Raw genomic sequence first — 113,373 nt, forward strand, 5'->3', positions numbered from 1 at the left:
GCCCGCGCCCGCCGACGCAGGCCGGCCTCATCGGTGCCGGCGGTGAGCGCAGCCGCCAGCAGCTCGCCGCGCGAGCGCAGCTCGGCCTCGGCCACGGCCTGCTCCGAGACCACGGCCAGCGCCACGGCGACAGCGCCGGTCTCGAGCAGGCGGAGACCGTCGGGGCTCAGCGGCGCGCCGGTCGCCACGACCAGGGCTCCCCCGACGCCGTCACGCAGCGCGATGGCCGTCGCCGCGACATGACGGCCCGGCGGGGTCTGCCACGTGTGGGTCCGGGCGTCGTCGAACAGTGCGAGATCCTCCGGGACCGGCACCTCGGCGACCGACGGTCCTGGGTTCAGCACCTCGCCGGTGCGGTCGACGACGGCGACCGCCGCACCCACGGCGCGCGCGATGACATCGGCGACGTCGGATACGTCGCCGCCGCGCACCACGAGGTCGGCGAGAGTCTCGCGCAGCTCACTCGTCTGCTTCAGGGTCGTGTTGGTCTTGCTCACCTCGTCGAGGGCCGCCTGGTAGGACTCGAAGAGTGTGGCGTTGCGGAGCGCGACCGCCGCGTGCGCCGCCAGCGCGGCCAACAGCTCGATCTCGTGCTCGTGGAACCGGCGGGCCCGGCGGTCGGCCGCCAGCAGCACCCCGAGGGTGTCGGTCGTCTCCACACCCGTGCGCAACGGCACGCCGACGATCCCGCCCAGCTGCTCGCTGACGGCCGCGGCGTCGACGTCCGGGACCCGGGTGATCGACTCGTCGGTCAGGTAGGACCGAGTCCACAGCGGCCGCCCGGTGCGTACGACCTCACCACCCAGGCCCTCGCCCTCGTGCAGCTCGATCCCGGTGAGGGCCGATCCCATGGACCCGTCGGCGTACTCGATGCGCAGGACCCCGTCAGGCTGGCGCAGCATGATGTACGCGACGTCGACAGCGAGCAGCTGACGCGCCTGGACGGCGACCTGCTGCAGCACGTCGGCGGGATCGTGCAGGGTGGCGAGCCGGCGCGCGAGGTCGTTCAATGCGGCCAGCTCACGCGCCACCCGGCGGCGCTCGTCGAGACGGTCCCGGATGACCCGGACGAGTTCGACCTCCGTCTGCAGCGCGGCGCGGCGCTCGGCCGGAGCCTCGGCCAGCAGCCGGGCGCGATGCCTCTCGATCTCCTCGGCCGACACGTCGTCGCCCAGCATCCGGAGCCAATCAGGAACCCTGGAGCGCTCGGGTCCGGCTGACGCGTTCATCGACGTATCGTGCCACGGCCAGGATCGCGCACGATCAGCGCGCGAGGCTGCGGCTGATGACGAGCCGCTGGATCTGGTTGGTGCCTTCGAAGATCTGCATCACCTTGGCCTCGCGCATGAACCGCTCGACGGGGAAGTCCTTGGTGTAGCCGGCGCCGCCCAGGACCTGCACCGCGTCGGTGGTGACCTTCATGGCGTTGTCGGTGCAGACCATCTTGGCGATCGACGCCTGCCGCGAGTACGGACGGCCCGCGTCCTTGAGGCGGGCCGCGGCCAGGTAGGTGGCACGGGCCGACTCGACCGCGGCGGCCATGTCGGCGAGCACGAACGCGAGTCCCTGGTGGTCGATGATCGCCTTGCCGAACGCCTCGCGCTCCTTGGCGTACGCAACAGCGACGTCGAGCGCCTCCTGCGCGAGGCCGGTGGCGACGGCGGCGATGCCGAGGCGCCCCGCGTCGAGCCCGGCCAGCGCGATGGGCAGGCCCTGCCCCTCCGCGCCGAGGCGCCGTTCGGCCGGGACACGGACGCCGTCGAACAGCATCGTCGCGGTGGTCGAGCTCATCAGGCCCATCTTCTGCTCGGGGTTGTCGGCCGTCAGACCGGGAGTGTCGGCAGGAACCAGGAAGCAGGAGATGCCACGCGAACCGTCGTCCGACGTGCGCGCCATGACCTTGTAGAAGTCCGCCCTGCCGCCGTGGGTCGTCCACGCCTTGGCGCCGGTGATGACGTAGTCGTCGCCATCACGGACCGCGCGGGTCCGCATGGCCGCGGGGTCCGATCCGGCGTGCGCCTCCGAGAGGCAGTACGCGCCCAGCAGCTCACCCGACAGCATCTCGGGCAGCCACGCCTGCTTCTGGTCCTCGGTCCCGGCGGTGAACAGCCCGAAGCACGACAGCGCGTGCACGCTGACCCCGACGCCCACCGACGCGGACGCCGAGGCGATCTCCTCCAGCGCCTGCAGGTAGACCTCGTACGGCTGGCCGCCACCTCCGAACTCCTCCGGGTACGGCAGCGACAGCAGACCGGCCCGCCCGAGGGTCCGGAAGACGTCCCGGGGAAACGTCGCAGACGCGTCGAGGTCGGCGATGACCGGTCGCAGCTCCTTGTCGACGATGCTCCGGGTCAGCTCGATGAGGTCCGTGGACTCTTCGGTGGGCATGAGGCGCTGGGCGGGCATGGGGTTCCTTGCTCTCGAGGGTGGGTGCGTCAGGTGGCTGGGTGCGGATCAGACATTGATCATGTGGCCGGCGAGGCCGTGGAAAGTCTCCTGCAGAGCCTCGCTCAGCGTGGGGTGCGTGTGCACGTTCCGGGCCAGCTCGAACGCACCGAGGTCCCACTTCTGGGCGAGCGTCAGCTCGGGCAGGAGCTCGGAGACGTCGGGACCGACCAGGTGGCCACCGAGGAGCTCGCCGTGCTTCGTACTTGCGACCAGCTTGACGAACCCCGTCGGCTCCCCGAGCCCGTGGGCCTTGCCGTTGGCCGAGAACGGGAACTTCACGACCGTCACCTCGTGTCCTTCGGCGACCGCCTCAGCCTCGGTCAGCCCGAAGCTGGCGACCTGCGGTTGACTGAAGGTCGCCCGCGGCATCATCCGGTAGTCCCCGAGCTCCATGGTCTGCGCTCCGGCGATCGTCTCGGCGGCCACGACGCCCTGGGCCTCGGCGACGTGCGCCAGCTGGAGCTTCATCGTCACGTCGCCGATCGCGTGGATGTGCGGGACGTTCGTCCTCATCCTCTCGTCGATCGCGATCGCGCCGCGGTCGTCGAGCTCGACACCCGCCGCCTCCAGGCCGATTCCCTCGACGTTGGGCGCGAACCCGACCGACACCAGCACCCGGTCGACGTCGACGCTCTCCTGCACCCCACCCCGGGAGTACGCGACCGAGACCCGATCGCCATGATCGGTGACCGACTCGACCTTCGTCGACGTGAGGATGTCGATGCCGAGCTTCTTGTAGGCCCGGGTGATCTCCTTCGAGACCTCGGGGTCCTCGTTCGGCAGTGCCCGGTCGAGGTACTCCACCACCGTCACGTCCACGCCGTACGCCCGGGCCACGTAGCCCAGCTCCATGCCGATCGCGCCGGCACCCACCACCAGCATCGACCCGGGCAGGTCGCGGTCGAGGATCTGTTCCTCGTAGGTCACGACCCGGGCGGACCGCTCGACGCCGGGCAGCATCCTGGTCCGCGACCCCGTGGCGATGATGGCGTGCGCGAACTCGATCTGCTCGACCGTCCCGTCGGGGCGCCTCACGTCCATGGCGTGCCGACCGGTCAGCACGCCGCGGCCGTCGAGCTCGGTGATCCCGTTCTTCTGCATCAGGAAGTGGACGCCCTTGACCCGCCCGTCGGCGACCTTGCGGCTCCGGTCGTGGGCCACGCCGAAGTCGAACGAGACGTCACCGACGATGCCGAAGTCGGCCGCGTGGTTGCGGTAGGTGCTCGCGATCTCGGCGTTCCGCAGCAGCGCCTTCGACGGGATGCACCCGACGTTCAGACAGACGCCTCCCCAGTACTTCTCCTCGACCACGGCGACCTTCTTGCCCAGCTGGGCCGCACGGATCGCGGCGACGTAACCGCCGGGGCCGGCTCCGAGGACGACGACATCGAACTTCTGGGGCATGGTGAACCTCTCGTGTGGTGCGGGTCAGAGCGTCGCGAGCGCTGGGTCGCGGAGGAATGCCGCCGTGTCGGCCAGCAGCTCCGAGCCCTGCTGGCCGTCCATGACCCGATGGTCGAAGGACAGTGCCAGGGTCGTGACCCATCGGGGCTCCAAGCGCTCGTCGGCGCCCTCGCCGACGACCCACGGCTGGCGGGTGATCGTGCCGACTCCGAGGATCGCGGTCTCCCCCGGGTTCAGGATCGGGGTTCCGGTGTCGACGCCGAAGACTCCGAAGTTGCTGATGGTCACCGTGCCGTCGGCCATCGCCTCGGGCGGCGTCTTGCCCGACCGGGCCGTGGCGGCGAGGTCGGCGATGGCCGTGGCGAGCTCGGCCAGTCCCAGACGCTGGGCGCTGCGGATGTTCGGCACCACGAGGCCTCGGGGCGTCGCCGCCGCGATGCCGAGGTTGATCTCGCGCAACTGCACGATCTCCTGCGCCGCTTCGTCCCACCGGGAGTTCGCCGAAGGGGTGCGTTCCATGGCCCGCAGGAACGCCTTGGCGATGAAGCACAGGGGGCTGAGCTTCACGTCCTTGAAGTCGCGTCGGGCGGCGACCCGGTCCCGCAGCTCCATCGTCGCGGTGATGTCGAGCGTGACGAACTCGGTGACGTGGGGCGCGGTGAAGGCCGAGCTGACCATGGCCGCCGCGGTGTGCTTGCGCACGCCCTTGATCGGGATGCGGATCTCGGCGGGTTCGCCATCGCTGGGCGTGGTCGCGACGACGTCGGGGGCTGCCTGGGGCGCACCGTTCGTCGAGGAAGCGTCGAGCACGTCGGCGCGGGTCACGATGCCGCCGGGTCCGGTCGGGGTGAGCGACGCGAGATCGATCCCGAGGACCTTCGCCAGCTTCCGCACCGGTGGCTTGGTCCGGAGGGGCCCGGACGGTGCCGCCGCAGGCGGGGACGGAGCCGTGGGCAGCTCGGCGGGAGCCTGCTGGTCGGCCGGGCGGCGACGCCGGCTGCTCGTCTCCGTCGCGCCGTACCCGACGAGCAGCTTCGGCTCGGCGGCCTCGGCTGCCTCGGCTGCCTCGGCTGCCTCCTGCTCCGCCCCTGCCGGGCCGGACGGGCTCGCCGGCGCCTTCCCCGGAGCGGCTCCGGCGGTCGCGATGCTGATGATGGGCCTACCGACGTCGACCGTCACGCCCTCCTCGGCGTGCAGCTCGATCACCTCGCCCGCGAACGGCGAGGGGAGCTCGACGAGGGACTTCGCCGTCTCGATCTCGACGAGGGTCTGGTTGACCTCGACGACGTCACCCGGCGCGACGAGCCAGGTCACGATCTCGGCCTCGGTCAGGCCCTCGCCGACGTCAGGGAGGTTGAACTGCTGGATGTTCGTCATGTGTTCGGTGCCCTCAGTAGGTGAAGCTGCGGTCGACGGCGTCGAGGATGCGGTCGAGGCTCGGGAGCCAGTCGTGCTCGAGCCGGCTGGCCGGGTACGGCGTGTCGTACCCCGTGACCCGGATGATCGGCGCCTCCAGCGAGTAGAAGGCCTGGTCCTGGACGCGTGCCGCGATCTCCGAGCCGAGTCCTGCGGTCTGTGACGCCTCGTGGGCGACGATCAACCGACCGGTCCGTTCGACCGAGGCGACGATCGTCGCGTCGTCGATCGGCGAGAGCGACCGGAGGTCGATGACCTCGATCGACCGTCCTTCCTCGGCGGCCGCGGCGGCCGCCTTGACCGCGGTCGGCACGAGCGCCCCGTACGTCACCAGGGTCAGGTCGGCTCCCGGACGTACGACGCGTGCCTGATCGATCGGCAACGGCGTCGCGGTCGTGTCGACGTCTCCCTTGGCCCAGTACGAGCGTTTGGGCTCGAGGAAGATCACGGGGTCGTTGCAGCCGATGGCCTGGCCGAGCAGGTCGTAGGCGTCCTGCGCACTGGAGGGGCACAGGACACGGAGGCCCGGCGTGTGGGCGAAGTAGGCCTCCGGCGACTCGCTGTGGTGCTCGATGGCGCCGATGCCACCGCCGACCGGGATGCGGATGACCACGGGGAGGGAGACTGCCCCCTCGGAACGGTGCCGGTACTTGGCGAGCTGCGTGATGATCTGGTTCATCGCGGGGAAGACGAAGCCGTCGAACTGGATCTCGCACACCGGCCGGTAGCCGGCCATGGCCAGCCCGATGGCGCTGCCGACGATGCCGGCCTCGCCGAGCGGTGAGGTGACGACGCGGTCCTCGCCGAAGTCCTTCGCGAGACCGTCGGTGACGCGGAAGACGCCCCCGAGCTCGCCGATGTCCTCACCGATCAGCAGGACCTTGTCGTCGGCCTCCATCGAGTCGCGAAGGGCGGCGTTCAGGGCGTGGGCCAGCGCGGTGCTCATGCGTGGTCTCCTTCTCCGGCCGCGACGAACGCCAGGTGCTCGTCGCGCTGTCTGGCCAGGTCGGCAGGCATCTGCTCGAGGGTGTGGAGGAACGGGTCCTCAGGTGACGGCACGGGCAGGGCGCGGCACCCGGTCCGCAGCCGCTCGGCGAGGGCCTGCTCCTCCTGCGCCAGCTCGGCAAGGAAGTCGTCGTCGAGGCGCTCGGGAGCATCGTCACCGGTCAGCAGCAGCCGCAGGCGGTCGATCGGGTCACGGCCCTCCCACTCGTCGTTCTCGGAGCCGCTGCGGTAGCGCAGGTCGTCGTCGGAGGTGGTGTGCGGGTTGCGTCGGTAGGTGACCGCCTCGATGAGGGTCGGTCCGCCGCCGGCGCGCGCCGTCGCGAGAGCCTCCTGGGTGGCGGCATGACAGGCGATGACGTCGTTGCCGTCGACGCGTACGCCGGGGAAGCCGAAGCCTCGGGCCCGCTCGGCGGCGGGGATCCGGCTCTGCACCGAGAAGGGCGCCGAGATCGCCCACTGGTTGTTCTGGCAGAAGAAGACCACCGGGAGCTGCTGCGCCGCGGCCCAGACGAAGGCCTCGTTGGTCTCGCCCTCGCTGAGGGCGCCGTCACCGAGGAAGACCAGGACGGCGCGGTCGCGCTCGGGGTCACCGGTGCCGACGTCGCCGTCGCGGACGATGCCCATCGCGTATCCGACGCCGTGCAGCGTCTGCGCCCCGATGACCAGGGTGTAGAGGTTGAAGTTGCGTTCGCGCGGGTCCCAGCCACCCATGGTCGTGCCGCGGAACAGACCCAGCAGCTGGACCGGGTCGACACCGAAGCACCAGGCGACCGCGTGCTCCCGGTAGGTGGGGAACACCACGTCCTGGGGTCGCAGCGCCGAGCCGGCACCGACCTGGGCGCCCTCCTGCCCGAGCATGGATGGCCAGAGGCCGAGCTCACCCTGTCGCTGCAAGGCGATCGCCTCGGCGTCGACGCGTCGGGCGAGCACCATGTCGCGGTAGGCCCGGCGCAGGTCGAGGGCGGAGTCGCCGCTCGGGACGCGCTCGTCCGGCCGCAGGTGCCCGGACGTGTCGAGGACGGACCACGGCTCGGTCTGGTGGGTTTCCACGGTCATGACGCTCCTCTGTTCTCGGCGGTTCGGCAGAAGCGTGATGGGGGTTACACACCAACGCAACCATTGCGCTCGATCCATGCGTATATGAACCTGTCTTTGCGTGCGCATCGCCGTGGACCCCTAGAATCTTGCGTACGACGCATGATTGATGATGCTGACAGGAGAGCAGAATTGGACGCCATCGACCGACAGATCCTCGACCTCCTGCGCCGAAGCGCGCGGATGCCGGTCAGCGAGATCGGACGCCGCGTAGGGCTCTCGAGCGCTCCGGTCGCGCGGCGGATCGAGAAGCTGGAGAGCACCGGCGTGATCCGGGGATACGTCGCCGTCATCGACGACACGGCCGTCGGCGAGATCGATGCCTTCACCGAGATCCGGCTGACCGGGGACACGGACACCGACCAGATCGAGGAGATCGCCCGACGCGTACCGGAGGTGCAGCAGTACTACACGATCGCCGGTGATCCCGACGCCCTCGTACGCTTCCGTGTCCGCAACGTCGAGCATCTGCAGCAGGTCGTCAACGCCATTCGCCGCACCGGCATCGTCGCGGGTACGAAGACGCTCATGGTCATGTCGGCGTGGGACCGCACCCACCTGGTCGACGAGGACCCGACCAGGGCCTCGTCCGCTCGAGACTGATCCGAGCTCGCGAAGGTCACGGCCGGAGCCGGGCCCTCCCGCGCAGATCGGCGACGGACGCCGCACCCATGAGCTGCATCGTCCGTGTCATCTCGGAACGGAAGAGGTCGAGCGCGCGGCCCACTCCGCGCTCGCCTCCTGCCATCAGGCCGTAGAGGTAGGCACGACCCACCATGCAGGCGTCGGCCCCCATCCCCAGCGCGGCCACGATGTCGGCGCCCGAGAGGATCCCGGTGTCCAGGAACACCTGGCAGCGACCGTCCACGGCATCCACGACAGCGGGGAGCAGCTCCAGAGGCGTAGCGGCTCGATCGAGCTGTCGACCACCGTGGTTCGAGACGACGATGCCGTCCACACCGGCGTCGACCACCAGCCGGACGTCCTCGACCGATTGCAGACCCTTCACGACGAGGTTGCCGGCCCACTGGTCGCGGAGCCAGGCGAGGTCCTCGAAGGTCAGCGCGGGATCGAACATCGTGTCCACCAGCTCAGCGACCGTGCCGTCGAAGGATCGCAGGGCAGCGAACTCCAAGGGCTCGGTGGTCAACAGGTTCGCCCACCACGAGGGGTGCCTGGACATGTCGAGCAAGGTCCGAAGGTTGAGCGTCGGAGGGATGGTCAGTCCGTTGCGCGCGTCTCTCAGCCTGTTGCCCGCCACCGGGGTGTCGACTGTCAGGACGAGCGTGTCGTACCCCGCCGTACGGGCTGATTCGACCAGCTCGAGCGTCGCGGCGCGGTCTTTCCACAGGTAGAGCTGGAACCAGTTCCGGCCGGTCGGTGCGGCGGCCATGAGGTCGGCCGGTGACGTGGTGCCCATCGTCGACAGCGTGTACGGGATCCCTGCGGTCGCGGCCGCGCGAGCCACCGCGGGCTCGCCCTCGTGGTGCATCATCCGGGTGAACCCCGTCGGCGCCAGGATGAGAGGGAGGTCCGACCTGCGCCCCAGGATCGTGGTGCTGGTGTCCACCGAGGTCACGTCACGCAGCACGCGCGCGTCGAGCTCCACCCTCGCGAAGGCATGGCGGGCGCGCTCCAGACTGAGCCCGGCCTCAGCCGCCCCGTCGACGTAGTCGAAGACCGACCGTGGCGTCCGACGACGCGCGATGTCGGCGAGGTCGGCGACGGTGAGAGCACGCTGCAACCGACGTGTCAGGCGGTCGGACTCCCAGCGCCGCACGCCCAGCAATGGAGCGAGCTCCTTCCATCGCGGCAGTCTGCGCTGCGTACGAGGCCTGGACGGTGTGCCGGTCATGAGTGCCTGCCCTTCTCGCTCAGCGCTTGGTGCGTGCCGCTCCGTGCACCACGGGACCCGTCGCTGCTTTGTGTCACAATTGCGACGGATTGTGACACAATCGCCAGACGCCGACAAGAGGATCGTCGTGCCGGTCGTCCGTCGGTCCAGGCACCGACGATGAGAGGATCGATGCATGACGTCCGCTGACGGTTCCGGAGGGACGCCCCTGAGGGTCAGCGCTCCCGATCGCATCGTGGCCACACTTCGGGCGGATCTCCTCAACGGGAACATCGCCCCCGGCGAGCATCTGCGCGAGGAGCAGCTGACCGCGCGTTTCGACGCCGGCCGCCACACCGTTCGTGCGGCGATCAAGCAGCTCGCCGCGACGGGGCTCGTCATCCACGAGCGCCACAAGGGCGCACACGTTCCGGAGCTGACCCGGGAGCGGATCGACACCGTCTTCGAGTTCCGCAGCGTGGTCGAGCTCGGCAGCCTCCGGATCGCGCTGCGCCGGCACGCGGACCTCTCCCCCGTCGAGTACTCGGTGCGCCGACTCGAGTCCCTGCCGGAAGACACTCCCTGGGGGACGCTCATCGAGGCTCACGGACGGATTCATCGCGCGATCGTGGAGGCATCCGGCAACCAGCGGCTCGTCGAGGCCCACCAGTCGTGCGAGGACGAGCTACGCCTCCTGCTCGCCAACCTGCGCCCCGACTTCACCGTCGCCAAGCTCGCCGGCCTCCACCGCGACCTCATGGACAAGCTGCTGATCGACGACGAGTCAGCCGTGGCGGCGTTGCGTGACGACCTCGAGCACGCCGGACGCGGCGCACTGCTGATGGCGCTGCAACGTCAGCAGCACTGACCAGTGCCCTCAGGTCGAAGATGATCGCGGCAGCCAGGCGGGAGTCCGAGCACCCGAACGTCACCGCGAACGGCTTCTGACCCGGAACCACCTCGGCACGGCGACCCCCGGCGAACCCGGTCAGGCGTTGGACTCCAGCCGGGCCTGGAGAGCGTTCGGTCGACGGTCAGCCATTCGGCGTCAAGCGATGAAGTGCTCGAGGACGATGCGAACACCGATGGCGATGAGGACGAGACCGCCGACGATCTCCGCAGGAGTACGGAAGCGAGCGCCGACCCGGTTGCCGATCACCACGCCGACCAGGGACAGCGTGAAGGTCGTGACCGCGATGATGAGGATCGCCTGCAGGATCGAGACGTCGAGGACCGCGAACGAGACGCCCACCGCGGCAGCGTCGATACTCGTCGCCACACCGAGGAGCAGGAGACGCCGTATCCCCAGCTGCACAGCCGTTCCAGCCTCTTCGTCGCCGTCGGACTGGAACGCCTCCCAGATCATCTTCGCCCCGATGGCGGCGAGAAGAGTGAACGCGATCCAGTGGTCGACCGGGTCGACGTAACGGGAGAATCGTGACGCTACCGCCCAGCCCATCAAGGGCATCGCGGCCTGGAAGCCGGCGAAGACAGCGGCGACGATGATCGCCTGCCTGAGGTTCCAGCGGCGCAGCCGTAGACCGCAGGTGACCGCGGCGGCGAAGGCATCGGCCGATACGCCGATCCCGATGAGAAAGATGGCCCACAAGGACATGGGAGCTGATCTCCTGACTTAGCGCGTGAAGGTGGAGGGATCGGAGGCCACACACGTGGCACACTGCGAGAGGATGGGCATCATGGATCCATCAGCAGCCGCGGCGCACGAGCCTGCGACTCGAGGCGAGGCGCCCACGCCCGCTCAGCTCGCCGCGGCGGCGAACACGTTCGCGCTGCTCTCCAGCCCGCCCCGCCTGCATCTGGTGTGGCTGCTCACGACGGGTGGACACGATGTGGGCACCCTCGCCGCTCGGGTGGGCGTGAGCGTGCCCACGACGAGCCAGCACCTCAGCAAGCTGCGGCTCGCCGGCATCGTCCGGGCCGTCCGCGACGGACGACGCCATGTGTACGTCGCGGACGACCCGCACGTCGTGGCGCTGGTGCAGCAGATCTTCGACCACATCGCCGCGGACGGCACGCTCGCTCCGGACCCGCCGCGATGATCCATCGCCGGCGACGGCGCTACCGCTGGTGCTGATTCGACGCCTTGGCACGTCGCGTGCTCCTTCCGGTCCGCTGGACCGGAGACGCGAGACGCTTCGACCCAGCACTGTGTGTGCCTTGGGTCGAAGGTCTCGCCCGCCCCACCGCGGTGAGGCCGCGCGGCCGGACGCCAGAAGGCGTCAGTATGTCGACCGCGACATTGGGGGCTACTCCCCTTCGATGCGCTCAACCCTGCCATACGTTTCGTCAACTGCGCAAGTAACGAACGATCCGTCGAGAACCGTTGACGGCGCGCCTGCTTTGTCAGTACGGCCGGACGAGTGACCATCAGTCCGGTGGACATCGAAGACACCTGCCGAGCGTTCCTCGCTGTCAGCGAGGCCGGCGGGTTCACGCTCGGGGCGGCCAAGATCGGCGCCCCGCAGCCGGTCGTCAGTCGGCGTGTCGCTGCGTTGGAAGCGCGCGTGGGTGGCCGAGTCTTCGACCGCTCGGCACAGAACGCGGGCCTCACACCTCTTGGACGCAGACTGCTCCCGTCCGTACGGCGGGTGATCGAGGCCGTGGACGAACTCGTCACGGCCGCAGATGTAGACGCACCCCGGCGTCTGCGACTGGCGTTTCCTGAAGACGTTCCGACCGTTCGCGGTGCGGCGTTGATCAGCGACGCCAAAGAAGAGTCGGTGGACTTGGTGCTGGTCATGGGCGGACCTGAGCGCCGTGCCGAGCTGGTGCGTTCTGCCATGGTCGATGGCGCACTTCTGCCCGCACCGGACGGCCTCGCGAGGTGGCGAGCGCCGCTGGGGCTGGCGTCGGCCGCGCCGAGTGCGAACACACGAATCCACTTGGATCGGCTTCGCCCTGGCCGCCTGGAATGCGACCCGCCCCGGCGGGTCATTCTTTCGCCCGAGGACGATCATGCGTACGTCGGTGACGTGCTCCGTCGCCACGCCTTCGCGTCCGGCCTACGACCCGACCAGGTGCACGTCGCTGCCCTCGTCTCGGCACTCGCTGACGTCACCACCAGTCACGACCTGCTGCTGTGCACCGAGCTACAGGCCCGCGAGCTTGCGCTCTCGTGGCACCAGATCGGCGGCATCGTCCTGGCCCGGAACTTCACACTCGAGGTCTGCCGCCGCATGGCCCCGGACGGAGTGGGCTGGCCGAGCGCAGAGGCCGGTTGGCTCGATGCCGCGGTCGGGCACGCGCTCGGCTGTCAGCCAGGTGCAGCATGAACACGAGCAATAGTCCGAGCCTCGCGGCCGAAGCCGTGCGCGCCCGCGCCGAGCTGGGGTCGGCCGGGCTCTCGGCAAGCCTGCTCGTACGAGATCTCGACCGTGATCTCGAGGTCGGCGTCGACCCCGACGACCAGCTCCCGCTCCTGTCGCTGGCGAAGCTACCCATCGCTCTGGCGACTCTCGAACGAATCAGAGTCGGAGAGCTCGACGGCTCCGCGCCCGTCACGGTGCAGCCAGGCCGGCACGAGGTGCCCGGCCCACAGGGAACCAGCCGCTTCCGCCACCCTGCCACCGTCGCGATCGACGACCTCGTCTATCTATGCCTGTCGGTCAGCGACAGCCAGGCCGCCGATGCCTTGCTCGCTCTGACACCGCCCGACCAGGTCGCCGAGATCGCGCAGCGCCTCGGCGTGCCCGTCATCCCGATCCGGCACGGTCTCGGTGAGCTGAGCAACACCGCCGTCGAACGCCTCGAAGAACATCGGACCGGGCTGGGGTACGCGTTGGCGGCCCGTTCGGTGGACGAGAGGAACAGCAGCCCACTCGGCTGGCTGGACGTCACCCACGCGACCAGCTCGTCGGCCCGTACCTTCGTGGATCTTCTGGCCGCCATCTGGACCGACGGGTCAGGGATCCACCCGGAGGTCTCGTCTCGACTACGGGCTCTCCTCGCCGCGAACGTCTATCGCCAGCGGCTCGCCCCTGAGTTCGACAGCGACCTCACGATCTGGTCGTCGAAGACCGGAACCGGCCTCAACCTGCGTCATGAGGTCGGCGTCGCCGAGCACCATGACGGCGCGCGGATCGCCATCGCGATCCTGTCGCGCAGCCGGGTCGAGGCCGGTGTCCAGCCGGCCGCCGACATCACCCTCGGGCGCGTGGCTCGGCGGCTCCACGATGCCGTGCGCCGGGCTTGAGGTGCTGTGGCTGCCGGACGAGGACGTCTACGTCCCGTCCGCGATCCGCCCACGGACCATCGCCTCGAGCACAGCCCAGAAGCGGTCGGTGCGGGCACGCCCCAGGATGAACGGGTTCTCCGCTCGGCGGCCGAGCCCCGCAACCTCTTCGAGCCGCTCGACATTCCCATGATTGGTGAGCACGACGTCGATCCCTTCACGCCGCGCCCGGCGTGAAGTCTCGCGGACGGACGTCAGATAGGCCCGTCTGTCCCGAGTCGATCGTGGCAGCCCCATCCCGCCCCAGAGGATCGCGCGATGACGGCGACCGTTCCAGTGCACCGGGAACGTCGGCGACACGGTGCCGCGGGTGTGGCCTGGCGTGAGCGGGAGTCGGACTGTCGTCGTGCCCGATCTGAGTTCTTGACCGTCGTGGATCTCCAGATCCCGGTCCGGAGCGACATCCGGCGACTCCTCGGCAACCAAGTCCCAGTCGCGCTTGCTCATCAGCACCCTTGCCCCGCACCGGTCGGCGACGAACTGGGCTCCCCCGAAGTGGTCGGCGTGACCGTGGGCGACGATGACCGAGTCGATCGCAGCAGGATTCATCCCCACTGCGCGAAGGCCTGGCACGAGGATGCCCTCGGCCTCGACCGAGGATTCCAGAGCATCGATCAGCACCACTCCGGCCGAGGTGGCCAGGGCCGTGGCCTGGACGAAGTCCGTGCCCACGACCGCGACGTCGTCGAATATGCGTACAGGGCGCGGGTCGGGAGCCTTCGGCGGCATCCAACCCGCTCGCTGGGCGCGCACGACATCGAGCAGTACCGGATCGTCTCCGGCGAGCTCGGCAGCGCGGGCGTAGTACATCTCAGCATCCGGTCGGCGCGGCGGCGTCGAGGCTACGGAAGAGCGAGAAGCATCTGCCGGCCGCGCCGGCGTGGCGCACGCAGCGGCAACCGGAATCGTTGCGATCGCCAGGGCCGCGCGCCGGGACAGCACGCCGCGGCGGATCGGGTCACTCTGCTCATCAGTCACACGGCGATGGTGGCGAAGCGGAAGCAGCTGATCCAATACACCACCGGCGATCCCATGTGAATTCCGCATCATCGCAGGTCAGGAGCTGACCATCAGGATGACACCATCGACGATGGCCCGGCGCCCGAGTCGATCATCACTTTCGCCGTGCGCGGTGCCGGCGGACCGCTGCCCGGTTGGCGCAGCGGACCGAGCAGTAGCGCTGCCGCCCGTTGCGGGTGACGTCCACGACCACCGCAGCGCACGGGTCGCCCGCCGTCTGTCCGGCAGCGCACCGGCCCAGGCGATGGATGCCCCGAGTGGTCAGATGCAGCGCCGTGCCCACACTGATCACAGCCCTCAGCACGTCGGGAAGCGAGTCGTTGGCGCTGTCGCGGTAGTGGAGGTGCCACCCCTCCCGCCCATGATCGGTCAGCCGGGGGTACGCGGTCGCCTGCGCCATCAGGTCGTTGAGCAACCGTGCCCGCTCCCCTGGCTCCTCGGCATCGACGACGCGCAGCCATTCGTCGATCACCAGGCGGGTGCGCAGGTGATCGTCCGGCGACTCGGCGAAGGCCATCGTCATGCCGAAGGCCCTGGTCCGCGCCTCGATCCCGGCCCGGTCCTCGGGCCAGTCGTCGGCGAGCGAGGCGGCCATGAGCACCGCGTACTCACCGTAAGGGTTGAGATGCATAAGACCATTACACCAGGGTGGTGACCATGACGGACATCGCGACAGAGAAGTCCCCGCACGCGGACGGCGCCCACGAGCACGGCTGGCGCACCGAGTCCAGCCACCAGACCTCGGAGGGGCGGGTCCACTACGTGCGCTGCGCCAGCTGCGGCGTACGTCGCGTGGACCTCCAGCCTGATCCACTCCTACCACCGCAGCCGCTGAGCCGCAGCCGAGGATGACAGCGGACACCGTCAACCAGCGCCGCCTCTGGCCAGGACCCAATCGTCGTACGACACCGGGTCGGCGTCGTGCTCTGCCTGGGCGACGATGCTCTCGGTGAACCAGGTGCGCAGCGAGACCATCTCCGGGGTGGAGCGAAGGGTGAGCAGCCGATGGGTCTCGCTGAGCGCGTCGGCCAGGTTGTCCGCGGCCCACAGCTCGCGGACCACGGGGCCCATCTCGCGGGGCAGAGTCATCTCGATGTCGACGTACTCCAGCCCCTTCGCGGCGGCGTCCAGGGCCGTACGTCGCCCCATGTGGCGTGCGAAGGCGGGTCGGCTCACCAGCCGCTCGATGAGCTGGCCGAGCTCGCGCGGCGGTGTCGGACCCTCCTCGGAGTCGATGAGCTGGAGCTCGCGGACCAGATCATCGAGGCGCTGGTCGATCTGGAGCCCGAGCTGCACCGGACAGCCGGGGAGCCGCACGGTGACCCAGTCGGCGGGGAGAGCGGACTGCTCCGATACCACCTGCTCCCCGTACTCGACCGTGGGAGGCCGTACGTCGTGCTCGACGCCGTCGCCGGCGAGCTCGGCCCAGATGCGGCGCCCGTCGACACGCTCCTCGATCCCCCAGGACTCCGCCAGCACGGACACGATCACCAGTCCCCGACCGGTGGTGCCCTGACTCTCGACAGGCGGCGGAGCCACGGCACCGACCGGGACCAGCGCTCCGTCGTCCTCGACGCTGAGCCGTACGGCCGGCTCGAGGTCATGCAGCCGGATGTGCATATAGGGGCTCCCGCTGTGGAGCGCGGAGTTCGCTGCCATCTCGGTGATGCAGAGGGCGGCGTCGTCGACCAGATGCTCGCGCCCCCACTCCAGCAGCCCGTCGGTCACGAACCGCCGCGCCCCCGGCACGCTGGCCGTCTCGGCGGCGAGGCGCATCCGCAGCTCAGGACGGCCCCGGCGGGGCACGGACGTCATGGAGCCAGTGTGCCCGCCTTCGGCCCTGCCGTCACCGGCTGACCTTCAGATCGTGCCGCTCGAGTGCGCCGCCGAACCGCCGACGGGCGGTCCCTTGTGAGGGGCCGCCCGTCGGCGGTCAGTGTGCTGCGGCCGCCAGCCGAGCCGCCCTGGCGGCATCGCGCACCGGGCGGGCGAAGAGCACCAGGCACAGGACACCGAGGAGGAAGAGGCCGCCGGTGATGAGGAAGACCTGGTGGTATCCGGTGGCATCGGCGACACCATGGGCGTCGATGAGACGACCTGCCAGCGCAGGAGCGATCACTCCGGACAGGCCGGTCACCGCCGTCAGGGTCGACAGGACGGCGGCCCGCTGGACGGCGGGAGTGATCTCGGCCATCAGAGTCATCCCGATCCCGATCTGGACTGCTGCCAGGGAGAACGCGATGGTGACCAGGGCGAGCTGGGCCACGGTGCCCGCCGCCACCGGCAGCAGCAGCATGCACACCGCAGCGGTCGTGATGCAGCCGGCGGAGACGTAGACCCGAGCGACCCGCGAGGAGCGTCCGCGCTGCATCATCCGGTCCGAGACGAAACCTTGGAGCGGGATCACGATCGCCCCCATCAGCCACGGCAGCACGACGAGGGTGCCTGCAGTGGCGGTGCCGAGTCCGAGCGGCTTGTTGAGGTAGAGCGGCACCCAGGCGACCAGCAGCGCGAGCGCCCAGTAGGCCGCGAAGCCCGCGACGAAGACCGCGAGCCCGGTGCCGGACAGGAAGATCGCGCGGTACGGAGCCCGCTGGGACGCCGCGACGAGGACGTCGCCGGTGGCGGCCTCCGCGATCGACCGGTCGGGAGCAGAGCCCGTACCGGACATACCCGTGCGGCCCTCCTTGCCGACCAGAGCCCAGACCACGGACCAGATCAGGCCGAGCACCATCATCATGAAGAACGCGGAGCGCCAGCCGTGGTTGTCGATGAGGTAGGACAGCAGCGGCGCCATCAGCACGACACCGAGGGCGGCGCCGAGGTTGACCAGCGAGGTGGGCAGGTTGCGGCGGTGGTCGGGGAACCACTTCTGGGCGGCGTTGACGGCCAGCGGGTTGGCCGGCCCTTCGGCGGCACCGAGCACGGTCCTGCTCACCAGCAGCGTGGCAACGCTGGCGAAGAAGACCACCGGGAGCTGGGTCAGGGCCCAGACGATGCTCATCACCAGCAGGATCCGCTTGTTGGACCGCCGGTTGGCCAGGAAGCCGACGACGACCGCGGAGATGCTGAAGAGGGCGTAGAAAGAGCTCGAGACGAGGCCGTACTGCGAGGGCGACATGCCGAGGTCGGCCATCATCGGGTCGGCGGCGAGGCCCAGGACTGCCTTGTCGCCGAAGTTGATGAGCATGAAGACGACCAGCAGGCCGGTGATCACCCAGGCGCGGGCGCTGGGTTTCTCGGTGGACTCGGCCAGGTCGGTGGTGGGGGAATGGGTCATCGGTCTCACTCCGGGGTGACGATGGCGAAGGTCGGGTCGGGGGCGTCCAGCGTGGCGACGAGACGGGCGAGAGCTCCGGCGTCACCCTCGATCTCGCCACCGACCGCTGCCAGACCCTCGGGGGTCGCAGCGCCGCCGAGCAGCAGACCGGCCAGCGCCGCCGGTGCGGGCAGCCGTAGGGTCGCCTCCGCGGTGTCGGTCTGTGGTCGAGCGGAGTGGGTGAGAACGCCGTTGCGCAGGGTCAGCCGGTGGCGCTCGCCGGTGCTGGTGAGCTCCACGTCGAGGCGAAGCACCTCGGACCAGCAGCGCGGACCGTCGACACGGATCGCGATCGCGTCGAAGATCTGCTCCGCGCTGAGGGCACGGACGATGTCCGCTCCGGCCGAGGAGAGCGGGGTCCCGAAGGTGCCGTGGCGCAGCTCGTGCGCCCCGGAGAGATAGACGCATCGCCACGGCCCGCTCTCGGCCAGGTAGCCGAGCTGCTCGAAGGTGTCCGCCTGGAGCTCACGGGCGGCGGCGTGGTCGGGCTCCGCGAAGATCACGTGGTCCAGCAGCGTGGTCGCCCAGCGGAAGTCGCCCTCCTCGTAGGCTGCCCGGGCCTTGGACACGACGACGTCGGCGCCGCCCATGTCACGGACGAACCGCTGGCCCTGCTCGACCGGCGGGTGCTGCCAGAGCCGGGCGGGGTTGCCGTCGTACCAGCCCATGTAGCGCTGGTAGATCGCCTTCACGTTGTGGCTGACCGTGCCGTAGTAGCCGCGGTTCGACCAGTTCTGCTCGAGCGCCGGCGGCATCGGGAAGTCCTCGGCGATCTCGGTGCCGGTGTAGCCCTGGTTGAGCCGGCGCAGCGTCTGGTCGTGCAGGTAGGCGTACATGTCCCGCTGCAATGCCAGGTGCTCGCGGATCGCCTCGTTGCCGAAAGTCGGCCAGTGGTGCCCACCGAAGGCGACCTCCGCCTCCTGGCCATAGGTCTCGATGGCCTCGGTGAGGTAGCCCGCCCAGGCGTGCGCGTCGCGGACCAGCGCGCCGCGCAGGGTGAGGAGGTTGTGCATCGCGTGGTTCGAGTTCTCCGCGATGCACAGCGCCTTGAGCTCGGGCAGGTAGAAGTGGAACTCCGAGGGCGCCTCCGAGTCCGGCGTCATCTGGAAGACGAAGCGGACCCCATCGAAGACGTGCTCCTCGCCGGTCTCCCCCACCAGCACCGTCGGCGGGATCAGGGAGACCTGTCCGGTCGAGTTCGTCTGGCCGATCCCGGCACCGACCTGGCCGCGGGGTCCGCGCTCCAGGGCTGCTCCGAACATGTACGCAGCACGCCGGGCCATCGCGGTGCCGGCGAAGACGTTCTCGCCGACAGCGTGCTCGAGGAAGCCGCTCGGCGCGATCACCGGGACGCCGGCCGCGACGTCCTCGTCGCTGATCACGCCCCGGATGCCGCCGAAGTGGTCGATGTGGGAGTGGGTCAGGATCACTGCGGTCACCGGACGGTCACCACAGTGCTCGCGGTAGAGCTCGAGCGCCGCCGCGGCACACTCGACCGAGACCAGCGGGTCGACCACGATGACGCCGCTCTCGCCGGCGATGAAGGTGATGTTGGCGATGTCGAGGCCGCGCACCTGGTGGATGCCGGGGCGCACCTCGTAGAGACCTTGCCGGCTGACCTGGCGGCTGTGCCGCCACAGGCTCGGGTTGACCGTGTCGGGCGCCTCTCCCTCGAGGAAGGCGTAGGTGTCCACGTCCCACACCACGCGTCCGTCGGGCGCGGTGATCGGACCGCGGGTCCAGCGCGCGACCAGCCCGCGCTCGCTCTCCTCGGTGCTCTCGTGGAACGGCAGCGTCGCCAGGGTCTCCTTGTGCTGCCGGCGTACGTGCTCGGTGGCCTCGTGGGGGTTCGTCATGGGGATCCTTCGGTGTTTCGGGGTTGGGAAGCGCGCACGTGCCGGCCGTCGGCTCGGCACGTGCGCGATCTGGGCCGGTCAGGGCCAGGTGAGGCGGGTGTCGCCTCGCCTCACCCGCGCAGGGCGGAGGCGAAGATGCCAGGAAGGGCGGTGACCGACGGCGAGGCGGCGAACCTGGTGAGGAGACGGCCGGTGCGGTCGGCGGTGCGGTTGTCGACGAACCAGGGCGGCTTCGGCGAGATGGTCATCTCGCCGTGGAACAGGCTGCGCGGGGAGGTGCGGAACGGACCCCGTACGACCGTACGCTCGGTGCGGTCCAAGAGCAGCGCGTTGTGCACCACACCCTGCCCGCTCTGTACGTCGTCCAGCGGATGCCCGGGGAACGCGCCCCAGGTCGCGTGGGCGGTCAGGTAGCCCAGCCCGGTCCACACGTTGACGCCGATGGTGCCGTAGCGCATCCGGGCGATCTGCTTCTCGAGGGCGTCGCCGAGCTGCTTCTTGGTCGCCGGGTCGACGATCAGGTTGGCGCCCAGCGTGCCGTGCAGCCGCTCGTTGGCGGCGTCCACGGCTGCCCGCAGGAAGCCCTCGCCGTGTCCGGGGAGCTCGGCGACGCCGAGCACCGGGCCGAAGTACTCCTCGGTGAAAGCGGTCTCCTCGGCGTCGGCCAGGTCGAGCCCGGGGAGCAGCGTACGCTCCGGGGTGCCGCCGACGGCCTCGGCGTCGAGGTGGAGGCGCCGTGCCCCCTCCACCCGGGTCTCGCAGCCCGGATACCAGGCAGGACGGTGCGGCGCCGCGGAGAGCGCACGGCGCAGAGCGGCCAGGAACTCCTCCTTCTGGTCCCAGTCCGAGCTGAGGATCACCAGCTGGCCGGCGATGCAGTTGAACCCGGAGTTGTGCAGCCGCATGGTGGCGACGTGCTGGGCCTGGTGCTCGATGTCGGCAGCGGTCCAGTCGCCGGGAACGATGATGACCGGCGCGACGCCGCCGAGCTCGCTGGTGATCGGCTTGTCCAGGAGCGGTGTGCCGGCCGCCTTCCGGTCGGCAGCCTCGTCGCCCAGACCCCACACGATCGCGTCGTGGGTGCGCTCGCTGCCGGTCATGTGCACCGCGGCGATCCCGGGGTGGTGCGCCAGCGCAGAGCCGATCTCGGCGCCACCGGTGATGATCTCGACGACACCGAGCTCGAGGTAGGGCGCGAAGACGGCTCGCAGCACCGGCTCCAGCGCCTCGGCGATCGGGTTGAGCTTGAGCACCGCGACCCGGTTCTCGGCGTACAGCTGGTAGAGCACGTCCAGCGGCGCGATGGAGAAGATGTTGCCGGCACCGAGGACGAGCGCGCTGCCACGGGTGGCGGCGGGGTCGCGCTGGGTGAGGCCGGCCTCGCGGCGTACGTCCTGCTCGGTCACGCCGGGCTGCAGCCAGACCGAGGCGGAGTAGCCGTTGAGCAGCAGCCGGTCGTAGATCGAGTGCGGGAGGACGTCGATGGCCACCTGGCCCTCCCCCACGGTGCGGGTGGTGAAGCCGTCCAAGACGTCCTTGCCGTGCTGGAGTCGGCGCAGGGTCTCCGCCAGCGCGGGGACGTAGGAGAGCACCGCCCACGGCCCGCTGGTCCACTCCTCGCCGGCGAGGGTGGACCCCGCCGGGAGCTGCTTGATCCGGCAGGCGGTCTCGACCCACTGCTCGGCGTGCTCGTCGACGAGCCGACCGAACCGCTCGAGGAGGGCGACCCGGTCGCCGAGGGTCAGGCCGGCCCAGGTCTTCTCGGCCGTCGCCAGGCGAGCGGTGATGGCCTCCGCCTGGGCGTTCGGCTCCTCCGGGGCGAGGGGTGTCTGGTCGCTCATCGCGATCACTCCGTCCCGCGGATCAGATCCGCGGCCTTCTCGCCGACCAGGACGGTCGGTGCGTGGGTGTTGCCGTGCGTGATGGTCGGGAAGACCGAGGCGTCGGCGACGCGGAGCCCGGTGACACCGTGGACCCGCAGCTCGGCGTCGACCACGCCCTCTTCGGGCGTGCCCATCCTGGCGGTGCACGAGGGGTGGTAGGTGTGCTCGACGCCGCGGCGGATCTCGGCTTCGAGCTCCTCGCGCGTCTGCGCCTGGGCGCCGGGGTGGATCTCGGTGCCGACCAGGTCACGAACCGGGGAGGCGGCCAGGATCTCCCGGACCTTCTGCACCGCGGCGACCATGGCGTCCATGTCGTCCTGCTCGGCGAAGTAGTTGAAGGTGACCGCGACCTGGTCCTTGGGGTCCGCGCTGCGCAGACGTACCTGACCGCGGCTCTTCGACCCGACCAGCGAGCAGCCGACGCCGACGGCGGGCTTGTCGTGGGTGCCGAAGCCGTGGTCCCAGAAGTAGCCCGGGGCGAAGATCAGCTGCATGTCGGGCGCGTCCAGGCCCTCGCGGGTCCGGAAGAACGCGCCGCCCTCCCCCACGTTGGAGGTGAGGATGCCGCGGCGCAGGGCGAGATAGGACAGCAGCTGCTTCGGCGTCTCGGCCTCGGCCAGGTTGCCCTTCGCGGTCGTCTCCACGTTGACGAGGTACATCGGGTGGTCCATCAGGTGGGCACCCACGTTGGGGTTGTCCACGATCGTCTCGATGCCGTGCTCGGCGAGGTGCTCGGCGGGGCCGATGCCGGAGAGCATCAGCAGCTGGGGCGTGTTCAGCGCACCAGCGGAGAGCACCACCTCGCGGTTGCAGCTCAGCAGGACGGTGGCACCGTCCACCTCGGCCTCGATCCCGATCGCCCGGCCATCGGCGATGACCACCTTCCGCACGTGGGTGTCGGTCAGCACGGTCACGTTGGAGCGCTTGGCCGCCGGGGCCACGTAGCCGTCGGCCGTGGTCCACCGGGAGCCCCGCTTGTGGGTCACCTGGTAGAAGCCGGTGCCCTCCTGCTCGGCGCCGTTGAAGTCGTCGTTGCGCGCCAGACCGGTGGCGGCAGCGGCCTCGATGAGGCGCTTCACTGCCAGACTCGGCGACCGCAGGTCCTGGATGTGCTGCGGACCCTGGTCGCCGTGGAACTCGTCGGCACCGCGGGAGTTGGTCTCGGCCCGCTTGAAGTACGGGAGCACCTCGTCGTAGGACCAGCCGGTCGCACCGGCCTTGGCCCAGCCGTCGTAGTCGGCCCGGTTGCCGCGGATGTAGATCATCGCGTTCATGCCGCTGCACCCGCCGAGCATCTTGGCCCGGGGGTGGTAGATCCGGCGACCGTCCAGGTGCGGTTCGGGCTCGGTGAGCACGTTCCAGTCCCGTTCGGTCTTGAACTGCTTCGAGAAGGCCGCCGGCACCTGCACGCTCATGTGCTTGTGCGAACCGCCGGCCTCCACGAGCAGCACCGACGTCCTGGGGTCCTCGGAGAGACGCGCGGCCACGACCGCACCGGCCGACCCCGCCCCCACCACGATGTAGTCGTACGTCTTCTGGGCTGCATGGGCGCCCCGCCCGGCCTTCTTGCTCGCCATCAGCGTGCCTCGTCCCTTCCGAAGGAGTGGTCGTGTTCGGGCCGACTGTGCCAGGGATCACACCGCCGGCTCTTGGCGTACGCCGCCAGAGTTGGACCAGAGCGTTGTACGAGGGAACAATCGCGAGTGGCGGGGCTCACACGGAGCTCGCCCACGATCCCTACTCCACCCGCGGAGACATATGCCTCAGGACAATCCCGAGCTCGAAGCCTGGCTCGAGGAGTTCGCGCGCGAGGCTCTCCGCGGAGACGCGGTCGAACGGTTCGTCCGCTATGTAGACGCGGGCATCCTCGCCCAGCTGCCGCAGATCGCCGCGGACCCGCTGCTGGCCCAGGACCTCGACCAGAGCACCGACTCGCAGTGGCGCGCCTTCCTGGAGATGGTGGTGGCCGACGACTACCACCACCACCTTCCCTCCCAAGCCGGCAACCTCGCCCGCTCGCTCGCCCGGCGCGGCATGGATCTCGGGGTGCTGCTCAAGGTCTACCGGGCCGCCCACCAGCTGGTCTTCGCCTACCTCTCCGAGGTCACCCAGGAGGAGCCGCTGCCGCGGCCCGGCCGCGACGAGGCGCTGGTCTTCGTCTGGAGCCGGGCCGGACAGTGGATCGACGACACCATCGAGAAGCTCATCGAGACCTTCTACGCGGAGCGTCAGCTTCTGGTGGAAGGTGCGCTCGCCCGGCGGGCCTCATTGATCGACGGCCTCCTCCAGGAGACCGTCGAACCCACCGAACGGGTCTCTGCCGATCTGGGGCACCAGCTCGACCACTGGCAGACCGGGTTCGTGATCTGGCAGGCCAGCAGCGTGGTCCACGATCGCGATCTGGAGACGTTCGCCGGCGACCTCGCGCGCGTGGCCGGTGCGCCGTCACCGCTGTTGCACGTCGCCGGGCACCGTGACCGCTGGGGCTGGCTGGCCACCTCGACGCCACCGGACCTCGCCGGCGTCCACAAGCTGTCCGAGCGGTTGTCCGGGAGCGGCGTACGCATCAGTCTGGGTACGCCCCAACGCGGCCCGGAAGGCTTCCGACAGTCGCATCAGGAGGCCCGCGCCGCCCACAAGGTGGCCACCGCCGCGGTGCTCGCTCCCCCCGTGGTCGACTACCAGGAGGTCGAGCTGCTGTGCCTGGTCGACGGCAACCGTGCCCTGGTGGAACGGATGGTGCTCCGCGAGGTGGGCCCGCTCTGCGGCGCTGACAAGAACCTCGCCCAGGTCCGGCAGACCACCCTCGCCTTCCTCACCCAGCGCAACCTGGACGCGGTGGCCGACGCCCTCTTCGTGCACAAGAACACCGTCCGCTACCGCCTCGCCAAGGCCGAGGAGCTCCTCGGCCACCCGCTGAGCGAGCGGGCGGCGTATGTCGAGCTCGCCCTGCGCCACATCGCGCTGTTCGGTCCGCCCGCTGACGGAGCGAGCTGACGTACGCGTCTCACTCGGCCGGATAGGGCGCTGCGGCCAGCAGCCCCGCGAGGTGGGCGAGATGGCGGGCCAGGGTCCTGGTGGTCCCGGCGGTCGTCTCGGGCGTCGGCTCCTTGTCCTTGTAGTCCACGCCCTGCATCGCCTCGCCGACCCAGTAGGTCGCCGCGCTCGCGGGGATGGTGAAGCCGACGTCGTTCAGTGCCTGGCACAGCTCGGCGGTGACGTGGTGGGCGCCGTCCTCGTTGCCGACGACGCCGATCCCGGCGACCTTGTCGTAGGTCAGCATCCGACCCTTGTCGTCGGTCTCGCCGAGCTCGGCGTCGAGCCGCTCGAGCACCATCTTGCACACCGCGGACGGCTGGCCGAGCCAGATCGGGGTGACCAGCACCAGGACGTCCGCAGCCAGCATCCGCTCCCGCAGCTGCGGCCACTGGTCGCCGTCACCCTCGTCGGTCGTCACCCCGAAGCGCACGTCGTGATCGACGACCCGGACCATCTCGCCGCTCACCCCCTGGTCCCGGAGCGCCGAGAGCACCTGGGATCCCAGCAGCTCGGAGCTGGACTCCGCAGGCGAACGCTTGAGGGTGCAGTTCAGGACAAGGCAGCTCAGTGACGTCATGCCGACCGGTAACCCGAGAGCATCGCCGTCATGCCCTGATCACGGCGCGCCCGACCCGCAGGTGCAGGTCCTCGAGCCGGGCGAGCTGGACATCAGCGCGTCGGATGAGGTCGTCGAGCTGCAGTGGGTCCACACGTACGTCGCCCTCGGTGGCGGCGCGAAGCAGCTGCCACCCCGCGCGTTTACCAGCCACCGCGTCCCGCAGTGCCTCGAGCTCGAACAGGTCAGACAGCGGTGAACGCCGGACCAACCGCCCGTTCGGCTTGAACCGGCCGGCGAGCTCCACCGCCCGTCCCGTGGCGGCGGCGATCCGCGAAGGGGTGGCGCCGGTCGCGATGATCATCTGTCGCTGGGCCTCGCGGTCCTCGTTCATCTCGGCCGCCAGCTGTCGTACCTCGGCGGCCACCTCGGGGTCGGAGTGGGAGCGGCCGACCCTCTCGAACATGGCCACTCCGGCGCTGGAACCTGCCCAGTGATGCTGCAGGTAGGCGTGCAACATGTCGTCGTTCACCGGTTGCTCCTTCTTCTGGACGTCAGGGATGTAGCGGCGGAAGCTCGCTGCCGGCCTTCGCCGGGATGCCGGAGAGGACCGCCTCGAGGGCGTCCATGGCGGAGTGGTGCGGTCGCCAGTCGAGCTCTCGCTCGGCGCGGACGGTCGACATCAGCGCCAGCTGCATGACCACCGCCAGCAGGCTGCCCGGGACCTTCATGTGTGTCCACGCCCTTCCTGCAACCGGCCGATCCGTCATCTGTGCCCCACCGGTACCCACCGCGCCTCGGTTGAGCACAGTGATCGCCGGGCTTGAATCGCCGGATCCGGGTACCGCAGACGTGACCCGATCCGAAGGAGGCAGATCCATGAAGGCGGTCACTTGGCAGGGATGGCGCGACATCCGCGTGGAGGAGGTCCCGGATCCCCAGATCGTCGAGGACGACGACATCATCGTTGAGATCACCTCGACTGGGTTGTGTGGTTCCGACCTGCACCTCTACGAAGTGCTCACCGGATTCATGACGCCGGGCGACGTGGTCGGGCACGAACCGATGGGGATCGTGACCGAGACCGGGCCCGGGGTCCACCAGGTGAGCGTCGGCGATCGAGCGGTGGTGCCGTTCAACATCAGCTGCGGCACCTGCTGGATGTGTCGGCGCGACCTGCACTCGCAGTGCGAGACGACCCAGAACCGCGACCAAGGCACCGGGGCGAGCCTCTTCGGCTACAGCTCGCTCTACGGCCAGGTCCCGGGCGGCCAGGCGGAGTACCTGCGCGTCCCCTTCGGGAACGAGCTGCCGATCAAGGTCCCGCACGGCCCGCCCGACGACCGATTCCTGTTCCTCTCCGACGTCCTGCCGACCGCCTGGCAGGCGCTGCAGTACGCCGATCCCGACCCGGAGAGCACCGTGCTGGTGCTCGGCGCCGGTCCCATCGGCGACATGGTGAGCCGCATCGCGCTCGACGCCGGCCACCGGGTCATCAGCGTGGACCGCGAGCCCGAGCGTCTCGCCCGGGTGCGGCAGCGTGGGGCCGAGACGATCGATCTCGAGTCCGGCGACGTCGCCGAGCGGGTGCGCGACCTGACCGACGGACGCGGGGCCGACGCCGTGATCGACGCGGTGGGCATGGAGGCTCACGGCTCCCCGATCGTGGAGGGGATGACCAAGGTGGTGTCCATGATGCCCGGAGCCGCCGGCCGAGCGGTGATGCAGACGGCCGGCGTCGACCGGATGGCCGCCCTGCACACCGCCTTCGACGCCGTACGCCGCGGCGGCACCATCTCCATCGCCGGCGTCTACGGCGGCGCGATGGACCCGTTCCCGATGATGCAGCTGTTCGACAAGCAGGTCGGCATCCGCATGGGCCAGGCCAACGTACGCGCCTGGACCGATGACCTGATGCAGTTCCTCCAGAGCGACGAGGACCCGCTGGGCGTGGGCTCCTTCGCCACCCACCACCTCCCCCTCAGTGAGGCGCCGGAGGCCTACAAGTCCTTCCAGGAGAAGGCCGACGGGATGGTGAAGGTCGTCTTCAAGCCCTGAGTCAGCCGTTCATCCGGGCGTTCCGCCTGCTGCCGTTGACCAGGTCGTTGAAGCGGTCCACGGCCCAGATCGTCCGGAGCCCGGCGCGGCTCATCATCATCGGCCGCGGGAACCTCGGCCTGGCCTGCCACAGGGTCTGCAGGTCCTCGTGCAGCTCGCCGTCGATGATCGCGTCGGCGATGAGCGTCCCGACGTAGGGCGCCTGGGCGAGGCCGTGACCGTTGCACGCGATCGAGTAATAGAGGTCCTCGCCCATCCGGCCGGCGCGAGGAAGCCACGACGAGGTGATCGCGATCCACCCACCCCAGGCGCGGTCGATCGCCACATCGGCCAGCATCGGAAAGCGGGTGGCGAAGGCGCTGGCCAGCTCCTCGACGAGCCCGGGGTCGGGTACCTTCTCCGGGAGCGGATAGCTCGTGCCCCGCTCGAGACGGCGTACGCCGAACACGATGGTGTTGCGCGGGGTCAGACGGTAGTTCTCCATGATCGCGTGCTGGGTGACGAGGCCCATGCCGCTGGTCCAGCCGAGTGCGGCGAGCCGGTCGGGGTCGATCGGCTCGGTCTCCACCTCGATCACGTAGATGGGCACGGAGAGGTGTTTCGGGGTGATGTCCCACTCCCCCGCGAAGGCGTTCGTGGCCAGCACCACCCTGTCCGCCCGGACCCGGCCCTGCGAGGTCGTCAGCACGACCCGGCCGCTCTCGCGGGTCACGTCGGTGACCTTCGTCTGCTCGAAGACGCGTGCGGACGAGTCGAGGAGCACCCGCCGCATGCCGAGGCTGAACGCGCCCGGATTCATCCGGCCGCCGACGAGCTCGCGCATGCCGCCGACGAACCCGCGGGGGATCCCCAGCTCCTCAGCCGTGCCGACCTCTACGTGGCCGCCGGCTCGGGTGATGATCTTGGCGACCCGTCGAACGCGTCCCATCTGGCCGCGCGAGACGGCGGCGAACGCGTTGCCGGTCGCCTCGTACTCGCAGTCGATGTCGTGCTTCGCGATGAAGTCCTCGACATGGTGTGCGGCACGCTCGGCGAGCCGCATCATGCCCGGCATCTTCTTGCGCGAGAGCAGGTCGAGCAGCTGGATGTCGCCGCCAGGAGCACCGGCCAGCTGGCCCGCGTTGCGCGAGCTGGCCCCGTGCCCGCAGAACTCGGCCTCGAGCAGCACCACGTCGTGGCCCCGCTCGACGAGCCGCAGGGCGGTCGACATCCCGTTGATGCCGCCACCGATCACGGCGACACGGCAGCTGAGGTCCCCCTCGAGGGCCGGCTGGACGTCGGCCGGCGGGTCGATCCACCCGGTGAAGGATTCGTACGTGACGTGGTCGGTCCTCATGCCCCGACCGCCTTACGGCGCTTGTCGGCCGACGCGACGCCGGTCGCCACGTTGTGCTCGTGGAGAGCGCGGTAGGCAAACAGGTACGTGAGCATCTGCAGCCCCCACACGGCCAGCGCGAACGTGTAGAAGAGTGCGCGGTCCTGGAGCGGGTCGACCGAGGCGGGCAGCGGGAAGAAGTCGTAGGTCAGCGCGATGACCGTCGCCGCGAGGCTGACACCGAGGGTTGCGACGGCGACCCGGGTGGCCCCGATGTCCCACAGCCGCTTCACGAAGTAGACGATGAAGACGAGCGTCAGCAGGTTCACCACCAGGTAGAACGTGGCCGGGCCCTGGTGCAGGATGAACTCACCGTTGTCGTCCACGTGGTCGCGGAACTTCGGCTGGGCCAGGTAGAGCCCACAGCCGATTCCCAGAGCGAAGATGCCGATCTCGACCCCCAGGCGCGCCTTGTATCGGTGCGTCACGGCCATCAGGCCGACCACCAGCAGCAGCGTGATGCCGATCGAGCGCGAGAAGGCGTCGAGGAAGAAGGCGAACGCGTACTGCCCGCTCGTCTCGCCGCCGGCGGGATCGTCCGCGAAGCGCAGGGCCCAGATCAGGAAGTTCACGCCTGATGTCGCGACGATGAACCACTCGATGCCGAGCAGGTAGTTGCGGTAGCGCTTGATGAAGCGCCACCCCGCCCAGTAGCCGCACACGATCATGACCAGGTCGGCGACCAGGAAGGTCAGGGCGTAGATGTCTTCTTTCATTTCATTTCCTTATGGTGAGTTGAAGGGACCGGACATGCGGGTCAGGCCGTGCTGCGGCTGGCGCGCCGCCGCGAGCGGGCGCTCGAGACCAGCACGGTCAGCACGACGAGCAGCGCAAGCACTCCGGAGATCCAGTAGCCGGTGCCGTAGAGACCCTCGGCGGCCACCTCGAGGGTCGTGCCGGACACCGGGACCAGGGCTGCGCTGAGGTCGGCGCTGACCAGGGCCGTGCCGAACGCGAACCCGACGGCCATGAAGGTGCCGGCGACGCCGGCCGCCGTCCCGGCCTTCTCCTCAGGCACGGCCGCCTGCACCAGAGTGAAGCCGGCGGCGTACCCGATGCTGCAGCCCAGGCCCATGACGGCCGCGCCGACCAGGTAGTGCCACTGCTGGTCGTGGAACATCGCCAGCCAGGCGAGGCCCGCGGCGCTGATGAGGGCACCCACGACGAACACCGGCACTCCGCGCCCGTTGGCGACGGGACGGTCGACCGCCGCACCACCGACCAGGAAGGTCACCGCGAAGGGCACCATCAGCCAGCCGGTCTCGAGGGCCGAGAGCCCGAGGCCGTACGCGTCGACCGGACGGAGCGCCTCCGGGACCACCTGCGCGTAGCTGCTGAGCAGCAGCAGGAAGGCCGAGTTCACCGCTGCGAACAACGCGATCGACAGGCAGGAGGCGGTGACCAGCGGGGCACGCATCAGGGCCACGTCGAAGACAGCAGTCGAGGATCGCCGCTGGGCACGCACCCACGTGATGCCGCCGACGATGCCGATGACCAGCGGGATGAGGGCCGCACTGCCCCACACGAGACCTTGGGTCAGGGTCAGCAGGATCGCCGCGACCCAGCCGATCATCCAGATCGTGCCGACCGCACCGATCCGGCCGGCGCGCTCGGCCGGCGGGGCGTGCGGGACCAGGAGGTACGCCGCGAGGGTGGTCGCCGCGCAGGCGGCGGTGAGGATGGCGAAGAAGCTGCGCAGGGACAGGGTCTCGACGATCAGGCCGCCACCGATCATGCCGGCGACGATGCCGGCGCCCGTGGCGATCACCAGGACGGCGACGCCGACGGTGATGCCGGACTCGCCGAGGTTGCGTCGCAGGAATCCCAGCGGCAGCAGCTGCGCCGCGCACCCGAAGCCCATCAGCGTGCACCCGGCGAGGAGCGTCGGATAGGAGTCGCCGATCGCCGGGACCGCCGCGCCGACGGCGAGGAAGGCGGCCGCAGCGACGGAGGCGTTGCGGTCTCCGTACAGGTCGGCGAGGCGCGGCAGCAGGATGAATCCCGCTCCCCCGCCGAGCGTCAGGGCGGTGTAGAGCCAGGTCGTCTCGGCGACCGTGGCGAGCCCGTACTGCGCCTGGATCACCGGCAGCAGCGGCGGAAGGATGAAGATGACGGCGTTGGTCAGCACGACCATCAGCGCGCCGATGCCGATGAGCCGACCCTTGTCGGGCCTATGCCCTGCCGTCGTCCGGCGGCGTGCTGCCGCTTCTTCGTTGATCTGCGCCATGGGTTGTCTCCGATCCGGGAGGTGTGATCCGGCTCATACGCTACGACTTAGTTAGTCATATGATCAAGATCCATGACTAAGATGTTTGACTAAGTTTTCCATGGCAAGGATTCGCGGGCCGCGCTGTTATAGTCGGATTGACTTAATCAAGCGCCCAACTTGGTCGCACGAACACCTTCGGAGGACCTGATGGCACGCATCCCCGTCGCCCAGCGACGTCGCGACTTCATCGAGGCCGCCGTCGAGGTCATTGCCGCCCACGGCATCGACGGCGCGACGACGCGCCGGATCGCCGAGCAGGCCAAGGCCAACGTGGCGATGCTGCACTACTGCTACGACTCGAAGGAGGACCTCTTCGCGGACGTCTACACCTTCGTGGCCGGCAAGTACCGCGAGGTCATCGAAGGCAGCGACCCGCACACCACGCTCCCCGACGCGGCCCGGGAGATCCTGCGCGGCGTGATGGAGTGCTACCTCGACTCCCCCAGCTTCACCGCCGCGACCTTCGAGCTCGTCAACTGGGCCCGGCGCCAGCACGGCGACCGCGGCATCGCGGTCTACGACCAGGCCTTCGAAACGGTGCGCAAGGCGCTGCAGGAGGCATCCGCCGGTGACCCGGTCACGCCGGAGGTCATCGACGAGGCCACCTACGTCCTGGCCACCCTCGCCGACGGATTCGGCGTCAACTGGTTGACCTACGGTGACGCCTCGGTCGCCCAGGCACAGATGGAGGTCAACTGCTCCGTGCTCGACAGCTGGCTCGCGACCCGGCTCGCGGCGGCGCCGGCCAAGGCCTGATCGGGCGCCGCCGCGCCGGCGATCACAACGGCAGGTCCGGGGAGTCCACACCGACGACCCGGTCGCCGCAGAAGACGCGTACGGACTCGGCCGGCCCGTGGCCGCCGATGCCGGCCGGGCCCCAGAAGCTCTGGGCCGAGTCGTCGCCGAGGTCAGCGATCTTGGCGCCGTTGACTCGCACCTCACCGGCCACGATGCGCGAGCCGACCTCGATCGCGCGGTCGGTGTCGGTGCCGAACACGTACGCGTCGAGCCCGGACGGGTGGGCGTTCGCGATCCGCAGCGCCTCCTCGTCGGAGTCCACTGCGTGCAGCGAGACGAGCGGACCGAACAGCTCGGCCGTCGCCCGGCGCGGATCGGCACCGGAGGCGACGGTCGGCGAGAGGAAGTAGCCGCCGAGCTCGGGGAGACCTGCGGGCTGGCGGATCGTCGCGCCGAGCTCACGCAACCCCTCGATGCGGCTCTGCAGGGTCTGGAAGTGCGGCCCGTTGGAGATCGGTCCGACCTGGGTGTCCTCGTCCAGTGAGTGGCCGACGGTGAGCTTGGAGATTCGCTCGGTCAGCGCGTCCAGCAGGGGGTCGACCAGGCTGCTGTGGGCGAGGACCTTGCCGGGTCCCTCGCACCACTGACCGTTGAGCTTGGTCATGCCGTCGAGGATGCCGTCGGCGGTGACGTCGAGGTCGGCGTCGTCGAGCACCAGCACCGGGTTGTTGCCGCCGAGCTCCAGCTGCAGCACCTTGAAGTCCTCCGCCCCCGCGCGGGCGATGGCGCGGCCCGCTCTGGGTCCGCCGGTGAACGAGACGACCTTGATCCGTGGGTCGGCCGTGAGTAGCGCGCCGACCTCGCCCGTGCCGTGGACCAGCTGCAGCGCACCCGACGGGAGGCCGGCCTCCACGAAGCACTCGACCACGATCTGGGCGCTGCCCGGCGCATGCTCCGAGGGCTTGAGGATCACCGGACATCCCGCCGCGACGGCGCTGACGACCTTGGCGGCAGGGATGAAGCTGGGCCCGTTCCACGGGGTGAGGATCGCCGCCGGCCCCCACGGCACCTTGTAGAGGCGTACGTCGCGGCCCCCGGCCGCCAGGGCGGTGACCCGCGGGATCGCCCGCAGGTCAGCGGCCGTCGCCCGGATGCGGTAGGGCAGGAAGGACGCCACCGTGCGGGTGGCGCTGATCGGTGTGCCGCTGGTGATCGCATCCGTGCGCGCGATCTCCTCGGTCCTGCTCTCCAGGATCTCGGCGACGCGCTCGAGCATCTCGGCCCGCTCGACCCGGGCCTCCTCGTCCCAGCGGCCGACGTCGTACGTCCGTTCGGCATGCCGCAGGGCGCGCTCGACATCGTCGAGCGGGGTGGTGACGGTCCGGTGGACGGGCTCGAGAGTGTTGGGGTCGAGGTTCCACACGTCGTCGACCGTGGTGCACTCGCTCCACTCGTCGGCGATGTAGTCGACCGGCTGGGCGATCGTGATCTCGTTGCTGGACATCAGGGTTCCTCTGCGGATTCGTGGGTCAGGACTGGAGGTCGACGACGATGCGGGTGACGTCACCGGACTTCATCGCCTCGAAGCCCTCGTTGATCTCGGCGAAGGGGACGACCCGGGTCACCATCTCGTCGAGAAGGAGGCGTCCCTGCTGGTAGAGCCGGGCGAACTGGGCGATGTCCTCGCGCGCCTGGCCCGACCCCATGTAGGAGCCGATGAGCCGCTTCTCCTCGAAGAAGAACGACAGCGCGGGCACGCTGATCTCGGTGCCGGCCGGCGCGATGCCGACGAGACACGCGGTGCCCGTCGGTCGCAGGAGGGCGAGTGCGGTCTCCGCGGTCCGGGCGGAGCCGACCGCCTCGAACGAGTAGTCGACACCGTCGCCGAGCTGCCGGCGGAGCTCCGCGACCGTGTCGCCGTCGCCGCCGTTGATGACGTGGGTGGCGCCGTACGTCCGGGCAGCCTTGAGCCGGTCCTCGTCGAGGTCGATGGCGACGATCGCCGACGCACCGGCGAGGCGGGCGCCCTGGATGATCGCCGACCCGACGCCACCGCAGCCGACGACGGCGACGGTGCTGCCAGGGCGCACCTGAGCACCACGGAAGACGGCGCCGACGCCGGTGACGATGCAGCAGGACAGCAGGCACCCGACGTGCAGGGGGACGTCGTCCGGCAGTCGTACGAGCGCGCTCTCCCGCAGCAGGATGTGCTGCGAGAACGCTCCGATGGCGGCGAGCCGCTCGATCGGCCGCCCGTCGAGCGTCTCGAACGCGGAGCGTTGCCGACGGCGTACGTCGTCCAGGCGCAGACACTGGGTGGAACGTCCGGCGTCGCAGTTCACGCACCCGCCGCAGGAGGGGGTCAGGGCGCCGGTCACCCGGTCGCCGGGACGCAGCGAGGTCACGGCCGAGCCGACCGACTCGACCACGCCGGCCACCTCGTGTCCGACGACGACCGGGACGTCCGTCGGCACGGTCCCAGTCATGTAGTGAAGATCGCTGTGGCACAGCCCGGCGTGGCTGACCGCGACCAGGACCTCGTGCGGCTCGGGGTCGTCGACGCGGATGTCGGTGAGCTCCAGCGGTGCTCCGATCTCGTTCAGCACGGCAGCTCGGGTGGTGATCATTCGGTGGTCTCCCTCGTGTTCCAGAAGCCGGCGACGCCGGCAGTGAGCAGTCCGCTCGCCCAGGCCTCGTGGGCGGCGTGGTCCTCGCGCTCGAAGGCGGCCTCGACCTCAGCGGGCAGGGGCCGCAGCAGCGCGAGGTGGAGCGCGGTGGTGTTCCCCTCGGGGGTCCAGGCGTGCACGGTGTCGACGGCGCGCTCGATGAGCTGGTCGGGCTCGACCACCTCGTCGAGCAGACCGATCCGCAGCGCCTCCGCCGACGGGACCCGAGGGGACCCGAGGACCATGCGCAACGCGTGGTTGCCGACCAGGCGCCGGAGCAACAGGCTGGTCGCGTTGGAGATGGTGAGGCCGCGGGCGTTCTCGGGCTGGAAGTACTCGGTCACCGGAGTGCCGATCCTGGCGTCGCAGCACAGGGTGATCTCGGAGGCTCCACCGACCGCGATGCCGTTGACCGCCGCGATCACGGGGACCCGGGTCTGCAGGATCGCGCGGGTGACGTCGTGGAAGCTCTCGAACGCCTCGTGGACCTCGGCCTCCGTGGTCGGCGCGTGCTGCAGGTCCTCACCGGCGGAGAAGGCACGGCCACGGCCGGTGAGGACGATGCCGCGGACGGTCTCGCCGGTTCCGTGCTCACGCACCAGCGCCGCCAGGCGACGCCGCATGTCGACGGTGAGGGCATTGAGCTTCTCGGGGCGGTCGAGCGTGAGCACCGCGACGTCGCGTACGACGGCGACGTCGAGGTGATCCTCGGTTGCAGGGCCGGTAGCAGGGATGGTCATGGTCAGCTCCTCGGTCGGGCGAAGTCGTGGGTGGTGCCGGGCTCGGCGGCGGCCCTGGCTTTGAGCGCGGGCTTCGAGACCCGCTCGGAGGGGGTACGAGGAAGATCGGTGACGAACTCGACGTAACGGGGCACCTTGAACCGCGCGAGCTGGGCACCCGCGCGCTCGAGAAGCTCCTGGGCGGTGGCCCGGTCGCCCGGCACCCCTTCCCTGAGCTGGACGAAGGCCTTGACCTCCTCGCCCAGGACCTCGTCGGGTACGGCGACGACGGCCGCCGCGACGATCCGCTCGTCCCTCTCGAGGACAGCCTCGACCTCGGCACAGGCGACGTTCTCGCCACCGCGCCGCACCATGTCCTTGAGCCGTCCGACCAGCTGGATGCCGCCGTCAGGACGGCGGACGACGAGGTCGCCCGTATGCAGCCAGCCGTCACGCAGCACGTTGGCGGTGGCCTCGGGACGGTTCCAGTAGCCGCCCATCATCGGCCGGCCCGAGATGACGAGCTCGCCCGGCTCACCGGGCGGGACCTCCTCCCCCGGCTCGACCGGATCCTCGATGCGGACCTGCTTGGTCGGCACCAGCCGCCCCAGGCTGCCGCTGCCCACGGCAGCGGCGTCGTCGAACGAGCTGACCAGGTCGATCCCCGACTCGGTCATCCCGTAGACCTCGCGCCAGGGCGCACCCCACCGCTCCTCGAGCTGGGCGTGGAGGGCGACCGGGATGCCCGAGCAGAGCACGATGCGAAGGTCGTTCTCCCGGTCCTCGGCCGCGGGCGGCTGCTTGTACAGCAGGGTGGGCATCGAGCCGAGGACGTAGAAGAAGGTCGCCCGGTGGCGGCGTACGTCGGCCATGAACGTCGAGGCCGAGAACCGCGGCAGCACGACCAGCGGGGCACCGAGCGTCAGGGCGAGAGCGGTGTTCCACTGCGGGTCCATGTAGGAGAACGGCTGCGAGGTGAGGAGCACGTCATCGGCCCCGAGCCCGGTGGCTCCGGCGCAGATCCAGCCCAGTCGCACCCAGTAGCCGTGGCTGAGCATGCATGCCTTCGGGAACCCGGTCGTGCCCGAGGTGTACTGCAGGTTGGCGAGCGTCTCCGCCGCGACCGGCACCTGCGGCGCCGCGACCGGGAAACGTTCGGACCCGTCGTCGGGGACGTCCACGACACGGACACCGGCCAGGTCGCGCTCCTCGGCGAGCACCTCGGCGACGAGGCCGGAACGTACGTCGTCGGTGAAGATGACGCGGGCACCCGAGTCCTTCAGGACGAAGGCGAGGTCGGAGCGCTGGTAGGCGCAGTTGACCGGCACCGCGACCGCGCCGGCCTTCAGCACCGCCAGCCATGCCACCGGCCAGTGCACGACGTTGGGGAGCATGATCGCCACCCGGTCCCCCGGGCGTACGTCGTCGACCTCGATCAGCCGGTGGGCCAGCCGGGAGGTCCAGGCGTCGATCTCGGCGAAGCTCCACGACCCGTCACCGAAGCGCAGGAACTCCCGATCTCCGCAGTCCTGGGCGCGCTGCGCCAGCAGCTGGCTCAGCGTCGGAACTGCGGGATCGTCGCTCATCCGTTCGGCCGCGACGACCGGTCCGGTCGTGACGTGTGCGTTCACTGGGGGCTCCTCTGCTCTCGCCCGGCGGGTTCGTGGTTCGCGAGCCGCTCCATCGCCTGCTCGACGACCCACGTCAGCGCCGGGTCGTTGCTCTTCATCCACTCCGGGTGCCACTGGACGCCGAGGACCGGCCGTCCCGGCACCTCGATCGACTCGACCACGCCGTCATCGGTCCGACCGGTCACGACCAGCCCGGCGCCGCACCGGTCGACGGCTTGGTGGTGCCACGAGTTGGTGATCGTGTCCGTGCCGAAGAGATCACCGGCGATCGAGCCGTGCGTGAAGGAGACGACATGGTCGACGGTGCCGTCCGTGGGCGCGGTCTCGGCCGAGAGGTGGCTCACCGGACCCTCCGGAAGATGCGGCACGAGGGTCCCGCCGAGGGCGACGTTGAGCACCTGCAGGCCACGGCACACACCGAGCACCGGGATCCCCCGGTCGATCGCCGCGCGGACGAGCGCGATCTCGTACGTGTCTCGCGCAGCGTCGTGAACCATCGGGTTCGTTCGCGGGTCGACGTCGCGCACCACGGAGGTGTCTCCGCCCCAGCACGCGGGATGTACGTCCTGGCCTCCGGTGATGACGACGCCGGAGAGCCAGTCGCAGACCGCCGCCGCATCGGTGTCGTAGGAGAGGTGCACGGGCAACCCACCGGCCTCGGCGATCCGCGTCGCGAAGTCCGACATGGAGGTGTCGATGCAGCGGTCGCCGTAGCGCGGGTCGGCTCCGTTGAGCACCGACAGCCGGAACCGGCGTCCGGTGATGCCGATCAGCGGCCGCAGCACCCCGGCCTCCTCGCGCGCGCTCACGGGAACTCGAAGTAGCGCTGGGACTCCCACGCGGAGAGCTCGGCGAACGGGTCGCCGCCCTTGGTGTGGAACTCCATCCACTCCCATCGGCGGGAGGCGACCCAGAAGTCCACGAACTCGTCGCCGAGGTACTCGCGAAGCAGCGGATCGGCGTCCAGTGCCGCGCCGGCCTTCGACATCGTGTCGGGGACCCGCCTCACTCCGGCGCTCTCGGGAAGGCACCAGGCCATGTCCGTGACCTGCTCGGGCGGCTCGATCTTGCGCTCGATCCCGGCCAGCACCCCGGCCAGGACGCCGGCCAGCGCGAGGTAGGGGTTCACGTCGGCGCCCGGGAGCCGGTACTCGAGGCGCGAGTACTTGGGGTGGCCGGTGATAGCCCGCACCGCGGCGGTCTTGTTGTTGACTCCCCAGCCCACCGTCGTCGGCGGCCCGGTCAGGTCGACCAGCCGTCGGTACGAGGTGATCTGCGGCAGCGCGATCGAGGTGTTGCCCTCCATCGTGGCGAGCAACCCGCCGACCGCATGCCGCATGAGCTCGGACGGCCCGTCCTCGGCGAAGAACCGGTTCACGCCGTCGCTCTGGAGCGAGAGGTTGATGTGCGCCCCCTGGCCGAATCCGGCGGTCGGCTTGGCCATGAACGAGACCGTGTGGCCCCGCTCGAAGGCGACCTCGCGCATCACCTGGCGGGTGCGCGCCCAGCTGTCGCCCAGCCCGACCGGGTCGGTCGGCGCGAGGTTGAGCTCGGTCTGGCCGGGCGCGGCCTCGTCGGTCCATGCCTCCCACGCGATGCCGACGCTGTCGAGCCGCTCGACGACCGCCTCCATGTAGTCGACCCAGTCCTTGGACCGGGCGAGGTGGTACGTCGCCCCGGTGCTGCCGCCCAGCGGCGTGAGGTCGCGATAACCGCGTGCCCTGGCCTCCTGGACGGACTCCTCGAACAAGGTGGCCTCGATCTCGACGGCCACGGTGGCGGCGTACCCGTTGTCGGCGAGGCCGGCCACCAGCTTCCGCACGAGGTTGCGCGGACAGATCGGGACCGGGGTGCCGTCCTTGAGCCAGTAGTCACCGATCACCGAGTCCAGACCGGGCTTCCACTCCACCAGGGTCGACATGTCCGGGATCATCTGGATGTCGTAGAGGTTGCCCCGCCACTCCGGGAAGGCGTCACCGAGGACGATCTCGTTGTTGAGGTCGATGGCGAACAGGATGTCGGCGAAGGCGAAGCCGGTGTTCTTTCCGGACGCGAACTTCTGCGGCGAGACGTTCTTGCCGAGGAGGCTGCCCTCGTGGTTGGTGGCCTCGAGGCGTACGGCCCCTCGGGCTTGTGCGAGCTCAGACATCGAAGCGGACCTTCCAGGATGCGGCCGTCATGACGGACAGCTGGGACAAGGTGCCCTGGACCTGCACACCTGCGTCCAGGGAGGCGAGGAAGTCGTCGGCGCCGGTGAAGACACCGGCGAGGAGGTCGGCGGGACCGGCGACGAGGTACGTCGTCGTCCCCTCGCCGAACCGACCCGGCTCAGGTCCGTCGGGCCCGGCAGCCTCCACGATCAGGACGTCGGGGATTCCGGCGATGTCGCGGGTGATCTCCCAGAACCGCACGGCCGCGTCGCGCCAGTGCGGCAGCGGCGGGCGCAGTGCGCGCTGGCCGCGCGCCGCCAGGTCGGCGTCACCAGCCGGCTCCTCGGTCAGCGCGAACCTGGCATGAAGGTCGACCACGAGCGTTGCATCAGGCTCGACGAAGACTCCGCTCGTCACCTCCACGACTCCGGCGCCGAAGGTGACCGTCGCCGCCTGCGGGGTGTCATGGGATCGGATCGCCACGGTGCCGACGAGGCCGGCAGTCAGATCCCCGGCGGGAAGCCCCTGTCCTGAGGCCCTGGTCAGAGTGCGCCCGATCAGCCGGACCAGTGGGGTCGCGTCGTCCTCGATCGCGACGCGTGTCGCATCGAAGCGAACATCTGGCGCTTCGATCGTGCTGCTCTCGGTCATCTCTCGGCCCTCCTGGCTGATCAGCCGATCTCATTCTTAGTCACTTGACTCAATCGGTTGGCTAAGATCGTGGACCCAGAGAACTCCCTTGTCAACCACCCGGGCGAGATTGATCCATCGGTGAGCGACGCCACCCGACCCCTTGACGCGGCGTGATCCCTGACACACACTTAGTCATCCGACCCAATCAAATGACTAACTTCTTTGCCAGAAGGGACCCGGGATGACGCCCATCAACGCACCAGCCGAGGAGCCGGTCGCACCGGCGGACGCTCTCCCGGTCGACGGCCTCGACCGGGAGCACCTGAGCCGCAACCAGCTCGTCGGGCTGGCCCTGGCGTCGTACGTCCCGCCCGTCGGGCTGGCCTCGGTCCCGGCTTTGGTGCTGGTCACCGCCGGCAACGGCAGCTGGCTGGGCGCCCTGATCGCCGCGGTCGCCACGAGCCTCGTCGGGCTCTCGGTCATCGCCTTCGCTCGACGCTACGTCGTCACCGGATCGATCTACTCCTACCTGCCGCACGTCTTCGGCCCGTGGGCTCGGATCCTGGCCGGCGCCGCACTCTTCCTCGGCTACGTCGCGCAGATCGGCGCAATCGCCTTCCTGGTCGGCCTCTTCTCCGGCAGCTTCCTGCTCTCCCTCGGGTTCGAGGCGAGCTTCGACGTCGGCGTGCAGATGCTGATCTACAGCGCTGCCGTGCTGATCGCCGGAACGATCGCCTACCGGGGACTGGACACCTCGGTGCGTACGGCGGTCACGCTGGCCGTCGTCTCCGTGCCGCTGATGCTGGTCATCACCGTCGCCGCCGCCGCGAGCGCAGGGCTCGATCTCGGTGCCCAGCTGTCCCTCGAGGGAGCCACACCGAGCGGCATCTTCCAGGGGGTCGCCGCCGGCGCGGTCTTCCTCGTCGGCTTCGAGAGCAGCACGGCGCTCGCCGCCGAGACCCGCGACGCCCGACGATCCGTGCCCCTCGCCGTCATGTGCGTGCCGGTCGGTCTGGGCGCGCTGTACGTCGTGGCCACCCTGCTTCAGGTGCCCGCCCTCGTCGCGGCGAGCGACGCCCTGGCGGCCGGGACCTCCCCCGCCGCCGCCCTCGCCGTCGAGGGCGGGCTCGGCAGCACGGTGGCGACCGCGACCGACCTGGTGCTCGCGGTCGCGACCTTCGCTGCCCTCATCGGGTTCGTCAACTACGGCTCACGCTTCGTCGCGACCCTCACTGCCGACGGCCTGCTACCTGCCCGCGTCGGGCGGATCCACCCCCGCCACCACAGTCCCGCGGTCGCCGTCGTCACGATCTGCGTTCTCGGTCTGGGCGCGATCCTGGTCATGGTCGCTCTCAACCCAGACAACATCCTCGGCGTCTACAACTCGGTCGCGACGCTCATCGTCTACTTCTGGGTCGTCCCCTACCTGCTCATCTGCGCGGGCGCACTACGGCTGCTCGGGCGAGAGGGACGGCTCGGCCCGATCGCTGTCATCGGCGCGGCCCTGGGCGCGGCGGCCATGGCCTGGATGTACCTCAACGGTCTCGTCAACCCGCCCGCCCCGCCGCTCGACGCGATGTCGTACGTCGCGGTCGTGGCAATGGCCGTGGTGTTCGTGGCATTCCTCGCCGTCGACCGCCTCGCCCGCGCCCGTCGTACCGCCAGTCACCAGACCCACCACTGAGAAGGAAGTGCAGCAATGAACCAGACCATCGCGAGGGAGTACGCCGACATCGTCGTCATCGGCGCCGGCCTCTCCGGCATCGGCGTGTCGAAGCACCTGACGGAGGCGTTCCCTGAGAAGGAGTTCCTCCTGCTCGAGGCTCGCGCCTCGGTCGGCGGCACCTGGGACCTGTTCCGCTACCCAGGCATCCGCTCCGACGACTCGGTGCACACCTACGGCTACGACTTCAAGCCGTGGCTGCACAAGGAGGCGATCGCTGGCGGCGACCTGATCCGCGGGTACATCCGGGAAACCGTCGACGAGTTCGGGCTGGGCAAGAGCCTTCGCCTGGGTCATAAGGTCACCGCTGCCGACTGGTCCAGCGAGGACGCGGAATGGACCCTGCACGTCACCGTGACCGACGAGGCGGGCAACGAGTCCGAGAAGGTTGTCCGGGCCAGGTTCGTCTTCAGCGGCACCGGCTACTACAACTATGACGAGGGCTTCGAGCCGCGGTTCGAGGGCCGCGAGGACTTCCAGGGCGACATCCTCCACCCGCAGCACTGGCCCGAGGACTACGACTACAGCGGCAAGCGCGTGGTCATCATCGGCAGCGGTGCGACCGCGGTGACGATGCTCCCCGCGATGCTGACCGGCGAGGGTGCTGCTGGCCACGTCACCATGCTCCAGCGCACCCCGAGCTACGTCGCGTCGATGCCCCAGGTGGACAAGATCGCCCAGTTCCTGCTGAAGGTCTTCGGCAAGAAGCTCGGGTACCGCCTCACGCGGTTCAAGAACATCTGGCGCGACCACTTCCTCGTGACGGTTCTGGTGAAGTTCCCGAACTTCGGGCGCAAGCTCCTGCGCAGCATGACCGCCAAGGAGCTCCCGAAGGGGTTCGACGTCGACACCCACTTCGCACCGCCGTACAACCCGTGGCAGCAGCGCCTCTGTGCGACTCCCGACGGCGACTTCTTCGAGGCGATCCGCGACGGAAGCGCCGACGTCGTGACCGACCAGATCGAGCGGTTCATCCCCGAGGGCATCCTGCTCGAGTCCGGCAGGAAGCTCGAGGCCGACATCATCGTCACCGCGACCGGCCTGGTCATGCAGATGCTGGGTGGCATCCAGCCGACCGTGGACGGCGCCCCCGTCAAGATCGCAGACCAGGTGCTGTACCGCGGCTCCCTGATCTCCGGCGTACCCAACTGGGCGATGATGCTCGGCTTCACCAAGGCGACCTGGACGCTCCGCATCCGCAACGTCGCCCGCCTCGCCATCGAGCTGATCCGCGAGATGGACAGGAAGGGTTACGACATCGCCCTGCCCGTCGCGCCGGAGGGCATGCCCAAGCAGGACCTCTTCGACCTCTCGGCCGGCTACATGCAGCGGGCCCGGGCGGAGCTCCCGCGCCAGGGCACCGGCCTGCCCTGGCAGATGCACACGACCTTCGTCAAGGACAACCGACTCTTCAAGGGGAAGCTGCTCGACCAGGACATCCAGTTCTCCGAGAAGCGCTCGGCCCCGCACCTGGCCAGCGTCGAGGTTGCGTCATGAGCGGGGAACACTTCACGTTGAGCCAGAGCTTCCAGCGAGCCCTCCTCGTCTTCCTGAGCCGTCTGCCCGCGAGCCTGCAGCGGATGCTGGCGCGTCCCGCGACCAACACGACCGGCGACGCCATGGCGCCTGACGTCGCCCTGCTCATGAAGCTGGGCGAGTCCGGTCCGGACTACAGCGACCTTCCGCCCGCTGAGGCCCGCGCAACCACGGAGCGGGATCTGATCCTCTTCGCGTCCCGCGTCGAGCCGTGCGTCGTCGAGGAGGAGATCGAGATCTCGGACGAGGTCCAGCTCACGCGCTACAGCAACGGCACCCCGTCGCGAGGTCTGATCCTCTTCTTCCACGGTGGAGGCTTCGTGATCGGCAGCCGCGCCAGCTACACCGCCCCGGCGCGCATGTTCGCGCACGGCACCGGAGCAGACGTCGTGTCGGTCGAGTACCGCCTGGCGCCGGACGCCCCCTTTCCAGCAGCACAGGACGACGCGGTCGCCGCCTGGCGGTACGTCGTCGAGCACGCTGCGGACTGGGGCGTGGACCCGCACCGCATCGTCGTCGCCGGAGAGAGCGCCGGCGGCAACATCGCGGCCGTCCTGTGCCAGCAGGTGCGAGGCGAGGCGGTGCAGCCGATGCTCCAAGTGCTGATCCAGCCGGTGACCGACCTCGTCGAGCACCGCCCCTCGCAGGAAGAGTTCGCGGGATCGCCGGCGCTGTCGGCCAAGCAGGTCGCCTGGTTCGTCAAGAACTACCTGCCGGAAGGGACCAATCCGGCGGACCCGCGCGTCTCACCGTACCGGGCCTCCAGCCTGGCCGGACTTCCGCCCGCGATCGTCAATCTGGCTGGGTTCGACCCGCTCCACGACGACGGGCTCGCGTACGCGACCTCGCTTCTGGAGGCCGGCGTCCCCGCACAGGTGGACCGCGAGCCTGGCCAGGTCCACGGCTACATCTCCTACACCGCGGTCAGCCCGAGCTGCAAGCAGGCGACCGGGCGTCTCGTCGCCTCGATCTCCGCGGCGCTCGACCGCACCGAACACACCGCTACGAAGGCGAGCTGATGACATGGACACATCACCCAAGCTCCGCGACGAGACCCACGAGGTCGTCGTGATCGGCGCCGGCATCGCCGGCCTCATGGCAGCGACCACTCTGGCCGATCGCGACGTCGTAGTCCTCGAGGCATCCGACCGCGCCGGCGGACGCGTCGACACCGTCCGGCAAGGCGACTACTGGATCAACGTCGGCACCCAGTTCACCGAGGGCACGGGCCCCCTGATCGAGGCGCTCCACCGTCACCGGGTCCCGCTCGGAACCCTGGAGGGCAAGTCGGTCGCCCTGCACCTGGGCGGCAAGCAGGTCGACACCTCGAACCCCTTCGCCCTGATGTTCCGGTCGAAGATGACCTGGCGCGACCGCTTCGGCCTGGCCATGGTCGGCACTCGCATCCTGGCGAACGTGCCGTTCCTCGAGATGAGCGAGAAGAACCGGTGGGCCAACCGTGTCCGCGCCAAGCTCGACCGCAGGCGGGCGGACTTCGTCCTGCAGGGCGTCTCGTCCGACCTCACGCGCGAGATGGTGCGGTCGTGGTCCGGGCAGTGGATGGGCTGTGAGCCCGAGGAGACCGCCGCGCGGCAGTTCGTCTTCTCCATGGGAATCCTGCTCACCGACCCGGAGAAGGTGCCGAACCTGACGCTGCCACAGGGCGGCAACCAGACGCTGACCGACATCCTCACCGAGGACCTCGGCGACAAGGTCCGGCTCAGCTCGCCCGTGAACTTCGTGGAGTGGACCGCCGACGGCGTGGTCGTCGACTACCAGGACGCTGACGGGCCCGCCCGGCTGAGGGCGCGCCAGGCGATCGTGGCGGTGCCCGCGGACGTCGCGGTCAAGATCATGCCCGGGCTGCCGGCGGCCTACCGGGCGGCCTTCGAGTCGATCCACTATGGCCGCTACGTGGTTGTGGGCTTCTTCACCCACGAGGAGGGCAAGCCCCAGCGCTGGGACGACTTCCTCGCGGTGTCGACCCCCGGGCGCTCGTTCCAGGCGATCTTCAACCACGCGGCCGCGGTACGCCGCGGGAACGTCCGCAAGCCCGGCGGCGCGCTGGCCTGCTTCGCAGGAGGCGCAGAGGCCGACAAGCTCTTCGAGCTCACCGACGAGGAGATCGTCGCGCGGTTCACCTCGGACCTTCTCGAGGTCTACCCGGAGCTCGAGGGGAGGCTCGATGCGGGCATCCTCCGTCGACACCCGCGGGTCGTGCCGTTCTGGGGGCCCGGCGGCCGGGCGTCGCTCGAGACCCTCAAGCAGAACCTCGGACCGGTCCACCTGGCAGGCGACTATGCCCTCGACATGCCGTCGCTGGCCGACGCCGCTGCGTCGGGCGAGCAAGCCGCGCACCAGGTTGCGGTGAGCCTGTCTGAGGGATGAGGGTCGTCGACCGCGGAGCCGACGAGACCGGGCCTCAGTCCGACGCCGACCGCAGCGCGTCCAGCAGAGGCCCGGCCGCCTCGGCCAGGAACTGGTCGTTCGTCGACCCGTCGACCTGGACGAGGGCGACATCGGTGAACCCGGCTTTCCAGAAGGGCCGGACCCCCTCGGTGATCGCATCGAGGTCGGGGCCGCACGGGATCGAGGAGGCGACATCCTCGTGGCGTACGAACTGCGAGGCCGCGGCGAAGCTCGCCGTGGTCGGAAGCTCGCTGTTGACGGCCCAGCCACTGCCGAACCAGCGGAACTGGTGGTGCGCGCGTCGTACCGCCGCGTCGGCGTCATCGGGATCCCAGCTGATCGGGATCTGGCCGATGGCCCGGGTGCCCCCGGACCCGACTCTCGGCGCGTCCGGTACGCCGTTCCACAGCGACCGCGTGTCGCACGAGGTCGGTCGGGCCCGCCTGTTCGGTCATCAGGGTGTATCCGAATGCAACCATGCCGAGGCGGTACCCGGCGCGGCGGCGAGCGATCCCCTCGATCGACTACTCGCCGGCAGCGAGGTGGTCGCGAAGGCTCAGGGGCTCACGCCCGGTGAGAGTGGCCACCGCGATGCTCACTCCGTCGAGCTCCCCTGCGGCGATCGCGGTGTAGGTGGAGACCCAGGCGTCGTACTGCCAGTCGGGCGCCTCCCACCGACGACGTGACGCGTAGGCCTCCTCGATCGTCTCGTCGTGATAGCGCACCTCGCTCCCGCGATGCTCGGTGAGGATGTCCGCGACCTCACTCATCGTGAGCGCCTCAGGACCGGTGAGGTCGTACGTGACCCCTCGGTGATCCTGGGGCATCGCGAGCGCCTCCACGGCGGATCGTGCCACGTCAGCCCGCGCGACCGGCGCGAAGCGGCCGTCGCCGGCCGGACCCCGGATGGCGCCGTCCTCACCGACCAGGGAAGGGAGGAAGTCGAGGTAGAAGTTGTCGCGCAGCAGGGTGTAGCCCATCCCGCTCGCCTTGATCCGCTCCTCGGTCGCGAAGTGGTCGCGCGCGAGCGTGAAGACGGCATCAGGCGCGGCGCCGAAGAAGGAGGTGTAGACGATGTGCTCGACCCCTGCCGCCGCGGCGGCGTCGACGAAGGTGAGGTGCTGCTCCAGACGGTCCGCCGACTCGGCGGCCGAGACCATCAGCACGGTCTGAACGCCGTCGAGCGCTCTCACCGCGGCCTCTCTGTCGCCATAGGTGACCGCGTACGCGTCAGCCCCGGGGATCTCGGGAGCCCTGGAGGTGTCACGTACGAGAAGGCGGAGCGCAGCGTCGGAGCCGCCCAGGGCGCGGGCGACGGCACCGCCGACGAAGCCGGTGGCGCCGGTGACGGCGATGGTGGTCGTCATCTCACGTCGTCCCTGAGCGCGGCGAGGGCCTCGTCGGCGTGGATCTCGGCCTTGAGCATCCCCTCGACGACGGCCTTGATCCGTCCGTCGGCGCCGATGGCGAAGGTCGTACGCTGCAGCGGTCCGAGCTTGCCGAGGATGCTCGGCTTCACGCCGTAGAGCCCGGCGACCGACCCGGAGGGGTCGGAGAGGACGGGATAGTCGAGGTCGTGGTTGGCCGCGAACCCGGCCTGCTTCGCCACGCTGTCCTTGCTGATCCCGAGACGCTGGGCGCCGATCGCCTCGAACTCGCCCGCGAGGTCACGGAAGTGGCAGGCCTCCTTGGTGCACACCGGCGTCTCGGCGGCCGGATAGAAGAAGAGCACCACAGGACCCTTCTCGAGGAACGAGGAGAGGGTGACGGTGGTGCCGTCCTGGGCAGGGAGCGTGAAGTCAGGCGCAAGCGCACCGTTCTCGAGCGGCATGCCGCCAACCGTATCGGAGCGAATTGTGGGGTTCCCGGACGTCGATGGCGTGGCCACGGCACTATTGCGCCATGCAAGCCCGCCCGATCCTGCCGCTCGGCGTACGCCTCGGCTATGGCTCCGGCTCCGTGGCCACCGGCACGTTCGGCACGATCCCGGGCCTGATGCTGCTCCCCTACCTGACCGACACCCTCGGGATCGCGGCCCTGGCTGCGGGGTTCATCGTGTTCGCGCCGAAGGCGTGGGACGTCGTGCTGAACCCGATCGCGGGCCGGATCAGCGACCGGACGGTGGATCCACGGGGACCTCGGCGGCCGTGGCTGCGGCGGGCGGGGGTCGCGCTGGCGGTGACGTTCGCGCTGCTGTTCGCGGCACCGTCGATGGCGACCGGGCTCGAGGCGCTGTGGGTGCTGGTCCTGTTCCTGGCGTGCGCGACGGCGTACGCGTTCTTCCAGGTGCCCTATGTCGCCATGCCCGCCGAGCTGACCGACTCCTACGACGAGCGGACCCGGCTGATGACCTGGCGGGTCGCGATCCTGGCACTCACCATCCTGCTCGCCGGCGCCAGCGCGCCGATCATCCGCGACGCCGTCGGCGGCCGCGAGGGCTATCGCCTCATGGGCGTGGCGATGGCGGTGCTCATCCTGATCGGGGTCTTCAGTGCGTACGTCGGCACCCGCCGCGCGCCGGTCCGCACCGTCGAGCCGGGTGCGGGCAGCCTGCGCGACCAGCTGAGGATCGTGGCGGCGGCGCCCGACTTCCGGCGCCTGCTGATCACGTTCGTGATCCAGGCCGTCGCGTTCGGCGCGATGCTGGCGGGGGTCGACTACCTGGCCACGAACGTGCTCGGTCATGCGGGCGCTGCGACGGTGCTGTTCGTCTGCTTCGTCGGTCCCGCGCTGCTGCTCACCCCGGCATGGGCGGCGCTCGGCGCCAAGGTCGGCAAGAAGAACGGGTACGTCGCCGCCTCGGTCGTCCTCGTCGTCGGCGCGTTGCTCGCCTCGACCGCGCAGATCGCCCCGGCGGCCCTGGTCTATGCCGCGGTGGTCCTGGTCGGGGTGGGATACGCAGGGTGCCAGGTCTTCCCGATGGCGATGCTTCCGGACGCAGCCGCCGTCGACGCCCGGCGCAGCGGCTCGAGCCGGATCGGCGTCTACACCGGCGTCTGGACCGCCGGCGAGACCCTCGGGCTGGCGCTCGGGCCGGGGGTCTATGCCGCGGCGCTCGCGCTCGGCGGCTACCGTTCCTCGGCCGGGAGCGAGATCGCCCAGCCCGACTCGGCGCTGACCGCGATCACGCTCGGCTTCTCGGTGCTGCCGGCGTGCCTGACCCTGCTCAGCCTGCTGTGGCTGCGCCGCTACTCGCTCACCGCCGACGACGTGGATGGAACCCTGACCGTATGACCGACGCCCTGACCCAGCTCCGCTCGATGCAGTCCGCCGACCTGCCCGTGCACGGCGGCCGCACGCTCGCCTACGTCTATGACTCCGGGCTGCCCGACATCGACCGGATCGGCCGCGAGGCCGTCGCCTCCTACGCCGGCTCCAACGGCCTGGACCCGACAGCGTTCCCCAGCCTGCTCCGGATGGAGACCGAGGTGGTCGGCATGACCGCCGACCTCCTCGAGGCGCCCGAGACGGTGGTCGGCACGGTCACCTCTGGTGGCACCGAGTCGGTGCTGCTCGCGGTGCAGACCGCGCGCGACGCCCACCCCGGGATCGAGCGGCCGCGGATGGTGCTGCCGGCCACGGCGCACGCCGCCTTCCACAAGGCCGCGCACTACTTCGGGGTCGAGCCGGTGCTGGTCCCGGTCGGGCCCGACTTCCGGGCGGATCCGGCCGCGATGACCGCGGCGATGGACGAGCGCACGGTGCTCGTGGTCGCCTCGGCGCCGTCCTACGCGCACGGCGTCGTCGACCCGGTCACCGAGATCGCGGCGGCCGCGGCCGAGCGCGGGATCCGGTGTCATGTCGATGCCTGCATCGGCGGCTGGGTGCTGCCCTACGCAGCCCGGCTGGGGCGCGACGTACCGGCGTGGACGTTCGCGGTCGAGGGCGTCACCTCGATCTCCGTCGATCTGCACAAGTACGCCTACGCCCCCAAGGGCACCTCGGTGCTGCTGCACCGCACCCCGCAGCTGCGCCGACCGCAGTTCTTCGCCTCGGCCGCGTGGCCGGGCTACACCATGCTCAACTCCACGATGCAGTCGACGAAGTCGGGCGGTCCCCTGGCTGGTGCCTGGGCGGTGATGCGCTCGTTGGGCGATGACGGCTACGAGCGGCTCACCCGCGACGTCTTCGAGGCAGTGGACCGGATCCGCGCCGGGATCGGCGAGACGGCCGAGCTCGCCGAGGTCAGCGACCCGGACTCCACGCTGATCGCCGTCAGGACCGACGCGAGCTGCGACCCGTTCACCGTCTGCGACGAGATGGCGGCCCGAGGCTGGTACGTCCAGCCGCAGATGTCCTACGCCGGTGCTCCCGCCACCGTCCACCTCTCGGTGAGCGCCGCGACACTGCCCCACGTACCTGAGTTCCTCGAGGCTCTGGGCGAGGCAGTCGCGGCCGCCGTGGCTGTCGGACCGGTGACGGTCGACCCCGGCGTCGCGGAGTTCATCGCCGGCCTCGACCCGCTCGTCCTCTCCGACGACGACTTCGACGGCCTGCTGGTCGCCGCGGGGCTGATCGGTGCCGACGCAGCAGGCGACCCTTCGACAAGCTCAGGACACCGCCTCGCGCTGCCGCAGAGGATGGCCGAGGTCAATGCGATGCTCGACCTGGCCACCCCTGCGATGCGCGAGGCGCTCCTCGTAGCCTTCCTGGACCGGTTGATCCGCCCCAGTCGGCACTGACGGCTACCCGGCGCTGCCCCGGCGCTTCCTCCGGGCCAGCAGCAGGATCGCACCGAGCACGACTGCGGCGACGATGCCGCTCTTGATCTGGACGTCTCGGGATCTGGCGGCGACCTGGGCGTGCTGTTTCACGTCGTCGGCCTTCTGCTTCACTTCGTCGGCCTTCTGCTTGCCGCGAGCCTTCACGTCCAGCCTGGCGGCGAGCTCGTCCAGGGTTTCGGCGACCTCATGCCGTTTGGCGTCGAGCTCGGCCTCGACAGCGGCCATGCTGGTGTGTTCGTGGGCCCCTGCGGGCCCGGTGGAGTTGTGCGTCATGGCGTGCTCCTCGCGGTGCGGTCATCGGGTCGGCGGTGCTTGACGGCCTCTACGTCCCGCTTGATGCTCTCAGTGGCACGCTCGGGCTTCAGCGGGGCTCCCTCGGAGACCTGCTTCTTACCGAGCAGCGCGACGATGCCGGCGATGGCCAGGATCACGACACCGACCAGCAGCGCGGCCAGCCAGGCGTCGAGGACCAGGGACAGGGCCAGGATCGCCGTGGCGATCAGGACACCGAGGCCGTACAGCGCCAGCAAGCCGGCGGCGCCGAACGCTCCGGCGCCCTTGCCGGTGTGCTTGGCCTTCTCGGTCAGTTCGAGGCGGGCGAGCTCGAGCTCACCTCGTACGAGGCCGGACACCTCGTCCGAGAGCCGGGAGACGAGCTCACCCATCGACGCGTCGCTCGGTTGAGCGGTCACGACTCCCACCCCCGCGGCGTGCCGGTGACCGGGTCGGCGGAGGCTGCAGGACTCGGGGCGCTCGGCGTGGTCTGGTGGGACGACGTAGAGCCAGTAGAGCCCGTGGAGGTGTGGCCAGGCATCTTGTCCTGGACCTTCTCCTGGACGGCGTGCCGGGCGGTATCCGCCGTTTCCTCGGCGACGACTCGGGCGTGGTGGGCCTTCTGCTGGACCCGCGGGTCCTGCCACAGACCCTGGGCCTTGGCGACGATGGCGTCGTACCGCTCGCGGCCGGCGCGGGCGCCGAGCAGGTAGCCGATGCCGAAAGCAGTCAACAACGCTGGTTTCTTGAACATGTGTGTTCCTCTCATCGTTGTACACCGGGCCGGTACCCAGTTGACGCGGGGAGATACACGGTTCGATCCGAGGCTCAGCCCGAGGCTCAGCCGGTGACCGTCCGGATCAGCTTCTTGTTGACGAACTCGTCCATCCCGAGCCGGCCGAGCTCGCGCCCGAAGCCGGAGCGCTTGATGCCGCCGAAAGGCAGCTCCGCGCCCTCCGCACCGACGCCGTTGACGAAGACCATCCCCGCCTCGATCCGGTCCGCGACTCGGGCCGCCTGGTCGGGATCGGTGCTGAAGACGTACGACCCGAGCCCGTACGGGGTGTCGTTGGCGATCCGGATCGCGTCGTCCTCGTCAGCGGCGCAGAAGACCATCGCGACCGGGCCGAACAGCTCTTGGCGGGCAAGGTCGTCCTCAGCGTCGAGCCCCGTCAGGACGCCGGCCGGAAAGTACGCACCGGACCGGTCGCCGGCGCAGGCGAGCTCGGCGCCCTGTGCGACGACGGCGTCGACCTGCCGGGCGAGGGCCTCCGCGGCGGCGACAGAGGCCAGCGGCGCACCGGTGTCCTCGGCCAGCAGCCGCTGGGTGAACCTCGCGACGAAGTCGTCGTAGAGGTCGTGGACGACCACGAACCGCTTCGCGGCGTTGCAGGCCTGGCCGGTGTTCTCCAGCCTTGCTTCCACCGCCGCGGAGACGGTGGCGTCCATGTCGTCGGTGGAGAGCACGATGAACGGGTCGGAACCGCCGAGCTCGAGGACGACCTTCTTGAGGTGACGCCCGGCGATCTCGGCCACGGCGGTACCCGCCCGCTCCGAGCCCGTCAACGAGACACCCGCGACCCGCGGGTCGGCGATGACCTCGGCGATCTGCTCGTTGGTGGCGAAGACGTTGACGTACGCGCCCTCAGGGAACCCGGCGTCGACGAAGATCTGCGCCAGCGCCACGGCCGAGGCGGGACACTGCGGCGCATGCTTGAGGACGACGGTGTTGCCGGTGGCCAAGTTGGGCGCCGCGAAGCGGGCCACCTGGTAGAAGGGGAAGTTCCACGGCATGATGCCCAGCAGCACGCCGACCGGCGACCGGCGGACGACCGCGGTGCCGGCGCCGGAGGTCACCTCGAGGACCTCGTCGGCCAGGAACTGCTCGGCATGGTCCGCGTAGTAGGTGTAGATCTCGACGCAGAAGTCGATCTCGCCCTCCGCCTCGGGCAACGGCTTGCCCATCTCCTGTCGGATGATGGCGGCGAGCTCGTCGCGACGCTCGGCGTGCAGGCCAGCCACCCGGCGTAGCAGGGCTGCCCGGTCGGCCACCGAGGTCGTTCGTCCCCAGCCGGACGCCGCGCCATGGGCCGCCTCGACGGCGGCGTCGACCTCGGCGGCCGTCGCGGTCGGGTAGGTGGCGAGGAGCTCGCCGGTGGCCGGGTCGGTCACCGCGTACGTCGCCTCCGCCGTCGTGGCAGGGTTGTCGATGTCGATGGTGGTGTCGGGGTTGCTGGTCATCGGGACTCCTCCGCCGCCAGAGCGGGGCTGTCGCCGGAAACATCAGCCGACTCCCCGCCGGCGAGCCGGCTGGTCCACTCCCGCATCACGGCAGGGTCGGTCGGAGGGGTGAGCAGGCTGACCACGACGTACGCCACGGCGCTGACGAAGAGGCCCACGTAGATCGGCTCGTTGGCGAGGACATCGCCGACGATCGCCATCGTCGACAGCGTGGCGATGGTGCCGGTGACCATCGCCGCCACCGCGCCCGCGCCCGTCCCGCGGCGCCACACGAAGCCGCCCAGGATCGGCACCAGCAGACCCCCGACGAGGATGTCGTAGGCGATCGTCAGCCCAGAGACGACATCGTTGAGGAGCGAGGCGAGGACGACCACGACGAGGCCGATCACGACGACGTAGATCCGGTTGGCGAGCACGTCGTGCTCGGGGTTCTCCGACTCGTCCGTGACCTCCGCCGGGGTGCGCCCGAGCAGCCGGGCGAGCAGCGGTTGCACATCCGCGCGAGCCACCGTCGCCGTCGCGATCAGCGCGCCCGAGGCGGTCGACATCATCGCGGCGACCGCCGCGGCGAGGACGAGTCCGCTGACGCCGACGGGGAGGATCGACTCGGCGATGGTGGCGTAGGCGTCGTCGCGGTTGTCGACGGTCATGAAGGTGGAGGCCGCGGCGCCGATCAGCGCGCCGGCCACCCCGTAGAGCAGGCAGTAGACACCGGCCGCGGTGCCACCCCAGCGGGCCACCTGCGGCGAGCGGGCGGTGAAGACCCGCTGCCAGATGTCCTGCCCGATCAGCATGCCGAGCGTGTAGACGACGAAGTAGGTGATGATCGTTCCGGTGCCGATCGCGCCGATGTCGAAGACCGAGTCCGCGGCGCGAGCCTTGATCCCGTCAAGACCCCCGGCGTGGTTCCAGGTGAAGGGCAGGAGCAGGAAGAAGACACCGATGGTCTTCAGGACGAACTGCACCATGTCGGTCAGGGTGATCGACCACATCCCGCCGATGCTGGAGTAGATCACCACGATGACCCCGCCGATCAGGATGGAGACGACGCGGTCGCTGCCGAAGAGGACGTTGAACACGGTCGCGTACGCCATCGTCGAGGTGACGGTGAGCATCAGCGTGTAGGCCATCATGATCACGCCCGAGGCGGCGGTCGCTCCGACGCCGTAGCGCAGCGCCAGCATCTGGGCGACGGTGAAGATCCGCAGCCGTTGGATCCTGCCGGCGAAGAGCAGGCTCAGCGCCAGGACGCCGAAGGCGATCGCCGCGACCAGCCACGCGCCGGAGATGCCGTACTCGTAGCCGAGCGCGACCCCGCCGACGGTCGAGGCACCTCCCAGGACGACGGCGGCCATGGTGCCGGTGTAGAGCATCGGACCGAGTCGGCGCCCGGCGACGAGGAAGTCGGAGCTGTCCTTGGTCCGGCTCTTGCCCCACCAGCCGAAGGCGACCATGGCGGCGAGGTAGATGACGATGATGGTGAGATCCATGAGGGCTCCCGGTGAGGTGGGCTCGGTCAGGTCGGTGCGGTCAGGTGGCGGAGAACATGCGGAGGGTCGCCGGCAGGACGACCATCGCTGGTCCGCTGGTGGCGAAGGTGCCGGCGACGACGTCGCCGACGGTCTCGGGGGTCGCGGCGTGCACGGGGATGCCGAACGCCTCGGCGAGGCGGACGAAGTCAGGACGGGCGAGCTCGGTCGCGGTGGCTTCCCCGAACGCGCCGGTCATGTACTCGCGCAGGATCCCGTAGCCGCCGTCGTCGATCACCAGCCAGGTGAGATCGGCATCGTGCTGGCGGGCGGTGGCGAGCTCGGCGATGGAATACATCGCGCCACCGTCGCCGGTGACCGCGAAGGCGCGCCGCCCGGTCCCCACCGCGGCGCCGATCGCCGCGGGAAAGCCCAGCCCGAGACCGCCGGACGCCTGCGCCGTGTGGAAGCCGCCGCTGCGCGGGTCCCAGGCCGACCAGGCCCAGTACGCCGCGATGGTCATGTCCCAGAAGGTCTCGGTGTCGTCGGGCACGGCCGCGCGAAGGTCGGCGAGCAGCCGCTGCTCGGCCGCGAGGTCCTGGCTGTCGAGCCTGGCCTGGACCCGGGCGCGCAGCTCCGCGGCGACGCTCGCGCCAGACCGCCTCGCACCTGGCCGCGCACCGGCCTCGGGAAGTGCCGCGGCGACGTCGGCCAGCGCAGCAGCGGCGTCGGCATGCACGCCGAGCACGTCGTGGTTGGAGCCGAGCACCCTCGCCTCGGCGTCGACCTGGATCGCCCGGCCGCGCGGGGCGAACGTGCCGTAGTTGCTGGTCACCTCACCGAACGAGGTGCCGAGGGCGAGCAGGACGTCGGCGTCCTCGAGCAGGTCGGTGGTGAACCGGTCCTCGATCCACGCGCCCGCACTCAGCGGGTGCGCGAGCGGGATCGCTCCGTTGCCACCGGCGGTCGAGACCACCGGGGCGTCGAGAGTCTCGGCGAGGGCGACCAGCGCCTCCGGCGCGCCCGCGGAGCGACGTACGCCGCCCCCGGCGAGGATCACCGGACGCTCGGCCCCGGCCAGCAGCCGAGCGGCCTCGGCAGCGACCTCCGGCCGAGGCCGGCGCGGTGCGGGCACCTCCGCGTCCAGCCCGGTCACCGGCGGGACCGCGACCTCCTCGAGGAGCACGTCCTGCGGGATCTCGACCCATACCGGCCCGGCCGGGGCCGCCTGTGCAGTGGCCCACGCGTCGGCGAGCACGCCGGGGATGGCCGCCGCGTCGCGGACCGTGGCGGTGGACTTGGTGACGTTGCGGGCGCTGGCCTGCTGGTCGTCGAGCTGGTGCAGATAGCCCTTGCGGGCACCGCCGAGCCCGTCGCGCGGGATCTGGCTGGTGATCATCAGGACCGGGACGCACGCGGCGTACGCCTCCTGGAGGGCGCCCAGCGCGGTGAGTGCCCCCGGTCCGGTGGAGCAGAACACCACGCCGACCTGGCCGGTCGTCCGGGCGTAGCCGTCGGCCGCGAAGACGGAGTTGTTCTCCACCCGCGAGGAGACGAAGCTCAGCTCGCTGCGCCGGATGGCGTCGAAGAGACCGAGCGCGTGCTGCCCCGGGATGCCGAATACATGGGTCGCACCGAGCGCGGTCAGGCTCTCGACCGTGACGTCGCCGCCGTTGCGCGTCATCACGCCTGACCTCCGTGTCGCATGGCGAGGAGCGAGACCAGGTCGTAGGCCACGTGCGAGGCGGCGACCCCGGTCAGCTCGGCATGGTCGTACGCCGGGGCGACCTCCACCACGTCGGCCCCGATCAGGTTGAGGCCGACGAAGCCGCGCAGGATCTCGAGCAGCTCGCGCGAGGTGAGCCCGCCGGCCTCGGGGGTGCCGGTGCCGGGCGCGTGCGCCGGGTCGAGGACGTCGATGTCGATCGAGACGTAGACCGGCCGGTTGCCGACCCGCTGCCTGATCTTGTCCACCACCTCGTCGACGCCCTGGCGGAAGACGTCGGAGGAGGTGACGATCCCGAAGCCGAAGCGACGGTCTTCCTCGAGATCCTTCTTGCCGTAGAGGGGTCCGCGGGTGCCGACGTGGCACAGCGCCTCGGTGTCGAGGACGCCTTCCTCGACCGCCCGGCGGAACGGGGTGCCATGGGTGTACTCGGCACCGAAGTAGGTGTCCCAGGTGTCCAGGTGGGCATCGAAGTGCACCAGCGCGACCGGTCCGTGGCGCTCGGCCGCGGCGCGCAGCAGCGGGAGCGCGATGGTGTGGTCTCCGCCGATCGTGACCAGCCGGGTCCCGCCCGCGGTGAGGTCGAGCGCCGAGGCCTGGACGGTCTCGAGCGCCTCGTTGATGTTGAACGGGTTCGCTGCGATGTCGCCCGCGTCGACCACCTGAGCCGCGGCGAACGGCGAGACGTCCAGCGCCGGGTTGTAGGGGCGCAGCAGGCGCGAGGACTCCCGAACGTGCGACGGACCGAACCGGGCACCGGGCCGGTAGGAGACGCCCGTGTCGAACGGGACACCGACGATCGCGATGTCGGCACGCTCCACCTGGTCGAGCCGAGGCAGGCGGGCGAACGTGGCGAAGCCGGCGTAGCGCGGGTTCTTGGAGGCGTCGACGGGGCCGACGGGCATGAGGTGTCTCCTACGGAAGTGAGGAACAGGGCGACTGAGATCCGCGTCACTCTAAGATCATCCGACGCTCACCTGCAATCACTTCGATCTTTACTCACCCGCTAGAACTGTCGATATGCCATCAGCGGCAGTTGAATCCGTCATAATCGCAGTGATGGGCCAGATCTGAGGCTCGATACGACACCGGAGGCGTACCCAAAAAATGTCGAACGAAATCGCACCCGGCGTGCTCGATGACACCGATGAGGCGATCGTCGTCCTCCTCGAGGAGGACGGGCGACTCACCCATCGCGAGATCGCGGCGCGGGTCGACCTCTCCCGCTCGGCTGCGGCCGCGCGGGTCCAACGGCTCTTGTCCGAAGGGCACATCGATGTGCGAGGTGTCGTCCACCCAGCCGTACTGGGCCACGACGTCCTCGCGCACGTCTCGGTCGGCGTCAACGGATCCGCGAGCCGGGTAGCGCAGGCGCTCGCCGCCCGCGAGGACACCACCCTGGTGTCGATGACCAGCGGCGCCCACGCCCTGGTCGTGGAGCTCCGCGCCCGCGACATCGTCGAGATCGACGATGCCCTCGCCGAGCTGCGGGCGATCGACGGCATCCTGACCACGGAGACCCTCCTCTACACCGAGGTGATCCGCGACGTCGCCGCCCCGGTCGGCCCTGCACCGGCGGCCGGATCGCTCGACGAGACCGACTACGCGCTATTGCGCGCGCTGCAGTCGAACGGCCGTGCGTCGTTCGTCGACCTCGCCGCGAGCGTCGGCCTCTCCCCCGCAGGCACGCGGCGCCGGGTGGTCCGTCTGCTCGCCGGCAACGTCGTTCGTGTCGGCGCCGTGGTGCGCCACTCCGGGCGGGAGCGGCGGGCGGCGACCGGAATCGGCCTCCGTCTCGACGGCGCCGCCCACCGCCCGATCGCCGCGCAGCTCGCCCAGCTCCCGTCGGCGACCTTCCTCGCGCGGACCCTGGGACGCTACGACGCGCTGCTCACGGTCAACACCGCCACCTCTGGCGGCCTGGTCGAGGTGCTCGACCACATCCGCGACCTCGATGGCGTCCGAGAGGCCGAGACGTGGAGCCATCTCCGCTTCGTCAAGGAGACGTACGCCTCCCTCCACCTGGGCGCCTGAGAGGCGGCGATCAGCCCCTGTGGGGACGGATACGCCGGGACGCGACGGCGTCCAACGTCGCCCCGAGCGCGGCGGTGACGTCGTCGGGGTTCTCGTGGGCGACACCGAGGAAGATCGCGTCGACGATCACCAGCTGCGCCATCCGGCTCGACATCGCGCCGTACCGGAACCGGGTCTCGCGCGAGACGGTGGTGAGGGTGGCGTCGGCGAGCTCGGCAAGCGGTGAGTCGGGGAAGTTGGTGACAGCGACGGTGAAGGCACCCCGGCCGGCGGCGGTGTGGAGCGCGGAGACCGCCTCCTCGGTCTCGCCGGAGTGAGAGAACGCGATGGCCACGGCGTCGGTCGGGAGGACGGCGGCGCTGGTGAGAGCGAGGTGGGCGTCGGCCCAGGCGTTGACCTGGTAACCGATCCGGCGCAGCTTCTGCTGGAGGTCCTGCGCTGCCAGGCCGCTGGAGGCCGAACCGTACGCGTCCACGACCGAGGCGGTCGTGATCGCCGCGACGACCCGGTCGAGCTCGTCGATGTCGAGCCTGTCCGCGGTCTCCTCGACCGCTCGCGCCTCTTGATAGGCGAGCTTGCGCACGACGTCCCGGGTGGTGTCGGCCGGATCGATGTCGCCCTCGGAGACGCCGAACTCGATCCGGCGGCCGGTCTCGCTGGCGCCCGCTCGCGCCAGCGCCAGCCGGAACGCCGAGTAGCCGGCGAACCCCAGGCTGCGGCAGAGCCTGGTGACGGTCGCGGTCGACGTCTCGTGGCGAGTGGCGAGCTCGGTGATGGTCAGCCCCGCGACGGTCGCCGGGTCCGCCAGGGCCGCGTCCGCCAGGCGCCGCTCGCTGGGCCGCAGCGCAGGCAGGGCCTGTCGCAGACCCACCAGGATGTCTTCGCTCATCGGCTCCTCGCTCGGCTCGACACAACAGCCTGTCAATAATTGACCGGCAGGGGGTCACATCGGAAACATTTTGTCATAGGGTCGGGGAATCCGCGGGCCATGCCACTCCGGCACGGGCCCGACCTCTTGGCCCGAGCTCTTTGGCCCCACCCTAGGAGGATCCGTGAGTACGCAGCGCCGACACGGACATCGCACCCACGCAACGGTCGCCACCGCGCTCGCGGCCGGACTGCTCGCAGCAACGCTCGCCGGCTGCGGCTCCGGCGGCGAGAAGACCGGTGACGCCAACGGCACCCTGGTCTTCGGGATCTCCGCCGACCCGGCACAGATGGTTCCCTGGACCGCGACCTCGACCCAGTCGATCCAGGTCCTCTCGCAGATCTACAGCCCGCTGCTCAACACCGACGCCGAGGGCGTCCCGGAGGCAGGGCTCGCGGAGCTGCCGGAGATCTCGGAGGATGGGAAGACCTACACCTTCACCCTCCGCGAAGGCGTCACCTTCGGTGACGGTTCCGCCCTCGACTCCGCCGATGTGAAGTACACCTACGAGAAGATCATCGACCCCGCCTCGAGCGCGAGCTCGGCGTCGTACTTCGCCAACGTCGCCGGCATCGAGGCGCCCGATCCGCAGACGGTCGTGGTGACCCTGAAGCAGCCCGACGCCTCCTTCGTCGCCGGGCTGACCGGGGTCAACACCGCGATCGTGCCCTCGGACGTCGACGCCAAGAGCCTGGAGGCCAAGCCGGTGGGTTCCGGGCCGTATCAGTTCAAGAGCCGCACACCGAACGAGTCGATCACGCTCACGCGCAACGCCGACTACTACGCCGGGAAGCCCGGCGCGGCGACGGTCGAGTTCCGCGTCATCCCCGACGAGCAGTCGATGGTGTCCTCGCTGAAGACCGGCTCGGTGGACGTCGCCATCTTCGACAACCCGGTGACGGCGAAGACCGCGACCTCGGGTCAGACCGAGTCCATGACCGTCGACTCGTTGTCCTACCACGTGCTGCAGCTGCGGGCGACCTCACCGACGCTGAAGGATCCCAACGCCCGGCTCGCAATCCAGTGCGCGATCTCGCGCGAGGACGTGATCGACTCCGCGGCCCTGGGGTCGGGCAAGCCGACCGGCCCGATCACCTCGCCGGAATACCGCTCGGACGCCGAGGCTCAGCCGTGCCCCGAGCAGGACCTCGACAAGGCGAAGGACTACCTGGCCAAGGCGGGCAAGCCGAACGGGTTCACGCTGAACCTGATGACCTCCCAGGGTCTCTACTCCACCGCGGTCGACGAGGCGCAGAACATCCAGGCGCAGCTCGGCAAGGTCGGGATCAAGGTCAACGTCGAGGCGCTGGACTCCAACGCCTACGTCGAGCGGTGGCTCGCGGCCGACTTCGACGCGGCGATCGCGATGAACGGCGGCAGCTCGGACCCGAACACGATGTACAGCCGCTACTTCACCAAGGCGGGAAGCTTCAACAAGGTCGCCGGCTACAGCTCGCCCGAGCTCGACAAGCTCTTCGCCGACGGCATCGCCACCACCGACACCGCCGCCCGCAAGCCGATCTACGAGGAGATCTCGCAGCGCCTGGTCGACCAGGCGGCCTGGGTGTGGCTGTTCACCCCGGAGATGTACGTCGTGGCCAACAAGCGCGTGGAGGGCCTCGAGGAGCGCACCGACGCCTCGATCGCGACGCTGTGGAAGGCGTCGGTCTCCTGAGCGCCGCGTCGAGCCTTTCGCACCGGGTCGGCGCCGTCGGGCGCCACCCGGTGGCCCGGCGTGCCGGCGAGGCGGCGCTGACGCTCATCGGGGTCTCGATCCTCACGTTCGTGCTGCTGCGGGTGGTCCCCGGGGATCAGATCACCGCGGCGTACGGGACGGCTGCCGGCGACCTCTCCCCCGAGCAGCTGCAGGCACTGGAGGCCTACTACGGGGTCAACGAGCCGCTCCTGTCCCAGTACCTGGGCTGGCTCGGCGGCGTACTCACCGGCAATCTCGGGGTCTCGGCGACCTCACAGCTGAGCGTGCTGTCGATGACCGCCCAGTCGTTGCCGAACACGGTCGAGCTGGCCGTGCTCGCCATCGTGATCGGGCTCGGGCTCGGCGTACCGGGCGGGATGCTGGCAGCCAGCCGCCCCGGGAAGGCGCGCGACCAGATCAGCCAGCTGACCAGCCTGATCGCGCTGTCGGTGCCGTCGTTCCTGCTCGCCGCCGTGGTGTCGAGCTGGCTGGTCAACACCATCGGCTGGTATCCCAACGGCGAGGGCTACCGCACGCTGAGCGAGGATCCCGCCCTCAACCTGCAGCAGATGCTGCTGCCGGCGCTGGTCCTCGGGATCAGCATCGCTCCGCCGATCCTGCAGACAACACGCGCGGCGATCCTCACCGTCCGCTCCGAGGACTACGTCCGGACCGCGCGCGCCAAGGGGGTGTCCGGCCGGCGGCTGCAGGTGCGGCACATCCTCCGCAACGCTCTGATCCCGGTGGTGACGATGAGCGGTCTCCAGTTCGGCTTCCTGCTCGGCGGGGCGCTGGTGGTCGAGCAGATCTTCGCGATCCCCGGCATCGGACGCCAGGTGCTGCTGGGGCTGGAGCAGAAGGAGTACGCCGTGGTGCAGTCGACGGTGCTGGTGATCGCGGTGATGTTCGTCCTGGTCAACCTGCTCACCGACGTCATCTACCGTCTGGTCGACCCGAGGGTGCGTGTTCAATGAGCGCCGCTGCTGACATGCACGAGGTGCCCCAGGTCCCCACGACGCGGGCCTCGGGCCGATGGGTCAAGGCGTTCCGTACGCCGAGCGGGATCGTCGGTCTGGTCCTGATGGCGGTCGTGACGGTCCTCGCGCTCCTGGCCGCGGCCGGGGTCGGGCAGGACCCTGCAGCCCAGAACGTGTCGGAGGCGCTTCAGGGCCCCAGCGCGAGCCACTGGCTCGGCACCGACCAGTTCGGCCGCGACATCTTCGCCAGAGTCTGCTCCGGCCTGGCCAACTCGCTGCGGGTCGCCCTCGTCTCGGTGACCGTGGCGGCGATCGGCGGGGTGCTGCTCGGCATCCTGGCCGGCTACTACCAAGGCATCCTCGACCGGGTGGTCGGCGTGATCACCAACGTGCTCTTCGCGTTCCCGTCGCTGCTGCTCGCCCTCGCCCTGGCCGCCACTCTGCGACGCAGCTGGCTCACGGTGGCGATCGCGATCGCGGTGGTCTATCTGCCGATCTTCGCGCGGGTCGCCCGCGGGCCGGTCCTGACGCTGCGCCACGCCGAGTACGTGCTCGCCGCGACCGCTGTCGGCCGCAGTCGGCTCTCCACCCTCTTCGAGCACGTGCTCCCGAACATCCTCGGCATCCTGGTCGTTCAGATCACGCTGTCGCTGTCGTGGGCGATCCTCACCGAGGCGGCGCTCAGCTTCCTCGGGTTCGGCACCCCACCACCGGCGGCGTCGCTCGGCGGCATGGTCTATGCCGCGCAGTCACTGACCAGCGTCGCTCCGTGGATGCTCTACGCCCCCGGCGCCGCGCTGATCCTGGCCGTGGTCGGGCTGAACCTGCTCGGCGACGGACTCCGAGCCGCGCTCGACCCACGAGGAGCCAACCAATGAAGGCAGGGCCAGTGAACGCAGAGGACGGGGCCATGCTCGACGCGCTCACCACCGAGGCGTCGAGCAGCACGGGCGGGCCGGAGATCGACCAGCTCTCGGTGACCGACCTGATCGCAGCGATGAACGAGCGCGACGCGACGGTCGCGGCCTCCGTACGCTCCGCCCTGCCGACGATCGCAGCCGCTGTCACCGCGGCGACCGAGCGGATGCGAGAAGGCGGTCGGCTGATCTACGTGGGCGCGGGCACGTCGGGGCGGCTCGGGGTGCTCGACGCCTCCGAGGTGCCGCCCACCTTCGGGGTCGACGAGGTGGTCGTCGGCGTCATCGCCGGCGGCCCGGCAGCGCTCGTCAGCGCCGCCGAGGGGGCCGAGGACGACGAGCAGAGCGGGGCAGACGACCTGGCCGCCCTCGACGTCGGGCCGCTCGACACCGTCGTCGGGATCGCCTCCAGCGGACGTACGCCTTATGTCCTCGGCGCCCTCGAGCACGCCGCCGAGATCGGCGCGCTCACCGTCGGCCTCGCCTGCAACCTGGGCACACCGCTGGGGCGAGCAGCCGACCACGGGATCGAGGTGCCGGTCGGTCCCGAGGTCGTCGCCGGATCGACCCGGCTCGGGGCCGGCACCGCCACGAAGATGGTGCTCAACATGCTCTCGACCGCCACCATGGTGCAGCTCGGAAGGACCTACGGATCGCTGATGGTCGACATGCGGGCCAACAACGCCAAGCTGCGTCACCGCGCGGTCCGGATGGTCACCGAAGCCACCGGGGCCGAGGACGCGACCGCGGTCCGAGCGCTCGACGAGGCGGGTTGGCACACCAAGCTCGCGATCGCGACGATCCTCACCGGCCTCTCCCCCACCGAGGCTTCCCAGGCGTTGGAGCGGGCCGGCGGCCGGCTGCGGACCGTCATCGAGGAGCGTGGCTGATGCGCGTGCTCGGGATGATCTCCGGAACCTCCCACGACGGGATCGACATCGCTGTCGTCGACTTCGAGGTCGACGGCGACGTGCTGCACGCCCGGATCGCGCACAGCACCTCGGTGCCCTACGCCGCTGACCTTCGACAGCGGCTCATCGAGGCCATGCCGCCGGCGCCGGTCGGCTTCGACGTCGTCTGCGAGCTCGACACCCGGATCGGGCAGGCGTTCGCCGCGGCGGCGAGCCGGGCTGTCGAGGAAGCGGGTGCCGTCGACGTCGTCTGTACGCACGGCCAGACCGTCTTTCATTGGGTCGAGTGCGGGCGCGCGCTCGGCACGCTCCAGATCGGACAGCCCGCCTGGATCGCCGAGGCGACCGGCGCGACGGTCGTCTCGGACGTACGCTCCGACGACGTCGCCGCCGGCGGACACGGTGCGCCGCTGGTGCCGCTGCTGGACGTCCGGATGCTGGCACCGCTGCTCGAGGACGGCGCCGTCGCTGCGGCGCTCAACCTCGGCGGCATCGCCAACCTCACCGTGTGCCGAAGCGCCGCAGACCCGGTCGCGTGGGACATCGGCCCCGCCAACGCTCTCATCGACGCCGTGGTCACCGACGCGCCGGGCGCAGCGACCTACGACCGCGACGGCGAGCTCGGCGCCGCCGGTGCCGTGGATCCGGCACTGCTCACCGAGCTGCTCGACTCGCCCTACTTCGGACAGCCGGCGCCGAAGAGCACCGGCAAGGAGCTGTTCAACCTCGACTACGTCCGAGCCGCGCTCGAGCGCAGCGGCGTGGATCCCTCACTTCCCGACCTGGTCGCGACCCTCACCGAGCTCAGCGCGGTCACCGTCTCCCAGGCGGTGACCCAGGCGGGCGTCGAGGTGCTGGTGGCCTCGGGTGGCGGCGTACGCAACCCGGTGCTGATGCAACGGCTCGGCGAGCTCCTTCCCGGCGTGCGGGTCACCACCAGCGACGCCCTCGGCGTCCCGTCCGATCACAAGGAGGCGATCGCCTTCGCCCTCATCGGCTGGGCCAGCGTCCACGGGCTCCCCGGCAACGTTCCCAGCTGCACCGGTGCCGCCGGACCCCGCGTGCTCGGCCGGATCAACCCTGCGAGCGCACCCCCGCCGGCGATCGACGCCTGGCCCGGGACTCTGGTGTTCGAGCGATGACCGGCCGGGAGCCCGTCCAGGCCTACGCCGACCGTCTGCTGACCCTGGGCGACGACGGCACCCACCCGGCAGGCGCCGTCGTCGGGCTGCGCACCCCGGACGGAGCCGAGGTCGCGGCCTCCGGCTGGGCCCGTCTGCCTTCGGCGCTGGGGGCCGGAACGCCGATGCAGACCGACCACATGCTCGACCTCGCCTCGGTCACCAAGCTCGCAGCCACGACGGCGATCACGATGCGGCTCGTCGCGGCCGGTGACCTGGGCCTCGACGACCCGGTGTGCCGGCACCTGCCCGCCTTCCGAGGCGAGGGGAAGGACGAGGCGACCATCGAGCAGCTGCTGACCCACACCGCGGGCCTACGTCCGTGGTGGCCGCTCTACGTCGCCGCGTCCAGCGGCCGGCGCAGCGAGGCGATCCAGGTCGTCCAGCAGCTCCCGCTCGCCTACCCGCCCGGCAGAGGCTGGACGTACTCCGACCTCGGCATGATCCTGCTCGGCGAGGTGATCGAGCAGATCACCACGCTCCGGTTGGACGAGGCGTACGACCAGCTCGTGGCCGCCCCGCTGGGACTCGCCGCCCGTTTCGGACCGGTCGTCCCGGCTCGCGCCGCCACGAGCGCCGACAGCGACGGCTACGAGTACGCCATGCTCGCCACCGACGAGCCGCACCCCGTCGGCACGCCGCCGACTCGCTTCTCCCGATGGCGCAACCACCACCTCCGGGGAGAGGTCGACGACGGCAACACCGCGCACGCCCTCGACGGTGTCGCCGGGCACGCCGGCCTGTTCGCAGGCGTCGAGGACCTACTGACGTACGGAACGGCCCTGTGCGAAGGCACCTTCGTGCCGCGAGAGGTCGTCGACCGCTTCCTGACACCACACCCGGAGCATCCCGAGCAGGCGCACGGCGGCTTCCTCGGGCGGGCCGGCGAGGTCCGCTACCTCCACCATCCGGGTTTCACCGGCACCTACCTCGCCATCGCACCCGACACCGGTGTCGTCGTCGCCGGCGGCGCGACCCGCCTCCACGGCCCGCTCGGCCCGATCGCCCCCAACCCCACCCGGCTCCCGGACGTCGTGACCGGTGCCGAGATCATCTCGGTGCTGCTCGACGCGGCCGGCCTCGAGGAGGACCGATGACCACCGTCCTGTCCGTACGCGACCTCTCGGTCACCTTCGACACCGGCGAGGGCCCGGTCCAGGCGCTGCACGACATCTCCCTCGACCTCGCCGCCGGCGAGACCGTCGCCGTCGTCGGCGAGTCCGGCTCCGGCAAGTCCACGCTCGCCTCCTGCGTGAACCGACTGCTGGCCGACAACGGCCGGATCACCGCCGGCACGATCACCCTCGGCGACCAGGACATCACCCACGCGCCCGAGTCGGTCATGACCGCGATCCGGGGTCGCCGCGTCGGCCTCGTGCCGCAGGACCCGATGACCAACCTCAACCCGGTGATGACCGTCGGTGCGCAGATCACCGAGGCGCTGGAGGTGCACGGTCTCGCCTCGGGCGGCACGGCCCGCGACCGGGCGATCGACCTGCTCGGCCAGGCCGGCATCGACCGGCCGGAGGCCCGCTTCCGCCAGTATCCGCACGAGTTCTCCGGCGGGATGCGGCAACGGGTGCTCATCGCGATGGCGCTCGCCTGCCGTCCCGAGGTGCTCCTCGCCGACGAGCCGACCTCCGCGCTCGACGTCACCGTGCAGCGCCGCGTCCTCGACCAGATGACCGAGCTCACCGCCGAGCTCGGCACCAGCGTGCTCCTCATCACCCACGACCTCGCCCTGGCCGCCGAGCGCGCCGACCGGGTCGTCGTCATGCACCGCGGTCGGGTCGTGGAGAGCGGCGACGCGGCCACGATCATCGCCGATCCCCGCCACGAGTACACCCAGCGGCTGCTGGCCGCCGCGCCCGCGATGTCCGACGTCAAGGTCACCCCGATCGCTGCCGACGAGCAGGCCGAGACCCTCCTCGAGGTGACCGGCGCCGTACGCCGCTACCGCATCCGCGGGCAACGCGAGCACCTGCACGCCGTCGACGGGATCGACCTGACCATCCCGAAGGGACGCACAGTCGCCATCGTCGGCGAGTCCGGGTCCGGCAAGTCCACCGCCGCCCGACTCGCGCTCCGCCTCGAGCGGGCCGACGGCGGCACGATCCGCTACCGCGGCACCGACGTGGCGAGCCTGCGCGGCAAGGAGCTCCTCGCCTATCGGCGCGCCATCCAGCCGGTCTTCCAGAACCCCTACGCCTCCCTCGACCCGCGCTACACGATCGGTCAGGTCATCGACGAGCCCCTGCGCGTCCACCGCATCGGCGACGCCGCGAGCCGCCGCCGGACCGTGGCCGAGCTGCTCGACCGGGTCGCCCTGCCCGCGGCGTACGCCCAGCGGCGGCCGCACGAGCTCTCCGGTGGCCAACGCCAGCGCGTCGCGATCGCCCGTGCCCTCGCGCTCGACCCGGAGCTGGTCGTCATGGATGAGGCGGTCAGCGCCCTCGACGTCCTCGTCCAGGAGCAGATCCTGGAGCTGATGGTCGACCTCCAACGGGACCAGGGCCTCTCCTACCTCTTCATCAGCCACGACCTCGCCGTCGTCCACCTCGTCGCCCACCACGTCTACGTCATGAAGGCCGGCAAGATCGTCGAGGACGGCGACCCGGCCACCGTCTTCGACTCCCCTCAGCACCCCTACACCCAGCAGCTCGTCGCCGCCGTACCGCGGCCCCGCCACCAGGCGTCGTAGCGTTGGAAGCCGGAGCTAGTCGGCCTCGGAGATCTGGCGCAGGGTGGCGACGATCTTGGCCTCCGGCCAGTGAGTCGCGTGCAGCTGCGCGAACACCTGCTGCCCGGCGATCGCCTCCTCGAGAGTGTCGTAGCGGGTCAGCGCCCAGCCGCCGACGACCTCCTTGGCCTCGGCGTACGGACCGTCGCATCGACATCGGAAGAACTTTTCCAAAGGCCCTGATTCACCATCGGACAGCGCTTTCCGGAAGGTATCGCACCAGACCGGATCGGCATTGGACGGCCCTGAGCGCCTCACGCGAGCATGACTTCCATGACGCCACATGAGACGTACGTCACACCTCCCGCCTCCTCGACCCGGTGGCCGGCTCGCACCCTTGGCCTGGCGATCGCCCTCCTCTGCGCCCTGACTCTCACCGCCCCGTCCGCCGTCGCCGGGCAGGCACCTCCACCCCCGCCTGGCGACCCGACGGACACATCCGTGGCCTGGGCTCAGGCAGACGAGATCCGCGCCCGGATCAAGCCACCGACGTTCCCCGAGCGTGCGGTCAGCGTCGTCGACTTCGGCGCCGATCCCTCGGGCCAGGGGAAGAGCACCGACGCCTTCCGGGACGCGATCGCGGCGATCGCCGAGGCCGGAGGCGGGCGGGTCGAGGTGCCTGCGGGCGTCTTCCTGACCGGCGCGATCCACCTGAAGAGCAACGTGAACCTCCACCTCGCCGACGAGGCGACGATCCGCTTCAGCCGCGACAAGGCGGACTTCCTGCCCGTGGTGAAGACGCGCTACGAGGGTGTCGAGCTCTACAACTACTCCCCCTTCATCTACGCCTACCAGGTCGAGAACGTCGCGGTGACCGGCAACGGGACCCTGGACGGCAACGCCGACGCCGACAACTGGTGGGACTGGAAGGCGGACAGCCCCCGCCCCGAGACGCCGGACCGCAACGAGCTCTTCCGGATGGGCGAGGAGGGTGTACCGGTCGAGGAGCGCGTCTTCGGCGCCGGCCACTACATCCGGCCGAGCTTCGTCGAGTTCTACGAGAGCCGCAACATCCTGGTCCAGGGCGTCACCCTGAACCGGTCCCCGATGTGGCTGCTGCACCCGACCCTGTCGGAGAACGTGACCATCGACGGCGTCCACCTGGAGAGCCTCGGCCCCAACAACGACGGCGTGAACCCCGAGTCGAGCCGCGACGTGCTCATCAAGAACACCTTCTTCAACACCGGCGACGACAACATCGCGATCAAGTCGGGCCGCAACGCCGAGGGGCGCCGCATCGGCGTACCCGCCGAGAACATCCTCATCGAGAACAACTACATGCAGGCCGGCCACGGGGCCGTGGTCGCCGGCAGCGAGATGTCCGGCGGCGTACGCAACGTCTTCGCGCAGGACAACGTCATGGACAGCCCCGATCTCGACCGGGTGGTCCGGATCAAGACCAACTCCGTACGCGGCGGGGTGGTCGAGGACATCTACGTGCGCGACAACGCGGTCCCGCAGCAGGGCGGCCAGGCGGTCTGGGTCGACTTCCGCTACGAGGAGGGCGACGCGGGCGACTTCACCCCGACAGTGCGGGACATCTACATCGAGGACCTGCACAGCGTCGGCGGCACCCACGCGATCTTCCTGCGCGGCTACGAACGCTCGCCGATCACCAACATCAACATCTTGAACTCCTCCTTCTCCGGAGTCCGCACGCCCATGCTCGCCGAGCACGTCCAGGGCCTGCGGCTGGTCGACACCACCATCAACGCCCAGCCCGCCGACGCGGTCGTCTGCCAGGGCACCGTCTGGCTCGGGATCCCCGAGAAGCTGGTCGGTTCCGGTGTCGAGGACCGGGTCGTGGACGGACGGCGGTGCCTCTCGGAGCAGTTCGCCGAGGAGCACCCCTGGTCCTCCCCCGGCGAGTTCCGTGCGTACGTCGCGGAGCGGACCACCGCCTTGCTGAAGGCCGACGTGATCTCCGAGGCGGAGAAGGAGGCCCTCCAGGAGGCTGCCGCCCAGACCGCCATCGGAGTCCGTCGCTGACGCTGGCCTGAGCCCGCCGCCGGATCAGACGTTGGCGGGCTCGGGCTCGGGCTCGGTCGCCGGCGTCTCGGCGGACCGACGGCCAGCCTTGCGCACCGCCAAGACGATGATGACGGCGGCCACGGCGAAGAGCAGACCGTACGCAGCCACGGACTCGGCCTCGAAGCTGCGCAGAAGCGTACGTCCGTTGGTGACCAGGATGATGCTGCCGACCAGGCCGCCGAGCATCGGCAGCGAGAGGTGCTTGACGAGGTAGGCGGCGAGCGGGGCAGCGACCACGCCACCGATGAGCAGCCCGCCGATGACCCGCCAGTCGAGCGCCTCCCCCGCCAGGCCGACGAGAAAGCCGACGCTCGCCGAGACCGTGGTCACGAACTCGGCGGTCGAGACCGAGCCGATCACCTTGCGCGGATGCAGCGTGCGGCTGGAGATCAGCGTGGGCGTGGTGACCGGGCCCCAGCCACCGCCGCCGGTGGCGTCGATGAAGCCGCCGAACAGACCCAGCGGAGCGAGCAGACCCAGTCCCGGACGACGGCCCGATATGAAGACCGGTGGCTTCCCGAAGACGAAGCGCGCGACGATGTAGAGACCCAGCAGGAGCAGAAGACCGGCCACCCAGGGCGTCGCACTCTCGGTGGAGAGATTGGAGAGGACCGTCGCACCGGCGAAGGCGCCGATGCCGCCGGGGATCGCGATCTTGGCCACGACCTTCCAGTCGACGTTGCCGAGTCGCCAGTGGGCGACACCCGAAGCGAACGTCGTGCCGACCTCGGCCAGATGTACGGATGCGGACGCTACTGCTGGGGCGACGCCGGTTGCGACCAGCAGGGTGCTCGAGGTGACTCCGTAGGCCATGCCCAGGGAACCGTCGACGGCTTGGGCGGCCAGGCCGACCAGAGCAAAGATGATCAGCCGCTCCATGCGGGCCTCCTGGTGCGAGGATCGTGGGATGTAATGTAACTCTAATTACTATAGATAGTTGTTTCAGGGGTGGACGAATCGTCTCGGTGGGTGGCGCGTCGGTCGAGCTTGTCGACCCCGGTGGTCGAGCTTGTCGTGACCACCCTGCAAGGAACCCCCTGCCCCGCTGGTCGAGCCGCCTCACCCCGCTGGACGACCCGCCTCACCCCGCTGGACGACCCGCCTCACCCCGCTGGACGACCCGCCTCACCCCGCTGGACGACCCGCCTCACCCCGCTGGACGACCCGCCTCACCCCGCTGGACGACCCGCCTCAACCCGCTGGACGACCCGCCTCACCCCGCTGGACGACCCGCCTCACCCCGCTGGACGACCCGCCTCACCCCGCTGGACGACCCGCCTCACCTCGCTGGTCGACCCGCCTCACCCCGCTGGACGACCCGCCTCACCTCGCTGGTCGAGCCGCCGGAGCCGCTAGGCGGAGGCGTGTCGAGACCAACACGGTCGGTTCGGGACACCTCGCTACGCGACTGTTTCTTCGTTTCAAGGTTCGCCGCCGACCCGATCTCGAGTGTTTCTCGATCAGCCACCGCGTCAAGGACGCCCTTCGGGCGCCGCTTCGCGGTGGCCTACGGCCATCCTTGACCCGGCACCTGATCGAGAAAAGAATTTCGCCAGTATCGGGGCGGCGGCGAGGGTGTGGCGCGGAGATCACGTCACATGTTCGCGGACCGCGTAATTCGGGGTTGACCTGCACAAACAGGTAGACTCGGGGTGGTGTTTCGCATATAATTGGGTGTATGAACGAGACCGTCGACCAACTCCTCACCGGGCCACCTGTGGGTGCGTCCGAGAGTGAGCTGGTCGACTGGATCACTCGGCTCGAAGAGGTCAAGTGCGTCGCCGAGGCGGTGCAGGCACAAGCAGCGGTACGCCTCGAGGACGCTGTCCGCACACGCCAAGCGGAGGCGGGGATTCCTGCCCGCAAGCTCGGTGAGGGTGTGGCTTCTCAAGTGGCGTTGGCGCGGCGGGTCTCACCCGTCAAGGGCGCCAGTTTCCTTGGCCTGGCGAAGGTCTTGGTGGCAGAGATGCCGCACACGTACGCGTTGATGAAGACCGGGTTGTTCTCGCAGTGGCAGGCCAGCATCCTCGCCCGCGAGACCGCCTGCCTCTCGGTCGAGGACCGTCGAGTCATCGACTACCAGCTCTGCGCCCTCAGTGAAGACGGGCAGGCTCCGAAGGTCGTGGCCATGGGGCCACGGCAGCTCGAGAACGCCGCCAAGAAGCTCGCCATCACCCTCGACCAAGAATCCGTCGTAGCCCGGGCCTCGAACGCGGATAGGGACCGCCGGGTCAGCGTCCGACCCGCACCGGACACCATGACCTGGCTCGGCGCACTGCTCCCAGTCAAGGACGGTGTCGCTGTTTATGCGGCGTTGGACCAAGCCGCGAAGGCTGCGCAGGCGGCTGGTGATGAGCGAACTCGCGGTCAGGTCATGGCCGACACGTTGGTCGCCAGGGTCACCGGACGCGCCGGCACCGAAGGGATGAAGCCTCGGATCGAGGTCAAGATCGTGATGACCGCCGACACCCTCACCAACAACGCTGACCAGCCCGCCATGATCGAGGGCTACGGCCCCGTCCCCGCCACTTGGGCACGCGAAGCGCTGAACGATGCTGAGGTCTTCGTCCGGAGGTTGTTCACCGACCACGCCGGCCAGTTGGTCGCGATGGAGTCCCGCTCCCGGAAAGCACCTGACGGGCTGGCGGAGTTCATCACCACCCGCGACGGCGGGACCTGCCGCACCAACGGCTGCGACGCCCCGATCCGCAACGTCGACCACGTCGAACGCCACGCAGACGGCGGCACCACCAGCGCCGAGAACCTCCAGGGCCTGTGTGAGCGATGCAATCAAGCCAAGGAAGCCCTCGGCTGGCAAGCCAGACCCGGACCCGACGGCAGCATCATCACCATCACACCCACCGGACACACCTACACCAGCCCACCACCGGAGGCCTGGCAACCGGACCCACCGCCGCTGTCCCGAGCAGAGTTCACCCTGCGCGACGTACTCCTCGACCACGACCTCGCCGCCTGACATCCAGGCGCTGGGAACTTTCTGCAGATCAGTGCTTGACCTTGACGCAGCGTCAGGGCTGCACGCTTCTTTCACGGCCCCAAACCGGGAGCCGAGCGAAGAACACGATCAAGGAGCACGACATGACCAACTTCCTCACCCGCATTCTCGGCGACAAGAAGGCCTGGAAGCGCATGGAGGCCCGCGCCGCCGAGCTGCCCGCGGACTACCGCACCGTCTACTCGGAGATGAAGAGCTACATGTGGCGATTCACCGCCGGCGACGGCATGGACATCGTCGCCATCCTCCGCGACATTCTCGACCTGTTCGAGACCGAGGCGGCCGCCGGACGCTCGGTCATCGAGGTCACCGGGACCGACCTCGCCGCCTTCTGCGACGCCCGACTGCCCGAGAACAACGTCTACCAGGAGACGCTGCGGGCAACCCTCGACAAGGTCGTCGTCAAGCTCGTCTGAGCCCGGTGATGCTCACCCTCACATCCCCTGTCGCGAGCCGAGAGATCCGCTCGCGGCAGGGGATACGGCTTCGCCGGCCGAAATGTCCGGATAAGTCTGTCGCTCACCCCTCCCGCATGGTCCACTGTGACGCACGTCTCTTCTGGTCGCCCCTGGCGGCGGCCCCGCATGCTGGAGGAACACAGTGAACGACTCGGCCCTGCTCTCGGTCGGCCTCCCCATCGCGTTGGCCATCATCATGTTCGGGCTCGGTCTGAGCCTGACGCCGGGAGACTTCCGCCGGGTCGTACGCACCCCGCGAGCCGTCTTCGTCGCGCTCACCCTCCAGATCCTGGTGCTGCCGCTGATCGCCTTCGGCCTAGTCGTGGTCGCGGACGTGGATCCGCTGATCGCCGTCGGCGTCATGCTGCTGGCCGCCTCGCCCGGCGGGACCACGGCGAACCTGTTCAGCCACCTCTTCCGCGGTGACGTCGCGCTCAACGTCACCCTGACGGCGGTCAACTCGGTGCTCGCGGCGGTCTCCATCCCGCTGATCACCAACGCCGCGATCGCCTACTTCGACGCCGGCGACACCCTGGGCCTGCAGTTCGGCAAGGTGGTCCAGGTCATCGCGATCGTGCTCGTCCCTGTCGGCATCGGGATGCTCGTTCGAAGCCGGTCGGAGACGTTCGCCGCGCGGGCGGACAAACCGGTCCGGATCTTCTCGATCGTGGTCCTGGTCATGGTCTCGGTCGGCGCGATCCTCGGCGAGCGGGAGAACATCGCCGGCTACCTCCAGGAGATCGGCGTGGTCGTGACGCTGTTCTGCTGCGCGAGCCTCTTCCTGGGCTACCTCGGCGCCCGGGTCTTCAGGCTCGGCCAGGAGCAGGCGATCGCGACCTCGATGGAGGTCGGGATCCACAACACGACGGTGGCCCTCACGATCGCCCTGAGCGTGCTCGACAACACGACCGTCGCCATCCCGGCCGCGGTCTACAGCATCGTGATGTACGTGCTCGCCACCGCCTTCGGCTTCCTCATCACCCGCACCCGCATCGCTCGGCCCACCGCGCCGCACGACGTCACCACCACCAGACGGTGACGACTGCGCGCTCCCAGCATCGGCGCGCCGCGGATAGGAGTACCAGGATCCGACCGCACCGAGCGCGAGCAGGAAGAGACAGACCAGCGTGAAGGCAGCGGTGACGGCATCGACACCGTCTGCCGGCACCTTCGCGGCGAGCACTGCCGCCCCCAGACCGGGCGGCAGCAGCGCGGTCAGCAGCGTGAGGGCGACGGCGAGACTGAGGACGTTGCCGGTGTTCTGCAGCATCAGCCGGGTGGCGTTGACGACGCCGAGCGCCTCCTCCGGGGCACGCTCCAGCAGGACCGTGGCATTGGTCCCGATGAACAGGCCCGTCGCCAGCCCGACGATCGCGAGGGTCGCCATCACCAGCCAGGTCTGCTCGAGATGGATCGCGAGCGCCACCAGGGCGACACCGCACGTGCCCACCACCGACCCGCCGGACATGATCTGGTGTGCCGTCCAACGGCGTGAGAGCCGGCCGAGTGTCAGCGAGGCGAGGATCATCCCGATCGGCATCGGCAGCAGCATCATCCCGGCCGTGCCGGGGGCGACGCCGATCACGCTCTGGAAGTAGAGGCTGGCCAGCACGATCAGCGGGAACCTTCCGGCGCCGGTGAAGAAACCGGCCAGAAAGAGCCTCCCCACCCGGCGGATGACGACCACGTCGACCACCGGCGCTGCCGCCCGTCGTTCGATGAGCAGGAGGATCGGAACCAGCAGGATCGACCCCACGATGCAGGCGATCACCAGCGGATGGAGCCAACCGAGATCCGTCATCGACGTGATCCCGAGCGTCAGCATGACCACGCCGACCATGATCACCAGGTTGCCGGGGAGGTCGATCCCGACGGCGCGCTTGTCCACCACAGGGCGCGGCAGCAGCGCATGTCCGGCCGCAAGGGCGATCAGACAGACCGGCACGTTGAACCAGAACACCCACTGCCAGCCGATGTGGTCGACGATCAGGCCACCGACCGTCGGCCCGACCAGGTTGGCGGTCGGGAACGAGGCGGCGTACAGGCCCATGGCACCACCCAGGGAGGCGCGCGGGAAGGCCTGATGGATGAGGGTGGCGCCGTTGCCGATGAGCACCGCGCCACCGATCGCGGAGACCACACGAAGCCCGATGAGCACCTCGACGTTCGGCGCGATACCGGCCAGCAGGCTCGTCACCGAGAAGATCACCAGGCCGCTCAGGTAGAGCCCCCGCTGCCCCCAGACATCGCTGAGGCGACCGAAGAGGAGCAGGCAGGCGGTGTTGGCGACCATGTAGGAGAGCAGCAGCCAGCTCCCCTCCGTCGAGCTCGCCTCGAACTCTCTGCTCAGTGTCGGCAGCGCGACGTTCAGCGAGCTGGCGTTGAGCGCCATCACCGCGCTGACCAGGCAGACCACGATCAAGGTGGAACGCGCTGCGGCCGTCACTTCGGTGGGTTGGGACTCACTCATGCAACCTCCTGCGCCGCGCAGCACGGCGCCACGTGCGTCGTACGCCTCGGCACGACCTGTGTCGAGCGGGGGCGTCCTGGAAAGAAAGTCCGATATCCGGATTGTGACCCTTGACACACCCGTTCGGCGACTCAATGATGAATCCCATCCTAGAGCGTGATTCTAGATTGAGCCACCAGCATCCGCGGCCGGCACCCGATCGCGGAACGAACGGGAGGGTCCGATATGAGAGCACCGACTGGGTCCGCGAATGAGCCGCTCCTGCGGATCGAGGACCTCCATGTTGAGTTTCGGACCGGGGGTGGCACGGTCGAGGCGCTGAACGCCGTCGACCTCTGGATCGACGCGGGCGAGACGGTCGCCGTCGTCGGCGAGTCGGGCTCCGGCAAGAGCGTCACGGCGCTCGCCGTCCTCGGCCTGCTGGGCAACGGCCGGGTCAGCGGCGGCCGGATCACCTGGGACGGCAAGGACATCACCGGCGCCTCCAACAGCGACATGCGCAGCGTCCGGGGCAAGGACATCTCGGTGATCTTCCAGGATCCGATGACCTCTCTCGACCCGCTCTTCACGATCGGCCACCAGCTCGTCGAGGCCTATCGGATCCACCACGACGTCTCGAAGCGGCAAGCACGCGAGCGCGCGGTCGAGCTGCTCGATCTCGTCGGCATCCCGGAGCCCGAGACCAAGGTCAAGGCCTATCCCCACCAGCTCTCCGGCGGGCAGCGGCAGCGGGTCATGATCGCCGGCGCGCTCGCCTGCGACCCGCGCCTGCTCATCGCCGATGAACCGACCACAGCCCTCGACGTGACCGTCGAAGCCCAGGTCCTCGCCCTGATCCGCGACCTCCAGGAACGGACCGGGGTCGGGCTGATGCTCATCACCCACGACATGGGCGTGGTCGCCGAGATGGCCGACCGGGTGGTCGTCTTCTACGCCGGGCAGGTCGTCGAGGCAGGCACCGCGGACGAGATCCTCGACCGACCGCAGCACCCTTACACCCGAGCCCTGCTCGACGCGATCCCGCGACGCGACACCCCGCGCGACCAGGAGATGCCGGCGATCCCGGGCGCGGTCCCGGCGCTCAACGAGATGCCCAGCGGCTGCCGCTTCGCCACCCGTTGCTCCGAGGCCGGCCCCGAGTGCGCAGAGCCCCAGCCGCTGCGGGACCTCGACGGGCGACAGGTCCGCTGCTGGCGCCCCGACGAGGACCACGGCGTTCTCGCCTCGATGGCGGAGGTGGCCCGATGATCGTCCCCGGCGCGACTCCTCTCGTCGAGGCCCACGGACTCGTCAAGCACTTCGGCGACGGCAAGGGTCTCTTCACTCCCCAACGGCCACCGGTACGCGCCGTCGACGGGGTCTCCCTGACCATCAATCGCGGAGAGACGCTCGGCCTGGTCGGCGAGTCCGGCTCCGGCAAGTCGACGCTCGGACGCCTGATCCTGCGGCTGATCGAGCCGACCAGCGGCACGGTCACCTTCGACGGTCAAGACATCGCCACCCTCTCCAAGAGCAGGCTCACTCAGCTTCGCAAGCGCATGCAGCTCGTCTTCCAGGACCCGTTCAGCTCCTTCAACCCGCGGATGACCATCGCGCAGGTGCTGACCGAGCCCATGCTCGTCCACGGCATGGGCGACAGGGCCAGCCGGATCAAACGCGCCAAGGAGCTGCTGGACCTGGTCGGGCTCCCCTCGTTCGCGATGGAGCGCTATCCGCACCAGTTCTCCGGCGGCCAGGCTCAGCGGATCGGGATCGCTCGGGCGCTCTCGACCGACCCGGACCTCATCGTCTGCGACGAGGCGGTCAGCGCTCTCGACGTCTCCGTGCAGGCACAGGTGCTCAACCTGCTCAAGGAGGTCCAGCGCGAGCTCGGCCTCTCCTACCTCTTCATCGCCCACGACCTCAACGTGGTGCGCTACATCTCCGATCGAGTCTGCGTGATGTACCTCGGCAAGCTCGCCGAGGTTGCCCACGCCGACGACATCAGCGAGCGACCGAGACATCCCTACTCCCAGGCGCTGATGGCGTCGATCCCCTCCCCCGACGCCCACCACGAGCTGCGTACGCCGCTGGCCGGTGAGATCCCCAGCCCGCGCCGGCCACCTGCCGGTTGCCGGTTCCATCCACGCTGCAGCCAGCGGATCGACGGCTGTGACCGCGACGAGCCGGAGCTGCTGACCATCGGTAGCAACAGCGAGGCCCGCAGCGTCGCCTGCCACCTCTTCGACCCCACTTCAGCGAGGTGATCGCATGCTTCTCTACGCCGGACGACGTCTGACCTACGGCCTGCTGGTGCTCGCCCTGGTCGCCGTGCTGGTCTTCCTCATCATCCGCCTGATCCCTGGCGACGTCGTCCGGCTCCAGCTGGCCGACGCCCCCGGAGTCACCCAGGCCCAGATCGACCAGCGGACCGCCGAGCTCGGGTTGGACGAGCCGATCCTGACCCAGTTCGGCCACTTCGTGGGCGGGCTGCTCCACGGCGACCTGGGCACCTCGTTCGAGGATGGTCGACCGGTCACGACCAAGATCCTCGAGCGCCTGCCGGCCACCCTCGAGCTCGGTCTGCTCGCCATCCTCTTCGGCGTCCTGCTCGGAGTGCCGTTCGGCATGCTCTCCGCGATCCGACACCACAGCATCACCGACAACGTGATGCGCTTCCTCGCGGTCATCGGGATGTCGCTGCCGAACTTCTGGCTGGCGCTCCTCCTGATCACCTTCCTGGCTCTGTGGTTCGGCTGGTCCCCACCTCTGGTCTACGTCTCCCCGACCGAAGACCTCGGACAGAACCTGGTCCACATGCTGCTCCCGGCGATCGCTCTGGGCGCCGCGACGATGGCGAGCATCGCCCGGATGCTGCGGTCCTCGCTGCTGGAGGTGCTCGGCTCCAACTTCATCCGGACCATCCGCTCCCGCGGCGCGTCCGAGCGCGTGGTCGTGCTCAAGCACGCCGGCCGAAGCTCGATGATCCCGGTCTTCACCGTGCTCGGCCTGCAGGTCGGTCACATCCTCGGCGGCACCGTCATCCTCGAGCGGATCTTCGCCATCCCGGGTATGGGGTCGCTGATCTTCGAGGCGGTCGGGCAGCGCGACTACCCCGTCATCCTCGGCTGCGTCATCTTCTACGGCGCGATCTTCATCCTCGTCAACGTCGTGGTCGACCTGCTCTACGCGGTCATCGACCCCCGGATCCGGTACGAAGGAGCCACCGCATGAGCATTGCAATCTCCGGAACCGCGCGTGCCGCCCGCCGCCCCAAGACCCGCAGCGGCCTGGTCCGGTTCGCCACCGAACAGCCGCTCGGCGCCATCGCCCTCGTCCTGATCACGCTCTTCGTGGTCGTCGCCGTCCTGGCGCCCTGGATCGCTCCGTACGACCCGCTCGCCCAGGACCGGGTCAACATCCTGACCCCGCCCGGGGTCGGCGGCCATCCCGCAGGCACCGACGAGCTCGGCCGAGACGTCTTGAGCCGGTCGCTCTACGGCGCCCGGACCTCGCTGCTGATCGCGGTCGCCACCCTCGCCCTCGGGGGACTGATCGGTCTGGTCATCGGGGTCGTCTCCGGCTACTTCGGCGGCACCTGGGTCGACTCCGTCCTGCAGCGGATCATGGACGCGCTGATGGCGATCCCCTCGATCGTGCTGCTGCTCTTCGTGGCCGCCCTGCTCGGGCCGAGCGTACGCAACACCGTGATCGCCCTGAGCCTGCTGGTGATCCCCTCGATCAACCGTGTGGCACGCGGCGAGATGCTCCGCATCCGTGAGGAGCCGTACGTCGAGGCCGCCCGCTCGGTCGGCTGCAGCACCCCGCGGATCCTGGTCCGCTACGGCTTGCCGAACCTGATGGCCCCGCTCTTCGTCATGGGCTCCCTGCTCTTCGCCGTCATCCTCATCGCCGAGTCCGCTCTCAGCTTCTTGGGCATCGGCACCCCGCCACCCACGCCCTCGTGGGGCCGGATGCTCAGCGAAGGCCGCAGCCAGCTCGAGATCGCTCCGTGGATGACCGTCGTTCCCGGTCTGATCCTCTCCGTGTCCGTCCTGGCGTTCAACCTGCTCGGTGACGCCATGCGCGACTTCCTCGACCCCAAACAGCGCCGCTAGCCCATCCCATCCAAGGAGTCCGTGATGTCCCACACCATGCTTCGTCTCAAGAGATCACCGGGCCGGACCGTCGGCGCAGCCGTCGCCGCCGCCTGTCTCGCCCTGACCGCCGCCTGCGGCACGGGCGCAGACACCTCCGGGAAAGGCAAGATCGTCGAGGACGCGGGGCCGCCCCAGGACGGCGGCATCCTGCACACGGCGGCCACCACCGACGCCCCTTCGCTGGACATCCACAAGGAGGCGTCCTACATGACCCACGTCGCGGTCGGGACCGTCTACAGCCGGCTGGTCGCGCCGAAGACCGGCCAGGACGTCGAGTACGGCTCCAGCGAGCTCGAGGGCGACCTGGCCGAGAAGTGGTCGAAGTCGGACGACCTGAAGACCTGGACCTTCAACCTCCGGCAGGGTGTGAAGTTCCACGACAAGCCGCCGGTCGACGGCCGCGAGCTCACCTCGGCCGACGTGAAGTGCACGGTCGATCGGATCAAGAGCCTGCCCGGGCACCAGCTCGGCCTGGTCGCCAACGTCGCCGAGCTGGAGACCCCCGACCCGTACACCGTGGTCTTCACGCTCCAGTCGGCGAACACCGCCTTCGACCAGACGATGGCCAACCCGTTCATGTCGATCCTCCCCTGCGAGGGCACCAAGGGCGAGTTCGACCTGGCCGAGGACGCCATCGGCACCGGTCCGTTCATGCTGAAGAGCTGGAAGCGCGACCAGGAGCGCGTCATGGAGAAGAACCCCGACTACTTCGTCGAGGGTCTCCCCCACCTGGACGGCATCCAGACCACCGTGCTCCCCGACGCGCAGGCACAGATCGCTGCGCTGCGCAGCGGCAAGCTCGACATGATCTCCTCGCTCTCCACCGAGAAGCGCCAGGTCGACCAGCTCCTCAACCAGATCGACGGGTTGCAGCTGCGTACCGAGAAGGGCATCACCCAGACCCGGGTCTTCATGAACGCAGCCGAAGGGCCGTTCAGCAAGCTCGAGGTCCGTCGCGCGGTCGCGCACGCGATCGACAAGGAAGGCATGATCAAGGCGCTCCGCTCGGGCGGGACGCTCACCGGCCCGATCACGCCCACGCTGTTCGGCGCACTGCCCCAGGACGAGGTCGACGAGCTGTTGGAGTACGACCCCGAGAAGGCCAAGGAGCTGCTGGCAGAGGCCGGGTACCCGAACGGCTTCGAGGCCGACCTGGTCGCCACCGACGGCTACGGCGAGACGATCCTGCGCGAGGCCCAGTGGATCCAGGAGGACCTCGGCAAGATCGGCATCAAGCTGACCATCGACCAGCAGGACTACGCCACCTACGTCAGCTCCACGTGGCCCGAGACGAAGTACGACATCATGTACGGCCTGCAGACCCCCATGCTGACGGCCGACGAGTACCTCACCTCGGAATACACCAGCACCGGGACCCGCAACTGGTCGAAGGTCGACGACCCCGAGCTCGACAAGATGGTCGCCGCCCAGCGTGTCATCACCGACGAGGCCGAGCGGGAGAAGGCGCTGCAGGACATCGAGCGCTACATCATGGAGAACGTCTCCACCCCGCTGCCGCTCTACGCGTACGACACCCAGACGCTCTACTCGGGCAAGGTCCACGACTACCACCCCCACCCGGACTACTCCTCCCGCGAGCTCCAGAACATGTGGATGGAGCAGGAGTGAGCAGCGGCCCTCCCGTGCGGGAGGACTCCTGTCGCATCGATGCGATCTGGGACGTCGGCGAGGCCCCGCCGCGACCGGAGGAGCCGGTGGAGGTCACCGGCGGCGTCCACCTGCTGCTCGCGCCGAACGCCAACCACTGGACGTACGAGGGCACGAACACCTGGATCGTCGTCGGGGACGGTCGGGCGGTGGTCATCGACCCCGGTCCGACCGACCCCGGCCATCTGGACCGGATCGACGAGGTGGTCCGCGATGCGGGTGCCCGCGTCGAGACGGTTCTCCTCAGCCACCATCACGGCGACCACTCCCAGGCCGCCCATGCAGTCGCCGAGCGCTGGCAGGCCGCGATCAGACCACGGATCCAGCAGGGGGTCATCCCCGACGGGAGCCGGCTCGACCTGGGCCGGCGTACAGAGATCCGCACCCTCTCCACCCCCGGGCACACATCCGACGGCGTGAGCTTCTCGCTCGGCGACCGACGCGTGATGCTCACCGGCGACACCGTGCTGGCCCGGTTCAACCCGTACATCTCGCATCCTGACGGCACCGTCGCGGACATCCTCGGCTCGATGGCCAGGATCGCCGACCTTGTCGACGACGACTGGATCCTGCTGCCGGGCCACGGGCCGGCAGTGCGCGAGCCGACCACCTACCTGCACGCGCGGATCACCGACAGGCAGCGCCGGATCGACCAGGTCGCCGGGCTGCTCGCCGACGGGGTGGCACGCGAGCAGATCACCGACCACGTCTACGCCAAGGTCGACGACCAACGTCGTCCGGCCGCTCGGGCCTCGGTCGAGGCCATCCTGCACTACCTCGACACTCGTGCCCTCGGAGCGCGGGAGAAAGGCAGCACCGTATGACCACGAAGGACCCCGAGGTGTCTCCGGAGGCGCGGTTCGCGCCGCGGGCGACGCCGGAGACCCAGCCCTACTGGGACGCCACCGCCGCCGGCAGGCTCGATCTGCCGAGGTGCAGACCGTGCGACCAGGTCTTCTTCTACCCGCGCTCGTCCTGCCCGCGGTGCGGTTCCACCGACCTGGAGTGGGTGACCTGCTCGGGCAGGGGCCTGCTGCACACCTACGTCGTCTCCCACCGACCCGCACCCGGCTTCCCGGTGCCGACCGTGATCGCCGTCGTCGAGCTCGAGGAAGGCCCCCGGATGATGACCAACCTCGTCGATGCCGAGCCGGAGACGCTCGAGCTCGACATGCCCGTGGAGGTGCGGTTCGAGCAGCGTACGGGCGTTGCCGTTCCCGTCTTCGTCCCGGTGAGCGAGAACGCTGCGAAGGAGGAGGCCCGATGAGTCGCGACGTCGTCATCATGGGCGCGGCCGAGACCGACATCGGCAAGCTGCCCCACACCTCGACCCTCGAGCTGCATGTCGAGGGTGCCCGTCGGGCGCTCGCCGACGCGAACCTGACCAAGGATCAGGTCGACGGGATCGCCTCGGTCTCGGTTCCCGGCCCGATCCAGGTCTCGCACGCCCTCGGGATCACCCCGACCTACGTCGACGGCACCGGCGTCGGCGGCTCCTCCTTCCTCTTCCACGTACGTCACGCGACAGCGGCGATCAAGGCGGGCTACGCCGACGTCGTGCTGATCACCCACGGCGAGTCCGGGCGGTCCCGGGTGGGCGCACCACCGTTTCCCCGCGGGAACGACTCGGTGATGGCGCAGTTCGAGATGCCGTACGGGATCGTCGGTCCGCCGACCAGCTTCACCGTGCCGGCCCGCCGGTTCCTGCACGAGACCGACAACACCCTCGAGCAGCTCGCCGAGGTCGCGGTCGCCCAACGGCGCTGGGCCGCCCGCAACCCTCGGGCGATGTTCCGGGACGAGGTCACCGTCGACGACGTCCTCGGCGCCAAGATGATCGCCGACCCGTTCACGTTGCTGATGTGCTGCCTGGTGACCGACGGTGGCGGAGCCCTGGTCGTCGCCTCGCGGGAGTTCGCCGAGGCGCACGGCAGCGACAAGCCGCTGGTCCACATCCTCGGCACCGGCGAAGCGGCCACCACGCCGCTGATCTCGCAGATGGAGGACATGACCCGCTGCAAGCAGTTCACGCTGTCCAGCCAGGCGGCGTTCAAGGAGTCCGGCACCTCGCCCGCGGACATCGACCATCTGATGATCTACGACGCCTTCGCGCACGTCCCTCTCTACGGCCTCGAGGACATGGGTTTCGTCGGCCGCGGGGAGTCGGGGGCGTTCGTCGCCGATGGCCACACCTCGCCCGGCGGGCGGCTGCCGATGAACACCAACGGCGGCGGGATGTCCTACACCCACACCGGCATGTACGGGATGTTCGCGATCCAGGAGTCCGTACGCCAGCTGCGCGGCGAGGCCGCCGCGCAGGTCGACGACGTCAGCACCAGCCTGGTGCTCGGCAACGGCGGCATGTTCATGAGCGCGGCGACCCTGATCCTCGCCAACCAGCCCTGACCAGCCCTGAACCAGCACTGACCCCACCACCCGAAGGAGCAGGACCCATGGCAGACACCGACCGACAGGTCGTCATCATCACCGGCGCCGGGCGTGGACTCGGCCGCGCCCACGCCCTCGAGTTCGCGCGGCGTGGAGCCGTCGTCGTGGTCAACGACCTCGGCGCCGGCCTCGACGGCACCGGCAAGGCCGACGACCCCGCCCAGCAGGTCGTCGAGGAGGTGCGCGCACTCGGCGGCGAGGCGATCGCCAACGGCAGCGACATCAGTGATCCCGAAGGCGCGCAGAAGCTGTTCCAGGACGCCCTCAACGAGTGGGGCAAGGTCGACGTCCTGGTCAACAACGCCGGCATCCTGCGCGACCGGATGCTGGTCAACATGTCCATCGACGAGTGGGACGCCGTCGTCAAGGTCCATCTCCGCGGCACCTTCGCGCCGATGAGCGTGGCCGCCCAGCACTGGCGCGAGCTCTCCAAGAACGGCGAGGACGTCGATGCCCGGATCATCAACACCACGTCCTCATCGGGCATCTACGGCAACCCGGGACAGATCAACTACGGCGCCGCCAAGGCCGGGATCGCGGCGATGACCGTGATCGCCGCCCAGGAGCTGCGCCGCTACGGCATCACGGTCAACGCGATCGCCCCGGCCGCGCTGACCCGGATGACCGAGAACCTCAACCCCAACCGGCCTCAGGTGGCCGAGGGCGAGTGGAACCCGGGCGCACCGGAGAACGTCTCCCCTGTGGTCGCCTGGCTGGCCTCGCCGTCCGCGCGCGAGGTGACCGGCCGCGTCTTCAACGTACGTGGTGGACACGTCAGCGTGGCCGAGGGCTGGGTCGCCGGCCCGACCGAGGAGAAGGACGGGCCGTGGACCGTCGAGGAGCTCGACGTGGTGCTTCCCAGCATGATCGCTGACGCTCGCGCGAACTCGCTCACCAACGGAAGGACCCCCGAGGCATGAGTCTCGACCAGTCCGTCATCGGCGTACGCTCCGAGCCCGAGGCGCGCTCCTGGACCAGCGCCGACACCCTGTTGTACGCCCTCGGGGTCGGTGCCGGTCACGACGATCCGCTCAGCGATCTGGCCTACACCACCGAGCACGGGGACGACGCGTGCCCGGAGCAGAAGGTGCTGCCCACCTTCGGGGTGATGGTCACCTGGGGCGCCAGGCGCGGGGGGCGGAAGATGGGCGACTTCAACCCCGCCATGCTGGTCCACGCCGAGCAGGAGGTCGTCCTCCATCGCCCGCTGACCGCGTCAGGTACGGTCTCGCTCACCTCCCAGGTGACCGGCATGTACGACAAGGGCTCGGGAGCCCTGGTCACGAGCGAGGCCGAGGCGGTCGACCCGGGCTCCGGCGACCCCGTCGTGACCACCCGAAGCTCGGTGTTCATCCGCGGAGAAGGCGGCTTCGGCGGCGATCCTGGTCCCAAGGCGGTCTCGCCGATCCCGGAGCGTGACCCCGACGCGGTGGCGGCGATGCCGACCTGGCCCGGCCAGGCGCTGCTCTACCGCCTCAGCGGCGACCGCAATCCCCTGCACTCGGACCCGCGCTTCTCCGCGCGGGGAGGCTTCGAACGCCCGATCCTGCACGGGCTCTGCACCTACGGGGTCACCGGCCGAGCGCTGCTACGTACGATCGCCGAAGGCGACGGGGACCGGCTGGCGACGATGAGCGGGCGTTTCTCCGCACCAGTCCTCCCCGGGGAGGCCCTTCAGGTCGCGATGTGGCGCGTCGACGACGCCACGACTGCCTTCCAGACCCGAAAGGAGGACGGCACCGTGGTCATCGACCGTGGAGTGGCCACCTGGCGCTGATCGTCGCTCTCGGTGGTCGCGCTAGGCCTCGGGCTCTGCTCAGAGGCCCGCGGGCACGTCCGCGGTGAGCTCGCCGTCGAAGAGCCGTTGGGCCAGCGCGATCGCGTGCCGGGCGACCCTCCTCGCCTGGCGCTTGGTCTCGCACCCGGCCGTCATCCGGGCCGCCTCACCGATGAGCGCGGTCAGGATCGCACCCAGGAGCTTGTCCTCGTCGCTGGCACCGAGGCCGAGGACCTGCAGGTTGCGGCGGATCCACTCGGTGTTGCGGCGTCGGCGCATCACCTCGAATCCGGGCGGGCCGTCTCCGGCGTAGAAGACCGGGAGCAGCTCGCGGTCCTCCCAGACGGCGTCGAGATAGGCCAGTGCACCTGCTTCGAACTGGTCGAGCGGCGACTCCACGCCGCTCTTGCGGATCTTCGCCACGCTCGCAGCCGCAGCGGCCGCGAGCCGGTCGACGTACTCCTCCCACAGCGCGAGGTAGAGCTGTTCCTTGCCACCGAAGTGGTGGTAGACGCTGCCGACGCTGGAGTCCGCGCGGGCGACGACGTCGGACACGCTCGCCACCGTGTAGCCCTTCTCGGCGAAGACCTCCCGCGAGGCGTCCAAGAGCTGACGACGCGTCTCCTCGGTCCTGGCCCAACGACGCCCTCCGGGGCTCTGCGGTTCGACCTCTAGCGACATCGTTCACTCCTCGTCGTCCTGCGGGATCTTCTCAGAATATGCGCAATTCCTCTTGACGACGAACCGCGACTGCGTGACGCTTCTCATAGTCCATTCTAGAAAATGATTCTAGAAACTCACTCTAACTGAAGGAGCGGGCAATGATCGACTTCGCGCTGGGAGAAGAGCATCGAGCGGTCAAGGAGGCGGTTCGCCAGTTCATCACCAAAGAGGTGATGCCACTGGAGGACCAGGTTCTCCTCAACGAGCGAAACGGCAGGCCGGCCCTCGAGCCGGGCCAGCTCAAGGACCTGCAGGCAAAGGCCCGCAAGTACGGCTACTGGGGCATCAACACGCCGGAGGAGTACGGCGGCATGGCCGCAGGCGCCCTGATGTCGGCGATCATCGCCGGCGAGGCCGGCCGCACCTTCGTGCCGTTCCGCTTCGGCGGCAGCGCGGACAACATCCTCTACGCCGGCACCGAGGCGCAGAAGCAGGAATACCTCATCCCCACCATCGAGGGCGATCGCCGCAGCTGCTTCGCCATCACCGAGCCCGGCGCTGGCTCCGACGCCCGCAACATCCGGACCAGGGCGGTCCGTGACGGCGACGACTGGGTGATCAACGGCGAGAAGGTCTTCATCACCAACGGCAACGAGGCCGACTTCGTCATGGTCTTCGCCGTCACGGACCCGGACAAGGGTGCCGATGGCGGGGTCACCTGCTTCCTGGTCGACCGCGCGATGGGCTGGGAGTCCACGCCCATCCCGACCATGGGTGAGTGGGGCCCGGGTGCGCTGAGCTTCCAGGACGTCCGGGTCCCGAACGATCACATCCTCGGAGAGGAGGGCAAGGGCTTCGAGCTGGCGATGCAGTGGATCGGCAACGGTCGCTTCATGATCCCGGCCGGAGCCATCGGTGCGGCCGAACGCATGCTCGAGATGGCCATCGAGCACGCCAACAACCGGCACTCGATGGGTCAGCCGATCGCGAACTACCAGTTCATCCAGGGTCACATCGCCGACAGCGCCGTCGAGCTGGAGGCCGCGCGCTGGCTGACCCTGCACGCCGCCTGGCAGGTCGAGAACGGCGTCGACGCCCGGCACACCTCGTCGATCGCGAAGCTGTACGGCACCAACATGGCCAACCGCGTCGTCGACCGGGTTCTCCAGATCCACGGCGGCATGGGCTACACCAAGGAGCTCCCGCTGGAGCGCTGGTACCGCGAGCTCCGCCTGCTACGCATCTTCGAGGGCACCGACGAGATCCAGCGCCGCACGATCGCGCGAAACCTCCTCAAGGGCCACGTCAAGGTGGGAGCGTCGCTGGCATGAGCACGCTCGACGCCGATCGACTTCAGGAGTTCTTCAGCCCGAAGTCGGTCGCCCTGGTCGGGGCGACCGACAAGTCCGGCTGGTCCATGAGCACCTACAACAACCTTCTCCAGCACGGCTTCGCCGGGGAGGTGCACCTGGTGAACCCGAAGACGCCTGTCGTCCACGGCGTCGAGACCCACCGCAGCCTCACCGACATCCCCGGCCCGGTCGACCTCGCCTACGTCATGACGCCGATCGGGGTCGTGCCGCGGATCCTGGAGGAGGGTGCGGCCCGCGGCATCCGGAACTACGTCATCCTCACCGCCGGCTACGGCGAGGTAGGCGGTGAGGGCGTGGTCCGCGAGCAGGAGGTCGCCGACATCGCCCGCCGGCACGACCTCACCGTCCTCGGCCCCAACGGGAACGGGTTCATCAACGCGGCCGACTCGATCACTCCGTACGGGTTGCCGATCCCTCCCCCGCTCCTGGGCGGTTCGGTCGGAGTCGTGCTGCAGAGCGGTGCGTTGGCCAGCAACGTGCTGGCCTTCGCCCAGGCACGCAACATCGGGATCTCGCTGCTGGTCTCGATGGGCAACGAGACCGCGATGTCGGTGACCGACGTGATGAACGCGCTGGTCGACTCACCGAACACGAAGGTGATCGCGCTCTTCCTGGAGAGCATCCGGCACCCGGAAGAGTTCGCCGACATCGCCAGGCGGGCTCTGGCGGCGGGCAAACCGATCGTGGCCCTCAAGATCGGTCGCAGCGTCAAGGCGTCTCGGACCGCTCAGGCCCACACCGGTGCGCTGGTCGGCGACGACAAGACCGTCGACGCCGCCTTCCGCCAGCTCGGGGTGATCCGCGTGGGCTCGCTGGAGGATCTGATGGTCACCGCCGGCATGCTCGCCGAGACCGGTCCTCTCCCGGGCAACCGGATCGGCGTCGTCACCCCCTCTGGCGGCGCCTCCGAGATCATCTCCGACCGGGCCGAGGACGAGGGGCTGGAGCTGCCGGAGTTCGCCGAGGCGACCACGACAGCGCTCCGGGGCGTACTGCCGCCGTTCGCGACGCCGAACAACCCGCTCGACGTCACGGGATACGTCCTGCTCGACCGCCAGCTCATGTCGAAGGCCCTCGACGTGGTCGCCGCCGATCCTGGTGTCGACATCATCATGCTGCTGCAGGACATGCCGCGGGCGACGCCGGACTTCGATCTGGCGGTGGAGACCTACCGGCACACCGGCGGGGTGATCCGTTCCTCGCCGAAGCCGGTGGTGATCGTGGGCAATGTCCTGGTCGACGTGAGCGAGACCGGGCGAGCTCTGCGGGAGGCGTCGAACTATCCGCAGATCGCGGGCGGTATCGAGCACGGGATGACCGCGTTGGGTCACGCGGTGCGCTGGTCGGAGACGTACCGGCGTCATCAGGCGGGCGCCGACACGCCGTTCTCGGTCGAGATCGAGGTCCCGGACGGGCTGCCCGCACGCACCGGGACCTGGACCGAGCGCCACGCCGGGGGCTTCCTGGCCGCGAACCGCATCCCGATGGTGCCGTCGCGGGTCGCCACCTCCCCCGACGAGGCCGCGCGCCTTGCCGAGGAGGTCGGTTTTCCCGTGGTGCTGAAAGCGGCGGCCGACGATCTGGAGCACAAGAGCGACCTCGGCGGCGTGGAGCTCGGTCTGCACGATGCCGATTCGGTCCGCGCCGCTGCCGTGCGGATCGCCGACTCGCTGGCGAGATCGGGCCACGACGGCACCACGACGATCGTCCAGCCGATGCGATCAGGTGGCACGGAGCTGCTCGTCGGGGTCGTCCGCGATCCGTCCTGGGGCCTCACCCTGGCGGTGGCCATGGGCGGCATCTGGGTCGAGATCCTCGGCGACTCCCAGCTGCGGCTGCTGCCGGTCTCGGAGGCCGAGGCCCGGCAGGCGGTCGAGTCGCTGCGCAGCGTCGCCGTCCTCCGTGGCGCTCGCGGCCAGACACCGGTCGACCTGGACGAGCTCGCGGCAGTGGTCGCCAGGATCGGCGCCATCGCCGGGGCCCTGGGCGACGAGCTCGAGTCGCTCGAGGTCAACCCGCTGCTCGTCTCCGGAGATCGAATCGAGGCGCTCGACGCGCTGATCACCTGGCGCGCCTGACCGTCCCCGCCGCGGCCCGGGATGTGAACTGCATCCCGGGCCGCTAGATTTCCCTCACCAGTCGGTCGAGGAGGAGCTCAGATGCCCACACCAGCGATGCGTATGTCCCAGATGTTGACGCTCGCGTTCATGTCCATGTTGCTCATCTTGGGTATCGTCGTCGCGCTCAGCGTGCCCGAGGCCGACCTGACACTGCCCTCGGCGTACGTCATCGGCGGGCAGGTCGCAGCCGGGGTCGTCGTCTTCGTGCTGTGCTCAGCGATCGGGTTCCGGGCGGTGCCGATCACGCCGGGGACGAACTCGGAGCAGGCGACGCGGGAAGGGCTGCAGCGGCAGCAGACCTCGATGTTCCTGCGTCTCGTCCTCAGCGAGATCATCGCGATCGTGTCCCTCGCGCTGGCCTTCGTCCTCACCGAGGGTCAGCTGATGACGTACCTCATCGGCGCAGCCATCTCGCTGGGCCTGATGGCCTTCTTCGCCTACCCCTCCGCCCGCAACATCCGCCGGGTGGAGGAACGTCTCGACAGCGCAGGTGGGCAGTCCAGGCTGGCTGAGGCGTTCGGCGTGAGTGACGGTCCTTCGAGCACGCACAACGCGTTCTAGCCGTACCCGGTTCGAGTAGTCGGCTGAGGACATGAGTTCGGCCGCCGGAGGAGATCCCCCGACGGCCGAGCCGTTCCTCTGAGCGCCGTTGATCAGAGACTCAGGTCGATCCCCTCGGCAGCGAGCGCCGCGCGGTAGGTCTCGACGTTGCGCATCTTCACGTTCTCGTAGCCCCGCACCATGTCGGGGAGCTCGGCGAGGCGGACCGCCCGCGCGTACGACTCCTCGGTGAGGTTCGCGGCGAGGTCGGTGACCAGCGCCGAGTAGTGCGCGAGCAGGGCGCGCTCGGTGCGGCGTACGTGGGCCTGACCGAACGGGTCGAGGATCGTGCCGCGGAGGAACTTCATGGTCGCCAGGAGGCGGAGCATGAAGTGCGAGCGGGGTCCGAAGGTCATCTTGCGGCCCTTCAGGAGCGGCCCGAAGACCGGCGGCGACAGCTTGAAGCTGATCTTGCCCTGGACCTCGGCACGGACCCCGTCGAGCGCGGCCGGCGCGGTGAGGAGCCGGGCGACCTCGTACTCGTCCTTGTAGGCGGTGAGCTTGAACAGGTAGCGGGCGACGGCCTCGGAGAAGCGGGTCTCGGCGGTCACCGCACGCTCGGCGTTCCAGATCCGGTCGACGAGCTCGACGTAGCGGCGAGCGGTCTCCTGGTTCTGGAAGGCGACGAGCTTCGGGGCCCGGAACTCGACGAGCCGGCGCACCTCGCCGTCGAGCTTCGCGTCGTCCAGAGCCGGCACGAGGATCTCCTCGACCGGCGCGGTGGCCGTTCCGGTGACCTTGGCGAACTCCTCCGGAGCGGCGACAGAGGCCCGGCCCCAGCGGAACGCGGCGACGTTGGCGCTGACCGCGACACCGTTGATGCCGATGGCCTCCTCGATAGCCTCGGCGGGGATCGGCAGGGCACCGGCCTGGTAGGCGGCGCCGACCAGCAGGAAGTTGGCCGCGGCGGTGTTACCGAAGAGCGTCTCGGCTGCGGAGAGCGCGTCGAAGGCGCGCAGCGAGGAGGTCACCCCGTTCACGCGGGTGAGCAGCTCGTCGTCGGCGGGGTAGGCGATGTCCTTGTCGTAGACCATCGGCCCGGTCGGGGTCTTGCTGGTCGACACGACAGCTCGGGTGCGCTCCGGGTCGCCGTAGGCGAGGTTCTTGCCCTCGGCGAGGGTGAGCAGGTCGAAGCCGAGCAGCGCGTCCGCCGACCCCGGGGTGACCCGGTTGGAGGGGTCGATCGAGCCCGGACCGAACCGCAGGTGAGCCGTCACCGGGCCGGCCTTCTGGCTCATCCCGACCTGGTCGAGCGACTCCACACCGAAGCCGGCGCGCAGCGCCGCGGTGGCGAGCACCTGGTTGACGGTGACGATGCCGGTGCCGCCGATGCCGGCCATGAAGACGCCGTAGGTGCGCTCCAGGTCGCCGTAGCCGGGGTCGGCCACCTCGGGCGGCGCCGGGGTGGACTTCTTCGCCTTCTTGGCCGTCGGGTCGGTCTCGACCGCCATGAACGAGGGGCACTCCCCCTCGACGCAGGTGTAGTCGGTGTTGCAGGAGGTCTGGTCGATGCGGGTCTTGCGACCCAGCTCGGTCTCGACCGGCTGCACGGAGAGGCAGTTGGACTTCACGCCACAGTCACCGCAGCCCTCGCACACGGCCTCGTTGATCACGATCTTGGTGTTGCGGGCCTCGATCGTGCCCCGCTTGCGCTGGCGGCGCGCGTCGGCGGCGCAGTGCTGGTCGTAGATCAGCACGGTCACGCCCTCGATCTCACGCAGCTCCAGCTGGGCGTCTTCGAGGCGGTCACGGTGCCACAGGCGTACGCCCGCGGGGAAGCTGTTGCGACGGTAGCGCTTCGGCTCGTCGGCGACCACGATGATCGCCTTGACGCCCTCGTTCATCAGCTTGTGGGTCAGTTGCGCCATCTCGACCGCGCCCTGCCGCTTCTGGGCGCCGGTCATCGCCACGACGTCGTTGTGGAGCAGCTTGTAGGTGATGTTGACCCCCGCCGCGACGCACGCCTGGATGGCCAGCTGCGCGGAGTGGAAGAAGGTGCCGTCGCCGACGTTCTGGAAGGTGTGGCCGGCGTGGCTGTAGGGGGCCTGGCCGATCCACTGCGAGCCCTCGCCACCCATCTGGGTGATGCCGACGACCGCGCTGTCCTCGCGCTGCGAGGCGGTCACCAGGGTGTGGCAGCCGATGCCGCCGCCGCCCAGGCTCCCCTCCGGGAGCGCGGTCGAGCGGTTGTGCGGGCAACCGGAGCAGAAGTACGGGGTGCGCGAGGTCGAGAGCAGCGGCAGGTCGATCCGGGCCGGACCGGCGGACTTCAGCTCGGCGCGGCCCTTCAGCGCACGGCGCAGCGGCGCGAGCAGACGGCCGGCGGTCAGCTCACCGTCGAGCGGGACCAGCGGGACGCCGGCGCGGTCCTTCTTGCCGACGATGACGGGCGCGGACGGCTCGCCGTAGAGGATCTCGCGGATGCCCTGCTCGATGAAGGAGGTCTTGTCCTCGACGACGACGATCTCCTCGAGCCCCTCGGCGAAGGCCTCCACGATGGTGGGCTCGACCGGCCACATCATGCCCAGCCGCAGCACACGGATCCCGGCGGCCATCAGCTCGTCGTGGCCGAGGCCGAGGTCCTTCAGCCCCTGGCGCATCGAGTCGTAGCACGAGCCGGAGGCGACGATGCCGACCTTGGCGCCCGGAGCCTTGACCTCGATCCGGTTGAGCCGGTTCTCGGCGGCGTACGCCTTCACGACGTTCATCCGGGGGCCGTAGAGCTTGGCCTCGGCGCCGACGATCCGCTCGGGGAAGAGCTCGATCTTGGTCGGCTCGTAGGTGTAGGGGACACCCTGCCACTCGGTCTTCGGCATGACCGGGTCGAGGACGCCGATCTCCGGGTTGACCACCCAGGCGCCGTCGGCCACGTCGGCGACGATCTTGAGCGCGACCACGCAGCCGGAGGCGCGGGAGAGGGCGATGCCCTCCATCCCGTACTCGACGATCTCGGAGGCGTTGCGCGGGAAGAGCACCGGGATGCCGAGGGAGGCCAGGGTGCGCTCGCTGACCGCAGGCACGGTCGACGACTTCGCGGCCGGGTCGTCGCCGACCAGCATCAGCATGCCGCCGGCGGGGTGGGCGCCGTACATGTTGGCGTGCCGCATCGCGTCGAGCGCGCGGTCGACACCGGGACCCTTGCCGTACCAGACCCCGGTCACGCCGTCGTAGCGCTCGGTGTCGAGCGTGACCGCCGACTGCGAGCCCCACACGGCGGTCGCGGCGAGCTCCTCGTTGAGGCCGGGGACCACGGTGATGTCGGCGTCGGCCATCTCCTTCGGCAGACCCAGCAGCAGCTGGTCCAGGCCACCTAGCGGGCTGCCCGGGTAACCGGAGATGAAGGTGCCGGTCCGCATCCCGCGGCGCTGGTCCAGGGCGCGCTGCTCGACGAGCATCCGCGCGATCGCCTGGATCCCGGTCAGCAGCACGGGGCCGGCTCCGACACGGTATCGGTCAGCCAGGTCGTACGCCTCGAACGAGGTCCCGGGCTCGAACACTGCGGTCATATGGGTGACTCCTCAATCTGCCGGGCGGCACTGGTGGTCCGTCTGGAGTGTTTGCGGGACCGCCGGGTGAGGCCATCCCGAGTGGCCGCCCGCAGGGTGTGCAGGTGGCCTGAGTCACATCATCGGTGATGGGGCCGACGTGATGCCAATCACGAGCGACCCCACCCGATCAACTCACCAGGAGACGCTGAGGTACTGCGTCTCCAGGTACTCCTCCAGCCCGGCCCGGGCGCCCTCGCGGCCGATGCCGCTCTGCTTCACGCCGCCGAACGGTGCCGACGGGTCAGAGACCAGGCCGCGGTTGACCCCGACCATCCCGGCGTCGATCCGCTCGGCCACGTGCAGCGCCTCACCCATCTCGCCGTAGACGTAGGCCGCCAGGCCGAACTCGGTGTCGTTGACGGAAGCCAGCAGCTCCTCGGTGTCGCTCCAGACCACGATCGGGGCCACCGGCCCGAAGATCTCCTCGCGCAGCAGCGGCGAGTCCGCCGGTACGTCGGTGAGGACCGTCGGCGCGTAGAAGTAGCCCTCCGTGGACGGCACCTCCGCGCGGTGGGCGATCACGGCTCCAGCGGCCACCGCAGCGTCCACCAGGCCGGTGACGGTGGCGTACGCCTTCTCGGAGATGAGCGGGCCGATGTCGCTGCCCTGCTCGGCCGGGCCGACCCGGAGCGCCTCGACGGCGGCACCCAGCCGGGCGGTGAACTCCTCGGCGACGTCGGCGTGGACGTAGAGCCGGTTGGCGGCGGTGCAGGCCTGTCCCCCGTTGCGGAACTTGGCGACCATCGCACCCTCGACAGCGGCGGTCACGTCGGCGCTCGAGGTCACCACGAACGGCGCGTTGCCGCCGAGCTCCATCGAGGTGTTCACGACCCTGTCGGCAGCCTGGCGCAGCAGGATGCGGCCGACGCCGGTGGAGCCGGTGAAGGAGATCTTGCGGACCCTCGGGTCGGTGAGCCAGGTGCTGACGATGCCGGCCGCGTCGGTCCCGGGGACCACGTTGACGACGCCGTCGGGGACGCCGGCCTCGGCGATCAGCCTGGCGACCGCGAGCGCGGTCAGCGGGGTCTCGGCGGCCGGCTTGAGCACGACCGTGCAACCCGCGGCCAGCGCCGGGGCGATCTTGCGGGTGGCCATCGCGGCAGGGAAGTTCCACGGCGTCACCAGCGCGGCCACGCCCACCGGCTTGTGGGTGACGATGGTGCGCGTGCCACCGGCCGGCGAGGAACCGAAGTCGCCGTGCGGGCGCACGGCCTCCTCGGCGTACCAGCGGAAGAACTCGGCGGCGTAGCCGACCTCGCCCCGAGCGTCGGTGAGGGACTTGCCGTTCTCGAGCGCGATCAGGGCGGCGAGCTCGTCGGCGTCGCGCAGCATCAGCTCACGTACGCGGTTGAGCAGGTCGCTGCGGGTCCGCGGCGGCGTCGCCGACCAGGCCGGGAGCGCCGCGGCAGCCGCGTCGACGGCCGCGGTGGCGTCCGCGGTGGTGCCGTCGGCGACGTCGGCGACGACCTCACGGGTGGCAGGGTTCTCCACGGTGAAGACCCCGTCGGCGCCCGGGGTCCAGCGGCCGCCGACGAGGACGCCGTTGCCGGCGTCGAGAGCGTCCAGGTAGGTGTTCTCGGGGCGGGTGGTCAGATCGGTCACGGGTAGAGGCCTCTCACTTCGTGGGCTCGGTAGACGCGCTCGACAGCCATGCACGTGGCTGCCAGACGCAGGGAAAGCTGGTTCGCTGTGGCGTAGGCGAGAACATCGTTCCAGGCACGGATCATCCGCTCGACGAGGCGCTCGTCGACCTCGGCCTCGCTCCACCAGTAGGACTGGTTGGCCTGGACCCACTCGAAGTAGGACACAACGACGCCGCCCGCGTTGGCGAGGATGTCGGGCACGACGAGCACGCCGTTCGCGGACAGCACCTCGTCGGCGGCGGTGGTCACCGGGCCGTTGGCGCCCTCGGCCACGACCCGGGCGCGCACCTGGCCGGCGTTGCCCGTGTGGATGACCCCCTCGACCGCGGCGGGAACGAGCAGGTCGACGTCGGCGGTGAGGACCTCCTCGCTCTGGATCGGGGCGCCGCCGGGGAAGTCCACGACACTGCCCGTCACGTCCACGTACGCCTCGAGGGCGGCGATGTCGAGACCGTCGGCGGTGTGCACGGCACCGTTGACGTCGCTGACCGCGAGCACCCGGACGCCCTCCTGTGCCAGGAAGCGGGCTGCGCCGCGGCCGACCTTGCCGAAGCCCTGCACGGCGGCGGTGGCGCCCTCCGGCGCGATCCCGACGTGACGCAGCGCCTCGACAGCGACCGCCACCACGCCGCGGGAGGTGGAGCCGGCCCGGCCCAGCGACCCGCCGACCGAGATCGGCTTGCCGGTCACCACGCCGAGGACGGTGTGGCCGCGGCCGACGGAGTAGGTGTCCATCATCCAGGCCATGGTCTGCTCGTCGGTGCCGACGTCGGGCGCCGGGATGTCCTGGTTCGGCCCGATCAGGGGCGCGATCTCGGAGGTGTAGCGCCGGGTGATCCGCTCGAGCTCGGCCTTGCTGTAGCCGCGCGGGTCAACCCGTACGCCGCCCTTGGCGCCGCCGTAGGGGACGTCGAGCAGCGCGCACTTCCAGGTCATCCACATCGCCAGGGCGCGGACCTCGTCCAGGTCGACGCGGGCGTCGAAACGTACGCCGCCCTTCCCGGGGCCACGGGAGTAGTTGTGCTGGACGCGGTAGCCACGCAGCACCTCGACCGACCCGTCGTCGCGACGCAGCGGGATGCTGACGCTCACCTCACGGCGAGGCGCGGCCAGCATCGCGTGCACCTCGGGCCCGAGACCCAGCACCTCGACCGCCTGCGCGAGCTGGGTGCGGGCGTCGTCGAGGACGTTCGTCTCCGTCGCTTCAGGCTTCTCGATGGTGACGGTCACGAGACCTGCTCCAGCCCTGCCGTGAGCACGTCGAGGGCGTCGTCGAGCAGCTCGTCGGAGATGCTCAGCGGCGGGAGGAAGCGGATGACGTTGCCCCAGGTGCCGCAGGTCAGGGTGATGACGCCCTGGCTGTGGGCGTAGGCGGCGACGGCCTTGGCGACCGCACCGTCGGGGTTGCCGGTGGCCGGGTCGACGAACTCGGCGGCGATCATCGCACCTCGGCCACGTACATCGCCGATGCGCGGGTCGTTCGCCTGCAGCTCGCGCAGCCGGCCGAGGAGGCGCTCCTCGATCTGGCGGGCCCGGGCGAGCATGTCCTCGGCCTCGATGGTCTCGATCACGGCCAGCGCGGCGGCGCAGGCGAGCGGGTTGCCGCCGTAGGTGCCGCCCAGGCCGCCGGGGTGAACCGCGTCCATGACATCGGCGCGACCGGTCACCGCCGCGAGCGGGAGGCCGCCGGCGATGCCCTTGGCGCTGACCACGAGGTCGGGGACGACGCCGTCGTGCTCGACGGCGAACCAGGTGCCGGTGCGGCCGAAGCCGGACTGCACCTCGTCGGCCACGAAGATCACGTCGTTGGCCCGGCACCACTCCGCCAGGGCGGCGAGGAAGCCCGGCGCCGGGACGATGAAGCCGCCCTCGCCCTGGATCGGCTCGATCACGACGGCGGCGAGGTTCTCGGCGCCGACCTGCGTCTCGATCTGGGCGGTCGCGCGGGCGGCGGCCAGCTTGCCGTCGATCTCAGGGGCGTCGCGGAACGGGTAGGACATCGGTGCCCGGTAGACCTCGCCGGCGAACGGCCCGAAGCCGTGCTTGTAGGGCATGTTCTTCGCCGTCATCGCCATGGTGAGGTTGGTGCGCCCGTGGTAGGCGTGGTCGAAGACGACGACCGCGTCCTTGCCGGTGAACGAACGGGCGATCTTCACGGCGTTCTCGACGGCCTCGGAGCCGGAGTTGAACAGCGCGGTGCGCTTCTCGTGGTCGCCCGGGGTGAGTCGGGCGAGCTGCTCGGCGACCGCCACGTAGCCCTCGTAGGGCGTGACCATGAAGCAGGTGTGGGTGAAGGCAGCGACCTGATCGGCCACCGCGTCGACCACGCGGGCGGCGCTGGAGCCGACCGTGGTCACCGCGATGCCGGAGCCGAGGTCGATGAAGCGGTTGCCGTCGATGTCCTCGACGATGCCGCCGGCCGCACGGGCGGCGAAGACGGGCATGGTCGTGGCCACACCCTGGCTCACGGCCGCGACCTTGCGGGCCATGAGCTCCTGAGAGCGGGGGCCGGGCAGCGGCGTACGCAGGAGACGGGACTGTTCGAGGGTGGAGAGCTCGGTCATGGGTTCAGCATGAACCTGGGCGACACATGTCGTCCAAGACCTTTTGACTACTAAGATCATGCTCCATGAGCATGGATCTGCGGTTGCTGCGCTACTTCGTCGCCACTGCCGACGCGGGCTCTGCGACCCGCGCCGCGGAGATGCTGCACGTGACGCAGCCCGTGCTGTCGCGCCAGCTGCGTCAGCTCGAGGCCAACCTGGGCGTACCGCTGTTCGCCAGGGAGGGTCGTCGACTGCGGCTCACCCGGACAGCCATGGACCTCCTCCCCCGCGCCCGCGACCTGCTCGCCCACGCGGACGACCTCGAGCGCGCCGTCGGCCTGCTCGCCTCCGGCCGGCTCGACGAGCTGCACCTCGCCGTGCCGTCCACGACGCTCACCGACGTGCTCGCGCCGTTCCTGGCGACGCTCGGACCGGACGACCCGGTCGCGATGGTCCGCGAGCTGGATCCGCGCGGTGCGGTCGCGGCCGTCCGCGCCGGCGCCGACCTGGCGATCGTCACCCGGCCGCCGGGCCGGTCACTGGCCTCGCGCGCCCTCGCCGTGCTGCCGGTGTGGGCCTACGTCCGCCCCGACGACCCGTGGGCGGGACGGGGGTCCGTCGACGTACGCGACCTGGTCACCCGGCCGCTCGTGCTGCTCACCGAGGACCTGCGGCCGCGGCCTCTCCTGGACGCAGCTGTCGAGGACGCCGCCGTGGGCTACGGCGACGTCGTGGAGGTGTCCAACGCCCAGGTCGCCCAGGCGCTCGCGGCCTCGGGCCGTGGGGTCGCGATCGTCTCCGACGACCCGCGCTTCGGGCTGCTGCCGCTGCACATCGAAGCGCCGGCCGGGCGCGTGCGGATCCGGCTGTACGCCGCCTGGGACCCGCAGCACCACGCAGCCGACGCCCTCGCGGCCCTCGCCGACCGACTGTCCGCGTTCTGCGTCGAGCGCTACGGCGCCGAGGTCGCGGTTCGCGACGCTCACAGCTGAATGTGACGCCTCAGCGCATCCAGGGTCGTCTCGGGTGATGTGTTGAAGCAGAAGGCGACTCCGGGCGACTCCTCGCTGCACACGTTGACGATCCGCTCGAAGAGCTCGGTGTACTCCGGGATCATCCTGATCCCGGCGCCGATCATCACGAGGCCGAAGCTGTCACCGGCGAACGCGGAGCGGATCTCGCCCTCCGCCTCGTCCAGCGAGGTGCCGATCAGGCAGTTCACGGCATCGAAGCCAGCAGCGGTGGTGGCACCGAAGCCGGCTTCGATCCGCACGGACATCGTGGCCTCGTCGAGGCCAGGAGGGAGCTTGCTGTAGTCGAGGGCTCGGGGGTGGATGCCGATCATCAGGACGCGTGTCATACGCCCACTGTGGCACGCGATAGTTGGCTAGCCAAGTAATTTGGCTATCCTGGTCACATGCCACATGCAGAACCCTCCGTCCCGGACGCGTTCGACGTGGGCCGGGTCAGTTATGCGATCTTCCAGCTGAGCGTCGCCCACAAGGGCTACGCCGCATCGCTCCTGCGCCGCATCGGCCTGCACCCGGGTCAGGAGCTGATCCTGATGCACCTGTTCAGCCGGGACGACCAGCCCCAGTCGGAGCTGCTCGCGAGCATCGGGGTCGATGCCTCGACCCTGTCCAGGGCGTTACGAAGGATGCAGGACGTCGGCCTGCTCGTCCGTGAGCCGGCAGAGCACGACCGCCGAGTCATGATCGTCCGGCTCACCGACAAAGGCAGGGCGATGCGCGAGCCCATCGCCGCCATGTGGCGAGACCTGGACGAGGTCACCCAGCGGAACCTCGCACCGCAACAGGCAGAGGACCTGACGAGGGCCGCGTACGCCGTCATCGAGGCGATCGAGCACGCAGCTCGAACGCACGAACCGGGTGACGAGGAACCGCGATGAACCGCGACGGCCCTGTCGGCCCGTCCTAGCCGTCGCTGCCGTCTCCGAGGATGCTTCGAGCGATCTCGTCACCGACGCGTACGGCCCCGTCGACGTGCTGGAACCCGTGACCGGCGACATCGCTGCTGCCGAACTCGATCGGACCGAGCGGCTCGCGCAGCACCGGGCCCCAGCGGGTCAGACCGCCGAGGTCGAAGCTGGTCCCGTACGCACCCCCGGTGAGCTCCTGGTGCTGCCAGTCGCTCTCGACGTAGGTGAGCGGCTCGAGGGCCGCATCCCCGAAGTAGGTCGCCAACGAAGCGAGCACCTGGCGCCGACGATCCTCGTCGGAGAACCGGCCGACCGCGTCCGCGCGCTCGTCGGAGACGAAGCCGACCAGCGTCCCGCGCTGCTCGCCCTCGGGGGTGTTGTCGTAGACCTCGTGGACCAGCTGCCAGGGAGCGAAGCCGGTGCCGCTGAGGCCGTCGGCGCGCCAGAACGGCGTCTCGTACTGCGCCTGCACCTTGATGACCAGCCCGAACGACTGGTGCTCGCGGGCGATCCGGTGCTCGGCCGGAAGCTCCGGGCTGAACCGGATCCGCTTGACCAAGGTCGGCGGCACCGCGAGGACCAGCCGGTGCGCGGCATGGATCTCGGCGCCGACATGGACGACGACGCCGTCCTCGTCCCACTCGACCAGGGCGACGTCCTGACCGAGCCGGACCCGGTCCCCCAGCCGCTCGGCCAGGGCCAGCGGCACCCGCTGCAGCCCGCCGACGACACGACGGTCGAGAATCACGTCCGCGTCGACGAGGTTGCTGAACGACCCCGCGCTCGCGGCCATCTGCACCGCCTGGAGCGTGGAGAAGGCGTGGGCGGGCTTCGTCAGCATCGCCGGCCCGATGTAGAGGGCGATGTTGTCGACCGCGACCGGGTCGTCGCACTGCTCCTCGAGCCAGGCCCGGAACGAGACGCTGTCGAGGTGGGCGGCGTCGTCGAGCTCCCACGGCCTTGCCGGATCCATCGCCGCGGCGAGCTCGTCGAGCGTCTTGGTCAGCTGCCCGATAGCTGCCAGCGTGGACTCCTCGACCGGCAGGTCGTCACCGAAGCGGTGTGCGACCCCGGCCTTGTCGACGTAGAGCGACTCGCCCTCACGGAAGCGCGGGTAGGTCGGCAGTCCGAGCTCGTCGAGGATCCCGATCAAAGCGTCCTGGTCCGGCGAGACCCACTGGCCGCCGATCTCGAAGTCGGCCTCCCTCCCGGGCGCACCGTGCGCCTCGGTGCGCAGCCGGCCGCCGACGCGGTCGCGCGCCTCGAGGACGAGCACGTCCTGGCCCGCCTGGGCCAGTCGCCAGGCCGCGGTCAGGCCGGTCACGCCGGCGCCGACCACGATCACGTCATGGGTGGTCATGTCAGTTCTCCTGCTTGTCGGTGTCGGTGTCAGCGGGGCGCTGGTCGGGCCGCTGGGCGAGCAGCGGAAGGCTCGGGTCCCAGCGGGTCCCGTCGGCCTGGTCACGCTTGCGGCGGGCGATGCCCGAGAGGGCCTCGAGCACGACCCGGTTGGCGAGGAACGAGGTGATGTCGGCGTGGTCGTAGGGCGGGGAGACCTCGACGAGATCGATCCCGACCACCGGCAGCTCGTAGGCGATCCGGCGAACCGCGTCGAGCAGCTGCCGGGCGGTCAGGCCGCCCGGCTCGGGGGTGCCGGTGCCGGGGGCGTGGCCGGGGTCGCAGACGTCGATGTCGACCGAGAGGAAGACCCCGTCGCAGTCGTCGGTGGCGATGGCGAAGGCCTCGGTGAGGCACTCCTCCAGGCCGCGGTGCACGATCTCGGTCATCTCGTAGGACCGCATGCCCTGCTCGGCCATCCAGTCCAGCGTCTCGGGCTCGGGCCAATAGCCGCGCAGCCCCATCTGCAGGAACCGGTCGCCGCGCAGCGCGCCCGACTCGATGAGCCGGCGCATCGGCTGGCCGTGCCCGATCAGCGAGCCGAACTCGATGTCGCCGGTGTCGGCGTGGGCATCGAAGTGGATCATCGAGACCCGTCCCTGACCGAAGTGCTGGGCGACACCGGCCGCGTCGGGCCAGGCGATCGTGTGGTCACCGCCCAGCACGAGCGGGATGGCGCCGTTGCTGGTCACGGCGTGCACGGCCTCCTGGAGATCGCGCACCGAGCGCTCGGCGTCGCCGGAGTACATCTCCACGTCGCCCGCGTCGAGCACCTTCAGGTCCCGCAGCGCGTCGACCCGCATCGCGAGCGAGGGCCGCGACCCGTCGTGGGGCAGGTAGCACGTCTGCCGGATGAACTGCGGGCCGAACCGGGTGCCCGACCGGTGCGACGTACCTCCGTCGAAGGGGGCACCGAGGATGACGATGTCGGCACCCTCGTACGTCGCGGGGTCGGCCCAGTCACACCGGTCGACACCCAGGAAGGTGATGTCGGGGCCGAACTGGGTTCCGTAGCGAGCCATGGTGTTCTTCTCTCTTGTTCGATTCTCGTGATGGATGGGTGGGTTCAATCCTCGGTCGGTTCGACGACGAGGAACCGCTCGCCGGGCCGGCGGGCGAGGAAGAGGTGGTAGTAGGCGAGGGCGGCGATCACGACGCCGACCGTGATCAGGACGTCCATCCGCGCGGACCCGGCCAGCGCGTAGCCGATCGCGCCGATGACGACCAGCGGCGGCAGCGGCCACAACGGCATCCGCCAGCCGTCGGCAGCGGACGCCTGACGCCGGGCACGGAGCGCGGCGACCGCGACGACGACGTACATCGTGGAGATGACCACCGAGGTCACCCCGAGCAGCGCCTCGATCTCGACGGCACCGGCGAGGATCGCGCCGGGGATGCCGATCACGAGGGTGGCCAGCCACGGGGTGGCGTAGCGGGGGTGCAGCTTGGTGAGGACGCCGTTCACCGGCGCGGGCCAGGACCGGTCGCGCGCCGAGGCGTAGACGACCCGGGCGTTCTGCAGCACCATCACGATGACGGCGTTGAGGATCGCGATGGCGATGGCGACGTTCACGGCGACGGCGACGCGAGCGCCGCCCCAAGCGGCCACCCACTGGGAGAAGTTGCCGGAGGCGAGGTCGCTGAGGTCGTCGACGGCGAGGACCGTGGTGATGGTCGGGACGAGGATGACGAGGCCGCCCAGGCCGAGGGTCCAGAAGATGACGCGGGCGACGTTGCGCCGAGGGTCGACGATCTCCTCGGAGAGGTAGACGGTGGTCCCGAACCCGCTGACCAGGAACGTGCTCACGGCGAGTCCGGAGATGAGGATCGCCACGGTGAACGGCTCCAGGCCGTTCTCACCGATGACGTGCGGCGAGACCAGCTCGCCGGGGCCGCGCTGGACGTGACCGAGACCGAGGACGGTGACCACGACCGCGGCGATCATCTCGAGCGCGAGGAAGGTGCCGGTGACGACGGCGTTGGCCTTGATGTTGAGGATCGCCGTGGCGGTCGAGAGCAGCATCACGATCGCGCCGGTCGCTGCCCGCGGCAGCTCCACCAGGTCGGCCAGGTAGTCGGCGGTGCCGAGGGCGAAGATCGGCGGGATGAGCCAGAGCAGCACGCCCGCCAGGGAGAACGTCAGCCAGCCCATCGCCTTGCCGAGGGTCTGGGTGACCATCGCGTACTCCCCGCCGGAGCTGGCCGTGCGGGTGCCGAGCTCGGCGTAGCAGGCGGCGATCGCGACCGAGACCGCGAATCCGGCCACCACCGCCAGCACCGCACCGCTCCCCTGCATCGCGAACAGCTCGGGAACGATGATGAACAGACTCGATGCGGGCGTGATGCAGGACAGCACGAGGAGGACCGCCGCCCCGGGTCCGAGCACCCGCGCGAGCCTGTGCCGATCGGGCGCCGGCGTCACCTCGTCAGGGCTCACCTGCATGGATTCGATCATCGCGGTCTCCTTGGGGATGAGGGTACAGCGAGTTTTGAACGCCGTACAAAACTTTGAACGGTGTTCAAAGTGACTCAGATCACCGCTAGAGTCAAGGGGCCGGACCGAAGATTTTGCGAAGCGAGCACGAAGGGACACTTGGCGACGTGACACGCACACGCTCCAACCGACGCCTGGAACGACCGCGCGAGCAGGTGCTCGCAGCCACGCTGGAGATGGTGGCCGAGCAGGGGTTGGCCAAGGTCACGATGGCGTCTCTCGCCGCCCGGCTCGGCACCAGCGGCGGCCATCTCCTCTACTACTTCGGCACCCGCAACGGCCTGCTCCTCGAGACACTGAGATGGAGCGAGAACGAGTACGCCGCACAGCGGGCACCCATCCTGGAGAAGGCCGAGAAGGACCGATCCGGGGGCATCGATGCCCTGCTGTCCTTCACCGACGTCTACCTCGCCCTCGACGAGCGCGACCCCCGCTGGCTCCTCTGGCTGGAGCTGTGGGCCCGCGCGCCGTACGACGCCGAGCTCGCCGCCGCACAGCGCGCGATGGACGACGAGTGGCACGCCGACCTGGTCCGCCTCTTCGCCGCCACCCTCCCCGAGGTGTCCGATCGCGAAGGCGTCTCCGAGCGCCTACGGGCGATGTGGGACGGCTTCAGCATCGGCATCGTCACCGGCGGAGGCACCACCCTCCGCGAGCGCGCACTCGAGCACACTCGTGCCGCCCTCACTCGCGGACAGATTGAGCTATGACGCCCCGAGGGACTGATCCGTAGCCTCAATGCACAGAATCGCAGGCGCCGTCAGTCGTACGCCCGAAGCCAGCCGGTCGATCAGGACCGTCCTACGTTCGCCTCGTGAAGCGGATGTCCCCTGGCAGAACGCCCGCCCCAGGCGACGGTCATAAGGGAGGTAGTCGCCGGTCTCGGTCCGGGTCCCATCATCACGCCGGGGAGAGGCAAAGGCCTCCAGGTTGGTCGCGAGCCGGTCCGCGGTCGCGTCCGGGACCACCGCGGTGACGCGGGTGGTGCCGTCGCCGAGACGGCGCATGGTGAGCCGGGTCTTCTTGCGGGCGTGGGCCTCCTCGGCCGCGAGCCGTTTGGCCTCTTCGGCCTCAGCGATCTCGGGGGCGATGACATCCAGGATCCGGCGGCCCAGGCGCCGCAGCTGGGTCGGGTCGAGCTCGGTGGCGTACCCGACCAAGGCTCCCTCGGCCCTCGTCTTGATCTCAGGGTCCAGATCGGCAGGCAGGTCGTCGAGAGCAGCCACGATCACAGTGGCTTGAGCCGGGTTGCAGACACCGGCACGCATCGCTGCCGCCACCAGGTGATAGGTCCGATACAACGCCCGCGCGAGCCGTAGATCCGCGCGCAGGTCCTCGGGTCGCTGGTGGGTGTGGTGATGCAACCACGCCGCGACATCACGCGCCGCGCTCTCGGCGGCCACATCATCAGCCGCAGCGATCACCCGCAGCTCCAGCTCGACCAGCCGGGCTTTCGCCCGGGCGATCTCGACCAGCGTGGCGGCCTTCTCCGAGGTGGCCATGAACGTCGGGTTCGCCTCAGCCACCTGCTCCAAGCGGGTGGTGATCGCGGCCACGGCCTCGAGCACAGGATGCTGTGGCTGCTGCAGCGCAGTCATCACGTTCACCTCCCGACGTACGAACTCACAGGTTTCTGCACACGCAGAATCCCTCTTGGTTCGCTGGTCCCTGGCACCCAGCCCAGGCACCCTGTCTTGTAAATCTCCCAACCCAAGCACCGTATTGGCCCCACCCGTGCTGGAACCCGACACGAGACCAATCGGACACACCTCCAGCAACCACACGCAACGCGGCAGCGCCCCCGCCAGCGCCCCCGCCCCGCGACCACCCCCGCCCTAGTCCTCCAAGACGTACCGCAGATACCGCCCCGGATCCGACAAGAACCGACGAATCAGACTGACCGCCTCGGCGTCGTCGTACGAGACCTGCTCGATACGCCCATCCTCGTCGAACTGCAGGATCCGCGCTCCAGGAACCGAGAGCAGGACCGGAGAATGCGTGGCGATGATGAACTGGGATCGCGCGTCAGCGAGCTCGATGATGCGCGCGACCAGCGCCAGGCAGCCCTTGACCGAGAGCGCCGCCTCGGGTTCGTCGAGGATGTAGAGCCCGCCGGGACCGAACCGGTGCATCACCAGATCGAGGAACGACTCCCCGTGGGAGCGCTCGTGCAGCGAGACTCCACCGTAGGCGTCCGAGGTGTCCAGGTCGAGGCGCTCGATCTCGGTGGCGACGTTGTAGAACGATTCTGCGCGCAGGAAGTAGCCGGTGCGCGGACGCTTGAGGCCGCGCTGGATCATGATGTAGTCGGCGAGGGACGACTCTGTCGCGCGGGTGGCGAACCGGAACGACGTGGAGCCGCCCTCGGCGTTGAACCCCGAGGCGACCGCGATCGCCTCGATGATCGTGGACTTCCCGGTGCCGTTGTCGCCGACCAGGAATGTGACCCGCTCGTCGAAGTCGATCCCGTCCCCGCCGGCCAGCTCGCGTACCACCGGCAGGGTGAACGGATATCGACCGGTGTCATGGCGCGGGTCGAGCGTGACCCGGGCGATATACCGCTCGTCGAACCGCATGGCCGCTCAGCCGAGCTCCTTCTCGAACTGGGCGAGGATCTGCTGTGCGGCCTGGATACCGATTCCGCTGAGCAGGTCGTCGTTGATGTCGTGGACCTCCCCGGACTCGACCGCGGAGATGCGCTGCCACAGCGGTCCGCCGAGCACCTCGGCCTTGTCGGTGTCGCCCTCCGGACCGTACGCGCTGACGTAGACGTAGTCGGCGTCGGCGCTGGTGACCTGCTCGGGCGAGAGCTCGAGGAACGTGTCCTCACCCACGGCCTGCTCGGGAACGGTCAGGCCCATGTCGTCGAGGATGACACCGCTGAACGACTTGTCGGAGTAGAGCCGGATCTGGTCAGGGAGGAACCGCACGATCGACAGCGTCTTGCCGGAGCCGACGGTCTCACCGAGGGCGGCCGCGTCGCTCTCGAAGTCGGCGAGCATCTTCTTCGCCTCGTCGGTCTTGTTGAGCGCGTCGGCGTAGAGCAGGAAGTTGTCCTTCCAGGTGTCGCCCAGGTCGGGCGCGAGCACCGTCGGGGCGATCGCGTTCAGCTGGTCGTAGATCGCCTCGTGTCGGACGGTGCTGGACAGGATGAGATCGGGGTCGAGGGCCGCGATCTTCTCGAGGTTGGGCTCGGAGATGGTGCCCACCTCCTCGATCCCCTCGGTCTGGTCGCCGAGGTAGCTGAGGAAGTCGGTGGCCACGTCGACACGTACGGCACCGACGGGCTTCACACCGAGCGCGAGGGCGTCATCGAGCTCACCGGTGTCGAGGACCACGACCCGCTTGGGGGCCACGGGCACCTCGGCCACGCCCTTGGCGTGCTTGACCTCGCGGGTCTCGACAGCGGCCTCGTCTTCCGAGGAACTGCCGCCGCAGGCGGTGAGGACCAGGGCGGCGGCGAGCATGGCAGCGATGCCGGTCAGGTGCTTGCGCACGTCGTTTCCTTTCATCGTGGCGTACCCCGGTCGTCCGGGGAACGTTCAGTGCTGGACGGTGGGCGCGGAGCGACGTACGCCGATCGGGACGATCATCGGGCGGCCCGAGACCGGGTCGACGAGCACCTGGCTGTCGAGCCCGAAGACGTCGCGAAGCAGCTCCGCGGTGATGAGTTCGTCAGGCGAGCCGGAGGTGACGATGCGGCCCTCACGCATGACGATCAGGTGGTCGCTGTAACGGACCGCCAGGTTGAGGTCGTGAAGGACCATCACGACCGTGCGCCCCAGATCGACGTGGAGCTTGTCCACGAGGTCGAGCACCTCGACCTGATGAGCCAGATCCAGGTACGTCGTGGGCTCGTCCAGCAGCAGGATGTCGGTCTCCTGGGCCAGCGCCATCGAGATCCATGCCCGCTGGCGCTGCCCACCCGAGAGCTCGTCGACGGGGCGGGTGGCGAGCTCCTGCATCCCGGTCAGCCGAAGCGCCGCGTCGACCTCGGTCTCGTCGTCGCTGGACCACTGCCGCAGCCACGACTGGTGCGGGTGGCGTCCCTTGGCGACGAGGTCGGCGACGGTGAGGCCCTCGGGGGCCGTGGGCGACTGCGGCAGCATGCCCAGCACCTTCGCGACCTCACGCGTACGCATCGAGGTGATCGCCTTGCCATCGAGCAGAACCTGGCCGGACCGAGGCTTGAGCAGGCGCGCGACGGCCCGCAGGAAGGTCGACTTGCCGCAGCCGTTGGGGCCGATGATCGTGGTGACCTTGCCGGACGGGATCTCGGTGGTGAGACCGTCGGCGACGACCCGGTCGCCGTAGGCGAGGACAAGGTCCTCCGCCGTGATCTGGTGGGAGCTCATCGCGACAGCCTCCGGTTGGTGCGGATGATCAGGTACATCAGGAAGGGACCTCCGATGGCAGTGGTGACGATCCCGACAGGGAGCTCCGTGGGTAGGAGCACGCGCGCGACGTAGTCACTGCCGACGACGAGAGCGGCGCCGGTGAGGGCTGAGGCGAGCAGCGGTGGCCCGGGCGTACGGGCGATGCGGAGCGCGACCTGCGGCGCGACGAAGGCGATGAAGCCGATCGGACCGGCCGCGGTGACGCACATGGCGGCGAGCAGGACCGAGGCGATCAGCAGGACGGCCTGGCTCAGCTGCACCCGTACGCCGAGGGCACGCGCGGTGTCGTCGCCCAGCTTGAGGGCGGAGAGCTGGAAGGTCGATGCCAGGGCGACGGTGCCGATGGCGCCGAGGGCGATCGCGGCGGGCAGGGCATCGCCCCAGTCCCGGCCGGTGAGCGACCCGTTGAGCCAGACCGTCGCCTCCTGCGCGTCCCAGATCTCCCCGATGACGAGCATCCAGTTGGTCAGCGCGATCAGGATGCCGTTGACGGCAACCCCGATCAGGACGAGGCGGAACCCCTCGATCCCTCGGCGCCAGGCGAGCAGATAGATCGCCACCCCGGTCAGCAGGCCACCCGCCATCGCCGCCGCCGGTACGCCGATGGTGGTGCCCAGGACGGCGGTGCTGCCGAAGACGATCACCGCGACCGCGCCGGCGCCGGCACCCGCCGTGATGCCGAGCAGGTCAGGGCTGGCCAGCGGGTTGCGGGTGATCGACTGCCAGATCGCCCCCGACATGCCGAAGCCGGCGCCCACCAGGAGACCGACGACGGAGCGCGGCAGGCGCAGGTTCCACACGATGAACTGCTCGGCCTCGTTGCCACCTCCGAGGATGGCCCCGGCGACATCCGGCACGCTGATCGGGTAGTCCCCCTGGCCGACGTTGAGGCACACCAGAAGGAAGACCAGCACGAGCAGGGCGACGTCGACGGCGACCAGGCGTGGGCGCCAGACCAGCGTCAGCCTCCCCCGCCCGAAGCGCGGGCGACCGGGCACGAGCGTCGTCGTCGTCACAGGGTCACCAGCTTCCGGCGGCGGACGAGAGCGATGAAGAACGGCGAGCCGACCAGGGCGAGCACGATGCCGACCTGCAGCTCCCCGGGACGCGCGGCGACCCGGCCGAGGATGTCGCAGACGATGAGCATGACGGCGCCGACCAGGGCCGAGCACGGCAGCAGCCAGCGGTAGTCCGGTCCGGTGAACGCCCGGGCGATATGGGGTACGGCCAGGCCGATGAAGGCGATCGGGCCGCAGGCCGCGGTGGCCGCACCGGCGAGCAGGGTGATCGCGGTGATCCCGAGGATGCGGTTCAGCGCGACGCTGGTGCCGAGCGAGCGGGCGACCTCCTCGCCGAGGCTGAGCACGTTGAGCCCTGGCGCGTTGACCAGGGCCAGCACGATGCCGAGGGCGAAGAAGGGCAGCAGCGGCACCAGGATCTCGAGCCCTCTGCCGGCGACGGAGCCGACGATCCAGAAGCGGTACGCGTCGAGGGTGGTCTGGTCGAACAGCACCACGGCAGAGGTGACGGCCGAGAGGAAGGCGGCCACGGCGGCACCGCCGAGCACCAGAGAGACCGGTGAGGGGCTGCCACCCCCGACCGACGAGAGCCCGAAGACGGCGACGCTGGTGATCAGGGCACCGGCGAGCGCGAACCAGATGTAGCCGATCGCGCTCGTCACGCCCAGGAACGTGATCGCCAGGACCACCGCGCAGGCGGCACCGGCGCTGACGCCGAGGATGCCCGGGTCTGCGAGCGGGTTGCGGGTGTGCCCCTGGATGAGCCCGCCGGCAAGACCGAGCGCGATGCCGGTGACGAGACCTAGAAGGGTCCGCGGCGTACGCAGCTCGCGGACGATCAGGTCGGCCTCGGTCGGGGTCGTGTCATAGGGCGGGAGGAGGCCGTGCCAGATCTCACCGAAGCTCAGCGGTCGCGAGCCGACGGCCACGCTCGCCAGGAGGAGGACGGCCAGGATCACCAGCAGCACCACGACCCCGGCGATCCGGCGCAGCCGCAGCTTCGCCGGGGTGAGGTCGACCTCGATCTCGGCGAACCCCTCGTCGAGCGCGGTGGCCCGGCGTACGACCTGGCGCTGCGCGAACAAGAGGCTGCGGCGTACGCCGAGCGGGAGACCGTCGGGGCCTCGGGCGATCAGGCCGAACCAGGTCATGCCGGTCGATGCTCCTCGCCGGCCTTCGGCGAAACCGCGGTTCCACACCAGGACGGCGATCGCGACCGCGAGGGCGAAGCCACCGAAGACGATCCGGTCCACGACGCCGCCGCCGTTCGCGTCACGCAGCGAGTGCACGACCAGCGCTCCGACGAGCACCGGCAAGGCGACGAGGGCGAGGTCCACGATCGCCGCGGCCACCCGCAGCGGGACGGGCGCGGATCCGCGCGGGACCTGCACCCGGGTGTGGTCCGCACGCGCCGTGACGGCCTCGCCCGAGGCGAGGTCACTGAGACGCATGTTCTACCTGTCAGCCCTGCTCGAGGACCTGGGCGGCCTCGAGCTGGTCGGCATAGCCGCTGAAGACCTCGGCGTAGGCCTGGTAGCTGTAGGGCGCCGCGGGGTACCAGAGGTCCTGCTGACCACCGGCGACTGCGGGCAGCCGCTTGAAGATGTCCTTCGTCTTCAGCTCCTCGAGGCCACCGAGGTCACGGGCGTCGACGAGAAGCACGTCGGCGTGGTACTTGCTGATGTTCTCCAGGCTGACCGGCTCGAAGATGCCCTGCTCGTCGGGGCTCACCTTCGGGAACTTCACGCCGAGCTCGGCGAGGTAGGCGAGGTCGGGGTGCTCGGGTGCGTTGGCGAAGTAGATCTCCTCGCCGTAGGTCGACGCCGCGACCACGGTGACGTCGGGGTTCTTGTTCACCGCCGCCTTGATCCGCGCGACGGCGTCCTCGAACTCGGCCTTGGCCTCATCGATCTCCGGGTCGGCGCCGAGGTCCTCGGCCAGCGCGCGGAACCCCTCGATCTGCTCGGTCACCGAGAGCCCGGTCAGCGGCATGGCGAGCGTGGGAGCGAGATCGTCGATCTGCTTCTCGACCTCGCCGGCGTACCAGAGGGCCTCTCCGTCGAAGGTCATGTCGATCAGCAGGTCAGGGTTCATCGCCGCGTACTCCTCGACGTTGAACTCGCCCCAGGCCTTGCCGAGGACCTTCGTCTTCGAGACGTCGAGGTTGCCGGTCAGGTAGTTCGGCGGCTCGGGCAGGTCGCCGTAGACGCCGGCCACCTCGTAGCCGTTGTCCCACAGCGCCGCCGCGGCACTCGCCTGGGCGACGACCGTCTTCGGGGTGCCGTCGATCTCGACCGTCTTGCCGCGGGCGTCCTCGTGGACGAAGCCGGAGCCTGCGCCCTTCGCATCGCCGGATGCCTCGGAGGAGGCACCGCACGCGGTGAAGGCCAGGGCTGCGGAGGCCACAGCGGCCGCGAGTGGTGCCATGCGGAGACGACGATTCACGGGGGTTCCTTTGGGTTTGGCTCGGGTCGCGGCCGACGCCGAGCCGCCAACCGAAGGTTAGGGTAACCTAATCGAACCCCGCGCCCGGACACCATCCCCACCGCGGATCCTCAACCTGCCTCGGGGTCGATGGGCGGTCTCCTCGCACCGGTCGGATCCAGCCGATCGAGGATGATCCCGGCGATGTCGGCCAGCTGGCCCACCTGGTCGGGACTCAGCGAGTCGAAGACGTACTCACGCACCGCGTCCACGTGACCCGGAGCGGAGGTGACCATCTTCTCGTGGCCGGTCTCGGTGAGGCGTACGTTGGTCGCCCGGCGGTCGCCCGGGCAGACATGTCGCTCGATGAGGCCGCGGTCGGCCAGGCGCTTGACGACGTTGGAGAGCCTGGGCAGCGTCGAGTTGGTGTAGCCCGCCAGCTCCGTCATCCGCAGGGTCCGGTCGGGCGCCTCGGAGAGCATCGCCAGCACGCCGTAGTCGAAGTGGGTCAGGCCGGCGTCGCGGCGCAGCTGGGAGTCGAGGGCGCCCGGGAGCAGCTCGAGGACGGCGATCAGACGGACCCATGCCGCTCGCTCCGCCGGCGACAGCCAGTTGCCCTCCACGCCACGGAGTGTGCCGCAGAAAGTTGCCCGGAACAAACAACCGTCACCTAGAGTTAGTTCAAGCAACAACTATTGTGCCGACCGGCAGGAGACCGTCATGAGCACCGCACCCGAGAGCACGACCGCCAGCGCGGACGCCCGCCTCCCCCGGACGCATCCGTTCGCCGAGCATCTGCGGACCGTCGAGGCGCGCGAGGCGACCGACCCACATCGCGCCTGGACACCGGCGGACGGGCCGCTGCCGAGCCTCTATCTGTCCCACGGAGGCGGCCCGCTGCCGCTGCAGAGCCCGGAGTGGCTCGACCCGCTGCACACCTGGGCCCGCTCGATGCCCCGGCCGAAGGCCATCCTGGTCATCTCCGCGCACTGGGAGTCGGCGCCGCTCTCGATCAGCGCGACCCACCCTGACGAGCTCGTCTACGACTTCGGCGGCTTCGACCCGATCTACCACTCGGTGCGCTATGACACCCCGGACGCGAGCGAGCTCGCCCGCACCACCGCGGCACTGATGCCCGACACCGAGACCGCCCACCAGCACACCCGCCGAGGTCTCGACAATGGCGCGTGGGTGCCGCTGAAGATCATGTACCCGGCCGCCGACATCCCGGTCGTCCAGCTCTCGCTGCCCACCGAGGACCCCGACAAGCTGCTCGCCCTCGGCGAGCGCCTCCGTCCGTTGCGCGAGGAGGGCGTGCTCGTCGTCGGCTCGGGCCATATGACCCACGGCCTGCCGTTCATCACCCGCGAGATGATGACCGAGAACAAGCCCGCCGGGTGGTCCTCTGACTTCGACGCCTGGGCCGCCGACGCGCTGGACCGCGGCGACGTAGCCGAGCTCGCCAGGTTCCGCAGCGCCGCGCCCGGGATGCCGTACGCCCACCCGACCGTCGAGCACTTCACCCCGCTCTTCGTCACCCTGGGTGCAGCCACGGATCCCACCGCCCCGGTGACGACGACCCTCGACGGCTACGGCCTAGGCCTCTCCCGCCGCTCCTTCCAAGCCGCCTGACCCGCCGACCCGTCAGTTCCTGACGCCGAGAGGTCAGTTTCTGACGCCGAGGCGTCGATTTCCGACGCCGAAGAGTCAATTCCTCCCCGCTGGGAATCGACCTCTCGCGCTCAAGAATCGACCTCTCGCGGTCAAGAACTGACCTCTCGCGGGGGCGGTTGAGGGTGGCTGAGCTGGACGGCGAGGACGGGGGCTAGCGGCATTCGGGCAAGCAGGACGGCCTGGTAGGCGTGGTAGACGTCGGGCTTCCCGTGCCAGATCACGTGTGAGGGGCGGTTGTGCTCGTCCAGCTCGTGATGCCAGCTGCCGTGCTCACGGTCGATGAGGTGAGTCTCGATGTACGCCTCAAAGCGGTGCCGCCACTCGTCATAGGTCGCCTCGCCGGTGCGGGTGTGCAGCGCGCCGGCGGCGGCGAGCGCTTCTGCGGCGACCCAGTGCAGGCGTAGCCGGGTGACCGGGGTGCCGTCCCAGGAGGTCGTGTAGACGAAGCCGGACTCCCCGTCGGTGGACCAGCCGACCTCGACCGCCCGGGCGAAGAGGGCGCGGGCGTCGTCGACGAGCCACGCCGGTGCGTCGGGAAGGCTCGCCTCCAGGTGCAGCAGCAGCCGCGACCACTCCAGCAGGTGCCCGGGGGTGCAGCCGTAGGGACGGAACGGATCACCTGGCCGGTCGGCGTTGTAGTCGAGCAGCGGCGACCAGGAGAGGTCGAAGTGCTCGGG

102 protein-coding genes and 1 pseudogene (1 of these 103 only partly in view) are annotated in these 113,373 nt (G+C 69.8%); 44 read left to right on the top strand and 59 right to left on the bottom strand.

All coding sequences use genetic code 11. The features are described from left to right. The 6 genes from IEY84_RS18730 to IEY84_RS18755 all read right to left on the bottom strand — a co-directional run. A partial coding sequence (locus IEY84_RS18730; RefSeq protein ID WP_189129314.1) for a GAF domain-containing protein occupies positions 1-1,229 on the bottom strand: 1,229 nt, incomplete at its 3' end. 34 nt (positions 1,230-1,263) lie between these two features. Then, positions 1,264-2,406, bottom strand: a complete 1,143-nt coding sequence (locus IEY84_RS18735; protein WP_183545749.1) for an acyl-CoA dehydrogenase family protein — start codon at positions 2,404-2,406, stop codon at positions 1,264-1,266. 48 nt (positions 2,407-2,454) lie between these two features. Then, positions 2,455-3,852, bottom strand: coding sequence for a dihydrolipoyl dehydrogenase (lpdA, locus tag IEY84_RS18740; protein WP_183545751.1), 1,398 nt, complete (start codon positions 3,850-3,852; stop codon positions 2,455-2,457). Positions 3,853-3,876: 24 nt separating this feature from the next. Next, complete coding sequence (locus IEY84_RS18745) at positions 3,877-5,229, bottom strand: dihydrolipoamide acetyltransferase family protein (RefSeq protein ID WP_183545753.1); 1,353 nt, start codon at positions 5,227-5,229, stop codon at positions 3,877-3,879. A gap of 13 nt (positions 5,230-5,242) precedes the next feature. Continuing rightward, positions 5,243-6,214 (bottom strand): alpha-ketoacid dehydrogenase subunit beta, encoded by a 972-nt coding sequence (locus IEY84_RS18750; protein ID WP_183545755.1) that lies wholly within the window; start codon positions 6,212-6,214, stop codon positions 5,243-5,245. Further along, entirely contained in the window at positions 6,211-7,329 is a 1,119-nt protein-coding gene (locus tag IEY84_RS18755; RefSeq protein ID WP_183545757.1) for a thiamine pyrophosphate-dependent enzyme, read from the bottom strand. The genes IEY84_RS18750 and IEY84_RS18755 overlap by 4 nt, the downstream gene beginning before the upstream one ends. A gap of 171 nt (positions 7,330-7,500) precedes the next feature. Here IEY84_RS18755 and IEY84_RS18760 point away from each other — a divergent pair, with 171 nt between their 5' ends. Then, positions 7,501-7,971, top strand: a complete 471-nt coding sequence (locus IEY84_RS18760; RefSeq protein ID WP_221208843.1) for an Lrp/AsnC family transcriptional regulator — start codon at positions 7,501-7,503, stop codon at positions 7,969-7,971. A 16-nt stretch (positions 7,972-7,987) separates the two neighbouring features. Here the strand turns inward: IEY84_RS18760 and IEY84_RS18765 are convergent, their stop codons facing one another. Next, positions 7,988-9,223, bottom strand: coding sequence for an alpha-hydroxy acid oxidase (locus IEY84_RS18765; RefSeq protein ID WP_183545761.1), 1,236 nt, complete (start codon positions 9,221-9,223; stop codon positions 7,988-7,990). Positions 9,224-9,398: 175 nt separating this feature from the next. Between IEY84_RS18765 and IEY84_RS18770 the strand changes: the two genes are divergently transcribed. Further along, positions 9,399-10,070 (top strand): GntR family transcriptional regulator, encoded by a 672-nt coding sequence (locus IEY84_RS18770; protein ID WP_183545763.1) that lies wholly within the window; start codon positions 9,399-9,401, stop codon positions 10,068-10,070. 180 nt (positions 10,071-10,250) lie between these two features. Here IEY84_RS18770 and IEY84_RS18775 read toward each other — a convergent pair whose 3' ends face one another. After that, entirely contained in the window at positions 10,251-10,817 is a 567-nt protein-coding gene (locus tag IEY84_RS18775) for a manganese efflux pump MntP (RefSeq protein WP_183545765.1), read from the bottom strand. Between the two features lie 82 nt (positions 10,818-10,899). Here IEY84_RS18775 and IEY84_RS18780 point away from each other — a divergent pair, with 82 nt between their 5' ends. The 3 genes from IEY84_RS18780 (at position 10,900) to IEY84_RS18790 (ending at position 13,415) form a co-directional block, all read left to right on the top strand. After that, complete coding sequence (locus tag IEY84_RS18780) at positions 10,900-11,262, top strand: ArsR/SmtB family transcription factor (RefSeq protein ID WP_183545767.1); 363 nt, start codon at positions 10,900-10,902, stop codon at positions 11,260-11,262. Positions 11,263-11,598: 336 nt separating this feature from the next. Continuing rightward, the gene (locus IEY84_RS18785) at positions 11,599-12,495 is read left to right on the top strand and encodes a LysR family transcriptional regulator (RefSeq protein WP_183545769.1); all 897 of its coding nucleotides are present in this window, start codon (positions 11,599-11,601) and stop codon (positions 12,493-12,495) included. Further along, positions 12,492-13,415, top strand: a complete 924-nt coding sequence (locus IEY84_RS18790) for a serine hydrolase (RefSeq protein WP_183545771.1) — start codon at positions 12,492-12,494, stop codon at positions 13,413-13,415. Before IEY84_RS18785 ends, IEY84_RS18790 begins: the two co-directional genes overlap by 4 nt. A gap of 27 nt (positions 13,416-13,442) precedes the next feature. On the opposite strand, the gene IEY84_RS18795 is transcribed toward IEY84_RS18790, so the two are convergent. Further along, entirely contained in the window at positions 13,443-14,432 is a 990-nt protein-coding gene (locus tag IEY84_RS18795; protein WP_221208844.1) for an MBL fold metallo-hydrolase, read from the bottom strand. A 136-nt stretch (positions 14,433-14,568) separates the two neighbouring features. After that, on the bottom strand, positions 14,569-15,105 hold the full coding sequence (locus IEY84_RS18800) for a CGNR zinc finger domain-containing protein (protein ID WP_183545775.1): 537 nt from the start codon (positions 15,103-15,105) through the stop codon (positions 14,569-14,571). Positions 15,106-15,131: 26 nt separating this feature from the next. Here IEY84_RS18800 and IEY84_RS18805 point away from each other — a divergent pair, with 26 nt between their 5' ends. After that, positions 15,132-15,326, top strand: a complete 195-nt coding sequence (locus IEY84_RS18805; protein WP_183545777.1) for a hypothetical protein — start codon at positions 15,132-15,134, stop codon at positions 15,324-15,326. A 12-nt stretch (positions 15,327-15,338) separates the two neighbouring features. Here IEY84_RS18805 and IEY84_RS18810 read toward each other — a convergent pair whose 3' ends face one another. From IEY84_RS18810 to IEY84_RS18830, 5 genes are all read right to left on the bottom strand, one after another. Next, positions 15,339-16,289, bottom strand: a complete 951-nt coding sequence (locus IEY84_RS18810; RefSeq protein ID WP_183545779.1) for an ATP-binding protein — start codon at positions 16,287-16,289, stop codon at positions 15,339-15,341. Positions 16,290-16,407: 118 nt separating this feature from the next. Next, positions 16,408-17,754, bottom strand: a complete 1,347-nt coding sequence (locus IEY84_RS18815; RefSeq protein ID WP_221208845.1) for an MFS transporter — start codon at positions 17,752-17,754, stop codon at positions 16,408-16,410. A 5-nt stretch (positions 17,755-17,759) separates the two neighbouring features. Further along, positions 17,760-19,649: an alkyl/aryl-sulfatase gene (locus IEY84_RS18820; RefSeq protein WP_183545781.1), complete on the bottom strand. Its 1,890-nt coding sequence runs from the start codon at positions 19,647-19,649 to the stop codon at positions 17,760-17,762. A 110-nt stretch (positions 19,650-19,759) separates the two neighbouring features. Continuing rightward, positions 19,760-21,490, bottom strand: coding sequence for an aldehyde dehydrogenase family protein (locus IEY84_RS18825; RefSeq protein ID WP_183545783.1), 1,731 nt, complete (start codon positions 21,488-21,490; stop codon positions 19,760-19,762). A 5-nt stretch (positions 21,491-21,495) separates the two neighbouring features. Beyond that, positions 21,496-23,109, bottom strand: a complete 1,614-nt coding sequence (locus IEY84_RS18830; protein WP_183545784.1) for a GMC family oxidoreductase — start codon at positions 23,107-23,109, stop codon at positions 21,496-21,498. A 181-nt stretch (positions 23,110-23,290) separates the two neighbouring features. Here IEY84_RS18830 and IEY84_RS18835 point away from each other — a divergent pair, with 181 nt between their 5' ends. Next, positions 23,291-24,529: a PucR family transcriptional regulator gene (locus IEY84_RS18835; protein ID WP_183545786.1), complete on the top strand. Its 1,239-nt coding sequence runs from the start codon at positions 23,291-23,293 to the stop codon at positions 24,527-24,529. A 10-nt stretch (positions 24,530-24,539) separates the two neighbouring features. Here IEY84_RS18835 and IEY84_RS18840 read toward each other — a convergent pair whose 3' ends face one another. From IEY84_RS18840 to IEY84_RS18850, 3 genes are read right to left on the bottom strand one after another with little or no spacing between them, the layout of a single operon-like run. Beyond that, positions 24,540-25,148: a flavodoxin family protein gene (locus IEY84_RS18840; protein ID WP_183545787.1), complete on the bottom strand. Its 609-nt coding sequence runs from the start codon at positions 25,146-25,148 to the stop codon at positions 24,540-24,542. 28 nt (positions 25,149-25,176) lie between these two features. Beyond that, entirely contained in the window at positions 25,177-25,659 is a 483-nt protein-coding gene (locus IEY84_RS18845) for a hypothetical protein (protein WP_183545788.1), read from the bottom strand. 22 nt (positions 25,660-25,681) lie between these two features. Next, complete coding sequence (locus IEY84_RS18850) at positions 25,682-25,858, bottom strand: hypothetical protein (RefSeq protein ID WP_183545790.1); 177 nt, start codon at positions 25,856-25,858, stop codon at positions 25,682-25,684. A gap of 148 nt (positions 25,859-26,006) precedes the next feature. Between IEY84_RS18850 and IEY84_RS18855 the strand changes: the two genes are divergently transcribed. Then, entirely contained in the window at positions 26,007-27,185 is a 1,179-nt protein-coding gene (locus tag IEY84_RS18855) for an alcohol dehydrogenase catalytic domain-containing protein (RefSeq protein WP_183545792.1), read from the top strand. 1 nt (position 27,186) lies between these two features. Here the strand turns inward: IEY84_RS18855 and IEY84_RS18860 are convergent, their stop codons facing one another. From IEY84_RS18860 to IEY84_RS18870, 3 genes are read right to left on the bottom strand one after another with little or no spacing between them, the layout of a single operon-like run. Beyond that, a complete protein-coding gene (locus IEY84_RS18860) occupies positions 27,187-28,521 on the bottom strand; it encodes an NAD(P)/FAD-dependent oxidoreductase (protein ID WP_183545793.1) in 1,335 nt (444 codons plus the stop codon). Next, complete coding sequence (locus tag IEY84_RS18865) at positions 28,518-29,276, bottom strand: transporter (RefSeq protein WP_183545795.1); 759 nt, start codon at positions 29,274-29,276, stop codon at positions 28,518-28,520. Before IEY84_RS18865 ends, IEY84_RS18860 begins: the two co-directional genes overlap by 4 nt. 41 nt (positions 29,277-29,317) lie before the next feature. Then, positions 29,318-30,787: an MFS transporter gene (locus IEY84_RS18870; RefSeq protein WP_183545796.1), complete on the bottom strand. Its 1,470-nt coding sequence runs from the start codon at positions 30,785-30,787 to the stop codon at positions 29,318-29,320. Between the two features lie 189 nt (positions 30,788-30,976). Between IEY84_RS18870 and IEY84_RS18875 the strand changes: the two genes are divergently transcribed. Beyond that, positions 30,977-31,585: a TetR/AcrR family transcriptional regulator gene (locus IEY84_RS18875; RefSeq protein ID WP_183545798.1), complete on the top strand. Its 609-nt coding sequence runs from the start codon at positions 30,977-30,979 to the stop codon at positions 31,583-31,585. Between the two features lie 22 nt (positions 31,586-31,607). On the opposite strand, the gene IEY84_RS18880 is transcribed toward IEY84_RS18875, so the two are convergent. From IEY84_RS18880 to IEY84_RS18910, 7 genes are read right to left on the bottom strand one after another with little or no spacing between them, the layout of a single operon-like run. Next, positions 31,608-33,071, bottom strand: a complete 1,464-nt coding sequence (locus IEY84_RS18880) for an aldehyde dehydrogenase family protein (protein WP_183545800.1) — start codon at positions 33,069-33,071, stop codon at positions 31,608-31,610. Positions 33,072-33,096: 25 nt separating this feature from the next. Then, on the bottom strand, positions 33,097-34,194 hold the full coding sequence (locus tag IEY84_RS18885) for a zinc-binding dehydrogenase (protein WP_183545802.1): 1,098 nt from the start codon (positions 34,192-34,194) through the stop codon (positions 33,097-33,099). Further along, positions 34,191-34,973, bottom strand: a complete 783-nt coding sequence (locus IEY84_RS18890; RefSeq protein WP_183545804.1) for an enoyl-CoA hydratase/isomerase family protein — start codon at positions 34,971-34,973, stop codon at positions 34,191-34,193. Before IEY84_RS18890 ends, IEY84_RS18885 begins: the two co-directional genes overlap by 4 nt. A gap of 2 nt (positions 34,974-34,975) precedes the next feature. After that, on the bottom strand, positions 34,976-36,583 hold the full coding sequence (locus IEY84_RS18895) for a class I adenylate-forming enzyme family protein (RefSeq protein WP_221208846.1): 1,608 nt from the start codon (positions 36,581-36,583) through the stop codon (positions 34,976-34,978). Next, on the bottom strand, positions 36,580-37,392 hold the full coding sequence (locus IEY84_RS18900; RefSeq protein ID WP_221208847.1) for a gamma-glutamyl-gamma-aminobutyrate hydrolase family protein: 813 nt from the start codon (positions 37,390-37,392) through the stop codon (positions 36,580-36,582). The genes IEY84_RS18895 and IEY84_RS18900 overlap by 4 nt, the downstream gene beginning before the upstream one ends. Beyond that, positions 37,389-38,732 carry a glutamine synthetase family protein gene (locus IEY84_RS18905; RefSeq protein ID WP_183545808.1) on the bottom strand — a complete coding sequence of 448 codons (1,344 nt, stop codon included), beginning with the start codon at positions 38,730-38,732 and terminating at the stop codon, positions 37,389-37,391. Before IEY84_RS18905 ends, IEY84_RS18900 begins: the two co-directional genes overlap by 4 nt. Continuing rightward, the gene (locus tag IEY84_RS18910) at positions 38,725-39,384 is read right to left on the bottom strand and encodes a hypothetical protein (protein WP_183545810.1); all 660 of its coding nucleotides are present in this window, start codon (positions 39,382-39,384) and stop codon (positions 38,725-38,727) included. The genes IEY84_RS18905 and IEY84_RS18910 overlap by 8 nt, the downstream gene beginning before the upstream one ends. A 223-nt stretch (positions 39,385-39,607) precedes the next feature. Here IEY84_RS18910 and IEY84_RS18915 point away from each other — a divergent pair, with 223 nt between their 5' ends. From IEY84_RS18915 to IEY84_RS18930, 4 genes are read left to right on the top strand one after another with little or no spacing between them, the layout of a single operon-like run. Continuing rightward, complete coding sequence (locus tag IEY84_RS18915; protein WP_183545812.1) at positions 39,608-41,050, top strand: APC family permease; 1,443 nt, start codon at positions 39,608-39,610, stop codon at positions 41,048-41,050. A 15-nt stretch (positions 41,051-41,065) separates the two neighbouring features. Further along, positions 41,066-42,586: a flavin-containing monooxygenase gene (locus IEY84_RS18920; protein WP_183545814.1), complete on the top strand. Its 1,521-nt coding sequence runs from the start codon at positions 41,066-41,068 to the stop codon at positions 42,584-42,586. Beyond that, complete coding sequence (locus IEY84_RS18925; RefSeq protein ID WP_183545816.1) at positions 42,583-43,644, top strand: alpha/beta hydrolase; 1,062 nt, start codon at positions 42,583-42,585, stop codon at positions 43,642-43,644. Before IEY84_RS18920 ends, IEY84_RS18925 begins: the two co-directional genes overlap by 4 nt. A gap of 4 nt (positions 43,645-43,648) precedes the next feature. After that, positions 43,649-45,013 (top strand): flavin monoamine oxidase family protein, encoded by a 1,365-nt coding sequence (locus tag IEY84_RS18930; RefSeq protein WP_183545818.1) that lies wholly within the window; start codon positions 43,649-43,651, stop codon positions 45,011-45,013. A 545-nt stretch (positions 45,014-45,558) separates the two neighbouring features. Here the strand turns inward: IEY84_RS18930 and IEY84_RS18935 are convergent. Together IEY84_RS18935 and IEY84_RS18940 are read right to left on the bottom strand one after the other, a co-directional pair. Continuing rightward, positions 45,559-46,401 (bottom strand): SDR family oxidoreductase, encoded by an 843-nt coding sequence (locus tag IEY84_RS18935; RefSeq protein WP_183545820.1) that lies wholly within the window; start codon positions 46,399-46,401, stop codon positions 45,559-45,561. After that, positions 46,398-46,865, bottom strand: a complete 468-nt coding sequence (locus IEY84_RS18940; RefSeq protein WP_183545822.1) for a peroxiredoxin — start codon at positions 46,863-46,865, stop codon at positions 46,398-46,400. Before IEY84_RS18940 ends, IEY84_RS18935 begins: the two co-directional genes overlap by 4 nt. A 71-nt stretch (positions 46,866-46,936) precedes the next feature. Between IEY84_RS18940 and IEY84_RS18945 the strand changes: the two genes are divergently transcribed. Further along, positions 46,937-48,268 carry an MFS transporter gene (locus IEY84_RS18945; RefSeq protein WP_183545824.1) on the top strand — a complete coding sequence of 444 codons (1,332 nt, stop codon included), beginning with the start codon at positions 46,937-46,939 and terminating at the stop codon, positions 48,266-48,268. Then, entirely contained in the window at positions 48,265-49,716 is a 1,452-nt protein-coding gene (locus IEY84_RS18950; RefSeq protein WP_183545826.1) for a pyridoxal phosphate-dependent decarboxylase family protein, read from the top strand. Before IEY84_RS18945 ends, IEY84_RS18950 begins: the two co-directional genes overlap by 4 nt. Before the next feature lie 3 nt (positions 49,717-49,719). Here the strand turns inward: IEY84_RS18950 and IEY84_RS18955 are convergent, their stop codons facing one another. The 7 genes from IEY84_RS18955 to speB (IEY84_RS18985) all read right to left on the bottom strand — a co-directional run bounded on the left by IEY84_RS18955 (position 49,720) and on the right by speB (IEY84_RS18985) (position 56,372). Beyond that, positions 49,720-50,031 (bottom strand): DUF3618 domain-containing protein, encoded by a 312-nt coding sequence (locus IEY84_RS18955; RefSeq protein ID WP_183545828.1) that lies wholly within the window; start codon positions 50,029-50,031, stop codon positions 49,720-49,722. Beyond that, complete coding sequence (locus IEY84_RS18960; RefSeq protein ID WP_229788831.1) at positions 50,028-50,450, bottom strand: phage holin family protein; 423 nt, start codon at positions 50,448-50,450, stop codon at positions 50,028-50,030. Before IEY84_RS18960 ends, IEY84_RS18955 begins: the two co-directional genes overlap by 4 nt. Beyond that, the gene (locus IEY84_RS18965) at positions 50,447-50,785 is read right to left on the bottom strand and encodes a hypothetical protein (protein ID WP_183545830.1); all 339 of its coding nucleotides are present in this window, start codon (positions 50,783-50,785) and stop codon (positions 50,447-50,449) included. Before IEY84_RS18965 ends, IEY84_RS18960 begins: the two co-directional genes overlap by 4 nt. A gap of 86 nt (positions 50,786-50,871) precedes the next feature. Further along, the gene (locus IEY84_RS18970; protein WP_183545832.1) at positions 50,872-52,272 is read right to left on the bottom strand and encodes an NAD-dependent succinate-semialdehyde dehydrogenase; all 1,401 of its coding nucleotides are present in this window, start codon (positions 52,270-52,272) and stop codon (positions 50,872-50,874) included. After that, complete coding sequence (locus IEY84_RS18975; RefSeq protein WP_183545834.1) at positions 52,269-53,762, bottom strand: sodium:solute symporter family protein; 1,494 nt, start codon at positions 53,760-53,762, stop codon at positions 52,269-52,271. Before IEY84_RS18975 ends, IEY84_RS18970 begins: the two co-directional genes overlap by 4 nt. A gap of 40 nt (positions 53,763-53,802) precedes the next feature. Continuing rightward, a complete protein-coding gene (locus tag IEY84_RS18980) occupies positions 53,803-55,425 on the bottom strand; it encodes a thiamine pyrophosphate-binding protein (protein ID WP_183545836.1) in 1,623 nt (540 codons plus the stop codon). After that, positions 55,425-56,372, bottom strand: coding sequence for an agmatinase (gene speB, locus IEY84_RS18985; protein ID WP_183545838.1), 948 nt, complete (start codon positions 56,370-56,372; stop codon positions 55,425-55,427). The genes IEY84_RS18980 and speB (IEY84_RS18985) overlap by 1 nt, the downstream gene beginning before the upstream one ends. Before the next feature lie 202 nt (positions 56,373-56,574). Between speB (IEY84_RS18985) and IEY84_RS18990 the strand changes: the two genes are divergently transcribed. Next, positions 56,575-57,501, top strand: a complete 927-nt coding sequence (locus IEY84_RS18990; protein ID WP_183545840.1) for an Lrp/AsnC family transcriptional regulator — start codon at positions 56,575-56,577, stop codon at positions 57,499-57,501. A 10-nt stretch (positions 57,502-57,511) separates the two neighbouring features. On the opposite strand, the gene IEY84_RS18995 is transcribed toward IEY84_RS18990, so the two are convergent. Then, positions 57,512-58,390, bottom strand: coding sequence for a MurR/RpiR family transcriptional regulator (locus IEY84_RS18995; RefSeq protein ID WP_183545842.1), 879 nt, complete (start codon positions 58,388-58,390; stop codon positions 57,512-57,514). A gap of 163 nt (positions 58,391-58,553) precedes the next feature. Between IEY84_RS18995 and IEY84_RS19000 the strand changes: the two genes are divergently transcribed. Genes IEY84_RS19000 through IEY84_RS19030 form a run of 7 tightly spaced genes read left to right on the top strand, consistent with a single transcriptional unit; the run spans position 58,554 to position 66,812 of the window. After that, positions 58,554-60,104, top strand: a complete 1,551-nt coding sequence (locus IEY84_RS19000; protein WP_221208848.1) for an ABC transporter substrate-binding protein — start codon at positions 58,554-58,556, stop codon at positions 60,102-60,104. 50 nt (positions 60,105-60,154) lie between these two features. Continuing rightward, complete coding sequence (locus tag IEY84_RS19005) at positions 60,155-61,099, top strand: ABC transporter permease (RefSeq protein WP_221208849.1); 945 nt, start codon at positions 60,155-60,157, stop codon at positions 61,097-61,099. Next, positions 61,096-61,980 (top strand): ABC transporter permease, encoded by an 885-nt coding sequence (locus IEY84_RS19010; RefSeq protein ID WP_221208850.1) that lies wholly within the window; start codon positions 61,096-61,098, stop codon positions 61,978-61,980. The genes IEY84_RS19005 and IEY84_RS19010 overlap by 4 nt, the downstream gene beginning before the upstream one ends. Beyond that, positions 61,977-62,909, top strand: a complete 933-nt coding sequence (gene murQ, locus IEY84_RS19015; protein ID WP_183545844.1) for an N-acetylmuramic acid 6-phosphate etherase — start codon at positions 61,977-61,979, stop codon at positions 62,907-62,909. Before IEY84_RS19010 ends, murQ begins: the two co-directional genes overlap by 4 nt. Continuing rightward, positions 62,909-64,072 (top strand): anhydro-N-acetylmuramic acid kinase, encoded by a 1,164-nt coding sequence (locus IEY84_RS19020; RefSeq protein ID WP_183545846.1) that lies wholly within the window; start codon positions 62,909-62,911, stop codon positions 64,070-64,072. Before murQ ends, IEY84_RS19020 begins: the two co-directional genes overlap by 1 nt. Then, a complete protein-coding gene (locus IEY84_RS19025; protein WP_183545848.1) occupies positions 64,069-65,208 on the top strand; it encodes a serine hydrolase domain-containing protein in 1,140 nt (379 codons plus the stop codon). The genes IEY84_RS19020 and IEY84_RS19025 overlap by 4 nt, the downstream gene beginning before the upstream one ends. Beyond that, positions 65,205-66,812 carry an ABC transporter ATP-binding protein gene (locus tag IEY84_RS19030; RefSeq protein WP_183545850.1) on the top strand — a complete coding sequence of 536 codons (1,608 nt, stop codon included), beginning with the start codon at positions 65,205-65,207 and terminating at the stop codon, positions 66,810-66,812. The genes IEY84_RS19025 and IEY84_RS19030 overlap by 4 nt, the downstream gene beginning before the upstream one ends. 15 nt (positions 66,813-66,827) lie before the next feature. Here the strand turns inward: IEY84_RS19030 and IEY84_RS19035 are convergent, their stop codons facing one another. Then, positions 66,828-67,025 carry a YciI family protein gene (locus IEY84_RS19035; RefSeq protein ID WP_183546360.1) on the bottom strand — a complete coding sequence of 66 codons (198 nt, stop codon included), beginning with the start codon at positions 67,023-67,025 and terminating at the stop codon, positions 66,828-66,830. 99 nt (positions 67,026-67,124) lie between these two features. On the opposite strand from IEY84_RS19035, the gene IEY84_RS19040 reads away from it, so the two are divergent. Beyond that, positions 67,125-68,840, top strand: coding sequence for a glycoside hydrolase family 28 protein (locus IEY84_RS19040; protein ID WP_183545852.1), 1,716 nt, complete (start codon positions 67,125-67,127; stop codon positions 68,838-68,840). Positions 68,841-68,864: 24 nt separating this feature from the next. Here the strand turns inward: IEY84_RS19040 and IEY84_RS19045 are convergent, their stop codons facing one another. Next, positions 68,865-69,761 (bottom strand): sulfite exporter TauE/SafE family protein, encoded by an 897-nt coding sequence (locus IEY84_RS19045; protein WP_183545854.1) that lies wholly within the window; start codon positions 69,759-69,761, stop codon positions 68,865-68,867. 799 nt (positions 69,762-70,560) lie between these two features. On the opposite strand from IEY84_RS19045, the gene IEY84_RS19050 reads away from it, so the two are divergent. The 3 genes from IEY84_RS19050 to IEY84_RS19060 all read left to right on the top strand — a co-directional run bounded on the left by IEY84_RS19050 (position 70,561) and on the right by IEY84_RS19060 (position 73,395). Next, positions 70,561-71,859, top strand: coding sequence for an HNH endonuclease (locus tag IEY84_RS19050; protein WP_183545856.1), 1,299 nt, complete (start codon positions 70,561-70,563; stop codon positions 71,857-71,859). A gap of 122 nt (positions 71,860-71,981) precedes the next feature. Further along, positions 71,982-72,314, top strand: coding sequence for a DUF1048 domain-containing protein (locus IEY84_RS19055; protein WP_183545858.1), 333 nt, complete (start codon positions 71,982-71,984; stop codon positions 72,312-72,314). Positions 72,315-72,552: 238 nt separating this feature from the next. Next, positions 72,553-73,395: a bile acid:sodium symporter family protein gene (locus tag IEY84_RS19060; protein WP_221208890.1), complete on the top strand. Its 843-nt coding sequence runs from the start codon at positions 72,553-72,555 to the stop codon at positions 73,393-73,395. Positions 73,396-73,419: 24 nt separating this feature from the next. Here the strand turns inward: IEY84_RS19060 and IEY84_RS26805 are convergent. Continuing rightward, a pseudogene (locus IEY84_RS26805) lies at positions 73,420-74,826 on the bottom strand (MFS transporter); the annotation flags it as partial. Between the two features lie 225 nt (positions 74,827-75,051). On the opposite strand from IEY84_RS26805, the gene IEY84_RS19065 reads away from it, so the two are divergent. Genes IEY84_RS19065 through IEY84_RS19110 form a run of 10 tightly spaced genes read left to right on the top strand, consistent with a single transcriptional unit; the run spans position 75,052 to position 84,858 of the window. After that, complete coding sequence (locus IEY84_RS19065; RefSeq protein ID WP_183545860.1) at positions 75,052-76,074, top strand: ABC transporter ATP-binding protein; 1,023 nt, start codon at positions 75,052-75,054, stop codon at positions 76,072-76,074. Continuing rightward, positions 76,071-77,072 carry an ABC transporter ATP-binding protein gene (locus IEY84_RS19070; RefSeq protein ID WP_183545862.1) on the top strand — a complete coding sequence of 334 codons (1,002 nt, stop codon included), beginning with the start codon at positions 76,071-76,073 and terminating at the stop codon, positions 77,070-77,072. The genes IEY84_RS19065 and IEY84_RS19070 overlap by 4 nt, the downstream gene beginning before the upstream one ends. Positions 77,073-77,076: 4 nt before the next feature. Beyond that, positions 77,077-78,039 (top strand): ABC transporter permease, encoded by a 963-nt coding sequence (locus tag IEY84_RS19075; protein ID WP_183545864.1) that lies wholly within the window; start codon positions 77,077-77,079, stop codon positions 78,037-78,039. Then, the gene (locus IEY84_RS19080) at positions 78,036-78,923 is read left to right on the top strand and encodes an ABC transporter permease (RefSeq protein WP_183545866.1); all 888 of its coding nucleotides are present in this window, start codon (positions 78,036-78,038) and stop codon (positions 78,921-78,923) included. Before IEY84_RS19075 ends, IEY84_RS19080 begins: the two co-directional genes overlap by 4 nt. A gap of 24 nt (positions 78,924-78,947) precedes the next feature. Continuing rightward, complete coding sequence (locus IEY84_RS19085) at positions 78,948-80,594, top strand: ABC transporter substrate-binding protein (RefSeq protein WP_183545868.1); 1,647 nt, start codon at positions 78,948-78,950, stop codon at positions 80,592-80,594. Next, entirely contained in the window at positions 80,591-81,457 is an 867-nt protein-coding gene (locus IEY84_RS19090; RefSeq protein WP_183545870.1) for an MBL fold metallo-hydrolase, read from the top strand. Before IEY84_RS19085 ends, IEY84_RS19090 begins: the two co-directional genes overlap by 4 nt. Beyond that, positions 81,454-81,900: a Zn-ribbon domain-containing OB-fold protein gene (locus tag IEY84_RS19095; RefSeq protein WP_183545872.1), complete on the top strand. Its 447-nt coding sequence runs from the start codon at positions 81,454-81,456 to the stop codon at positions 81,898-81,900. The genes IEY84_RS19090 and IEY84_RS19095 overlap by 4 nt, the downstream gene beginning before the upstream one ends. Next, on the top strand, positions 81,897-83,039 hold the full coding sequence (locus IEY84_RS19100) for a thiolase C-terminal domain-containing protein (RefSeq protein ID WP_183545874.1): 1,143 nt from the start codon (positions 81,897-81,899) through the stop codon (positions 83,037-83,039). The genes IEY84_RS19095 and IEY84_RS19100 overlap by 4 nt, the downstream gene beginning before the upstream one ends. Before the next feature lie 47 nt (positions 83,040-83,086). Next, the gene (locus IEY84_RS19105; protein ID WP_183545876.1) at positions 83,087-84,001 is read left to right on the top strand and encodes an SDR family oxidoreductase; all 915 of its coding nucleotides are present in this window, start codon (positions 83,087-83,089) and stop codon (positions 83,999-84,001) included. Beyond that, positions 83,998-84,858, top strand: coding sequence for a MaoC/PaaZ C-terminal domain-containing protein (locus IEY84_RS19110; RefSeq protein WP_183545878.1), 861 nt, complete (start codon positions 83,998-84,000; stop codon positions 84,856-84,858). The genes IEY84_RS19105 and IEY84_RS19110 overlap by 4 nt, the downstream gene beginning before the upstream one ends. Before the next feature lie 39 nt (positions 84,859-84,897). Here IEY84_RS19110 and IEY84_RS19115 read toward each other — a convergent pair whose 3' ends face one another. Beyond that, a complete protein-coding gene (locus IEY84_RS19115) occupies positions 84,898-85,539 on the bottom strand; it encodes a TetR/AcrR family transcriptional regulator (protein ID WP_183545880.1) in 642 nt (213 codons plus the stop codon). A 140-nt stretch (positions 85,540-85,679) separates the two neighbouring features. Here IEY84_RS19115 and IEY84_RS19120 point away from each other — a divergent pair, with 140 nt between their 5' ends. The 3 genes from IEY84_RS19120 to IEY84_RS19130 all read left to right on the top strand — a co-directional run bounded on the left by IEY84_RS19120 (position 85,680) and on the right by IEY84_RS19130 (position 89,575). Then, entirely contained in the window at positions 85,680-86,852 is a 1,173-nt protein-coding gene (locus IEY84_RS19120) for an acyl-CoA dehydrogenase family protein (RefSeq protein ID WP_183545882.1), read from the top strand. Next, positions 86,849-88,972 carry an acetate--CoA ligase family protein gene (locus IEY84_RS19125; protein WP_183545884.1) on the top strand — a complete coding sequence of 708 codons (2,124 nt, stop codon included), beginning with the start codon at positions 86,849-86,851 and terminating at the stop codon, positions 88,970-88,972. Before IEY84_RS19120 ends, IEY84_RS19125 begins: the two co-directional genes overlap by 4 nt. Before the next feature lie 129 nt (positions 88,973-89,101). Beyond that, positions 89,102-89,575, top strand: a complete 474-nt coding sequence (locus tag IEY84_RS19130) for a hypothetical protein (protein ID WP_183545886.1) — start codon at positions 89,102-89,104, stop codon at positions 89,573-89,575. Between the two features lie 92 nt (positions 89,576-89,667). On the opposite strand, the gene IEY84_RS19135 is transcribed toward IEY84_RS19130, so the two are convergent. The 4 genes from IEY84_RS19135 to gabT form a co-directional block, all read right to left on the bottom strand. Beyond that, positions 89,668-93,120, bottom strand: a complete 3,453-nt coding sequence (locus IEY84_RS19135; protein ID WP_183545888.1) for an indolepyruvate ferredoxin oxidoreductase family protein — start codon at positions 93,118-93,120, stop codon at positions 89,668-89,670. 174 nt (positions 93,121-93,294) lie between these two features. Next, positions 93,295-94,755, bottom strand: coding sequence for an NAD-dependent succinate-semialdehyde dehydrogenase (locus IEY84_RS19140; protein ID WP_183546319.1), 1,461 nt, complete (start codon positions 94,753-94,755; stop codon positions 93,295-93,297). Between the two features lie 5 nt (positions 94,756-94,760). Next, on the bottom strand, positions 94,761-96,035 hold the full coding sequence (locus IEY84_RS19145; RefSeq protein WP_221208851.1) for a Glu/Leu/Phe/Val family dehydrogenase: 1,275 nt from the start codon (positions 96,033-96,035) through the stop codon (positions 94,761-94,763). Continuing rightward, a complete protein-coding gene (gabT, locus tag IEY84_RS19150; protein ID WP_183545890.1) occupies positions 96,032-97,369 on the bottom strand; it encodes a 4-aminobutyrate--2-oxoglutarate transaminase in 1,338 nt (445 codons plus the stop codon). The genes IEY84_RS19145 and gabT overlap by 4 nt, the downstream gene beginning before the upstream one ends. 65 nt (positions 97,370-97,434) lie before the next feature. Between gabT and IEY84_RS19155 the strand changes: the two genes are divergently transcribed. Further along, complete coding sequence (locus IEY84_RS19155) at positions 97,435-98,343, top strand: LysR family transcriptional regulator (RefSeq protein ID WP_229788833.1); 909 nt, start codon at positions 97,435-97,437, stop codon at positions 98,341-98,343. On the opposite strand, the gene IEY84_RS19160 is transcribed toward IEY84_RS19155, so the two are convergent. Next, positions 98,334-98,711: a hypothetical protein gene (locus IEY84_RS19160; protein WP_183545892.1), complete on the bottom strand. Its 378-nt coding sequence runs from the start codon at positions 98,709-98,711 to the stop codon at positions 98,334-98,336. The two genes, IEY84_RS19155 and IEY84_RS19160, sit on opposite strands and share 10 nt — an antisense overlap. A 57-nt stretch (positions 98,712-98,768) precedes the next feature. Between IEY84_RS19160 and IEY84_RS19165 the strand changes: the two genes are divergently transcribed. After that, positions 98,769-99,260, top strand: coding sequence for a MarR family winged helix-turn-helix transcriptional regulator (locus IEY84_RS19165; RefSeq protein ID WP_183545894.1), 492 nt, complete (start codon positions 98,769-98,771; stop codon positions 99,258-99,260). Between the two features lie 25 nt (positions 99,261-99,285). On the opposite strand, the gene IEY84_RS19170 is transcribed toward IEY84_RS19165, so the two are convergent. Genes IEY84_RS19170 through IEY84_RS19180 form a run of 3 tightly spaced genes read right to left on the bottom strand, consistent with a single transcriptional unit; the run spans position 99,286 to position 103,143 of the window. Continuing rightward, on the bottom strand, positions 99,286-100,650 hold the full coding sequence (locus IEY84_RS19170) for a flavin monoamine oxidase family protein (RefSeq protein WP_183545896.1): 1,365 nt from the start codon (positions 100,648-100,650) through the stop codon (positions 99,286-99,288). Position 100,651: 1 nt separating this feature from the next. After that, positions 100,652-101,710 carry an agmatinase gene (gene speB, locus IEY84_RS19175; protein WP_183545898.1) on the bottom strand — a complete coding sequence of 353 codons (1,059 nt, stop codon included), beginning with the start codon at positions 101,708-101,710 and terminating at the stop codon, positions 100,652-100,654. Positions 101,711-101,754: 44 nt separating this feature from the next. After that, the gene (locus IEY84_RS19180) at positions 101,755-103,143 is read right to left on the bottom strand and encodes an APC family permease (RefSeq protein ID WP_183545900.1); all 1,389 of its coding nucleotides are present in this window, start codon (positions 103,141-103,143) and stop codon (positions 101,755-101,757) included. 146 nt (positions 103,144-103,289) lie between these two features. Between IEY84_RS19180 and IEY84_RS19185 the strand changes: the two genes are divergently transcribed. Beyond that, entirely contained in the window at positions 103,290-103,892 is a 603-nt protein-coding gene (locus IEY84_RS19185) for a TetR/AcrR family transcriptional regulator (protein ID WP_183545902.1), read from the top strand. Here the strand turns inward: IEY84_RS19185 and IEY84_RS19190 are convergent. The 8 genes from IEY84_RS19190 to IEY84_RS19225 all read right to left on the bottom strand — a co-directional run bounded on the left by IEY84_RS19190 (position 103,887) and on the right by IEY84_RS19225 (position 111,645). Next, positions 103,887-104,780, bottom strand: a complete 894-nt coding sequence (locus IEY84_RS19190) for a DUF222 domain-containing protein (protein ID WP_183545904.1) — start codon at positions 104,778-104,780, stop codon at positions 103,887-103,889. The two genes, IEY84_RS19185 and IEY84_RS19190, sit on opposite strands and share 6 nt — an antisense overlap. A 237-nt stretch (positions 104,781-105,017) precedes the next feature. Then, positions 105,018-105,758 (bottom strand): AAA family ATPase, encoded by a 741-nt coding sequence (locus IEY84_RS19195; RefSeq protein WP_183545906.1) that lies wholly within the window; start codon positions 105,756-105,758, stop codon positions 105,018-105,020. 6 nt (positions 105,759-105,764) lie between these two features. Beyond that, positions 105,765-106,679, bottom strand: coding sequence for an ABC transporter substrate-binding protein (locus IEY84_RS19200; protein WP_183545908.1), 915 nt, complete (start codon positions 106,677-106,679; stop codon positions 105,765-105,767). A gap of 45 nt (positions 106,680-106,724) precedes the next feature. After that, on the bottom strand, positions 106,725-107,537 hold the full coding sequence (locus tag IEY84_RS19205) for an ABC transporter ATP-binding protein (RefSeq protein ID WP_183545910.1): 813 nt from the start codon (positions 107,535-107,537) through the stop codon (positions 106,725-106,727). Next, positions 107,534-108,595 carry a FecCD family ABC transporter permease gene (locus IEY84_RS19210; RefSeq protein ID WP_229788834.1) on the bottom strand — a complete coding sequence of 354 codons (1,062 nt, stop codon included), beginning with the start codon at positions 108,593-108,595 and terminating at the stop codon, positions 107,534-107,536. Before IEY84_RS19210 ends, IEY84_RS19205 begins: the two co-directional genes overlap by 4 nt. Beyond that, positions 108,592-110,049, bottom strand: coding sequence for an iron chelate uptake ABC transporter family permease subunit (locus tag IEY84_RS19215; RefSeq protein ID WP_183545912.1), 1,458 nt, complete (start codon positions 110,047-110,049; stop codon positions 108,592-108,594). The genes IEY84_RS19210 and IEY84_RS19215 overlap by 4 nt, the downstream gene beginning before the upstream one ends. Positions 110,050-110,059: 10 nt before the next feature. Continuing rightward, entirely contained in the window at positions 110,060-111,025 is a 966-nt protein-coding gene (locus IEY84_RS19220) for an ABC transporter substrate-binding protein (RefSeq protein WP_229788836.1), read from the bottom strand. Positions 111,026-111,153: 128 nt separating this feature from the next. Further along, a complete protein-coding gene (locus IEY84_RS19225; protein WP_183545915.1) occupies positions 111,154-111,645 on the bottom strand; it encodes a MarR family winged helix-turn-helix transcriptional regulator in 492 nt (163 codons plus the stop codon). A 97-nt stretch (positions 111,646-111,742) separates the two neighbouring features. Here IEY84_RS19225 and IEY84_RS19230 point away from each other — a divergent pair, with 97 nt between their 5' ends. After that, positions 111,743-112,654: a dioxygenase family protein gene (locus IEY84_RS19230; protein WP_183545917.1), complete on the top strand. Its 912-nt coding sequence runs from the start codon at positions 111,743-111,745 to the stop codon at positions 112,652-112,654. Between the two features lie 131 nt (positions 112,655-112,785). Here the strand turns inward: IEY84_RS19230 and IEY84_RS19235 are convergent, their stop codons facing one another. Further along, a protein-coding gene (locus IEY84_RS19235) for an AGE family epimerase/isomerase (RefSeq protein WP_229788838.1) crosses the window boundary here: on the bottom strand, positions 112,786-113,373 show its 3' portion. 618 nt of this gene lie beyond the right edge of the window; only the last 588 of its 1,206 coding nucleotides appear in the window; the start codon falls outside the window, past its right edge — the gene reads right to left on this strand; it ends in the stop codon at positions 112,786-112,788.

It is taken from the genome of Nocardioides albus (assembly GCF_014648255.1).
Lineage (GTDB): Bacteria > Actinomycetota > Actinomycetes > Propionibacteriales > Nocardioidaceae > Nocardioides > Nocardioides albus.

Coding starts and splice junctions, on each gene's coding strand:
- IEY84_RS18930 (WP_183545818.1), top strand. CDS start 43,649: ATGGACACATCACCCAAGCTCCGCGACGAGACCCACGAGGTCGTCGTG.
- IEY84_RS18790 (WP_183545771.1), top strand. CDS start 12,492: ATGAACACGAGCAATAGTCCGAGCCTCGCGGCCGAAGCCGTGCGCGCC.
- IEY84_RS18835 (WP_183545786.1), top strand. CDS start 23,291: ATGCCTCAGGACAATCCCGAGCTCGAAGCCTGGCTCGAGGAGTTCGCG.
- IEY84_RS19190 (WP_183545904.1), bottom strand. CDS start 104,780: ATGACTGCGCTGCAGCAGCCACAGCATCCTGTGCTCGAGGCCGTGGCC.
- IEY84_RS19070 (WP_183545862.1), top strand. CDS start 76,071: ATGATCGTCCCCGGCGCGACTCCTCTCGTCGAGGCCCACGGACTCGTC.
- IEY84_RS18765 (WP_183545761.1), bottom strand. CDS start 9,223: ATGACCGGCACACCGTCCAGGCCTCGTACGCAGCGCAGACTGCCGCGA.
- IEY84_RS18885 (WP_183545802.1), bottom strand. CDS start 34,194: ATGATCACCACCCGAGCTGCCGTGCTGAACGAGATCGGAGCACCGCTG.
- speB (WP_183545838.1), bottom strand. CDS start 56,372: ATGCCCGTCGGCCCCGTCGACGCCTCCAAGAACCCGCGCTACGCCGGC.
- IEY84_RS18875 (WP_183545798.1), top strand. CDS start 30,977: ATGGCACGCATCCCCGTCGCCCAGCGACGTCGCGACTTCATCGAGGCC.
- IEY84_RS19230 (WP_183545917.1), top strand. CDS start 111,743: ATGAGCACCGCACCCGAGAGCACGACCGCCAGCGCGGACGCCCGCCTC.
- IEY84_RS18865 (WP_183545795.1), bottom strand. CDS start 29,276: ATGAAAGAAGACATCTACGCCCTGACCTTCCTGGTCGCCGACCTGGTC.
- IEY84_RS18990 (WP_183545840.1), top strand. CDS start 56,575: ATGTCGAACGAAATCGCACCCGGCGTGCTCGATGACACCGATGAGGCG.
- gabT (WP_183545890.1), bottom strand. CDS start 97,369: ATGACCGAGCTCTCCACCCTCGAACAGTCCCGTCTCCTGCGTACGCCG.
- murQ (WP_183545844.1), top strand. CDS start 61,977: ATGAAGGCAGGGCCAGTGAACGCAGAGGACGGGGCCATGCTCGACGCG.
- IEY84_RS18810 (WP_183545779.1), bottom strand. CDS start 16,289: ATGACGTCCGTGCCCCGCCGGGGCCGTCCTGAGCTGCGGATGCGCCTC.
- IEY84_RS18970 (WP_183545832.1), bottom strand. CDS start 52,272: ATGACCAGCAACCCCGACACCACCATCGACATCGACAACCCTGCCACG.
- IEY84_RS19195 (WP_183545906.1), bottom strand. CDS start 105,758: ATGCGGTTCGACGAGCGGTATATCGCCCGGGTCACGCTCGACCCGCGC.
- IEY84_RS18735 (WP_183545749.1), bottom strand. CDS start 2,406: ATGCCCGCCCAGCGCCTCATGCCCACCGAAGAGTCCACGGACCTCATC.
- IEY84_RS19060 (WP_221208890.1), top strand. CDS start 72,553: ATGTTCGGGCTCGGTCTGAGCCTGACGCCGGGAGACTTCCGCCGGGTC.
- IEY84_RS18920 (WP_183545814.1), top strand. CDS start 41,066: ATGAACCAGACCATCGCGAGGGAGTACGCCGACATCGTCGTCATCGGC.
- IEY84_RS19135 (WP_183545888.1), bottom strand. CDS start 93,120: ATGACCGCAGTGTTCGAGCCCGGGACCTCGTTCGAGGCGTACGACCTG.
- IEY84_RS18995 (WP_183545842.1), bottom strand. CDS start 58,390: ATGAGCGAAGACATCCTGGTGGGTCTGCGACAGGCCCTGCCTGCGCTG.
- IEY84_RS18805 (WP_183545777.1), top strand. CDS start 15,132: ATGACGGACATCGCGACAGAGAAGTCCCCGCACGCGGACGGCGCCCAC.
- IEY84_RS19080 (WP_183545866.1), top strand. CDS start 78,036: ATGAGCATTGCAATCTCCGGAACCGCGCGTGCCGCCCGCCGCCCCAAG.
- IEY84_RS18940 (WP_183545822.1), bottom strand. CDS start 46,865: ATGCCGCTCGAGAACGGTGCGCTTGCGCCTGACTTCACGCTCCCTGCC.
- IEY84_RS18850 (WP_183545790.1), bottom strand. CDS start 25,858: ATGAAGGTCCCGGGCAGCCTGCTGGCGGTGGTCATGCAGCTGGCGCTG.
- IEY84_RS19165 (WP_183545894.1), top strand. CDS start 98,769: ATGCCACATGCAGAACCCTCCGTCCCGGACGCGTTCGACGTGGGCCGG.
- IEY84_RS19160 (WP_183545892.1), bottom strand. CDS start 98,711: ATGACACGCGTCCTGATGATCGGCATCCACCCCCGAGCCCTCGACTAC.
- IEY84_RS18965 (WP_183545830.1), bottom strand. CDS start 50,785: ATGTTCAAGAAACCAGCGTTGTTGACTGCTTTCGGCATCGGCTACCTG.
- IEY84_RS19170 (WP_183545896.1), bottom strand. CDS start 100,650: ATGACCACCCATGACGTGATCGTGGTCGGCGCCGGCGTGACCGGCCTG.
- IEY84_RS19205 (WP_183545910.1), bottom strand. CDS start 107,537: ATGAGCTCCCACCAGATCACGGCGGAGGACCTTGTCCTCGCCTACGGC.
- IEY84_RS18770 (WP_183545763.1), top strand. CDS start 9,399: ATGACGTCCGCTGACGGTTCCGGAGGGACGCCCCTGAGGGTCAGCGCT.
- IEY84_RS18745 (WP_183545753.1), bottom strand. CDS start 5,229: ATGACGAACATCCAGCAGTTCAACCTCCCTGACGTCGGCGAGGGCCTG.
- IEY84_RS19075 (WP_183545864.1), top strand. CDS start 77,077: ATGCTTCTCTACGCCGGACGACGTCTGACCTACGGCCTGCTGGTGCTC.
- IEY84_RS18840 (WP_183545787.1), bottom strand. CDS start 25,148: ATGACGTCACTGAGCTGCCTTGTCCTGAACTGCACCCTCAAGCGTTCG.
- IEY84_RS18910 (WP_183545810.1), bottom strand. CDS start 39,384: ATGACCGAGAGCAGCACGATCGAAGCGCCAGATGTTCGCTTCGATGCG.
- IEY84_RS18890 (WP_183545804.1), bottom strand. CDS start 34,973: ATGACCATCCCTGCTACCGGCCCTGCAACCGAGGATCACCTCGACGTC.
- IEY84_RS18825 (WP_183545783.1), bottom strand. CDS start 21,490: ATGAGCGACCAGACACCCCTCGCCCCGGAGGAGCCGAACGCCCAGGCG.
- IEY84_RS19040 (WP_183545852.1), top strand. CDS start 67,125: ATGACGCCACATGAGACGTACGTCACACCTCCCGCCTCCTCGACCCGG.
- IEY84_RS19100 (WP_183545874.1), top strand. CDS start 81,897: ATGAGTCGCGACGTCGTCATCATGGGCGCGGCCGAGACCGACATCGGC.
- IEY84_RS18955 (WP_183545828.1), bottom strand. CDS start 50,031: ATGACGCACAACTCCACCGGGCCCGCAGGGGCCCACGAACACACCAGC.
- IEY84_RS18935 (WP_183545820.1), bottom strand. CDS start 46,401: ATGACGACCACCATCGCCGTCACCGGCGCCACCGGCTTCGTCGGCGGT.
- IEY84_RS18905 (WP_183545808.1), bottom strand. CDS start 38,732: ATGTCTGAGCTCGCACAAGCCCGAGGGGCCGTACGCCTCGAGGCCACC.
- IEY84_RS19030 (WP_183545850.1), top strand. CDS start 65,205: ATGACCACCGTCCTGTCCGTACGCGACCTCTCGGTCACCTTCGACACC.
- IEY84_RS18915 (WP_183545812.1), top strand. CDS start 39,608: ATGACGCCCATCAACGCACCAGCCGAGGAGCCGGTCGCACCGGCGGAC.
- lpdA (WP_183545751.1), bottom strand. CDS start 3,852: ATGCCCCAGAAGTTCGATGTCGTCGTCCTCGGAGCCGGCCCCGGCGGT.
- IEY84_RS19045 (WP_183545854.1), bottom strand. CDS start 69,761: ATGGAGCGGCTGATCATCTTTGCTCTGGTCGGCCTGGCCGCCCAAGCC.
- IEY84_RS19105 (WP_183545876.1), top strand. CDS start 83,087: ATGGCAGACACCGACCGACAGGTCGTCATCATCACCGGCGCCGGGCGT.
- IEY84_RS19050 (WP_183545856.1), top strand. CDS start 70,561: ATGAACGAGACCGTCGACCAACTCCTCACCGGGCCACCTGTGGGTGCG.
- IEY84_RS18975 (WP_183545834.1), bottom strand. CDS start 53,762: ATGGATCTCACCATCATCGTCATCTACCTCGCCGCCATGGTCGCCTTC.
- IEY84_RS18950 (WP_183545826.1), top strand. CDS start 48,265: ATGACCGACGCCCTGACCCAGCTCCGCTCGATGCAGTCCGCCGACCTG.
- IEY84_RS19025 (WP_183545848.1), top strand. CDS start 64,069: ATGACCGGCCGGGAGCCCGTCCAGGCCTACGCCGACCGTCTGCTGACC.
- IEY84_RS19095 (WP_183545872.1), top strand. CDS start 81,454: ATGACCACGAAGGACCCCGAGGTGTCTCCGGAGGCGCGGTTCGCGCCG.
- IEY84_RS18800 (WP_183545775.1), bottom strand. CDS start 15,105: ATGCATCTCAACCCTTACGGTGAGTACGCGGTGCTCATGGCCGCCTCG.
- IEY84_RS18880 (WP_183545800.1), bottom strand. CDS start 33,071: ATGTCCAGCAACGAGATCACGATCGCCCAGCCGGTCGACTACATCGCC.
- IEY84_RS19155 (WP_229788833.1), top strand. CDS start 97,435: ATGAGCATGGATCTGCGGTTGCTGCGCTACTTCGTCGCCACTGCCGAC.
- IEY84_RS18820 (WP_183545781.1), bottom strand. CDS start 19,649: ATGACGAACCCCCACGAGGCCACCGAGCACGTACGCCGGCAGCACAAG.
- IEY84_RS19130 (WP_183545886.1), top strand. CDS start 89,102: ATGTCCATGTTGCTCATCTTGGGTATCGTCGTCGCGCTCAGCGTGCCC.
- IEY84_RS19065 (WP_183545860.1), top strand. CDS start 75,052: ATGAGAGCACCGACTGGGTCCGCGAATGAGCCGCTCCTGCGGATCGAG.
- IEY84_RS19215 (WP_183545912.1), bottom strand. CDS start 110,049: ATGCGTCTCAGTGACCTCGCCTCGGGCGAGGCCGTCACGGCGCGTGCG.
- IEY84_RS18925 (WP_183545816.1), top strand. CDS start 42,583: ATGAGCGGGGAACACTTCACGTTGAGCCAGAGCTTCCAGCGAGCCCTC.
- IEY84_RS18870 (WP_183545796.1), bottom strand. CDS start 30,787: ATGGCGCAGATCAACGAAGAAGCGGCAGCACGCCGCCGGACGACGGCA.
- speB (WP_183545898.1), bottom strand. CDS start 101,710: ATGGCTCGCTACGGAACCCAGTTCGGCCCCGACATCACCTTCCTGGGT.
- IEY84_RS18860 (WP_183545793.1), bottom strand. CDS start 28,521: ATGAGGACCGACCACGTCACGTACGAATCCTTCACCGGGTGGATCGAC.
- IEY84_RS19020 (WP_183545846.1), top strand. CDS start 62,909: ATGCGCGTGCTCGGGATGATCTCCGGAACCTCCCACGACGGGATCGAC.
- IEY84_RS19055 (WP_183545858.1), top strand. CDS start 71,982: ATGACCAACTTCCTCACCCGCATTCTCGGCGACAAGAAGGCCTGGAAG.
- IEY84_RS19110 (WP_183545878.1), top strand. CDS start 83,998: ATGAGTCTCGACCAGTCCGTCATCGGCGTACGCTCCGAGCCCGAGGCG.
- IEY84_RS18755 (WP_183545757.1), bottom strand. CDS start 7,329: ATGACCGTGGAAACCCACCAGACCGAGCCGTGGTCCGTCCTCGACACG.
- IEY84_RS18855 (WP_183545792.1), top strand. CDS start 26,007: ATGAAGGCGGTCACTTGGCAGGGATGGCGCGACATCCGCGTGGAGGAG.
- IEY84_RS19085 (WP_183545868.1), top strand. CDS start 78,948: ATGTCCCACACCATGCTTCGTCTCAAGAGATCACCGGGCCGGACCGTC.
- IEY84_RS19220 (WP_229788836.1), bottom strand. CDS start 111,025: ATGGCACCACTCGCGGCCGCTGTGGCCTCCGCAGCCCTGGCCTTCACC.
- IEY84_RS19180 (WP_183545900.1), bottom strand. CDS start 103,143: ATGATCGAATCCATGCAGGTGAGCCCTGACGAGGTGACGCCGGCGCCC.
- IEY84_RS18815 (WP_221208845.1), bottom strand. CDS start 17,754: ATGACCCATTCCCCCACCACCGACCTGGCCGAGTCCACCGAGAAACCC.
- IEY84_RS18980 (WP_183545836.1), bottom strand. CDS start 55,425: ATGACGCGCAACGGCGGCGACGTCACGGTCGAGAGCCTGACCGCGCTC.
- IEY84_RS19010 (WP_221208850.1), top strand. CDS start 61,096: ATGAGCGCCGCTGCTGACATGCACGAGGTGCCCCAGGTCCCCACGACG.
- IEY84_RS18945 (WP_183545824.1), top strand. CDS start 46,937: ATGCAAGCCCGCCCGATCCTGCCGCTCGGCGTACGCCTCGGCTATGGC.
- IEY84_RS18830 (WP_183545784.1), bottom strand. CDS start 23,109: ATGGCGAGCAAGAAGGCCGGGCGGGGCGCCCATGCAGCCCAGAAGACG.
- IEY84_RS19120 (WP_183545882.1), top strand. CDS start 85,680: ATGATCGACTTCGCGCTGGGAGAAGAGCATCGAGCGGTCAAGGAGGCG.
- IEY84_RS18750 (WP_183545755.1), bottom strand. CDS start 6,214: ATGAGCACCGCGCTGGCCCACGCCCTGAACGCCGCCCTTCGCGACTCG.
- IEY84_RS19115 (WP_183545880.1), bottom strand. CDS start 85,539: ATGTCGCTAGAGGTCGAACCGCAGAGCCCCGGAGGGCGTCGTTGGGCC.
- IEY84_RS19125 (WP_183545884.1), top strand. CDS start 86,849: ATGAGCACGCTCGACGCCGATCGACTTCAGGAGTTCTTCAGCCCGAAG.
- IEY84_RS18780 (WP_183545767.1), top strand. CDS start 10,900: ATGGATCCATCAGCAGCCGCGGCGCACGAGCCTGCGACTCGAGGCGAG.
- IEY84_RS18775 (WP_183545765.1), bottom strand. CDS start 10,817: ATGTCCTTGTGGGCCATCTTTCTCATCGGGATCGGCGTATCGGCCGAT.